This is a genomic window from Candidatus Pseudomonas auctus, from assembly GCF_048654275.1.
Classification (GTDB): domain Bacteria; phylum Pseudomonadota; class Gammaproteobacteria; order Pseudomonadales; family Pseudomonadaceae; genus Aquipseudomonas; species Aquipseudomonas pharyngis.
Genome location: NZ_JBJYZK010000015.1, coordinates 1 through 112,123 on the forward strand (window position 1 = coordinate 1; position 112,123 = coordinate 112,123).

Sequence of the window (112,123 nt, forward strand, 5' to 3'; positions counted from 1 at the left end):
ATTGATACCTGTAAACCATGTCCCCGGTCTCAAACGTAAAGGATGTACCCGGTCTTTACCCACCCTAACCCTCTCCCAGAGGGAGAGGGGACTGATCGAGTTGGATGCTCGAGGTACATCGACCTGAAATATCGAGTCGAACTCAGGTCTTGAAAAGCATGAAGATCGGCTCCCTTTCCCCCCTCGTCCCCTTGGGGGAGAGGTTGGGGTGAGGGGGATCGATCGTAAGCACACCACCTGAATCCAGCCGAGCACCCAATAAAAAGGCGATCCCGAAGGATCGCCTTTTTTGTGCCCGCCCGTTACTCAATGTACGGTCAGGACAATCCCTACCCGCGTCAGCCATTCGGCCTCAAGCCCGAAATCCGCCTGGGTCAGCTGATTTTCATCCAGCCAGTTCTCCGGGAATTCCACGTCGAGGTGGTTGCCATTTGCATGCAGCGTCACTTGCGGCATCGCCTGGGTGCCACGGATGTGGTGGAACAGGATGGCGAAACGCAGCAGCACGCACAGGCGGATCAGCTTGTCGCCGTCGTCGCCGAACTCGGCGAACTTGTCCTTGGGGATGTTGCGACGGTGGCCGCGCACCAGCAGGGCGAGCATTTGCTGGTCTTCGCGGGAGAACCCGGCGAGGTCCGAGTGCTCGATCAGGTAGGCGCCGTGCTTGTGGTAGTGATAGTGCGCGATGTCGAGCCCGACTTCGTGCACTTTCGCCGCCCAGCCCAGCAGTTCGCGCCAGATGCCGTCGTCCAGCTCCCAATCCACGGCCACCTGATCGAAGGCGTGCAAGGCTTTGCGCTCGACCCGTGCGGCCTGTTCCTGATCGACGTGGTAGCGCTCCATCAGCGAGGTCAGGGTGCGTTCGCGCACGTCTTCGTGGTGATGGCGGCCGAGCAGGTCGTAGAGCACGCCTTCACGCAGCGCGCCTTCGCAGTGATCCATGCGTTGCAGTTCGAGGGCGTCGAAGATCGCTTCGAGAATCGCCAGACCGGCCGGGAAGATCGCCCGGCGATCCGGCTTGATGCCTTCGAAATCGATCTTGTCGACATCGCCGAGCTTGAACAGGCGGCGCTTGAGCCACGCCAGGCCTTCGGCATTCACCTCGCCGGTGCCGTGCCCGCCGGCCTTCAGCGCCAGGCCGATGGCGCGGATGGTGCCCGAGGAGCCGATGGCTTCATCCCAGGTCAGGCGATGCAGGGCGTGTTCGATGCTCATGATTTCCAGGCGCGCCGCCGTGTAGGCCTGGGCGTAGCGGGCCGGGGTGATCTTGCCGTCCTTGAAATAGCGCTGGGTGAAACTCACGCAGCCCATTTGCAGGCTTTCGCGCAGCAGCGGTTCGAAACGCTGGCCAATGATGAATTCGGTACTGCCGCCGCCGATGTCGGCGACCAGGCGTTTGCCCGGGGTGTCGGCGAGGGTGTGGGACACGCCGAGGTAGATCAGGCGGGCCTCTTCACGGCCGGAGATGACTTCCACCGGATGGCCGAGGATTTCTTCGGCGCGGCGGATGAATTCGCCACGGTTGCGCGCCTCACGCAGGGCGTTCGTGCCGACGATCCGCACGGCGCCCAGTGGCATGCCGTTGATCAGTTGGGCAAAGCGCTTGAGGCAGTCGAGCCCGCGCTGCATGGATTCTTCGTTGAGCTGACGCTCATCGTCGATGCCGGCGGCCAGCTGAACCTTTTCTCCGAGCCGTTCGAGAATACGGATTTCGCCGTTCTGGGCCTTGGCCACGACCATATGGAAGCTGTTGGAGCCCAGGTCGATCGCGGCGATCAGGGACAGATTCTTGGCTTGGGATTGCGGCATGGTCTGGGGGTCTCGGTCGATAACCCCGACATCGTGCCACGATCAAACGCTGCCGCCAACGCGCATGGTTCAAACCCTTGATTCAGCGCATAAAGTCTCAAGACAGCGGCGCGGCCATTCGCGGGCAAGCCCGCTCCCACAGGTTTTGTGTCGAACACAAAACCGTATCCCGCTAGAGAACCCTGTGGGAGCGGGCTTGGTCCGGGCGGCGATCCGACGATGAGGTCAGAAAAGTCCCTGAAAATCCTTCAGGCAGTCGCCTCGACGGTGCCAATGAAGTTCGCCAGCTCCGGCGTCTGCGGATCGGCAAACAGCACTTTCGGGTCCCCTACCTCGTGCACCTTGCCCTGATGCATGAACACCAGTTTGTCCCCGACCTCCCGGGCGAAGCGCATTTCGTGGGTGACCATGATCAGGGTCATGCCTTCCTTCGCGAGCTGGCGGACCACGCTGAGCACTTCGTTGACCAGCTCCGGGTCCAGCGCCGAGGTGATCTCGTCGCACAGCAGCACCTTGGGCGACATCGCCAGCGCCCGGGCAATCGCCACGCGCTGTTGCTGACCGCCGGAGAGACGCTCCGGGAAGGCATCGAACTTCTCACCCAGACCCACACGTTCCAGCATCTGTCGCGCCAGTTCTTGTGCCTTGGCCTTGGGCACTTTCTGCACCACCTGCGGCGCGAGCATCACGTTTTCACCCACCGTCAGGTGCGGAAACAGGTTGAACTGCTGAAACACCATGCCGACTTTCTGCCGCAGGCTGCGCAGGTCGGCGCGGGCGGCGTCGAGGTATTCGCCGTCAACTTCGATCACACCGTCGTTGATGGACTCCAGACCGTTGAGGGTGCGCAGCAGGGTGGACTTGCCTGAGCCGCTGCGGCCGATGATCGCCACCACCTGACCTTCCTCGACGCTCAGGTCGATGCCTTTGAGCACGTGGTGATCGCCGTAATATTTATGCAGGGCAGAAATTCTAAGCAGAGGCATGCAGTCTCCTTTCCAGGTAGCGCGCACTGAGGGACAGGGGGTAGCAGAGCAGGAAGTAGCCCAAGGCAACGAGGCCGTAGACCATGAACGGTTCGAAGGTGGCGTTGGCGAGCATGCCGCCGGTCTTGGTCAGCTCGGTGAAGCCGATGATCGAGGTCACCGCGGTTCCCTTGACCACTTGCACCGAGAAGCCCACGGTCGGCGCCACGGCAATCCGCAGCGCCTGCGGCAGGATCACGTAGCGCAATTGCTCCAGCGGATTCAGCGCCAGGCTCGAAGAAGCTTCCCACTGACCATTGGGAATCGCCTCGACGCAGCCGCGCCAGATCTCCGCCAGATAAGCACTGGTGAACAGGGTCAGGGCAATCGCCGCCGCCATCCACGGCGAAATTTCCACCCCGGCCAGGGCCACGCCGAAGAACACCAGAAACAGCTGCATCAACAGCGGTGTGCCCTGGAACAGTTCGATCCAGGTGCGGGCGATGCTGCTGGGCAGCGGGTTTTTCGAGATGCGCATGATCAGGATCAGCAACCCGACGATACCGCCGCCGATGAACGCCACCAGCGACAGCGCCAGCGTCCATTGCAGGCCGGTCAGCAGATTGCGCAGGATGTCCCAGAACGTGAAGTCGCTCATTGGCTGCTCCTTGCGCTGCTTTTAGACAGATAACGCCGACCGAGCCAGTTCAATAGCTGACGGATCAGCAGCGCCATGCACAGATAAATGAGGGTGGTCAGCGCATAGGTTTCAAAGGCGCGGAAGTTGCGCGACTGAATGAAGTTGGCGGCGAAGCTCAATTCTTCGGTGGCAATCTGCGAACACACCGCCGAACCGAGCATGACGATGATGATCTGGCTGCTGAGTGCCGGCCAGACTTTGCCCAGCGCCGGCAGCAGCACCACGTAACGAAACGCCTCGAAGCGGCTCATCGCCAATGCCGCTGCGGCTTCCAGCTGCCCGCGCGGAATCGCCTGGATACCGGCGCGGATGATTTCCGTCGAGTACGCACCGAGGTTGATCACCATCGCCAGCACCGCCGCCTGCCACTCGGAAATCTGCACGCCGAGGGACGGCAGGCCGAAGAAGATGAAGAACAACTGCACCAGAAACGGCGTGTTGCGGATCAACTCCACATACACGCCGAAGATCGCCGAGAACGGGCGGATGTTCCACGCCCGCACCAGCGCCCCGACGATGCCCACGCCAACCCCGAAGAGTGCGCCGATGGCCGTCAGCTCAAGGGTGAACAGCGCCCCGCGCAAGAGCAGGTCGGTGTTTTCCACCACCGGCAAGAAATCGAACTGATAGGCCATGAAGGTCTCCCGCGTCGCCGGTCAGAGGTCGGCCGGCAGCGGCTCTTTAAGCCAGGTCTGCGCGTTCTTTTCCAGCGCGCCGTCAGCCTTGGCGGTGGTCAGGATCTCGTTGACCTTGCCCAGCAGCGCCGGCTCGTTCTTGTTCACGCCGACGTAGACCGGCGAATCCTTGAGCTTCACTTTCAGCGCGGGCACGCGTTTGGGGTTCTTTTCGCTGATCGCGACCATCACCACGTTGCCGCTGGCGATCAGGTCGACTTGCCCTGCGAGGTAGGCGGCGATGGTCGAGTTGTTGTCTTCGAAGCGCTTGATGGTCACGCCTTCAGGGGCGACCTTGGTCAGCTCGATATCTTCGATGGCGCCACGGGTGACGCTGATGGTTTTGCCCTTGAGATCGTCGAGGGTGCTGACGGCCGCGTCCGGCGGGCCGAACACGGCGAGGTAGAACGGCGCATAGGCGCGGGAAAAATCGATGACCTTCTCGCGCTCGGGGTTCTTGCCGAGGCTGGAAATCACCAGGTCGACCTTGCCGGTGGTGAGGAACGGGATGCGGTTGGTGCTGTTGACCGGGGTCAGTTCGAGTTTGACCTTGAGCTGCTCGGCCAGCAGTTTCGCGGTGTCGATATCGAGGCCGCGCGGCTTCATGTCCGGGCCGACCGAACCGAACGGCGGGAAGTCCTGGGGCACGGCGACTTTCAAGGTGCCGCGCTTGACCACGTCATCCAGACCGTCGGCATGGGCGGGGGCCTGGCTCAGCATCAGACCGGCAAACAGGGCGGCGAGGAGGGCGCTGTAACGCTTCGTCATGGACAATCTCCGGATCGGCGGGAAGTGAATTCTGCGATCGGACAGAGCACGGGCCGTGCCAAGACAGGGGTTTGGCATCGCAAAGCCACGGGTTTGGCGGGTTTGTTCGGTCTTACTGGTCTGAACAGTCAGGTCGGATTTCGCACTGCGATAGCGCATCGACGCGCACCGTCGAACCCCGCTGGGGCACGACTTGCCTGATGCCTCGAATAGCTTTACAACTGGCCGCACCTTGGCCTGGTCCGTCTGGAAAACCATGAACTCGATCTCCCGCGCCGTACCCGAAGTGGCGCTGCAAGCGATCCGCAAACTGATTACCGAGCAGGGCTTCGGCCCCGGCGATGCGTTGCCCTCGCAGCGGGATCTGGCGGTTCAGCTGGGCGTCAGCCGCGCCTCGTTGCGTGAGGCGTTGTCGTCCTTGAGTGCGCTGGGTGTGGTCAGCATTCAACCGGGCAAAGGCGTGTTCGTGCAGGCGCCGGTCGAGTTGCCTCGTGGCGAGGGCGCACCGGCCTGGCCGTTCGCCGCCCAGGCTTCGCCGCTGGAAATCTTTCAGTTGCGCTATGCGCTGGAAGGGTTTGCGGCCGGTCTGGCGGCGGTGACGTTGAGCACGTTTGATCTGGACGAACTGGAAGACAACGTCGCCGCCATGCGCGAGCAACTGCGCGCCGGCGACTTCGAGGCGGCGGCGAAACTGGATTTCGAATTCCACCGGCGGATCCTCCTGGCCAGCGGCAATCAGGCGATGCTGAGCATCCTCACCGCCAGCGCCGACATCTTTCTGGAGAGCCAGAAGCTACCGTTCATCCGCGCCGAGCGGGCCATGGAAACCTGGCAGGAACACCGCAAGATCCTCCGCGCCCTGGCCCGCCGGGCGTCCGCCGCCGCGCAGAAAGCCATGCAGGAGCACGTGCGCAACGCGGCCCTGCGTACCGGAATTTCCTTCATCGCCCCCGCCAGCGCGTGACTTGAGCTATACCCAAACTCATCGAGTGCCATAGCAAGACTCAATCATCTGCGGCTTCCTGAACAAGGGAAGGGCGGCTATGATGGGCCACGTTTTTTTGCTTACAACCTGGAGAATTCCATGAGCAGCGATCTGATCAAACACGTTAGCGACGCTAGCTTCGAAGCCGACGTACTCAAGGCCGAAGGCGCTGTCCTGGTCGACTACTGGGCTGAATGGTGCGGCCCTTGCAAAATGATCGCTCCGGTTCTGGACGAGATTGCAGAGACTTACAAAGGCAAGCTGACCGTTGCCAAACTGAACATCGACGAAAACCAGGAAACCCCTGCCAAGCACGGCGTACGTGGTATTCCGACCCTGATGCTGTTCAAGAACGGCAACGTGGAAGCGACCAAGGTCGGCGCTCTGTCGAAGTCGCAACTGGCTGCTTTCCTCGACGCCAACATCTAAGCGTCGCGGTAAAGACTGTCCTGAAAAAGCCCCGCAAATTGCGGGGCTTTTTGCGTATTCAGGGCTAGACGCTCCGAAACTCAGGTGGTACATTCGGCCCCGCACTGGTTTCTCCACTGCCCCCTGCTAGCCGTCGCCGACGCACTCCTTTTCGAATAAGTACGCGATCCTGTCGCCTCTCCGCGGCGCGGCCTCATTAAGCCAAAAGCTTAATTTCCCCCCCTCCATAAATGATTACGTCATTCCTATATGAATCTGACTGAACTCAAGCAAAAGCCGATTACCGAACTGCTCGAATTGGCCGAACAGATGGGCATAGAAAATATGGCCCGTTCGCGCAAGCAGGACGTGATTTTCTCCCTGCTGAAAAAGCACGCTAAAAGCGGTGAGGAAATCTCCGGTGATGGCGTGCTGGAGATTCTCCAGGACGGCTTCGGCTTCCTGCGCTCCGCTGACGCTTCCTACCTCGCCGGTCCTGACGACATCTACGTCTCGCCGAGCCAGATCCGCCGTTTCAACTTGCGCACCGGTGACACCATCGTTGGCAAGATCCGCCCTCCGAAGGAAGGCGAGCGTTATTTCGCCCTGCTCAAGGTCGACACGATCAACTTCGATCGTCCTGAGAACGCGAAAAACAAGATTCTCTTCGAGAACCTGACCCCGCTGTTCCCGACCGTGCGCATGAAGATGGAAGCCGGCAACGGTTCCACCGAAGACCTGACCGGTCGTGTGATCGACCTGTGCGCTCCGATCGGCAAAGGCCAGCGTGGTCTGATCGTTGCACCGCCGAAAGCCGGTAAAACGATCATGCTGCAGAACATTGCAGCGAACATCGCCCGTAACAATCCTGAAGTTCACCTGATCGTGCTGTTGATCGACGAGCGTCCGGAAGAAGTGACCGAAATGCAGCGCACCGTGCGCGGCGAAGTGGTTGCCTCGACTTTCGACGAGCCACCGACCCGTCACGTGCAAGTGGCTGAAATGGTGATCGAGAAGGCCAAGCGCCTGGTCGAACACAAGAAGGACGTGGTGATCCTGCTCGACTCCATCACCCGTCTGGCCCGTGCCTACAACACCGTGATTCCGAGCTCCGGCAAGGTGCTGACCGGTGGTGTCGATGCCCACGCCCTGGAGAAACCGAAGCGTTTCTTCGGCGCCGCGCGCAACATCGAAGAAGGCGGCTCGCTGACCATCATCGCCACCGCGCTGGTTGAAACCGGCTCGAAGATGGACGAAGTGATCTACGAAGAGTTCAAGGGCACCGGCAACATGGAGCTGCCACTGGACCGTCGTATCGCCGAGAAGCGTGTGTTCCCGGCGATCAACATCAACAAGTCCGGTACTCGTCGCGAAGAGCTGCTGACTGCCGACGATGAGCTGCAGCGTATGTGGATCCTGCGCAAACTGCTGCACCCGATGGACGAAGTGGCGGCCATCGAGTTCCTGGTCGACAAGCTGAAGACGACCAAGACCAACGACGAGTTCTTCCTGTCGATGAAGCGCAAGTAATACGCTGTTGTTTGAAAAAAGCGCCCCATAAGGGCGCTTTTTTTTTCGCGACGGATTATTCGTATCTGGATTGAAATGCACGTGGCTGATAACTTTCGCGCTTTCCAAGGACTCTGTATCCAGAAACGAGAAAGGTCATGCACACGTTTGGCAATCGCCGTGATATCGACGGATTACGAGCTCTGGCGGTTATTCCCGTCGTACTGTTTCATTTTGGATTCAGTACATTCAGTGGCGGCTTTGTCGGGGTTGACGTTTTTTTCGTCATTTCCGGCTTCCTGATTACAACGATCCTGTTCCGCGAAATCAGCGCTCAGCGCTTCAGCTTCATTGATTTCTGGGCACGCCGTGCCCGCCGCATCATTCCTGCCCTGAGCGTGGTCATGCTGGTGACGCTGGCATTGGGCTGGTTGCTGCTGACGGCCAAGGACTTCGCCGAACTCGGGCGAACAGTGCGCTATCAGTCGCTGTTCATCTCCAACATTCTGTTCATGCGCGAGGACGGCTACTTCCAGCCAGCCTCGGATCTGAAGCCGCTGCTGCATACCTGGTCGCTGGCGGTGGAAGAGCAGTACTACATCTTCTTTCCGCTGTTGATGGCGGTGCTGATCCGCTATTTCCGCCATTGGCGCTGGATGCTGTTCGCCGTGTTGCTGGTATCGTTCGGCTTGAACATCGCCAACATCGAACACAAGCCGGAATTCACCTTCTTCTCGCTGCCTACCCGGGCCTGGGAGTTGCTCTGCGGCGCGATGCTCGCGGTAATTCCGGCGCCGAAGCAGGCGGTGCGTCCGTGGTTGTATCAGGCCGTGGGGCTGGCCGGTCTGGCGGCAGTGCTGGTCGCGGTGTTCACTTTTGACAAATCCACCGTGTTTCCGGGCTGGGCAGCCTTGTTGCCGGTGCTGGGGACGACGGCGCTGATCTGGTCGGGCGCGCAAGGTGCGAGCCTCACCGGGCGGCTCTTGAGTCTGCGGCCGTTGGTCTGGGTCGGCTTGCTTTCGTATTCGCTCTATCTTTGGCATTGGCCGGTGTTTGTCTACGCCAACGCGATTTCCATCGATGGCATTCAGCCTGTTGAGGCAATCGGCTGGATAGCCTTGGCGCTGGGCCTGGCCTGGCTGAGTCTGCGCTATATCGAGCTGCCGTTTCGCGAAAAACGCTTGCTCGCCTCGCGTAATGCAGTGCTGGCAGGCGGTCTGGCCGCCATCGTTGCACTCGTGGCGACGGGGTCGGCGATCCGTTCCGCCGACGGTGTCCCTCAGCGTCTGACCGGTAAAGCGCTGGAGTATGCACAGTCCCGTGAGTGGCATGCAGGGCAGATGAAATGCATGCTGGTGACTCAGGATAAAGAGCTGGACAAGGCCTGTCTGGTGGGTGGCAACGAGGATGTTCCGGCCACTCAATTGTTCTGGGGCGACAGCCACGCCGCCGCCTTGCTGCCGGCCATCGAGAATAATGCCCGTCGCGAGGGGCGTCCGGTTTGGCTGTACAGCATGAGCGCGTGCCCGCCGATTCTCAGCGACGATCCGCGTCAGCGCTGCAAGGATTTCAACGAACAGACCATGGAACGTGTGCGCAGCCTCGGCATCAAGGATGTGGTGCTGGCGTCCAACTGGAGCCTTTACGTGTATGGCCGCGAAGACGGCGATAAGAAGGTGCTGCTCAATTCGCAAGACGATACCGTCCAGGCCGAGCAACGCATGGCCGCAGCGCTGAAGGCGCGAGTTGCCGCATTGAGGGCAACGGGGGCGCAAGTCTGGCTGTTCAAGGAGGTGCCGCTGCAACGCAAAGGCACCATCAACCGCTTGACCAGCCTGGCGCGGATCGGAAGGTCCGCCGAAGGGCTGGGTCGTCCGCTTGAGGAACATCTGGCGCGCCAGCATTTCCTCAGCAGCCTGTTCGACTCCATGAGCGCCGCTGATCCGGGTGTGCACGTGATCGATCCAACGCCGCTGATGTGCGGCAATGGCGTCTGCGGCATCGAGGTCAACGGCCATTCGCAGTACAAGGATGAGGATCATCTTTCGGACGCGGGGAGCTCCCGGCTGAGCCCGCTGTTTGCACCTCTGCTGCTGGGGACGAGCCACAATTGAGCGAGGCCTGATGCTGACGGGCTGCTGTTTGCCCGTCAGAGCAGGTAGGATGTACGCCTATTTTGAGGGTGCCATCGTCAATGAAATTCAAGGATCTTCGGGATTTCGTGCAGCAGCTTGAGCAGCGCGGAGAGTTGAAACGCATCCAGATTCCCGTTTCGCCGGTGCTGGAAATGACCGAGGTGTGCGACCGCACGCTGCGGGCCAAGGGCCCGGCGCTGCTGTTCGAGAAGCCGACCGGTTACGACATCCCGGTGCTCGGCAACCTGTTCGGCACGCCCGAGCGGGTGGCGATGGGCATGGGTGCCGAGTCGGTCAGCGAGCTGCGCGAAATCGGCAAGCTGCTGGCGTTCCTCAAGGAACCGGAGCCGCCGAAGGGCTTGAAGGACGCGTGGTCGAAGCTGCCGATCTTCCGCAAGATCATTGCGATGGCGCCGAAAGTCATCAAAGACGCGCCGTGCCAGGAAGTGGTCATCGAAGGCGATGACGTCGATCTGGCGATGCTGCCGGTGCAGACCTGCTGGCCGGGCGACGTGGCACCGCTGATCACCTGGGGCCTGACCGTCACCAAAGGTCCGAACAAGGATCGGCAGAACCTTGGCATCTACCGTCAGCAAGTGATTGGCCGCAACAAGGTCATCATGCGCTGGCTCAGCCATCGTGGCGGTGCGCTGGATTTCCGTGAGTGGTGCGAGAAGCATCCGGGCCAGCCGTTCCCGGTGTCCGTGGCCCTCGGTGCGGATCCGGCGACCATTCTTGGCGCGGTGACGCCGGTGCCGGACAGCCTCTCCGAATACGCCTTCGCCGGCCTGTTGCGTGACAGCCGCACGGAGCTGGTGAAGTGCCGCGGCAACGACCTGCAAGTGCCGGCCACTGCCGAAATCATCCTCGAAGGCGTGATCCATCCGGGCGAAATGGCCGATGAAGGCCCGTACGGCGACCACACCGGTTACTACAACGAAGTCGACAGCTTCCCGGTGTTCACCGTCGAGCGCATCACCCACCGGATCAAACCGATTTACCACAGCACCTACACCGGCCGTCCGCCGGATGAGCCGGCGATTCTCGGCGTGGCATTGAACGAAGTGTTCGTGCCGATCCTGCAGAAGCAGTTCCCGGAGATCACCGATTTCTACCTGCCGCCGGAAGGCTGCTCGTACCGCATGGCCGTGGTGACGATGAAGAAGTCGTATCCGGGCCACGCCAAGCGCGTGATGCTGGGTGTCTGGTCGTTTTTGCGACAGTTCATGTACACCAAGTTCGTTATCGTCACCGACGACGATATCAACGCGCGGGACTGGAACGACGTGATCTGGGCCATCACCACGCGCATGGACCCCAAGCGCGACACAGTGATGATCGACAACACGCCGATCGACTACCTCGACTTCGCCTCGCCGGTGTCGGGACTCGGCTCGAAGATGGGCCTGGACGCCACCCACAAGTGGCCGGGCGAAACCACTCGCGAGTGGGGCCGCGTCATCGTCAAGGATGACGCCGTCACCCAACGGATCGATGCCATCTGGAATCAGTTAGGAATAGATTGATGCGTGTAACCCTGCAGCCCTCCGGAGCGGTGCTCGAGATACGGCCCGGAGAGCGGATTCTCGATGGTGCGCGGCGCCTGGGCTACGAATGCCCGCAAAGCTGTCGCAACGGCAATTGTCACGTGTGCGCGGCGCTGCTGGTGGAAGGCCGGGTCGCGCAGGCCGGCAAGGTGCACGACCACGGCGAGTTCTACACTTGCATAGCGGAGCCGCTGGAAGACTGCATCGTGCTGTGGGATGGCGTGCTCGCGCTGGGAGAACTGCCGGTGCGCAGCGTGTCGTGTCAGGTCATCGAATGCCGGGACGTCGGTGGCGATACCTTTCGTGTGCGGCTGCGGGCGCCGGCCGGCAAGCCGCCGCGCTACCACGCTGGCCAGTATTTGATGATCGAGCGCGAGAACGGCGAGAAATCGGCGTTCTCCATGGCTTCGGCGCCTCACGGCGGGCGCGATCTGGAAATCCATGTGCTGGCGCGCGAATCCAGTGCGCTGAGCCTGATCGATCAGCTCAGGCGCAACCCGATGGTGCGGGTCGAACTGCCGTTCGGCGATACCCACCTGGCGGAACTGCCGGACGGGCCGCTGGTGCTGATCGCCGCTGGTACTGGCATGGGCCAGATCCACAGCCTGATCGAGCATTGCCGGGCCACGGGCTTCAAACACCCGGTGCATCTGTATTGGGGCGTGCGTCGTCCGGAAGATTTTTATGAAATCGAGCATTGGGACGAATGGCTGAAGTTGCCCAATCTTTTCCTGCACAAGGTCGTCAGTGATCAGTGCGGCTGGGAAGGGCGCTGCGGCATGTTGCACGAAGCGGTATGTGAGGATTTCCCTGATCTGAAATCGCTGCACGTCTATGCCAGTGGCTCTCCGGCCATGGTCTACGGCACGCTGGATGCGCTGGTCGAAGCCGGGATGGATGCCCATCAGATGCGTGCGGATGTATTTGCTTACGCACCCCGCTCCTGAGTTCGTTATAACTCTCCATATAGCCGATCGGTATTTATGTAATTACATAAATACCGGTAGGTTATATATCCATCAGGCAATCAATTAAGAACTGTGCCATGGCACTCAAATTGCCTTAAAACATATGTGCCTTATTGTTACAGCGGTGCGTTCTATTAAGTAATTCTTCACCCGCGGGGAGCTGAACGCTATTCGCCATGAGCGCCATTGAAAACGCTTTTCTGAACCTGGCTTACCCTCCGCGGCTCGATCTTGGGCCGCAGCTGACGCACGAACAACTTCTCGCTTCCATGCAATCGACCATGGCACGCCACAAGGGCGGGCCGGTGTGGCTGTTCGCCTACGGTTCGCTGATCTGGCGGCCGGAATGCACAGCCGTGGAGCGGGTGCGTGGGCGCGTGCATGGCTACCACCGTGGCTTGTACCTGTGGTCCCACGAGCATCGCGGCACGCCGGAAATGCCCGGTCTGGTCTTTGGTCTGGATCGTGGCGGCTCGTGCAGCGGCTTCGCCTACCGGTTACCGGAAGACAATCTGGACAGCGCGCTGTATGCATTATGGAAGCGCGAAATGCCGTTCCCGTCCTATCGGCCACACTGGCTCAACTGCCGACTCGAAGATGGCAGCCAGGTTCAGGCGCTGGGATTCGTGTTGGAGCGACACCTGCCCAGCTATGCCGGCAACTTGCCGGATCATGTGCTGAGCCAGGTGTTCGAAAGCGCTTGCGGGCGGTACGGCACGACTCGCGATTATGTCGAGCAGACCGCTCACGCCCTGCGCAGCCACGCCATGCCAGACCGGAATCTGGAGGCGCGGCTCAAGCGCTGTAAGTCAAAAGCCGATCAGGCGACTGCTTCGCGGCTCTGACTGGCGACTTGCTTGTGCCACAGGGTCGGGGCCAGGAAGGCCATCGACAGCAGGCAAGCGCCCACCAGCAGCACGAAACCGCCATCCCAGCCGAAATGGTCCACGGTGTAGCCCATCGCAGCACTGGCCGCGACCGAACCACCCAGATACCCGAACAGACCGGTGAAGCCCGCAGCGGTGCCAGCGGCTTTCTTCGGCGCCAGTTCCAGCGCCTGCAGACCGATCAGCATCACCGGGCCATAGATCAGGAAGCCGATGGAGAACAGCGCGATCATGTCGACGGTCGGGTTGCCGGCCGGGTTCAGCCAGTACACCAGCGTCGCGACGGTCACCAGTGCCATGAACACCATACCGGTCAGGCCACGGTTGCCACGGAAGATCTTGTCCGACATCCAGCCGCACAGCAGCGTGCCCGGAATCCCCGCCCACTCGTAGAAGAAATAGGCCCACGAGGTTTTATCCACGGTGAAACCCTTGGCTTCTTTCAGGTAGGTCGGCGCCCAGTCCAGCACGCCGTAGCGCAGCAGGTAGACGAAGACGTTGGCCATGGCGATATACCAGAGCATTTTGTTGCGCAGCACGTATTTGACGAAGATTTCCTTGGCGCTGAATTCGTCTTCGTGGCTGGCGTCGTAGCCTTCCGGGTAGTCGTTCTTGTACTGCTCGATCGGCGGCAGGCCGACCGATTGCGGGGTGTCGCGCATGGTCACGAAAGCGAACACTGCTACCGCCAGGGCGACGGCAGCCGGGACGTAGAACGCTGCGTGCCAGTCGTTGAACAGGCCCATGCCGATCAGGAACAGCGGGCCGATCAGGCCGCCACCGACGTTATGCGCCACGTTCCACACCGACACCACGCCGCCACGTTCCTTCTGCGACCACCAGTGCACCATCGTGCGTCCGCTCGGCGGCCAGCCCATGCCCTGGGCCCAGCCGTTGATAAACAGCAGGATGAACATCATGGTCACGCTGGAGGTTGCCCAGGGCGCGAAACCGAAAATGAACATCACCCCGGCCGAGACCAGCAGGCCGAACGGCAGGAAGTAACGCGGGTTGGAGCGGTCGGACACCAGGCCCATGAGGAACTTGGACAGACCGTAGGCGATGGCGATGGCTGACATCGCCAGGCCCAGGTCGCCACGGCTGTAGCCTTCGTCGATCAGGTACGGCATTGCCAGCGAGAAGTTCTTGCGCAATAGGTAATAACCCGCATAGCCAAAGAAGATGCCGGCGAAGATCTGCCAACGCAGGCGTCGGTAGGTGCTGTCGATTTTTTCTTCAGGCAATGGAGCCTGATGTGCGGCAGGACGAAAGAAAGCAAACATTCAAGAGCTCCAGATTTCTTGTTTTGACTGCGGATGCGAATGTTACAGTTTCGTTACCGAAAATAGCACCGCTTCCCATCGGCAAAACAGTGGAAATGTTGGATGTCGCGCGTTCCTTTATGAACATGTCGCTCAGATATAAGTGCAGGGCGTTGTGGGAAAGGTTACCTCGGCGTCTTCCTGCGGGGTTCCAGTGCGTTGTAGGGCAGAACTCGAGGAAATGTCCTGCTTCCAACGCAGAAGCGACGACGTTCTGTTTTGGCTGGCGGCACCTTAACCTTTTCGCAGATGCCTGATCGGGCATTCGGGTCGCAAGGGGAGGGGTTATGCCGTGGTGTGTGTTGTTGATTTTGCTGTTGGTGGCCGCCAGTTCCAGGGCGGCTGAAGTGTTCTTGATTCCGGAACATAATCCGAAACCCATCTACCCGCCGGGACTGCAACGGGCCGGGTTTACCGGAGGAGTCAAAGTTAGCTTCATCGTCAGTGCGGACGGCGCAGTGAGTAAGGTCGGAATTTTGAAAAGCGATCATGCCGAACTGTCCGATGCGGTGAAAAACGCTCTGGCGCAATGGCGCTTTAAACCGTGGACTGTTGAAGGAGAGCGCCCGCCAGAACAGGAAATCATCGCGCCGATGACGTTCGGATTCGATTCTCCTGAAGGCGTGAACCTGTGGCTAAAAGATCTCAAATGTCGTGAGTTCAACAGTTTGCTGGCGCATTACCCAAAACATTCCTGGATGGATGCTGCACCGTTTCATTACGTGCGCGGCTATCTGGCAAGTACGTTTTTCCAGAGGCAGATCCCAATGGAGCAACGTTTGGCGATGATAGCCAAAATGAACAAGCGTGTTCCCGGCATTGTGATGCGTTGCCAAAAGAGTCCAGGCCTTAAGTACGTGACCCTTCTGCCGGAAGACATTCGTAAGGTTTTATGAGAACAGCGCATGCCTGTCTGGTCAGGTGTATGACCAGACAGCTTTTTCTGTTTAGCGCACGCTGACTACCACCTTGCCCACGGCCTTGCGCTGCCCGAGATCATTGATCGCCTGCGCGGCATTGCCCAGCGGATAGACCTGCGACACCAGCGGCTTGAGCTTGCCCTCGGCAAACCAGCCGAACAATTGCTGGAAATTCGCCGCGTTGTCCTGCGGCTGGCGCTGGGCGAAGGAGCCCCAGAAAACGCCGAGCACCGCCGCCCCCTTGAGCAGGGCGAGGTTGACCGGCAGTTCGGGAATGCGTCCGCTGGCGAAGCCGACCACCAGCAGGCGGCCGTTCCAGGCGATGGCGCGGATGGACTGGTCGAACAGGTCGCCGCCGACAGGGTCGTAGATCACATCCGCGCCCTGGCCGTCGGTCAGGCGCTTGATTTCGTCCTTGAGGCTGGTTTCGCTGTAGTTGATCAGTTCGTCGGCACCGGCAGCCTTGGCCACCGAGAGTTTTTCCGCGCTGCTGGCGGCGGCGATCACCCGGGCGCCCATGGCTTTGCCGATTTCCACGGCGGCCAGGCCAACGCCGCCGGAGGCGCCGAGTACCAGCAGGGTTTCGCCCGGTTGCAGATTGCCGCGCTGCTTGAGGGCGTGCATCGACGTGCCGTAGGTCATGCTGAAGGCGGCGGCGGTGTTGAAATCCATCGATGGCGGGATCGGCAGCACGTTGTAGCCCGGCACCGCGACCTGCTCGGCGAAGCTGCCCCAGCCGGTCAGGGCCATGACCCGGTCACCGACTTTCAGGTGACTGACCTTTTCCCCCACCGCGCTGACCACGCCGGAGGCTTCGCCACCCGGCGAGAACGGGAAGGGCGGCTTGAACTGGTACTTGCCCTCGATGATCAGCGTGTCCGGGAAGTTGACCCCGGCGGCGTGCACGTCCAGCAGGATTTCATTCTTCTTGGCGACAGGACTGGCGACGTCTTCCAGCACCAGCGATTCGGCAGGGCCGAAGGCTTTGCACAGCACGGCTTTCATCAGGGCTATTCCTTTGGGAGTGATGGCCGATAAGTGTAGGTGTGGCAGTCAACGGGTCAACGAGCATGCCCGGCCCTGATAGTCCGCCATAAGCTTGTGCTTGCGCGGCGGGTCGTTATGCTAGGCCGCAAACCGGATAAGGAGCGAATTGTGAAAGCGTGGATCATGTTGTTGCTGGCCCTGTCTCTGCCTGTGGCAGCGCTGGCCGAAGAAGCCAAAGAGGGCGAGGCGCCGAAGGTCAACTACATCACCCTGAGCCCGCCGTTCGTGGGCAACTACGGGCTCGATGGCACTCCGAAGCTCAAGGTCTACAAGGCCGACGTGGCACTGCGGGTGACTGGCGAAGAGGCGACCAAACTGGTCAAGGCCAACGAGCCGCTGATCCGCAATCAACTGGTGGCGCTGTTCACTCAGCAGACCACCGATGCGATGGGCAGCATCGAAGGCAAGGAAAAACTGCGTCAGGAAGCCTTGAAGCAGACCCAGCAAGTGATGAATGACGAGACCGGCAAGCCGGTGGTTGAAGACCTGTTGTTCAATAACCTGATCATTCAGTAAGGCATTCGTTGTCCGGGCGGTCCCCATCGCTGGCAAGTCGAATCGTCGCACCGCAGCTCCCACAGGGATTTTTAGTGAACACATTATTTGTGACCACCAGAAATACCTGTGGGAGCGGGCTTGCCCGCGAAAGCATTTTGTCAGGCGAAGGATGATTCAGGGTTTGAGCGCCATCACCGCCGCCCACTGCTCGGCGGTCACCGGCATCACCGACAGTCGCGAACCCTTTTGCACCAGCGGCATCTCGGCCAGCGCGGTCTGCTGCTTCAGATAATCCAGCTTCAAGACTCGGTTGAATGTCTCTACGTGGGCGACATCGATCGCGCTCCAGGCGTTTTTCTCCGGCGTGGCTTTCGGGTCGAAGTAATGGCTTTCCGGTTCCAGTGCGGTGGGATCCGGGTACGCCGCTTCGATTATTTTGCCGATTCCGGCAATGCCCGGCTCCGGGCAGCTGGAATGGTAGAAAAAGAACTCGTCCCCCACCGCCATGGCGCGCAGGAAATTGCGTGCCTGATAGTTGCGAACCCCGTCCCAGCGCGCTTTGCCGAGCTTTTCCAGGCCCTTGATCGAGAGCTCGTCGGGCTCGGATTTCATCAGCCAGTAGGCCATGGTGTGTGCTCCTCAAGCGGTCATTGGGCAGGTTGTCAGGCAATTTTATGACAAACCGACGGTCGGTTGACGTCAGCATTTGCGCGACGGTTCACGTTGTCGCAAAATGCCGGCCTTTAAAGCTTGACGCTGCTGCACGGCCTACGAATGGAAACCGCTGCTGTCATCGTGATGATGTGCCTTGAGGGGGGCAATCGATGAAACGCAAACCGGATTTGCTGTGGACTTTGGTAATTTTGTTCGGTCTGGGCGTCGTGACCACCGGTTATGCGCAAAGTCTGTGGGCCAACAAGGCCGATGCACCGATTGAAGTGGCGCAACAAGTACAACAGTCGACAGCTTTCAAGCGCTGAAACTGCCTTTTCGACGCCGCTGATCCGCGCGGCGTCTATCCTGCGAAATACCACGCCTTGTCTGTCACCGTTCCCTGCAACGGTACATCCCAGCTCGCTTGCGCGAGACGTTCGACTTTCTGACATTCATGGGCCAGGCCCAATAGCGTCGGCTTGCGCCAGTTCTGGCGTCGGGCCAGATAGGCCAGGCTACGGTCGTAGAATCCGCCGCCCATGCCCAGGCGCCCGCCGACATCGTCGAATCCCACCAGTGGCAACAACACCAGATCCAGTGCCCAGACCTTGCGCTGACGGGCCAGATTGGCGCGCGGCTCAAGAATGCGGAAACGGTTGGGTTTGAGCTTTTCGCCGGGGCGGATCTGCTGAAAGACCATTTTGGTTCGTGGCCAGGCACTGAGCACCGGCAGGTAGGTTTTCTTGCCGCGACGCTGGGCAGCGCGCAGCAACAGGCGCGGGTCGATTTCACCGTCGGTGGGCAGGTACAGGGAAATGTGTCTCGCCCGGCGAAAGTGCGGGTCTTGTGCCAGTTGCCTGTACAGACCTTCGGCGGCCTGGCGCTGCTCGCTTCGCGTCAACGAGCGACGGGCCTTGCGCAGCAGGCGGCGCAGTTGGGGGCGGGGCAGCAACGCGGGTTCGGTCATGGTTCGGCTTCGGCAGGGTGGGGACGAAAACGTACGCATAAAAAATCCGATGCCGGCATGCACCGGCATCGGATTCGAATCAGGCTCCCCGGATGAGCCGCTGTCGACTTAGCCCTTGAACCCGAGAGTTCAAGGTGGAGGATGCAGTAGGCTTTAAGGCTTTCCGTCTGGCGGACATGCACACCAGCCCAACGTGCAACCCCCAGGGTAGTGCAAATCGGCTCAGGGACATCGTCAACTGGCAAGCACCCCAGGGAGTGCGGCGAGTATAACTCAAGCGGCCTGGCGAATCAGCCCTTGGTGACGTCCGGATCGGTCGCCAGCACCAGATCGACACGATCGAGCAAGTCACGCACCTGTTCACGGGTCGAACCGCTGGCCTGGATGTCCGGGCGCTCTTCTTTGTGCAAGAGGTCGTGGGTGATGTTCAGCGCGGCCATCACGGCGATGCGGTCGGCGCCGATGACTTTGCCGCTGCTGCGGATCTCGCGCATCTTGCCGTCCAGGTAGCGGGCGGCGCTGATCAGATTGCTGCGCTCTTCCTGGGGGCAGATGATCGAATACTCTTTGTCGAGGATCTGCACGGTAACGCTATTGCTTGAACTCATGAGTCTTGCTCCAGGGCCTTGAGGCGCGAAATCATCGATTCGACCTTACGCCGGGCGATTTCGTTTTTTTCAATGAGGTGCGCGCGTTCCTCGCGCCAGGTCTTTTCCTGAGCAAGTAAGAGTGCATTTTGACTCTTTAGTTGCTCGACTCGGGTAATCAGCAGTTCGAGTCTGGCCATCAGCGCTTGCAGGTCGGTGTCTTCCATTGTGTCCACTGGTTCGGTCTGATGGGTTTGGCTGGCGGACAGCCTTTAATGGTCTTGGCGAGTCTGTCGATGTAGGATACAAGGCCTTCATTCTAGACATAGCGCCGTCTGGCGCCTAGCTGCCCATGCCCATTCAGAATTCCCCGTACCAAGGCTTTGCCACCCTGCTGAAATCCAGCGGTCATTCCGTTTCGCCTGCCGAACTGCACGGCCTGTTGCTGGGGCGCAGTTGCGCCGGCGCCGGCTTCAATGCCGAAGAATGGCTGATCGATGCCGCCGAGCTGCTCGAAAGCGAGCCGCAGGACAACGTCCGCAACGCGCTGATCGGTCTGCAGGAAATGGTCAAGAGCGAACTCACCGGCGATGACGTCACCGTGGTTCTGCTGCTGCCGAACGATGACACGCCTCTGGCCGAGCGTGCCGCCGCGCTGGGCCAATGGTGTCAGGGCTTCCTCACCGGGTTCGGCCTGAACTGCCGCGACAGCAGCATGCTGAGCACCGAGGCCACCGAAGTGTTGCAGGATCTTGCAGCGATCTCCCAGGTGCAAGACGCACTGGAAGAGTCCGAAGACGGCGAAAGCGACTATATGGAAGTCATGGAGTACCTGCGTGTCGCGCCGCTGCTGCTGTTCTCCGAAACCAAAAAGGCCGACGTGCCGCCAGCGGCCAAGCCGTCGCTGCACTGATCGCGTGCCAGGGAAAGCCATCTGCCCATGATCCATATCCCGAAAGCGGAATACGTCCGGCGCCGCAAGGCGCTGATGGCGCAGATGGAACCCAACAGCATCGCGATCCTGCCGGCGGCGGCGGTCGCCATCCGCAACCGCGACGTCGAGCACGTCTATCGCCAGGACAGCGACTTCCAGTACCTCAGCGGTTTCCCCGAGCCACAGGCGGTCATCGTCCTGATGCCCGGTCGCGAACACGGCGAGTACGTGCTGTTCTGCCGTGAACGCAACGCCGAACGGGAACTCTGGGACGGCCTGCGCGCCGGCCAGGAAGGCGCGATCCGCGATTTCGGCGCCGACGACGCCTTCCCCATCACTGACATCGACGACATTCTGCCGGGCCTGATCGAAGGCCGCGACCGGGTGTATTCGGCCATGGGCAGCAACCCGGAATTCGACCGCCACCTGATGGACTGGATCAACGTGATCCGCTCCAAGGCGCACCTCGGCGCCCAGCCGCCGAACGAATTCGTTGCCCTGGATCACCTGCTGCACGACATGCGCCTGTATAAATCGGCGGCAGAAGTGAAGGTGATGCGCGAGGCCGCGCGGATTTCCGCCCAGGCTCACATCCGGGCGATGCAGGCCAGTCGTGCCGGGCTGTACGAGTACAGCCTCGAAGCCGAACTGGATTACGAGTTCCGCAAGGGCGGGGCGAAGATGCCGGCTTATGGTTCGATCGTCGCTGCCGGGCGCAACAGCTGCATCCTGCATTACCAGCAGAATGACGCGCTGCTCAAGGACGGCGATCTGGTGCTGATCGACGCCGGTTGCGAGATCGACTGCTACGCCAGCGACATCACCCGCACCTGGCCGGTCAACGGCAAGTTTTCCGCCGAGCAGAAAGCGATCTACGAACTGGTGCTGGCCTCGCAGGAAGCGGCATTCGCCGAAATCGCTCCTAACAAACACTGGAACCAGGCGCACGAAGCCACGGTTCGGGTCATCACCACCGGGCTGGTGAAGCTGGGGCTGTTGCAGGGCGAAGTCGACGAATTGATCGCCTCCGAGGCCTACAAGGCGTTTTACATGCACCGCGCCGGCCACTGGCTCGGGATGGATGTGCATGACGTCGGCGAATACAAGGTCGGCGGCGAATGGCGGGTGCTGGAAGTCGGCATGGCGCTGACCGTGGAGCCGGGCATCTACATCGCCCCGGACAATCAGAACGTAGCGAAGAAATGGCGCGGCATTGGCGTGCGCATCGAGGACGACGTGGTAGTGACCAAGAACGGTTGTGAAATCCTGACCGGCGGCGTGCCGAAAACCGTCGCCGAGATCGAAGCCCTGATGGCGCAAGCACGGACCTGCGCGGCATGAGTCGGGTCAATCTGGCAATCATCGGTGGTGGTCTGGTCGGCGCCAGTCTGGCGTTGGCGTTGCAGGCCGGGGCCAAGGCCCGTGGCTGGAAGATCGTGCTGATCGAACCGTTCGCCCCCGGTGACACCTGGCAGCCAAGCTATGACGCGCGCTCCTCGGCGCTGTCCTTCGGCTCGCGGCAGATTTATCAGCGGCTGGGCGTGTGGCAGGAACTCTCCCGCCGCGCCGAGCCGATCAAGCAGATTCATGTGTCCGACCGTGGTCGTTTCTCCACTGCTCGCCTGTCGGCGATGGAAGAGGGCGTTCCGGCGCTCGGCTATGTGGTGGAAAACGCCTGGCTCGGCCAGTGCCTGTGGCAGCACCTCGACAAAGACGTGATCAGTTGGCGCTGCCCGGCGGAAGTTTCCCGCATGGAGCCGCTGCCCGATGGCTATCGGCTGACCCTCAACGATGAAACCACGGTCGAATGCGATCTGGCGGTGCTCGCCGATGGCGGCCGTTCCGGTCTGCGCGAGCAACTGGGCATCAACGTGCGCAAGCGCCCGTACAACCAGAGCGCGCTGATCGCCAACATCACCCCGAGCGAAGCGCACAACGGCATGGCCTTCGAGCGCTTCACCGACGAAGGCCCGATGGCCCTGTTGCCGCTGCCGGAAAACCGCTGCGCGCTGGTCTGGACCCGTCTGGGCATGGACGCGCAACGGCTGGCTGACTTGAGCGAACGTGATTTCCTCAGCGAGCTGCAAGGCGTATTCGGTTACCGCCTCGGCACCCTGAAACAGGTCGGCGCGCGACATTTGTATCCGCTCGCGCTGGTGGAGGCCGAAGAGCAGGTGCGCTCGCATCTGGCCGTCCTCGGCAACGCCGCCCACAGCCTGCACCCAATTGCCGGGCAGGGTTTCAACCTGTCCCTGCGCGATGCCGATGCCTTGGCCGCCGCGCTGCTGGCCAGCGACAAACCGCTGGGGGATTTCGCCACGTTGCAGGCCTATCGCGAGCGTCAGCGTCTCGATCAGGACCTCACCGTCGGCTTCTCCGATCAGGTCACGCGCCTGTTCGGCAGTACTCAGCCGCTGGTGTCGCTGGGGCGCAACATCGGCCTGCTCGGCCTTGATCTGCTGCCGCCGGCCAAACGCTGGTTCGCCCGTCAGGCCATGGGGCTGGGGACGCGGCCGGATGCGTGAGTGGCTGATCAGACGGTTTGGCAAGGCGCGGCTGATGCGCTGGATCATGACGCTCTACCCGCCGTACTTTGGCGCCGGTGTCCGGGTGCAGCACATCAGCGATGACTTTCGTGACATCCGTGTCTCGATGGGCCTGGGCTGGTACAACCGCAATTACGTCGGCACCCAGTTCGGCGGCAGTCTGTATTCGATGGTCGACCCGTTCTTCATGTTGATGCTCATGGAAAACCTCGGCTCGCGGTACATCGTCTGGGACAAGGCCGCCGACATTGATTTCATATCGCCGGGCAAAGGCCCGGTGTTCGCCCGGTTCAACATCGACGACACCCTGCTCGACGAGATCCGTCGGCAGACCGCCAGTGGCGAGAAATACCTGCCGCAGTTGCAGGTCGACATTCATGACGGCGCCGGCAACCTGGTGGCGCGGGTCGGTAAAACCCTTTACGTGCGGCTCAAGCCGCCAGCGAGACAGGCTTAAAGCATGGAAATGCGCGCGGATGTGCTGATTGTCGGAGCCGGAATGGTCGGCAGTGCCCTGGCGCTGGCGTTGCAGGGCAGCGGGCTGGAAGTCCTGCTGCTCGACGGCAGCCCGTTGAGCGTCAAACCCTTCGACGGCGATGCGCCGTTCGAGCCGCGGGTGAGCGCGCTGTCGGCGGCCAGCCAGCGGATCCTCGATCGCCTCGGCGTGTGGGACGGCATCGTCAACCGACGCAGCAGCCCTTACACCGACATGCACGTCTGGGACGGCAGCGGCACCGGCCAGATTCACTTCTCGGCCAGCAGCGTGCACGCCGATGTGCTCGGCCACATTGTCGAAAACCGCGTGGTCCAGGATGCCTTGCTCGACCGTTTGCACGATTGCGACCTGGGTCTGCTGGCCAACGCGCGGCTGGAGCAGATGCGCCGGTCCGGTGACGACTGGCTGCTGACCTTGGCCGACGGCCGCACTTTGCGCGCGCCGCTGGTGATCGCGGCGGACGGCGCCAACTCCGCCGTGCGCCGTCTGACCGGCGTCGCCACCCGCGAATGGGACTACTTGCACCACGCCATCGTCACCAGTGTGCGCAGCAGCAAGCCGCACCGCATGACCGCGTGGCAGCGTTTCACCGATCACGGGCCGCTGGCGTTTCTGCCGCTGGAGCGTGGCGGGCAGCAGGACTGGTGCTCGATCGTCTGGTCGACCACGCCGAGCGAAGCCGAACGGCTGATGGCGCTGGATGAGGCGGATTTCTGCCGCGAGCTGGAGCGCGCGTTCGAAGGTTGCCTCGGCGAGGTCATCAGCGCCGACCCGCGCCTGTGTGTGCCGTTGCGTCAACGCCACGCCAAACGCTACGTGGCCGAAGGCCTGGCGCTGATCGGCGATGCCGCGCACACCATTCACCCGTTGGCGGGGCAGGGCGTGAATCTCGGCTTCCTTGACGCCGCGGTGCTGGCCGAAGTCTTGTTGCAGGCCAACGAACGCGGCGAGCGCCTGGCGGACGTGAAAGTCCTGAGCCGCTACGAACGCCGGCGCATGCCGCACAATCTGGCGCTGATGGCGGCGATGGAAGGCTTCGAGCGGCTGTTCCAGGCCGATCCGCTGCCGCTGCGCTGGCTGCGCAACACCGGACTGAAAATCGTCGAGCAGATGCCTGAGGCCAAGGCGTTGTTCGTGCGTGAAGCATTGGGTCTGACCGGCGACTTGCCGGCCTTGGCCAAGGCCTGACAAATGTTGTGCAACATCTGGTAACTCCTTGGGAAAGTGTTCGATTGAGCTGGTAAATGTGAGTCCTTATCATTTGGGCCACTTTTCCCGACCGAGAGACCGCTCCCATGTTGGCATCCAAGCGTGTTCTGACCGCACTGGCCCTGACCCTGATCGGCAGCACCGCCGCCCAGGCCGCCGACGAGGTGGTGGTCTACTCCTCGCGTATCGATGAGCTGATCAAGCCGGTGTTCGATGCCTACACCGCCAAGACCGGGGTGAAGATCAAGTTCATCACCGACAAGGAAGCGCCGCTGATGCAGCGGATCAAGGCCGAAGGCGAGAACGCCACCGCCGACCTGCTTTTGACTGTCGATGCCGGCAACCTCTGGCAGGCCGAGCAGATGGGCATTCTCCAGCCGTTCACCTCGAAAACCATCGACACCAACATTCCCCTGCAATATCGCTCGTCCACCCACGCCTGGACCGGCCTGAGCCTGCGCGCGCGGACCATCGCCTACTCCACCGAACGGGTGAAACCGGGCGAACTGACCACCTACGAAGCATTGGCCGACAAGAACTGGGAAGGTCGCCTGTGCCTGCGCACGGCGAAGAAGGTCTACAACCAGTCGCTGACCGCCACCATGATCGAAGTCCACGGCGCCGAGAAGACCGAGCAGATCCTCAAGGGCTGGGTCAACAACCTGTCCACCGACGTGTTCTCCGACGACGTCGCGGTGCTGGAAGCGATCAACGCCGGCCAGTGCGACGTCGGCATCGTCAACACCTACTACTACGGTCGCCTGCACAAGCAGAAGCCGGAACTGCCGGTGAAACTGTTCTGGCCGAATCAGGCGGATCGTGGCGTACACGTCAACCTGTCGGGCATCGGCCTGACCAAACATGCGCCGCACCCGGAAGCGGCCAAGGCTTTGGTCGAGTGGATGACCACGCCTGAGGCGCAGAAGATCTTCGCCGATGTGAACCAGGAGTTCCCGGCGAATCCGGCGGTGAAGCCTTCGGAAGAAGTGGCGGCGTGGGGCCAGTTCGTGGCAGATACGCTGCCGGTTGAAGTGGCGGGCAAGCGTCAGGCTGAAGCGATCCGGATGATGGATCGGGCGGGTTGGAACTGAGTATGTTGCCGGTTGCTGTGTTCGCTTAAGATCGCTGCCCTCACCCCAGCCCTCCCGAAACGTCGGACCGCCCGGAGGGAGAGGGAGCCGATTTGCATCAAGTTCAAAACCTGAGTTCGACTCAATCGCCCAGGTCGGCGTAAATCGAAAGATCACCACGGTCAGTCCCCTCTCCCTCCGGGAGAGGGTTAGGGTGAGGGCAGCAATCCCCACTTGAAACACTCAGCTCAACAACACCACAGAATCCCTCAGAGACCCCAAAGTGGCCCACCCCGCCCAACGCCGCTGGTACCCCATCGTCTTCGCCATCGCCGCGTTGGTGCTGCTCCCCCTCAGCGTGCTCCTGCTCTCGTGGCAAACCATCGATCACCAGATCTGGTCCCACCTGTGGGAAACCCAGATGCCGCGTCTGCTGGGCAACACACTGACGCTGGTCCTCGGCGTAGGCATCGGTGTAACGCTGATCGGCGTAAGCCTCGCCTGGCTCACCAGCCTCTGCGAGTTCCCCGGGCGGCGCTGGCTCGACTGGGCGCTGATGCTGCCGTTCGCCATCCCGGCCTACGTGCTGGCATTCGTCTTCGTCGGACTGCTGGACTTCGCAGGCCCCGTGCAAACCCTGCTGCGCGAATGGTTCGGCAGCGGCCTGCGCCTGCCGCGAGTGCGCTCCACCGGTGGCGTGATTCTGGTGCTGGTGCTGGTGTTTTATCCCTACGTTTATCTATTGGCGCGTACTGCGTTCCTGGCTCAGGGCAAGGGCCTGATGGAAGCGGCGCGAGTGCTCGGTCAGTCACCGTGGCAAGCGTTCTGGCGTGTCGCATTGCCGATGGCGCGGCCGGCCATCGGTGCTGGTGTGGCGCTGGCGCTGATGGAAACGCTGGCGGATTTCGGTGCGGTGTCGGTGTTCAACTTCGACACCTTCACCACTGCCATCTACAAGACCTGGTACGGCTTTTTCAGTCTGCCCAGCGCTGCGCAACTGGCCAGCCTGTTGCTGCTGGTGGTGATGCTGGTGCTGTACGGCGAACGTCGCGCGCGCGGCGCCAATCGGGCAAGCAACGAGCGGCCACGGGTCAAGGCGCTGTATCACCTGCGCGGGCCCAAGGCCTGGGCGGCGACCGGTTGGTGCGGTCTGGTGTTCGCCTGCGCATTTGTCATTCCGGTGCTGCAACTGGTGGTGTGGTTCTGGCAGCGCGGGCGCTTCGACCTGGATGAGCGCTACGCCGGGCTGATTCTCCATACGTTGTATCTGGGCGGCATGGCGGCGCTGATCACGGTCAGCGTGGCGATGTTGCTGGCCTTCGCCCGGCGTCTGGCGCCGACCCGGACGATCAACTCCGCAGTCGGTCTGGCCAATCTCGGTTATGCCTTGCCGGGCTCGGTACTGGCGGTGTCGATCATGCTGGCGTTCAGTTATCTGGACCGGGAGCTGGTGATTCCGCTGTCCGGCTGGCTCGGCGGGGCGGGCAAACCGTTGCTGCTGGGCAGTCTGGCGGCGCTGCTGCTGGCGTATCTGGTGCGTTTCGTGGCGGTGGCCTATGGGCCTCTGGAAAGCAGTCTGGCGCGTATACGGCCCTCTTTGCCTGAAGCGGCACGTAGCCTGGGTGTCAGTGGGCCGCGACTGTTTTTCAAAGTGTATCTGCCGTTGCTGCTGCCCGGCACGCTCAGCGCCGCCTTGCTGGTGTTCGTCGATGTGCTCAAGGAAATGCCCGCGACCCTGCTGATGCGCCCGTTTGGCTGGGACACGCTGGCGGTGCGGATCTTCGAAATGACCAGCGAAGGCGAATGGGCAAGGGCGTCGTTGCCGGCGCTGACCCTGGTATTGGTCGGTCTGTTGCCGGTCATCGGTTTGATCCGACGCTCGGCGCACAGAAACACTTAGTCGTCAGTCCTGAATCATGCGGCTACAATGCGCGGCATTCGGTGCGGTCCGTCTGACAGACCCTGTCGCTGAAATCGGCTGAAGGCCCTTTTTTACAGGGTTTTCCGAACCGTGCAGCAGCGCTCCGCACCTTCGCCACGCCCGGAAGGAGAAACCCATGGGACAGCGTACGCCTCTGTATGACCTGCATCTCGCCCTCGGCGCGAAGATGGTCGATTTTGGCGGTTGGGACATGCCCCTGCATTACGGCTCGCAGGTCGAGGAACACCACGAGGTGCGTCGCGATTGCGGGGTGTTCGATGTTTCCCACATGACCGTGATCGATGTCACCGGCCCCCAGGCCAAGGCCTGGCTCCAGCATTTGCTGGCTAATGACGTCGAACGCCTGCACAGCCCCGGCCGTGCGTTGTACAGCACCATGCTCAACGAGCGCGGCGGCATCGTCGACGACATGATCGTCTACCGCCTCGAAGACGGTTATCGTCTGGTGGTCAATGCCTCCACCCGCGATCAGGACCTGGCCTGGATGCAGGCACAGTTGGGCAGCTTCGATGTTCAGATGACCGAACGCTCCGAGCTGGCGATGCTCGCCATTCAAGGGCCCCATGCCCGGCACAGGATTGCCGAACTGGTGAGCCAGTCCCGCGCTAACCTGATCCAGATGCTCAAGCCTTTCGAAGGCCACATCGACGGCGACTGGTTCATCGCACGCACCGGCTACACCGGTGAGGACGGTCTGGAAATCGCCCTGCCAGCCGATCAGGCCCCCGGATTTTTCAACGATCTGGTGGGCGCCGGCATTTCCCCCATTGGTCTCGGCGCTCGCGACACGCTGCGGGTCGAAGCCGGCATGAACCTCTACGGTCAGGACATCCATCAGGACATTTCGCCACTGGCCTCGAACATGGCCTGGAGCATCGCCTGGGAGCCGGCCACGCGCCGCTTCATCGGTCGCGATGCGCTGGAGGCGGAAAAAGCCGTTGGTGTGCAGCACAAACTGGTCGGTCTGGTGCTTGAGGAGCGCGGGGTTTTGCGGGCTCATCAGGTGGTTCGTATCGCTGATGTTGGCGAAGGGGAGATCACCAGTGGTAGTTTCTCTCCTACGCTTAGCAAGTCGATTGCCCTGGCGCGTGTACCGATGGCGACTGCCGACCGCGCCGAAGTGGAAATCCGTGGCAAGTGGTATCCGGTACGCGTGGTCAAACCGACCTTCGTACGCCATGGCAAAACCTTGATCTAACCTTTTCCGGCGGGCACGACCGCTGACAATTTCTTGAGGACACCGAGCATGAGCAACATCCCAGCTGAACTGCGTTTTGCCGAAAGTCATGAATGGGCGCGCCTTGAAGCCGACGGCACCGTCACTGTGGGCATCAGCGATCACGCCCAGGAAGCGTTGGGTGATGTGGTGTTTGTCGAGCTGGCAGAAGTGGGCAAGGTGTTCGCCGCCGGTGATACCGCCGGTGTCGTCGAGTCGGTCAAGGCCGCTTCCGACATCTACTCTCCGGTCGGTGGCGAAGTGATTGCCGTCAACGAAGACTTGGCCGGTTCGCCGGAAGAACTGAACAACGATCCGTACGCCGCGTGGATCTTCAAGCTCAAGCCAAGCGACAAGGCCGAGCTGGACAAGCTGCTCGACGCTGCCGCCTACAAGGCTGCCATCGGCGAGTAAGCTGCACGCCAGCCCCCAAAGCCCCGACCCGTCGGGGCTTTTTTCTGCCCGGGACTTTTGCCGTCGGGGTGGCTGCTATGCTGGTTTGACCGTGTTGCATTGACGCCGAGCCGCCAGCCAAGAGAGAGCCCGTCATGTCCCAGTTGCCATCCCTGAGCCAGTTACGCGATCCCCATGCCTTTCTGCGCCGCCACCTCGGCCCCGATGCCGCCGAGCAACAGGCGATGCTCGACAGCCTCGGCCTCGGCAGCCGGGTCGAACTGATCGAACAGACCGTGCCGCCGGGCATTCGCCTCAACCGCGAGCTGGACCTGCCGCCGGCGCTGGACGAGCAGGCAGCGCTGGCCAAACTGCGTGGTTATGCCGAACAGAACCAGGTCTGGACCAGCCTGATCGGCATGGGCTACCACGGCACCCTGACCCCGACCGTCATCCTGCGCAACGTGCTGGAAAATCCCGGTTGGTACACGGCTTACACGCCTTACCAACCGGAAATCGCTCAGGGCCGGCTCGAAGCGTTGCTCAACTTTCAGCAACTGACCATTGACCTCACCGGCCTTGAACTGGCCAACGCTTCGCTGCTCGATGAAGCCACCGCCGCCGCGGAAGCCATGGCCCTGGCCAAGCGCGTGGCGAAGTCGAAGAGCAATCTGTTCTTCGTCGACGAAAACTGTCATCCCCAGACCATTTCCGTGGTGCAGACCCGCGCCGAAGGCTTCGGCTTCGAGCTGATCGTCGACGCTGTGGATAACTTGAAGCAGCACCAGGTATTCGGCGCATTGCTGCAATACCCCGACACCCACGGCGAGATCCGTGACCTGCGACCCTTGATCGATCACCTGCACGCGCAGCAGGCGCTGGCCTGCGTGGCGACCGACCTGCTGAGTCTGTTGCTGCTGACCCCGCCGGGCGAACTGGGTGCCGATGTGGTGTTCGGCTCATCCCAGCGCTTCGGGGTGCCGATGGGTTACGGCGGCCCGCACGCGGCGTTTTTCGCCAGTCGCGAGGAATACAAACGAGCGATTCCCGGGCGGATCATCGGCGTATCGAAAGATGCCCGTGGCAACGTCGCGCTGCGCATGGCCCTGCAAACCCGCGAGCAGCATATTCGTCGGGAGAAGGCCAATTCGAACATCTGCACTGCCCAGGTCCTGTTGGCCAACATCGCCAGCTTCTATGCGGTCTATCACGGCCCGGAAGGACTGAAACGAATCGCCCAGCGCGTGCACCGGCTGACCTGCATTCTCGCCGCCGGGCTTGAGCGCCATGGCATCCAGCGCCTCAACCAACACTTCTTCGACACCCTTACGCTGGACGTGGGCGGGGCGCAAACCGCGATCATCGAAAGCGCCCGGGCCGCGCAGATCAACCTGCGCATCCTCGGTCGTGGCCGACTGGGTCTGAGCCTTGACGAGACCTGTGATGAAAGCACCGTGGCCAGACTGTTCGATGTGCTGCTGGGCGCCGATCACGGGTTGAACGTCGCTGATCTCGACGCCGAAACGCTGGCCTCCGGCATTCCCGACACGCTGCAACGCAGCACGCCGTACCTGCGTCATCCAGTGTTCAACGCCCACCACAGCGAAACCGAGATGCTGCGCTACCTCAAGCAACTGGAGAACAAGGATCTGGCGCTTAACCAGTCGATGATTCCGCTGGGCTCCTGCACCATGAAACTCAACGCCACCAGCGAGATGATCCCGATCACCTGGCCGCAATTCGCCAACCTGCACCCGTTCGTGCCCCGCGAGCAGGCGGTCGGGTACACGCTGATGATCGAAGAGCTGGAGCGCTGGCTGTGTGCGATCACCGGGTTCGATGCAATCTGCATGCAGCCCAACTCCGGCGCCCAGGGCGAGTACGCCGGGTTGCTGGCGATCCGCAAATACCACGAGAGCCGCCAGCAGGGCGGGCGGGATATCTGCCTGATTCCTTCTTCGGCCCACGGCACCAACCCGGCCTCGGCGCAGATGGCCGGGATGCGCGTGGTGATCGTCGAGTGCGATGAGGCGGGCAACGTCGATCTGGAGGATTTGAAAGCCAAGGCGTCCGAAGCCGGAGCCAAGCTGTCGTGCCTGATGGCGACCTATCCGTCGACCCACGGCGTGTACGAGGAAGGCATCAGCGAAATCTGCGAAGTTATCCACAAGCATGGCGGTCAGGTGTATATGGACGGCGCCAACCTCAATGCCCAGGTCGGGCTGGCGCGGCCGGCGGACATCGGCGCCGACGTGTCACACATGAACCTGCACAAAACGTTCTGCATCCCTCATGGCGGAGGCGGGCCGGGCATGGGGCCGATTGGCGTGCGTGCGCATCTGGCGCCATTCGTTGCCAACCATCCGGTGATTCCGATTGACGGACCGCAACCGCAGAACGGTGCGGTCAGTGCCGCGCCGTGGGGCAGTGCGAGCATTCTGCCAATCAGCTGGATGTACATCGCGATGATGGGGCCGCAACTGGCGGATGCCAGCGAGGTGGCGATCCTCGCGGCCAATTATCTGGCGCAGCATCTGTCCGGTGCTTTCCCCGTTCTGTACACCGGCCGCAACGAGCGAGTCGCCCACGAATGCATTCTGGATCTGCGGCCGCTGAAAGCGCAGACCGGCATCAGCGAAGAAGACGTCGCCAAACGCCTGATGGATTACGGCTTTCATGCACCGACCATGTCGTTCCCGGTGCCGGGCACCTTGATGGTCGAGCCGACCGAAAGCGAGTCCAAGGCCGAACTGGATCGCTTCATCGGCGCGATGCTGAGCATCCGTGCAGAAATCACCGAGGTGCAAAACGGCAACTGGCCGGCCGAGGACAACCCGCTCAAACGGGCGCCGCATACCCTGGCCGATATCACCGGCGTGTGGGAGCGGCCGTACAGCATCGAGCAGGGCATCACGCCGGATGCACACACCAAGGCGCACAAATATTGGCCGGCGGTGAACCGGGTCGATAACGTCTACGGCGACCGCAACCTGTTCTGCGCCTGCGTGCCGGTGGACGATTACCGCTGAACAGCGGGCAAAAAAACGCCGCTCGTGTGAGCGGCATTTTTGTTTGTCCGGAAGGTTATTCCGACGCCACGGCGTTCTTCGCCAGAATCGCGTTCGCCAGTTCCATGTCCGTTGCCTGCAGGCCCGGGTTGTCGGCGCGGACTTTCTGCATCGCCGCTTCCAGGTACGGGCCACGGATACCGCCGTCGCTGGCGACGAAGCTGCCGGCGTCGTCCTGGGCGGCAACGATCAGTTTGTGATCCTTGAAGGTCAGGTAGGTCGAGCCGGTGGTGGCACCGGACGAAATGACGTTACGCCAAAAGCTGTCGGCCATCGCTGAACCAACAGGGAGGGACAGCAAGGCGAGGGTGGCGACAGCAAGTTTGAGACGCATGTTGGGTGACTCCACTGGTGTTGAATAACGGGTTGGATCGTCGTAACGCCGATCCGGTTCCGTGAGAGGCTATTTCTGCTCGCTCTGTGGTGTCACCCGCAATACTTCTTCAAGAGTTGTCAGCCCCGCCGCGACTTTCTGCGCGCCGGACAATCGCAGGCTGCGCATGCCTTCCTTGAATGCCTGGCGACGGATCGCGGTGAGATCGGTGTCGGGGCTGATCAAGGCCTTGAGGCTGTCGCTCAGTTGCATGATTTCGTAGACCCCGGCGCGCCCGTGATAACCGGTGTCGCGACACTCCAGGCAACCGATGGCCCGTTGCGCATTGCCCGGCAGCGGCGCCTGCCACGGCCGGGTCAGGGTTTGCCAGTCTTCTTCGTCCAGGGTCAGCGGCGCCTTGCAGTGCGGACACAGTGTGCGCACCAGGCGTTGCGCCATGACGCCAAGCACGGTGGCCTTGATCAGGTAATGCGGCACGCCGAGTTCCAGCAGACGGCTGATGGCGCTCGGCGCGTCGTTGGTGTGCAGGGTCGAGAGCACCAGGTGCCCGGTCAGCGCCGCCTGGATCGCCATTTCGGCGGTTTCCAGGTCGCGGATCTCGCCGATCATGATGATGTCCGGGTCTTGCCGCATCAGCGCCCGCACGCCGGCGGCGAACGTCAGGTCGATGTTGTGCTGGACCTGCATCTGGTTGAAGGCCGGCTCGACCATCTCGATCGGGTCCTCGATGGTGCAGAGGTTGACCTCCGGCGTCGCCAGTTTTTTCAGCGTGGTGTACAGCGTAGTGGTCTTGCCGGAACCGGTCGGGCCGGTGACCAGGATGATGCCGTTGGGCTGGCGGGTCATGTCCTGCCAGCGCCGCAGGTCGTCGGCGGAAAAGCCAAGTTGATCGAAATCCTTGAGCAGCACCTCCGGGTCGAAGATTCGCATGACCATTTTTTCGCCGAACGCGGTGGGCAGGGTCGACAGCCGCAACTCGACTTCACCGCCGTCCGGAGTCTTGGTCTTGACCCGGCCGTCCTGAGGTTTGCGCTTCTCGGCGACGTTCATCCGGCCAAGGCTTTTCAGGCGGCTGACGATGGCCATCGTCACCTGCGGCGGGAATTGATAGACGTTGTGCAGCACGCCGTCGATGCGAAAACGCACCGTGCCTTGCTCGCGCCGGGGTTCGATGTGGATATCGCTGGCCCGTTGCTGGAAGGCGTACTGGAACAGCCAGTCGACGATGTTGACGATGTGCGCGTCGTTGGCGTCCGGTTCCTGATCGCTGGCGCCGAGGTTGAGCAGTTGTTCGAAGTTGCCGAGGTTGCCGCCCTGCGCATCGGCATTGCTGGCGCCGCTGACCGATTTGGCGAGGCGGAAGAATTCGACGCTGAAACGCTGAATGTCCGCCGGGTTGGCCACCACCCGTTTGATCGGCAGTTTCAGCACGTGAGTCAGATCGGCCTCCCAACCGCTGACGTAGGGCTGGGCGCTGGCCACGGTCACCGCGTCGCGGTCGACCGACACCGCGAGGATCTTGTGGCGCTGGGCAAAGGCATAGGACATCAGCGGCGTGATGGCGGCGACGTTGATCTTCAGCGGATCGATCCGCAGGTACGGCTGGCCGGCCTGCTGCGCCAGCCACAGAGTCAGGCTTTCCAGGTCGAGGTATTTGCCCGGACGGCTGAGGTCGTCCAGTTGCTGGCTGGCGATGAATTCCAGCGGGTGCTTCTGGCTGTGGGCGGCATGCCGACGCCGGGCGTTGAGCGCTTGCTCCGCCGAGTCCTGGCAGATGAAGCCTTGGGCGACCAGCTCCCGCAGTACCTCATTGAGATCCAGCCAGCGGTCCTGAGTGGCGAGTTGAACGGACATGCGGGCTCCTTTTGAACGACAGTGCGCAAAGGATAGTCGTGGCCCCGCCGACCGTTGGGCCACTACCCGACGAAGACGTTTCGGTTCTTGTCAGCCGGCCGCCTGCGCCGGTGCATCCCATGCCGCGTCGGGATTTTGCAGGTTCACCGAGCAGACGCTGATCAGGTTACGAAGTTTTTCCGCGATCACCTGGGCGCGGTGCCAGCTCAGGCCACCCATGACGATGTCGATCGACAGCAAGTCGTCCAGCCGCTGGACATTGACCTGTTCCGGGGTGAGGCACTGCAAGGCGAACAGGTTCAGCACCCGCACCAGCAAATCCGGCTCGGCCTCGGCCAGGATCTGATATTGCGCAAGGCAATGGGCGTTGCTGGCGTTCCACACATCGGCACGGGGCGCAGGGGTGTTGACGGCTTCGAGGTGTGGCATGGCAGGTCTCCGGAATCAGTGGGGGAATTTTTATATCCGATGCCGGGCATTTCTTGTCTAAGATGAGCTGATCAGGCGGTTGATTGGGGGAATCAATTCGCTATTGGCTTCTTTTGAGGATTATTTATGCACAGCGAGTTGGACAGCTACGACCGGCGCATTCTCGCCCTGCTGCAAGAGGACGCTTCCTTGTCCAGCGCACAGATCGCCGAACAGGTGGGTCTGTCGCAGTCGCCGTGCTGGCGGCGGATTCAGCGGATGAAGGAGGAGGGGATCATTCGTGGCCAGGTGACCTTGCTCGATCGCAAGAAAATCGGCCTGAACACGCAGATTTTCGCCGAGATCAAACTCAACGCCCACGGCCGTTCGAACTTCACCGAATTCACCGAGGCGATTCGCGGCTTTCCCGAAGTGCTGGAGTGTTACGTGCTGATGGGGGCGGTGGATTTTCTGTTGCGGATCGTCGCGGCAGACATCGAGGCGTATGAGCGGTTCTTCTTCGAGAAGCTGTCGCTGGTGCCGGGGATTCAGGAAGTGAACTCGATTGTGGCGTTGTCGGAGATCAAGTCCACGACGAGTTTGCCGGTACTGCGTTGATGATCGTTCCCACGGGTGGGAACGATCATCATCCGGGGGTTACATACGCAACAGCATTTTCCAGGCGCGGTTCTGATACACCGCAATCGCCTGATGCTTGCGTGCATCGAGCAGTTCGTCGGTGATGGTCGGCTCGTTGGCCAGTTGCGCCAGTTTGTTCAGCTCGCCGTACAGGCGATCCATTTCCGGGATATCCAGCACGTTGCGCGCGTGGTGCAGCCAGACCTGGATGCGCTCGATGCGCGGCAATTGCTCGGCCAGATCTTCCGGTTGCTGCTGATAACGCTGCAATTGCAGCGAAGTGGCTTCTTCGCCCAGCAGGCGCGGCAGCCAGCTTTGCAACTGCGCGGCACCCTGGCGATTGCCACGGGTGTTACGGTCCGCCGTCCAGGTACGGGCCAGCAACCAGCGCGAAGCGTTCAGCGAAAACAGGCCCCAGCGCGGATCTTCCAGTTCTTCGAGGAACTGCTCCGGCGCGGCTTTGCGCACGTCTTCGTCTTCGATGCCGACCTGTACCAGCGGGCGCCAGTCTTCCAGCAGGGCATCGAGGGCAACGCGCAGGTCGTGGGTCGACGGACGCGGTGCGGCCTGGCCGAGGCTGCTGAGCAGGGCGCGCATTTCCGCAAGGTTCTCGACCCAGTCCTGCAACAGGCGCCAATGGCCGTTGAAACGATACTGTTCGGCCAGACGCTGGCTGCTGCCGAGCAAGTGCCAGGCCAGGGCGGCGAAGGCGTCGTCCAGCGGGGTTTCGGCGGTAATGGCCGGCGCCGGCAGGCTCAGCGAGTAGCTGTTGGCGTCGTACAGGCGATAGCCGCGCTCGGCCTTGCTGATGTCGCACGGCATCAGGGCCAGGGTTTCGGCCAGTTCGGCGGCCAGTTCCAGCAGCGCGGCAGGCTCGCCTTCGCGCAGCTCCAGTTCCAGCTCGCAGATTTCTTCTTTCTGTTTGCCGACTACCACGTGGCCCAGGTCCAGCGCGGCTTCGATGACCACTTTGGTCTTGCCACGGCCCCAGGCGATTTCGGCACGCTCGCGGACGAAATCGGTGGTGAAGATCGGCTTCAGGGTTTTCTTGTCCAGCTCGGCGAGGGACTCGGGCCAGCATTCGCCGTCGAGTTTCTTCACGTCGAGCTTGGCTTTGGGCAGGTTCCAGTCGTACTCGTTACGCTCGGACAGGCCGGCGACGCTCTGGCCACGGGTCTTGAGGGTCTGAATGACTTCTTCGCCGTCCTTGCGCAGACGCAGGGCAACCTTGGCCCGGGCCAGGTCACGCTCAGGCGTGTCGAAATACTGATTCATCAACTCACGGCGTTCCCAGCCACTTTTGTTGCGTTTTTTCAGGAGAGGGTGCTCGCGCAGGGCGGCGAGGGTTTCGCGGCTGACGCGGAGTTTGATTTCGGTTTCTTTCTGCATGGCCGGAAAATCCAGGATCGGGAGCGCAGCCGGGGGAATGTGTGGCTGCCAAGGCCGTGCAGTGTACAGGACTGAACCTTCCTACGCTTTGCGGCGGTTTATTCTCGGCGCCGGATGGTTCTATGATGAACCTCAATCCGGGAGTTGGAGTCAGCGATGCCTTTGCCGTCCATGCAAGACCAGTTCGCTGCACTGATCGCCGCGCCGTCGGTCAGTTGCACCCAGCCGGGCCTCGACCAGTCGAACCGGGCGGTGATCGATCTGCTCGCGGGTTGGCTTGGCGACCTGGGTTTCAGTTGCGACATCCAGCAGGTCAACCCCGGCAAATTCAATCTGCTCGCCAGTTTCGGCAGCGGCCCCGGCGGGCTGGTGCTGGCCGGACACAGCGACACGGTGCCGTACGACGATGCGCTGTGGACAACCGACCCGCTGAAACTCACCGAAGTCGACGGCCGCTGGGTCGGCCTCGGCAGTTGCGATATGAAGGGCTTCTTCGCCCTGATCATCGAAGCCGTGCAACCGCTGCTCGACCAGCCGTTCAAACAACCGCTGCTGATCCTCGCCACCTGCGATGAAGAAAGCTCGATGTCCGGTGCCCGGGCGCTGGCCGAAGCGGGGCGACCGCTGGGCCGGGCGGCGGTGATCGGCGAGCCGACCGGGCTCAAGCCGATCCGCATGCACAAAGGCATCATGATGGAGCGCATCGATATCCTCGGGCAGAGCGGCCATTCGTCGGATCCGCGCCTGGGGCACAGCGCCCTCGAAGCGATGCACGACGCCATCGGCGAACTGCGCGGCCTGCGCCTGTTGTGGCAGCGCGAATTCAACAACCCGCAGTTCAGTGTGCCGCAGCCGACCATGAATTTCGGCTGCATACACGGCGGCGACAACCCGAACCGCATCTGCGGCCAGTGTTCGCTGGAATTCGATCTGCGGCCGTTGCCGGGGATGGACCCGAACGTCTTGCGCAGCGAGATCCTGCGCAAACTCAACCCGGTCGCCGAGCGGCATAAAGTGAAGATCGATTACGCGCCGCTGTTTCCCGAAGTGCCGCCGTTCGAACAGGCCGAAGACGCGGAGTTAGTGCGAATTGCCGAAAAACTCACCGGCCACAAGGCCGAAGCGGTAGCGTTCGGCACCGAAGCGCCTTATCTTCAGCGCCTTGGCTGCGAAACCATCGTACTCGGCCCCGGCGACATCGCCTGTGCGCACCAACCGGGCGAGTACCTCGAAATGTCACGTTTGCAGCCTACCGTGCATCTATTGCGGCAGTTGATCGAACATTACTGTCTCAAAGCTGTATAAATTGCCCACACACCCACCCGTATTCATGAGGAGAGCGCGCGTGTCGCCAAGCCTGTTCCGACGATAACCATCAGCCCGCTGTGCGTTTTCCGTTCTGCCCTTTTTCCGGCTGCTATTTATTACAGGCCCAGGTTCATGCCCGAATACGTCAATTGGCTTCGCCACGCGTCTCCTTATATCAATGCTCACCGCGATTGCACCTTCGTCGTCATGCTTCCGGGGGACGGCGTGGAGCATCCGAATTTCGGCAACATCGTCCATGACATCGTATTGCTGCACAGCCTCGGCGTGCGGCTGGTGCTGGTTCACGGTTCCCGTCCACAGATCGAAACTCGCCTCGCCGCACGCGGCCTGACCCCGCATTACCACCACGGCATGCGCATCACCGATGCCGCGACCCTGGAATGCGTGATCGACGCGGTCGGCCAGTTGCGCATCGCCATTGAAGCGCGGCTGTCGATGGACATGGCCTCTTCGCCGATGCAGGGCTCGCGCCTGCGGGTGGCCAGCGGCAACCTCGTGACGGCGCGGCCGATCGGCGTGCTGGAAGGCGTCGACTATCACCACACCGGCGAAGTGCGCCGGGTCGACCGCAAAGGCATCAACCGCCTGCTCGACGAGCGCTCCATCGTATTGCTGTCGCCGCTGGGGTATTCGCCGACCGGTGAAATCTTCAACCTGGCCTGCGAAGACGTGGCGACCCGCGCCGCCATCGATCTGGGCGCCGACAAGCTGCTGCTGTTCGGTGCCGACCTCGGTCTGATCGACGAAAACGGCAAACTGGTGCGCGAGCTGCGCCCGCAACAGGTGCCGGCGCATTTGCAGCGTCTGGGCAGCAACTATCAGGCGGAATTGCTCGATGCCGCTGCCGAAGCCTGTCGTGGCGGCGTGGCGCGCAGTCATATCGTCAGTTATGCCGAGGACGGCGCGCTGCTGACCGAACTGTTCACCCGTGACGGTGGCGGTACGCTGGTGGCCCAGGAGCAATTCGAACTGGTGCGCGAGGCGGCGATTGAAGACGTCGGCGGCTTGCTCGACCTGATCAGCCCGCTGGAAGAGCAGGGCATTCTGGTGCGTCGCTCGCGCGAAGTGCTGGAGCGCGAGATCGAGCAGTTCAGCGTGGTTGAGCGTGAAGGGATGATCATCGCCTGTGCGGCGCTGTATCAGATTGCCGATTCGGATGCCGGCGAGCTGGCGTGTCTGGCGGTGAATCCCGAGTATCGCCATGGCGGTCGCGGCGACGAATTGCTCGAGCGCATCGAGACCCGTGCCCGGGCGCAAGGCCTGAAAACCCTGTTCGTTCTCACCACCCGCACCGCCCACTGGTTCCGCGAGCGTGGCTTCGAACCGAGCAGCGTCGAGCGTCTGCCGGCGGCGCGGGCTTCTCTCTATAACTACCAGCGCAATTCGAAAATCTTCGAAAAGTCTCTGTGATGTGACGCCCTCATCGCGAGCAGGCTCGCTCCCACAAAGGTTCACCGAGCCTGTGTGGGAGCGAGCCTGCTCGCGATAGCGTTTATTCGGTTACAAACTTCGCACTGACGTACGGCGAGTAGTCAGGCAAAACACTTTCGACCTTGCCCTGTTCCTTCAAGAATTTCGCCGTCTCACCAATCGCCTTCGCCGTGCCGCCGTCCAGCAGCGCCGTGGTCTGTTGCGCCTTGGCGTCCGGGAAGGCTGAACCGGCGAGCAATTCCGGAACGTCGGCAGGATTGGCACCGGTCAGTTTGGCGATTTTCTGCACAGGCACCGAGTCGGCCGTCCAGCTGTCTTTATGGGCGGCGTAATCAGCGAACGAGTCCAGAGTCACCTTCGCAAACTTGGCCACGACTTCAGGATGCTTCTCCGCAAAGTCCTTGCGCGCTACCCAGACTTCGAAGGTCGGCGCGCCCCATTGGCCGACCTGCGCGGCATCGGTCAGGGTCTTGCCGGTTTTGCGGATTTCACCCAGCGCCGGCGACCAGACAAAGGCGCCGTCGATGTCGCCACGTTTCCAGGCCGCCGCGATTTCTGCGGGTTGCAGGTTCACCACTTTGACTTTCGAAGTGTCCAGGCCCCAGTGCTTGAGCGCGCCGAGCAGGCTGTAGTGGGAGGTGGAAACGAACGGGGTGGCGATGGTCTTGCCGATCAGGTCTTCGGGCTTGTTGATACCGCTGCCGTTACGCACCACCAGCGCTTCGGCGGCATTGATCTGCGCCGAGACGATAAAGGCCACGATCGGCAGATTGCGCGAAGCGGCGGCCGCCAACGGACTGGAGCCGAGGTTGCCGATCTGCACATCGCCGGAGGCGATGGCTGTCACAACTTCCGGGCCGCTGTTGAACCGGCGCCAGTCGATTTTCTCGCCGATGGCCTTCTCGTACACGCCGTCGGCCTGGGGGACTTTGCTCGGGTCGATACCGGTCTGGTAGCCCACGGTGAGGTTGGCGGCATGGGCTGAAAAAGAAATCAGCGCCGACACACAAACTGTAACAAATTGACTAGATAGTGCGCGTTTGGCCATCATGGCGTCGCCTTTTCGATAGGGTTTGACGAATCGGGGTTGCGTCAAAGCTAATCGATCTAAAAAAAGGCTAACAAATACCATTTAGTAATGAGCTTAGTCGCCGATACGCTGTATCCCGGTGAAGATGGCAAATGGCTGGCCATATAGCCGAATGGTATGAAAAAGAATGAATAAATTCTTTTTGGGTTTATCAGGAAGTCTTTACCCTGCAGGGACCAAATCACTGCGATTAGACCTTGGTCGTAGACATACAAGGTTACGATTGACTTGTCAGTCACGGTCTGGCGCTAATCGCGCATCTTAGGATCCAGGGGCATCAGACCCCGGACCAGGAACACAAGAATTAGAAACGAGAGGAGCGAAACATGAACAAGTCCACCTTGGCCCTGGCCGTGGCCGTAGGGGTTTTGGCGCAGCAGGCAGGCGCCGCCGGTTTCATCGAAGACAGCAAGGCCACTCTGGGTCTGCGTAACTTCTACATCAACACTGACAACCGCGATGGCGCTGGTGCCAACAAGAACGAAGAGTGGGGCCAAGGCTTCGATCTGCGTTTCATCTCCGGCTACACCCAAGGCACCGTAGGCTTCGGTATTGATGCCATCGGCCTGCTGGGCGTGCGTCTGGATTCGGGCGGCGGCACCAACGGCAACAGCGGCACCGCTTACGGCGGCACTGTGTTCCCGAGCGAGTCCAACGGCAAAGCAGTGGACAACTTCTCCAGCCTGGGTCTGACTGCCAAAGCCAAGATCTCCCAGACCGAACTGAAGCTGGGCACCCTGCAGCCGAAAAACCCGGTGATCGTGACCAACGACGGTCGTCTGCTGCCACAAACCTGGCAGGGCGGTCAGATCACTTCCGGCGAAATCAAGGACCTGACCCTGGTCGGTGGTCAGATCGAAGCCGTGAAAGGCCGTAACTCCAGCAACAACGAAAACCTGTCCATCGGCGGTGCAAACACCCGTGGCGCTGGCTTCCGTGACAGCAACAAGTTCATCTACGCCGGTGGCGACTACAAGATCACCAAAGACCTGACTGCCCAGTACTACTACGGCAACCTGGAAGACTTCTACAAGCAGCACTTCCTGGGTCTGGTACACAACTGGGCCATCGGCCCGGGCGTATTGAAGTCTGACTTCCGTTACTTCAACAGCTCCGACGACGGCAAGAACGGCACTGATCCGGCCTACTACAGCAGCGGCAACTACACCGGTTTCCGTTCCGGTCGTGGCGAAGTCGACAACAACCTGTACAGCGGCCTGTTCCTGTACACCGTTGAAGGTCACACCTTCGGTGGCGGTTACCAGGTTTCCAACGGCAGCTCCGACTTCCCTTGGCTGAACCAGGGCGACGGTTCGTCGAACTACACCATCACCGACATGCAGATCCAGAAGTTCGGTCGTGCCGGCGAGAAAACCTGGCAGGCACGCTACTCGTATGACTTCGCTAAAGTCGGCGTACCTGGCCTGACCGCCGGTGTGGTTTACCTGAAAGGCGATTCGATCGACACCGTTGGCACCAACGGCCGCGAAAACGCTTCGAACCGTTCCGAGTGGGAACGCGACTTCACCATCGGTTACGTCGTACCGGAAGGTCCGTTCAAGAACGTCGGCCTGATGTGGAAAAACGCTGTATGGCGCACCGACCTGCCGAACACCCGTTCGCAGGACGAAAACCGCCTGATCGTCAGCTACTCGATCCCGCTGCTGTAATAGCGCGCTCCTGCACTGATGTAAAAAAGCCCCGTCCGGCATCGCGCCGGACGGGGCTTTTGCGTTTTCGGGTCCGGCTCACCCCCGTAAGCCTTCCCCGATGTCCCCTCTTTACAGCAACTCAAGGCCTTCTCGAACCTTGAGGGTGATGTTCGTCGCGATGCTGCGAGGCGTCCAGTGAACAGATGTTTAATATTCAATAAAGATATAGATATCTAGTTATTTATTCTTTTTCAGAAGAACGAATCACGAGCTACAGTTGAGGTCTCCAACCACTCATCAGGAGCCGCACCATGAGCCTCAGACTTGGCGATATCGCCCCCGATTTCGAACAGGATTCCAGCGCCGGCAAGATTCGTTTCCACGAATGGCTGGGCGATAGCTGGGGCGTGCTGTTTTCCCACCCGGCAGACTTCACCCCGGTCTGCACCACCGAGCTGGGCTTCACCGCCAAACTCAAGGACGAGTTCACCAAACGCGGCGTGAAGGCCATTGCACTGTCGGTCGACCCGGTGGACTCGCACCACAAGTGGATCGAGGACATCAACGAAACCCAGAACACCATCGTCAACTTCCCGATCCTGGCCGATGCCGATCGCAAGGTGTCCGATCTGTACGATCTGATTCACCCGAACGCCAACGACACCCTGACCGTGCGTTCGCTGTTCGTGATCGATCCGAACAAGAAGATCCGCCTGACCATCACTTATCCGGCCAGCACCGGGCGCAACTTCCACGAGATCCTGCGGGTGATCGACTCGCTGCAGCTCACCGACAACTACAAGGTGGCCACCCCGGCCAACTGGCAGGACGGTGAAGAAGTGGTGATCGTGCCGTCGCTCAAGGACGAAGACGAAATCAAGCAGCGCTTTCCGAAAGGCTACCGCGCGGTGAAACCGTACCTGCGTCTGACCCCACAGCCGAACAAATAACCTACCTCGGATCGTTCCCACGCGGAGCGTGGGAACGATCAGTCACTAGGAACCACGATGCAGGGTTTCAGGCCGTTTTCACGGCCTGTTTTTTTGCCCGCTGGAAAGAGAAATGCATATCTCCATAAAGAATAACCAAATGAATAAATATGATTTATGGATATATAAATCAGCTGGTAAGGTCACTCACATCGAAGCGAGATCGCAACCCGCGAATCGCCTGTAACGCGCAAGGAATTTTCTGAATGCTGGTCGTCTCACTCGGTGGCAGTCCCAGTCAACGTTCCCGCTCAGGGGTGTTGCTGGAACGCTCGCAACGCTGGTTGCAGCAGCAAGGGGTGGAAGTGGTGAGTTATCAGGTGCGGGACTTCCCGGCCGAAGACCTGCTTCACGCCCGCTTCGACAGCCCGAAGGTGCTCGACTTGCTGCAACAGATTGAAAACGCCGATGGCCTGCTGATCGCTACGCCGGTGTACAAGGCGTCGTTTTCCGGTGCCCTGAAGACCGTACTGGATCTGCTGCCCGAGCGTGCGCTGAACCACAAGATTGTTTTACCGATGGCTACCGGCGGCAGCATCGCTCACATGTTGGTGGTGGATTACGCCCTCAAGCCTGTGCTGTCGGCGTTGAAGGCCCAGGAAATGCTGCAAGGGATTTTTGCCGAGGACAGCCAGATCGCCTACGGCGAAGGCAGTGCCCAGGCCCAGTTGGCTCCGGCTCTGGAGCAGCGGTTGCATGAAGCGCTGGACCAGTTTGTCAGCGCCATGGCCCGCCGGCCGAAGCCGCTGGAGCCGGGGCTGCTGAACGAACGTTTGTTGAGTGCTCGCTGGAGCATTTGAGCCACACCGAAACTTGAAGTACTCACCTTACTCAGCCGCCAACGGCCAAGCAGGTGCAGCCAAAACCCAACAGCAAAAAGGAGAGCGCTATGCGCACTGTATTTTTGCGTCGTGGTCTGGTCGCTCTGTTTGCTGCGGCTGTGTCCCTCGGCGCCATCACTCAAGCTCAAGCTGAAACGTTACGAATCGGTTACCAGAAGTACGGCACTTTGGTGCTGCTCAAAGCCAAGGGCACCCTGGAAAAACGTCTCGCCGCCCAAGGCGTCGACGTGCAATGGACTGAATTCCCCGGCGGCCCGCAACTGCTCGAAGGCCTGAACGTCGGTTCGATCGACTTCGGCGTCACTGGCGAAACCCCGCCGGTCTTTGCCCAGGCGGCCGGTGCCGATCTGCTCTACGTCGCCTACGAGCCACCAGCGCCGAACAGCGAAGCGATCCTCGTGCCGAAAGATTCGCCGATCAAATCGGTGGCGGATCTCAAGGGCAAGAAAGTCGCGCTGAACAAAGGCTCCAACGTTCACTACCTGCTGGTGCGTGCGCTGGAAGATGCTGGCCTCAAGTACACCGACATTCAAACCGTGTTCCTGCCGCCGGCGGATGCCCGCGCCGCGTTCGAGCGTGGCAGCGTCGACGCCTGGGTCATCTGGGACCCGTACCAGGCCGCCGCCGAGAAGCAACTGCAAGCGCACACCCTGCGTGACGGTAAAGGCATCGTCGACAACCACCAGTTCTACCTGGCGACCAAACCCTACGCACAGAAAAATCCCGAGGTGATCAAGACCCTCGTGGAAGAAGTGCGCGCCGTCGGTGAGTGGTCCAAGGCCAACCCGGAAGACGTGACTCAACAGGTATCGCCGCTGCTTGGCCTGCCGGCAGACATCACCCTGACCTCGGTGAAGCGCCAGGGCTACGGCGCGCTGTTCCTGACCCCGGAAGTGGTCGCCGCGCAACAGAAAATCGCCGACACCTTCTACCAGCTCAAGCTGATTCCCAAGCCGTTGAGCATCAAGGACGTGATCTGGACCCCGCCGGCCGCAGTGGCCCAAAGCTCGGTCACCCAAGCCCAGTAAATCGAATCCCCAAGGAGACCACTCCATGAGCCTCAACATCTTCTGGTTCCTGCCTACCCACGGCGACGGCCATTACCTTGGCACCGCCGAAGGCGCCCGCGCCGTCGACCACGGCTATCTGCAACAGGTCGCGCAAGCGGCGGATCGACTGGGTTTCGGCGGCGTGCTGATTCCCACCGGCCGTTCCTGCGAAGACTCGTGGCTGGTGGCGGCCTCGCTGATCCCGGTGACCCAGCGTCTGAAGTTCCTCGTCGCCCTGCGCCCCGGGATCATTTCCCCGACGGTGGCAGCGCGTCAGGCAGCAACGCTGGATCGGTTGTCCGGCGGTCGTGCGCTGTTCAACCTGGTGACCGGTGGCGATCCGGAAGAGTTGGCCGGCGACGGTCTGTTCCTCGATCACGAAGCGCGCTACCAGGCCTCGGTGGAATTCACCCGGATCTGGCGCCGCGTGCTGGAAGGCGAAACCGTGGATTACGACGGCGAGCACATCAGCGTGAAGGGCGCCAAATTGCTCTATCCGCCAATCCAGCAACCGCGTCCGCCGCTGTACTTCGGCGGTTCTTCGGAAGCCGCGCAGGATCTGGCCGCCGAACAAGTGGAAATGGTCCTGACCTGGGGCGAGCCGCCCGCCGCCGTTGCCGAGAAAATCGAGCAGGTTCGCGCCAAGGCCGCCAAGCTCGGCCGCACCGTGCGCTTCGGCATTCGTCTGCATGTGATCGTGCGGGAAACCAACGCTGAGGCCTGGCAAGCGGCGGATCGCCTGATCTCGCATCTGGACGACGACACCATCAAACGTGCCCAGGCTTCGCTGGCGCGGTTCGATTCGGTCGGCCAGCAGCGCATGGCCGCACTGCACGGTGGCAGCCGCGACAACCTCGAAGTCAGCCCGAACCTGTGGGCGGGCGTCGGTCTGGTGCGCGGCGGTGCCGGTACGGCGCTGGTTGGCGACGGCCCGACCGTGGCTGCGCGGGTGAAGGAATACGCGGATCTGGGCATCGATACCTTCATCTTCTCCGGTTATCCACACCTCGAGGAGTCGTATCGGGTGGCCGAACTGCTGTTCCCGCACCTCGACGTCGAGCGCCCGGAATTGCCGAAAAGCGCCGGTTACGTCAGCCCGTTCGGGGAGATGGTGGCCAACGACATTCTTCCCAAAGCCGCGTCCCAGAGCTGAGGCGCCGCCATGAAGAAATTTATCCACAGCCTCGCGCCCTGGGCGTTGCCGGTGTTGTTGCTGGCGGTGTGGCAGTTGTCGGTGTCGGCCGGTTGGCTGTCGACGCGGATTCTGCCGGCGCCGGTGGCGGTGATCGAAGCCGGCGTGAGCCTGGTACGCAGCGGCGAAATCTGGACGCACCTGGCAATCAGCGGCTGGCGCGCCGCGCTGGGCTTCACCATCGGTGGCAGCATCGGCCTGGTGCTGGGGTTCATCACCGGCCTGTCGAAGTGGGGTGAACGCCTGCTCGACAGCTCGGTGCAGATGATCCGCAACGTGCCGCACCTGGCGCTGATTCCGCTGGTGATCCTGTGGTTCGGCATCGACGAGTCGGCGAAGATTTTCCTGGTGGCATTGGGCACCTTGTTCCCGATCTACCTCAACACCTATCACGGCATCCGCAACGTCGACCCGGCGCTGGTGGAAATGGCGCGCAGTTATGGCCTGTCCGGTTTCAGCCTGTTCTGGCAGGTGATTCTGCCGGGCGCGCTGCCTTCGATTCTGGTCGGCGTGCGCTTCGCCCTGGGCTTCATGTGGCTGACGCTGATCGTCGCGGAAACCATCTCCGCCAGCTCCGGCATCGGTTATCTGGCGATGAACGCCCGCGAGTTCCTGCAGACCGACGTGGTGGTGCTGGCGATTTTGCTCTACGCAGTGCTCGGCAAGCTGGCCGACCTCGCGGCCCGTGGCCTTGAACGTGTTTGGTTGCGCTGGCATCCGGCGTATCAAGTGGCGAAAGGAGGTGCGGCATGACCGCTCAACAACCTCCACGCCTGCTGCGCGGGATTCCGCTGGTGGTGCGCAACCTGCAAAAGACCTTCGGCACGCGACAAGTGCTGCGGGACATCGATCTGCACATTCCGGCGGGGCAATTCGTCGCCGTGGTCGGTCGCAGCGGATGTGGCAAGAGCACATTCCTGCGTTTGCTTGCAGGCCTTGATCAACCTAGTGGCGGCGATTTGCTTGCCGGAGCTGCACCGCTCAGCGATGCGCGGGATGACACCCGGTTGATGTTCCAGGAAGCACGGCTGCTGCCGTGGAAAAAGATCATCGACAACGTCGGTCTCGGCCTCAAGGGCGACTGGCGCCCGCAAGCCTTGCAGGCGCTGGATGCAGTCGGCCTCGCCGATCGCGCCAATGAATGGCCGGCGGCACTGTCCGGTGGGCAGAAGCAGCGCGTGGCGCTGGCCCGAGCCTTGATCCATCAGCCGCGTCTGCTGTTGCTCGACGAGCCGCTGGGCGCACTGGATGCGCTGACCCGGATCGAGATGCAGCAATTGATCGAACGTCTCTGGCAACAGCATGGTTTCACCGTGTTGCTGGTGACCCACGACGTCAGCGAAGCGGTGGCGATTGCCGACCGGGTGATTCTGATCGAGGACGGCGAAGTCGGTCTCGACCTGCAAGTGGAGCTGCCGCGTCCTCGGGTGCGTGGCTCCCATCGCCTGGCCGCGCTGGAAACCGAAGTGCTCAACCGTGTGTTGTCCCTGCCCGGCGAGCCGCCGGCGCCGGAACCCGTTTCACCCTTGCCTACGCAACTGCGTTGGGCTCAATAACTCAAGCAAACGACAGGAATCAATGCCATGACTATCAAAGCCATCAACGTACGCAACCAGTTCAAAGGCGCGATCAAGGAGATCGTTCTCGGCGACGTGCTGTCGGAAATCGACGTGCAGACCGCTTCCGGCATCGTCACGTCGGTGATCACCACCCGTTCGGTCAAGGAGCTGGAACTGGAGGTCGGCAGCGAAGTGATCGCCTTCGTGAAATCCACCGAGGTGTCCATCGCCAAGTTGTAAGGGCGTGGAACAAAAACAACCCCGAAGGGTGTGAGCCCTTCGGGGTTTTTTGTTGGCTTGAGATTGACCGTGCTGATCGTTCCCATGCTCTGCGTGGGAATGCCTCTGGGGACGCTCCGCGTCCAGTGACGCGGAGCGTCACGGGCTGCATTCCCACGCAGAGCGTGGGAACGATCATCGCTAGAGAATCCGTTTGGGCAGATAGGGCGGCAGATACAGCCCGATATAGGCATCGAAAACCCGCATGCCTTCCTCGGCCATGCGCGGGGTGATCTGCCCGTGCTGCTGCACCGAGCGGGCGTAGACGCGGTCGCCCAGTTCCATGGCCAGTGCGAACACATCGACGTCATCCGGCAGTCGCGGCAGTTCGAAGTGATGATCGAACAGCTTGTGCATCAGGTCGCCGAGTTCGAGGTCGTGCTGGCGGTCGGCCTGAGTGACTTCGGTGAGGCCGTGCTGCGCGAGGATCAGTTGGCGGGCGGCGGCATCCTCGCCATAGATCTCCAGCATCCGCTCTTCGACCAGCCGCGACAGGTCGCGCCAGTCGCGCAGGGCATCGTGATCGATTGGTGCCTGCAGGCACGCGCGGAAGGCTGCGTGCACATCCGCCGTCAGCGCTTCGAGCAGCGCCGGGACGCTGGCGAAGAAGTGGTAGACCGAGGAGGGCGGAATCTGCGCGCGCTCGGCCACGCTATAGATCGACAGGCTCGCCACGCCCTCGGCGGCCAGCAGCGTGCGCGCGGCGTCGAGTATCGAATCGATCCGCGCCTGACTGCGGGCTCGGGGTTTGCGAACGGGGGCGGGACGCGTCATGAAAGTCTCCTGCGGGGCAGCGGGCATTGTACGAGTCGGCTCTTGTGTTGTCTTGTCGGCCGCTTTCGGGAGCAAGCCCCCTCCCACGGGGTATCTCCTGTGAGATGAAATTTTCTGTTCGCAGGAGATTCACTGTGGGAGCGGGCTTGCTCGCGAACCGCCGCAGGCGGCCATAAAAAAACGCCGCTGGCTGCGATAGCCGACGGCGTTCTTTTTGGCGCTGCAATCCGCTTAAACGGTATGCAGGTACCAGTTGTACTCGAGGTCGGAGATGGAGTGTTCGAACTCCTCCAGCTCGCTCTCTTTACAGGCGACGAAGATATCGATGTATTTCGGATCGATGTACTTGGCCATCACCTCGCTGTCGTCCAGCTCGCGCAGGGCATCGCGCAAGTTGTTCGGCAGGCTCTGCTCGTTCTGCTCGTAGCTGTTGCCTTCGGTGGGAGGCGGCGGCTCGATCTTGTTGGTCAGGCCGTGATGTACGCCCGCCAGCACCGAAGCCATCAGCAGGTACGGGTTGGCGTCGGCGCCGGCCACGCGGTGTTCCAGACGGACCGCGTCGGCGGAGCCGGTCGGTACGCGCAGGGCCACGGTGCGGTTGTCCAGGCCCCAGCTCGGCGAGTTCGGCACGTAGAACTGTGCGCCGAAACGACGGTAGGAGTTGACGTTCGGGCAGAGGAAAGCCATCTGCGCGGGCAGGGTCTCGAGCACACCGCCGATCGCGTGACGCAGCGCGGCGTTCTGCTCGGGATCCTCGCTGGCAAAAATGTTTTTGCCTTCTTTGTCGAGAACCGAAATGTGGACGTGCAGACCGTTGCCTGCCTGGCCCGGATACGGCTTGGCCATGAAGGTGGTGTCCATTTCATGGTCGTAGGCGATGTTCTTGATCAGACGCTTGAGCAGGACCGCGTAGTCGCATGCCTTGATCGGGTCGGCGACGTGGTGCAGGTTCACTTCGAACTGCGCCGGGGCACTTTCCTTGACGATGGCGTCGGCCGGGATGCCTTGCTCTTTGGCGCCTTCCAGAATGTCCTGGAGGCAGTCGACGTATTCGTCGAGGTCGTCGATCAGGTAGACCTGGGTCGAATGCGGGCGTTTGCCGGAGATCGGCGAGCGTGGCGGCTGAGGGCGGCCGTTCACGTTTTCCTGGTCGATCAGGTAGAACTCGAGTTCGAACGCGGCGCAGATGGTCAGGCCGAGCTCGTCAAACTTTGCGACAACTTGACGGAGCACTTCGCGCGGGTCGGCGAAGAAAGGGTCACCTTCGAGTTCGTGCATGGTCATCAACAGTTGCGCGGTCGGGCGCTTCTGCCATGGCTCGTTGCACAGGGTATCTGGGATTGGATAGCAGATACGGTCGGCGTCGCCGATGTCCAGGCCCAGGCCGGTGCTTTCCACCGTGGAGCCATTGATATCCAGAGCAAATAGAGAGGCCGGCAGGTTGATGCCTTTCTCGTAAACCTTGTGGAGGCTGGTGCGTTCGATGCGCTTGCCGCGCACCACACCATTCATATCCGCAATCAGAAGGTCAACGTACAGAACCTCAGGATGTTCCTTAAGGAACGCGTTCGCTTCGTTAAGCTGAACGGCACGCGGGGGTACCGACATGATGCAACACCTTTGTTGTTAAAAATATCAATCATTGATCTTTTCTGGTTTCAGTCAACCCGAACGGCCTGCCGAAGTCAAGCGAGGCCTTTTGTGCCCTGAAAAAGCGCCGCGAGGGCGTTTATGGGGCACTTTGGGGCATTTTTTTATCCGTGAAGGACGCGCCACCCGCAGGCTTGAGCAGGCCGTGTTGTATTTTTTACGGGGGTGTTGTGTAAAAAAATGAACAAGGCTAAGCTCCGATCAAACCCATAACAGCAATAATACCGGGGTGCTTCATGTCTCGCCTGCCGTTAATCGGCGTCACCGACTGCTCTTTGCAGTCCGGTCTGCATGCTTATCACATCAGTGGCGACACGTCCGTCCGCAGCGCGGCCAGCAAGGCCTGCAACGTGTCAGCGATCTCCCAGCCCGTGGCAGATCGAGCGGCAGCGTCCGATATTCTGGACGTGTGCGAGGGCATCCTCTTTAGCGGTTCTCCTTTCAATATAGATCTCTTTCCCTCTCCCGGCCTGCACCGCGTCCGTCGTCGTGCCCGTGATTCTGCACGCCCGGGATGTGCACAGGAAATGCAACGCCAGCGTAAAGGGCAGGTAAGCTCCTCCTTCATTGTCTATGCGCGGTGCCGGGCGTAAGCCGGCACTGCGCGCAAGCAAGGCCCTTTAACGCGACGCCTGGTGCGTCAAACATTGCCTGACATCTGTCAGGAGACTCAGCCCAGAGGCATTTATGAGTAACAACCTCGACCAGCTCACCGATTGGTTGAAAGACCACAAGATCACAGAAGTCGAATGCATGATCGGCGACTTGACCGGCATTACCCGGGGCAAGATCTCGCCGACCAACAAGTTCATCGCCGAAAAAGGCATGCGCCTGCCAGAGAGCGTTCTGTTGCAGACCGTGACCGGCGACTACGTCGAAGACGACATCTATTACGAACTGCTCGATCCGGCCGACATCGACATGATCTGCCGCCCCGACCAGAACGCCGTGTACCTGGTGCCGTGGGCCATCGAGCCGACCGCCCAGGTGATCCACGACACCTACGACAAGCAAGGCAACCCGATCGAGCTGTCGCCGCGCAACGTGCTCAAGAAAGTCCTGAAACTCTATGCCGACAAGGGCTGGCAGCCGATCGTGGCGCCGGAAATGGAGTTCTACCTGACCAAGCGCAGCGACGACCCCGACTATCCGTTGCAGCCGCCGGTCGGCCGCTCCGGGCGTCCGGAGATCGGGCGTCAGTCGTTCTCCATTGAAGCGGCGAACGAATTCGATCCGCTGTTCGAAGACGTCTACGACTGGTGCGAATTGCAGGAGCTGGACCTCGACACGCTGATCCACGAGGACGGCACCGCGCAGATGGAAATCAACTTCCGTCACGGCGATGCCCTGTCGCTGGCCGACCAGATCCTGGTGTTCAAACGCACCATGCGTGAGGCCGCGCTCAAGCACAACGTGGCCGCGACCTTCATGGCCAAGCCGATGACCGGTGAGCCGGGCAGTGCAATGCACCTGCACCAGAGCATCATCGACATCGAGACCGGCAAGAACGTGTTCTCGAATGAAGACGGGACCATGAGCCAGCTGTTCCTGCACCACATCGGTGGCCTGCAGAAACTGATCCCTGAGCTGTTGCCGCTGTTCGCCCCGAACGTCAACTCGTTCCGCCGCTTCCTGCCGGACACCTCGGCGCCGGTGAACGTGGAGTGGGGCGAAGAAAACCGCACCGTGGGCCTGCGCGTCCCGGATGCCGGCCCGCAGAACCGCCGGGTGGAAAACCGCCTGCCGGGCGCCGACGCCAACCCGTACCTGGCGATTGCCGCGAGCCTGCTCTGCGGCTACATCGGCATGGTCGAAGGCATCAACCCTAGCGCGCCAGTCGTGGGCCGTGGTTACGAGCGCCGCAACCTGCGGCTGCCGCTGACCATCGAGGATGCCCTGGAGCGCATGGAAAACAGCGCGACCATCGAGAAATACCTGGGCAAGACCTTCATCACCGGCTACGTCGCGGTCAAGCGGGCCGAGCATGAAAACTTCAAGCGCGTGATCAGTTCGTGGGAGCGGGAATACCTGCTGTTCGCCGTCTGATGCGCCCGGCGCGGCGGCCAGCCGCCGCGCCTTCACCGATAACAAGGAGAATTGGCATGACCAGCAACAACCCGCAAACCCGTGAGTGGCAAGCCCTCAGCAGCGATCACCACCTGGCCCCGTTCAGCGACTTCAAGCAGCTGAAAGAGAAAGGCCCGCGGATCATCACCAATGCCAAGGGCGTGTACCTCTGGGACAGCGAAGGCAACAAGATTCTCGACGGCATGGCCGGCCTTTGGTGCGTGGCGATCGGCTACGGTCGCGATGAACTGGCCGACGCCGCCGCCAAGCAAATGCGCGAACTGCCTTACTACAACCTGTTCTTCCAGACCGCGCACCCGCCGGCGCTGGAACTGGCCAAGGCCATCGCCGACGTGGCGCCAGAAGGCATGAACCACGTGTTCTTCACCGGCTCCGGCTCCGAAGGCAACGACACCATGCTGCGCATGGTTCGCCACTATTGGGCGATCAAGGGCCAGCCGAACAAGAAAGTCATCATCAGCCGCAAGAATGGTTATCACGGTTCCACCGTAGCCGGCGCGAGCCTGGGCGGCATGACGTATATGCACGAACAGGGCGACCTGCCGATTCCGGGCATCGTCCACATCGCTCAGCCGTACTGGTTCGCCGAAGGCGGCGACATGACCCCGGAAGAGTTCGGGATCTGGGCGGCCAATCAGCTGGAAGAGAAGATTCTGGAAGTTGGCGTGGACAACGTCGGTGCCTTTATTGCCGAGCCGATCCAGGGCGCCGGCGGCGTGATCATTCCGCCCGACACCTACTGGCCGCGCATCAAGGAAATCCTCGCCAAGTACGACATCCTGTTCGTGGCCGACGAAGTGATCTGCGGTTTCGGCCGTACCGGCCAGTGGTTCGGCAGCGATTTCTACGACCTCAAGCCACACATGATGACCATCGCCAAAGGCCTGACGTCCGGCTACATCCCGATGGGGGGCCTGATCGTGCGCGACGAAGTGGTGGCGGTGCTCAACGAGGGTGGCGATTTCAACCACGGCTTCACCTACTCCGGTCACCCGGTGGCGGCGGCGGTGGGTCTGGAAAACATCCGGATTCTGCGCGAAGAGAAAATCATCGAACGCGCCCATGAAGAAACGGCACCGTATTTGCAGAAACGTCTGCGCGAACTGAAAGATCACCCGTTGGTGGGTGAAGTGCGCGGAGTCGGTCTGCTGGGGGCCATCGAGCTGGTGCAGGACAAGGCCACTCGCAAGCGTTACGAAGGCAAGGGTGTGGGCATGATCTGCCGCCAGTTCTGCTTCGACAACGGGCTGATCATGCGTGCCGTGGGCGACACCATGATCATCGCGCCGCCGCTGGTGATCAGCAAGGCGGAGATCGACGAGCTGGTGACAAAGGCACGCAAGTGCCTGGACCTGACCCTGAGTGCGTTGCAGGGCTAAGTGCTAGGCTCTGAGCGATGGAGCTGTTGCGCTGTCGCTCGGAGCTGTCAGAAAGGCTGGTCTTTTCTTGAAAGACCGCCTCGGATCTTGCCAGACTAGCCGCGGTTCCAGTTGTCCGGGTTCGGCCGCTGAACAAAGTGGTTCAAAAAAGAAAAATTTGGAGCATTAACGCATGAAGGCATTAGGCAAAAAGCTCGCTGGCAAGACTCTGCTCGCCATGTCCCTGATGGGCGTGATGGCGGGTGCGGTCCAGGCGGACGACAAGGTGTTGCACGTTTACAACTGGTCCGACTACATCGCGCCGGACACGGTTGCCAATTTCGAGAAAGAGACGGGCATCAAGGTCGTCTATGACGTTTTCGACAGCAACGAAACCCTGGAAGCCAAGCTGCTGGCCGGCAAATCCGGTTACGACATCGTGGTGCCTTCCAACAACTTCCTGGCCAAGCAGATCAAGGCCGGTGTTTATCAGGAACTGGACAAGTCCAAGCTGACGAACTGGAAGAACCTCGACGAAGACCTGCTCAAGGCCGTTGGCGACGCCAGCGACCCGGGCAACAAACACGCGTTCCCGTACATGTGGGGTTCGATCGGCATCGGCTACAACCCGGCCAAGGTCAAGGCTGCGCTGGGCATCGACAAGATCGATTCCTGGGACATCGTGTTCAAGCCTGAAAACATCGAGAAGCTGAAAAGCTGCGGCGTGAGCTTCCTCGACGCGCCGACCGAAATGATTCCGGCGGCTTTGCACTACCTGGGCAAACCGACCAACAGCAAGGACAAGGCTGACCTGAAAGCCGCCGAAGACCTGTTCCTCAAGATTCGTCCTTCGGTGGCTTACTTCCACTCCTCGAAGTACATCTCGGACCTGGCCAACGGCAACATCTGCGTAGCGGTCGGCTATTCGGGTGACCTGGAACAATCCAAGACCCGCGCCAAGGAAGCCGGTGACAAGGTCAAACTGGCCTACACCATTCCAAAAGAAGGTGCCGGTACTTTCTACGACATGGTCGCCATTCCCAAGGATGCCGAAAACGTCGAAGCCGCCTACAAGTTCATGAACTACCTGCTCGAGCCGAAAGTGATGGCCGAAATCACCAACGCCGTGCGTTTCCCGAACGGCAACAAGGCGGCCACCGCCCTGGTGGACAAGGAAATCACCAGCGATCCGAGCATCTACCCTTCGGCTGAAGTGAAGAAGCAGCTCTATGCGATCAGCGATCTGGACGCGGCCACCCTGCGCCTGATCACTCGCAGCTGGACCAAGATCAAATCCGGTAAATAAGCCGGTTTGAAGTAGCTATCGCTGGCCGCCGCCTTCACCCGGGCGGTCAGCGGTGCAATTAAATGACAGAAAGTTTTGCTGGAACGGTTTTTCGAAGGTAAGTTGCGCGCCGGTTTTGTTGCCGGGCAACCGTGACTGTCATGCAGCACGGGGCAACTTGGGCCCAACTAAATCAGAGGACCTCCACTTGCCTATTTTTTCTTCTTTGCGCAATGCCCTGCTGGCCGCTGCCGGCCTGACGTTCGCTGTCGGTGCCCACGCCGCCGGTACTGTGCATATTTATAACTGGTCGGATTACATCGGCGAGACCACCCTGGCCGATTTCCAGAAAGAAACCGGGATCAAACCGGTCTACGACGTGTTCGACTCCAACGAAACCCTGGAAGGCAAGCTGCTGGCCGGGCGTACCGGTTACGACGTGGTTGTGCCGTCGAACCACTTCCTCGGCAAGCAGATCAAGGCGGGCGCTTTCCAGAAGCTCGACAAGGCGCAACTGCCGAACTATTCCAACCTCGATCCGGTGCTGCTCAAGCGCCTGGAACAGAACGATCCGGGCAACCTGTACGCCGTGCCGTACCTGTGGGGCACCAACGGCATCGGCTACAACGTCGATAAAGTGAAAGCCGTGCTCGGCGTCGACAAGATCGACTCCTGGAGCGTGCTGTTCGAGCCGGAGAACATCAAGAAGCTGCACAGCTGCGGCGTGGCGTTTCTCGATTCGGCCGATGAAATGATGCCGACCGTGCTCAACTACATGGGCCTGAATGCCAACAGCACCAATCCCAAGGATTACGAGAAGGCCACGGCCAAGTTGCTGGCGGTGCGTCCTTACGTGACCTACTTCCATTCCTCGAAATACATCGGTGACCTGGCCAACGGCGACATCTGCGTGGCCATCGGTTTCTCCGGCGACATCTTCCAGGCGAAGAATCGTGCCGAAGAAGCCAAGAAAGGCGTGAACATCGCCTACTCGATCCCGAAAGAGGGCGGCGCGCTGTGGTTCGACATGCTGGCGATTCCGAAGGATTCGGCCAACGTCAAAGAAGCCCACGCCTTCATCAACTATTTGCTGAAACCTGAGGTGATCGCCCAGGTCAGTGATTACGTCGGTTACGCCAACCCCAACCCGGGTTCGGACAAGCTGATGGAGCAGTCCATCCGCACCGATGAGTCGGTTTATCCACCGCAGGCGGTGCTCGACAAGACCTACGTGTCGATCGAGCTGCCACCGAACATTCAGCGTTTGATGACCCGCAGCTGGACCAAGGTCAAGTCGGGTAAATAGCGTCAACGTACCAACTATCCTGGGTTCGTCTTGCGTGGGCGGACTGCACTCTTTTTTTCTGGGAGTTTCGTAAATGGCAGTTGCCTCCGGCGCCTATAAGAAAGCCCTCGAGGGCGACCAGACACCGAAACAGGTGCTGGTCAAAATCGACCGGGTCACGAAGAAGTTCGACGAGACGGTTGCCGTGGACGATGTGTCCCTGGAAATCAAGAAGGGCGAAATCTTTGCCCTGCTCGGCGGTTCGGGATCGGGCAAATCCACTCTGCTGCGGATGCTGGCAGGGTTCGAACGGCCCACGGAGGGGCGCATTTTCCTCGACGGCGTCGACATCACCGACATGCCGCCGTACGAGCGACCGATCAACATGATGTTCCAGTCCTACGCCCTGTTCCCGCACATGACCGTGGCGCAGAACATCGCCTTCGGCCTGCAACAGGACAAGATTCCCAAGGCCGAGATCGACGCCCGCGTGGCCGAGATGCTCAAGCTGGTGCAGATGAGCCAGTACGCCAAGCGCAAGCCGCACCAGTTGTCCGGCGGCCAGCGTCAGCGTGTAGCACTGGCGCGATCGTTGGCCAAACGGCCGAAGCTGCTGCTGCTCGACGAGCCGATGGGCGCACTGGATAAAAAACTGCGTTCGCAGATGCAGCTGGAACTGGTGGAGATCATCGAGCGCGTCGGCGTGACCTGCGTGATGGTGACCCACGACCAGGAAGAGGCCATGACCATGGCCGAGCGCATCGCGATCATGCACCTGGGCTGGATCGCCCAGATCGGCAGCCCGATCGACATCTACGAAACCCCGACCAGCCGTCTGGTCTGCGAATTCATCGGTAATGTGAACATCTTCGAAGGCGAAGTCATCGACGACGCCGAAGGCCACGCGACCATTACCTGCAAGGACCTCGACCGGCAGATCTACGTCGGCCACGGCATCAGCACCTCGGTGCAGGACAAGTCCGTGACCTACGCGATCCGTCCGGAAAAACTGCTGGTCACCGCCGATCAGCCGACCTGCGAGTACAACTGGTCGAGCGGCAAGGTGCATGACATCGCCTACCTCGGCGGCCACTCGGTGTTCTACGTCGAATTGCCGAGCGGCAAGCTGGTGCAGTCGTTCGTGGCCAACGCCGAGCGCCGTGGCGCACGTCCGACCTGGGGCGATCAGGTCTACGTGTGGTGGGAAGACGACAGCGGCGTGGTACTTCGCTCATGAACATGCGCAAATTCAAACGCCGGCTCAATCGAATAATTCCCGGTGGCCGCCAACTGGTCATCGGGGTCCCGTTCATCTGGCTGTTCCTGTTCTTCATGCTGCCGTTCTTCATCGTCCTGAAGATCAGCTTCGCCGAAGCGGACGTGGCCATCCCGCCGTACACCGAGATCTACACCTACGCCGAGCAGAAGCTGCAACTGCTGCTGAACCTGGGCAACTACGCGATGCTCGGCGACGACGAGCTGTACATCGCCGCCTACCTCGGCTCGCTGAAAATGGCGTTTTTCAGCACGTTGTTGTGCCTGTTGATCGGCTACCCGATGGCCTACGCCATCGCCAGCGCCCGCAAAGAGCTGCAAACGGTGCTGGTGCTGCTGATCATGATGCCGACCTGGACCGCGATCCTGATCCGTGTCTATGCGTGGATGGGCATCCTCAGCAACAACGGCCTGCTCAATGGTTTCCTGATGAGCATGGGTTTGATCGACGAGCCGCTGCAGATCCTCAACACCAACCTGGCGGTGTACATCGGCGTCGTCTACTCGTATCTGCCGTTCATGATCCTGCCGCTGTACGCCAACCTGGTGAAGCACGACACCAGCCTGCTGGAGGCCGCTTCCGACCTGGGTTCTAGTACCTTCAACAGCTTCTGGAAAATCACCGTACCGCTGTCCAAGAACGGCATCATCGCCGGCTGCATGCTGGTGTTCATCCCGGTGGTGGGCGAGTTCGTGATCCCGGAACTGCTTGGCGGTCCGGAAACCCTGATGATCGGTAAAGTGCTCTGGCAAGAGTTCTTCAACAACCGTGACTGGCCGGTGGCGTCCGCCCTGGCGGTGGTGATGCTGGCGATCCTGATCGTGCCGATCATCCTGTTCAACCGCAGTCAGGCCAAGGAAATGGAGGGTAAAGAATGAAGCGCTTCCGTTTCTCCAGCCTGATGCTGGTGCTCGGCCTGTTGTTCATCTACCTGCCGATGCTGATCCTGGTGATCTACTCGTTCAACGCCTCGAAACTGGTAACGGTGTGGGGCGGCTGGTCGGTGAAGTGGTACGTCGGCCTGCTCGACAACTCACAACTGATGGGCTCGGTGGTGCGCTCGCTGGAAATCGCCTGCTACACGGCGATTGCCGCCGTGGCGCTGGGTACGCTGGCAGCCTTCGTGCTGACCCGCATCACCCGCTTCAAGGGCCGGACGCTGTTCGGTGGCCTGGTCACCGCGCCGCTGGTCATGCCTGAGGTGATTACCGGTCTGTCGCTGTTGCTGCTGTTCGTGGCGATGGCGCAGATGATCGGCTGGCCGCAGGAGCGCGGCATCGTCACCATCTGGATCGCTCACACCACATTCTGTGCGGCGTATGTGGCGGTGGTGGTGTCGGCCCGTCTACGTGAGCTGGATCTGTCGATCGAAGAAGCGGCGATGGACCTCGGTGCGCGGCCGTGGAAGGTGTTCTTCCTGATCACCATTCCTATGATCGCGCCGTCGCTGGCGGCGGGCGGCATGATGTCGTTCGCCCTGTCGCTGGATGACCTGGTATTGGCGAGCTTCGTCTCCGGCCCGGGTTCGACGACCCTGCCGATGGAAGTGTTCTCGGCGGTGCGCCTGGGCGTGAAGCCCGAGATCAACGCCGTGGCCAGCCTGATTCTGCTGGCGGTGTCGCTGGTGACCTTCCTGGTCTGGTTCTTCAGCCGCCGTGCCGAAGAAGCCCGCAAGAAAGCGATTCAGCAGGCCATCGAAGAAGGTGCTGCGGATTCGTGGAAGCAACCGGACGTGCGCCGGGCGCCGACGCCGGAAGCGGCTTAAGCAATATAGGGTTGGCTCTTGTCTCAAGGCCAACCCAATTCAAAATGTGGGAGCGGGCTTGCTCGCGAAAGCGGTGTATCAGTCGACGTATTCAGTGACTGATACGGCCTCTTCGCGAGCAAGCCCGCTCCCACATTTGGTTTTACGCAGTCCAAGGTGAACTGCGGATAACCTCGACGAAGTTCATCGGCTTGAACCCCGGCACCTGATCCTTCAGCACATCGGTCTTCACATTACCGAACGTCGTCTGCGGACGATGACGCAAGCCATCGGCGAACGCGCAGATGATGCATTCCTTGAAGCCCTCGCCCCGTGGATGCGCATGCACCACCGCCTCACGCTGCACCGTGGTGAACGCCGCGTAGTCCATGCCCAGCACGTCCATCTCGACGCCTGCGGTCACCAGCGCCACGGTCGGGCGCAGATGCTTCGGCACTCCCGGCGTAGTGTGCAGGGCGATCGACAGCCACACCTGCTCGATGTCGTCATCGCTCAACCCGTACGGTTTGAGAAACGCTGCTGCTGCGTTGGCGCCATCCACTTCGAAACGCTCGTCATCGCTGCGGTGACCTTCGACCAGACCCAGGTCGTGGAACATCGCGCCGACGTACAACAACTCCGGATCGTAAGCCAGTTGCTGGCGTTCTCCACTTAAAGCACCGAACAGAAACACCCGGCGCGAGTGGTGGTAAAGCAGATCGGATTCGATGTCGCGAATGTATTCGGTGGTGGCCCGGGCGAGGGTGCTGTTGGGGATCCGGATACCGGCAATGGTCGTGGTCATGTTGAGCTTCCTCGTCGAAAACGCCGTCACGGCGCTGATGGCGAAAGTCTGTTCCCGGTGGCCAGACCGGACAATCGATCCATGGCTGCGATCCTTGCCAATCCACCTGCAAATCGTGCCAGCTCGCTTCTGCGGCGAGGATTGGCTAGGGTTGGCGCTGATCCGCCATTCCCCGGGAGCTGACATCGTCATGAACAGAACCGTCGCCATCGTGGTGTTTCCCGGCGTGCAGGCGCTGGATGTCAGCGGGCCGATGGACGTGTTTGCCGAGGCCAACCGCTTCCTGGTGCCGGAGGATCATTACCGGCTCGAGGTGATCGGCGTCGAGCGCGGGCCGATGGCGTGTTCCAACGGGCTGACCCTGAGTGCGCATTGGCACTTCAGCGACGTGCAGGACGCTTACGACCTGCTGCTGGTGGCCGGTGGGCCGCAGTTGCCGTTCCTGGATTTCGGCGAGACGTTCGATGCCTGGCTGTGCGAGGCCTGTGGGCGGGCGCGGCGTTTTGGCTCGATCTGCAACGGCGCGTTCATGCTCGCCCGTGCCGGGTTGCTGGACGGGCGTACGGTCACCACCCACTGGAACGACGCCGAGGCGCTGACGCAGTTGTGCCCGTCGAGCCGGGTCGAGGCTGATCGGTTGTACGTCGAGGATGGCCAGCTCTACACCTCGGCGGGGGTGACGGCGGGTATCGATCTGTCGCTGTACCTGTTGGCGCGTGACTACGGGGCCGAGGTGGCGCTGAGCGTGGCCAAGCGGCTGGTGGTGTTCACCCAGCGCTCGGGCGGGCAGTCGCAGTTCAGCCCGTTCCTTACGCCCCATGCCGAGCCGACGTCGGCGGTGGCGATGGTGCAGCTGTATGTGCTGGCCAATCTCACGGGGGACCTGACCATCGCCGATCTGGCGAACACGGCGAACATGAGTGCGCGGAATTTCTCTCGGGTGTTTGCTCGCGAAGCGAAAGTCACCCCGGCGGAATTCGTCGAACGGGCGCGGGTGGATGCGGCGCGGGTGATGCTCGAAAGCACCACGGCGCCGCTGAAGACGGTGGCGTATCAGTGCGGGTTTCGCGATGCGCAACATATGCGCAGCGTGTTCAACCGGCGGCTGGGGGTGACGCCGCAGCAGTTTCGGCTGAATTTTGCGGCGATGGTTTGAGCGGTGATCGGCTTTGGATCGCCACCCCTCACCCCAGCCCTCCCGAAACGTCGGACCGCCCCGAGGGAGAGGGGGCCGACCGAGTTGTCTTGCGCCCTACATCGACCTGAACGAGTGGTGTCGATGATGCATTTGGCGCCGAATGCTTTGCTGCGATATTGGATTCAGCCGAATTCGTTCAGGTCGGCGTATCTCTCCAATATCCCCCAATCGGTTCCCTCTCCCTCCGGGCGGTCCGACGTTTCGGGAGGGTTAGGGTGAGGGCGGCTTTTAAGGCGCATCCCGCTTAGGCAGCAACTTCAGAGTACTGCGCGTATTCGCCGTCACCTCTTCATCACTGAAATGCGCCTGCACATACAGCCCGTCCACATAGGCCTCCGCCTGATCGTCATAGTGGCTGTCGAACGGCACGCCGCTCTGGCCGACCGGGTTGATCGTCAGGCTGTGAGCCGGGTCGGCGAAGTCTACCAGCCGACGGGTCGACGGGCCGTAGGTCACCGGCCACGGCGCCGGTCCGATCTTCGCCGAGAGGTTGTTCGGCACTTCATGGGAGCCCGGTGCGGCGAACGGGCCGACGTTGAAAATGCGATCCAGCGGCTTCTGCTGGCCCAGTGGATGACCATGGGTCAGCGTATGCGCCTTGCCCCATTGCCAGCCGGAAGCGTCGTCGCCGAGGGTCGACTTCAGGTGCGCCATGCTGGCCTGCCACGCGGCGCGTACGGTGTCGACGCGGCTCTCCTTGTTCGGCGTGCCGCGGTTGTCCCACCACGGCGAATCGGCATTCGCCGCCAGCCGGGGCAGGGCGGCATCGATCACTCGGGTCGACAGCAGGGTTTCGAAGAAATCATTGCCCAGCTCATCGCGCATTGCCGCGTCCGCGAGGTTGAACAGGAACTGGTTGAACACCGTCGCACTGACCGAATCCAGTGGATAGTCGCCTTGCCATTGGGCCAATTGTTCGATCAGCTTCTGCTCGGCGGGATTGCCCGTCACTTCACGCAGCACCGGCAGCAACGGCGCCAGCAGACGCGGGCCGTAACCGGTGGTAGTGCCCAGTTGCAGCTTCTGGTTGGCCTCGTTGTCCCACTTCACGTTCTTGTCGGCGAGCTGGCGGTTGAGCTGCTGGCCTCGGTCGGCGAGGTTGTAGTAACCGGGAATCTCCATGCCGGTCGGTGACACCGGCTGGAAGTTGGCCGAGACGATATAGCCTCGCGCCGGGTTCTCTTCCTGTGGGTTGGCGCTGAACGGGAAGTTACCGTCCTTGTCCGCCTGATTGCTGCTGCCGTCGAGAATGAAGCCAGGCTTCACCCCGGCCGGACGCTTGGGCAGCAGCGCCGAGGCCCACCAGGCGATATCGCCCTTGGCGTTGGCGTAGACGATGTTCAGTCCCGGTGCCTGCACCTTGGCCGCTGCGGCGCGGGCCTTGGTCAGAGTGTCGGCGCGGTTGAGCTGATAGAAGCCTTCGAGGATCGGGTTAGGTGTTTCGAGAAACGCCCACCACATCGCAATCGGGGTTTTTCCGGCGGCGCTGCCGAGGGCGTCGTTGACGATCGGCCCGTGGGGCGACTGGCGCAACGTGATGGGCACCGGGGCCTGGCCTTTCACCGCGATCTGCTGCTCGGTCTTGACCATGTCGGTCCACTGGCCGCGATACCAGACCTGATCCGGGTTGTCCGGATTGACCTTCTCGGCGATCAGATCGAGGTCATCGTTCTGGAACATGGTCAGGCTCCAGCCGAAATCCAGGTTGTGCCCCAGGAACGCAAATGGCACCAGCGCCTGATGATGACCGTAGAGTTCAAAACCCGGCGCCGACAACTGCGCCTCGTACCACACCGACGGCACCGAGAAGCGAATGTGCGGATCGCCCGCCAGCAACGGCTTGGCGCTCTTGCTGTGGCTGCCGGCGATCACCCAGGCGTTGCTGCCTTCGAACTGCGGCAGGCCGTTGTCGATCAGCGCCTGTTGGCTGACGCGGGCGAGGGTGTTCAGGTCTTTCCAGTCTTCGGCGGCGAGGGCCGGTGAGCTGCTGGCGTGGCCCTTGGCGAGCAAGCCCTTGGGCTGCCAGTCGAGGTCGAAGACGTTTAGGTAATCGGCGCCCAGTTGATCGCGCACGTAGGTCAGCAGCGGTTCGGTGCGAAACGCAGCGGCGAAGCTGTAGGCCATGTAGCCGGCGACGCTGATGCTGTCCTCGGCGGTGAACGGCCGCTTGGGGATGCCCAGCACGTCGAACTCGATCGGCGCGGCATGCGAGTCCTGATATTGATTGATGCCGTCCAGATAGGCTTGCAGGGCCTTCCACGCCGGGGACTGCTTGTCGAGGCCGGCCACGTAACTGGCGGCGCGCTCGCGGATGCGCAGGCTGCGGAACAACTTGTCGGTGTCGAGCAGTTTCGGCCCGAGCACTTCGGCCAGCTCGCCTCGGGCGAGACGGCGCATGGCTTCCATCTGAAACAGGCGATCCTGGGCGTGCACATAACCGAGGGCGCGGTAGAGGTCGGTTTCGTTTTCGGCACGGATGTGCGGCACACCGCGCTCGTCGTAACGCACGGTCACCGAGCCTTGCAGGTTGCGCAACTCCACCTGGCCCTGACGCGTCGGTTGCTTGCTGTAGACATACCACCCGCCGGCGGCGAGCAGGACAACGATGAGCAAGGCAAGAACGGTGAAGACGCGTTTCATGGTGACTCCTTGTGCATTCGGGATTGCCGCCCGTGCGGGCTGCAAACAATTAGCACACGCCTCGTGTGCTGCGCATCGCCGTCCTTGAAATGTCCGGAATGCCTTACTTCGCCTCAGCCGGCCACGGGCAGTAGCAACCGACCGCCAGCGTATGAGTCGCATTGACCGGGCGATCATCACTCAACGCTTGCAGGATCGGTTCGATAAAACTGTTGCTGGAGTTGCAGGTCAGGCCTTCGCTGTACGGGCCGAAGTACGCCAGTCTGCCGCTGCGGTCCCAGATCGCCACGGCCGGGCTGGCGGGAATCTGTTCGGAGCCGGGCAGCACCGCGATGGTTTTAAGATTGCTCAGGGTGGCGGGCAACTGGCCGTGGCTGCCGGCCTTCTGCACCGCGAAGAATTCCACGCCCCTGGGGCCGAACTGTTCGACCATCTCGGTCAGGTGCTGTTGGTTGCCGACGTTGCATGGGCAGGCGGGATCCCAGAAGTGCACTAGACGGATATTGCCGGGGCCGGCGAGGTCGTCGGGCAAGCGCAGCGGGTCACCGGAAAATACCGCAGTGTGTTCGCTGAACGCCCGCAGGTAGCGGCCCTGAAACCAGTCGTATGCGGCCCACAGCACGCCGGCACACACGATGGCGAGCAGGCTGGCAAACAGTGCGGTGCGGTAGGGCGAACGCATGGTTTTGATTCCTCGAAGGCCGGCTAGCTTGCCATGCTTGCCGCGACAGATGAATATCGCAGGCCGATAAAGTCCGTTTACCGTTCTGGAATTGCCCATGTCTGTTGCTTTCGATCCCGATCATCTGCGTGCGAGCCTCAAGCCTCTGGCCGAGTGGCAGCCGTTGTCCGAGGAGGCGAAGGCGTATCAGCGGTTCTACAAGACCGACTTTCCGGAACGTGATGTCTGGCGTGGCATGGGCCGGTTCGACATCGATGGCTATCAACTGGTCAGCCATTGCTGGTGGCCGGCGGAAACGGCCAGGGCCACGCTGTTTCTGGTGCACGGTTTTTATGATCACACTGGTCTTTACCGGCATGTGATCGAGTGGGCACTGGATCAGGGCTTCGCCGTGATTGCCTGCGATCTGCCGGGGCATGGTCTGTCCAGCGGCGAGCGGGCGAGCATCCGTGACTTCTCGGAATATCAGGATGCGCTGCAAGGCCTGTTCGCCGAGGCGCGCTCGATGGCCCTGCCGCAGCCTTGGCACCTGTGCGGGCAAAGCACCGGCGGGGCGATCATTGTCGATCACGTGCTCAATCATGGTGAAAACAGCCCGGCGCAGGGGCAGCTGATTTTGTTGGCGCCGCTGGTGCGTCCGCGTGCCTGGGGCTGGTCGCAGTTCAGTTATTACCTGCTCAGGCCTTTTGTCAGGGGTATCGCCCGGCGTTTCAGCGAGAACTCCAATGACCCGGATTTCCTGCCGTTCCTGCAGGCCGATCCGTTGCAGCCAAAACGCTTGCCGACCGCCTGGGTCGGGGCGTTGTCACGCTGGATCAATCGGGTGGAATACGCGAAGAAAAGTCCGCGCCGGCCACTGATCGTTCAGGGCCAGGCGGACATGACCGTGGACTGGCAGCACAACCTGCAGGTGTTGAAGTGGAAGTTCGACCGGCCGCAGATTCTGTTGCTGGCCGAGGCACGGCATCACCTGGCCAATGAGACGGCGGAAATGCGCGAGGAGTATTTCGAGTTCTTGAGCAAGCGGATCAATGGGCGGAATCACTCGTGATCCTGAGGGCCCCTTCGCGAGCAAGCCCGCTCCCACATTTAACCGTGCTCATCCAGCATCAACTCGGTCGAATGTGGGAGCGGGCTTGCTCGCGAAGGCGGTCTGTCAGGTCGTAAAGATTACTGGCTGAGATTCGAGGTGCTCTGGCCGACGGCCAGCCCGGCGCGGATCGCGGCCAGTGCGGCCTGATAGTAGGCCTTGCCTTCGGTGGATTCGGCAAAGGTCGCGAACTCTTCCAGCTCTTCATCCGACAGGTCGCGATAGACGTACAGCAGCGTGTTGTTCAGGTCGGCACCGATCTGATCCATCAGACGCTGGCGTTGACCGTTCAACATACCCTGGGCCTGACCGCCGCCGAGCAGGCCGGGGATCATCGAGCTCAGGCTGTCCGCCGCCACGCCGGCAATCGCCAGGCTGACTTCGGCACCGGCTTCACGGGCGGGCAGGGCCTGGGCGAGGTGGCCGATGATCAGCAGGCGGCTGTCGCTGGCCGGCATCTTCGGCAGGCCCTTGGCGTTTTTTGCCAATTGATCGCGACGGGTCGCCAGCAGTTCGGCGGCGACGATCTTCTTGCCCAGCGGTGACTGAAAGAACGACAGGGCCGGTTGCGGATCGGCGAGGTTCTTGCGCAGCTGCGCTTCGGCGCGTTGATCCACGGCCTGGGGGGCGAAGCGCTGGTTGCTGTTGTTCACCAGCGCCTGAAACACCGCCGGCGGCAGGCTGTTCTGGTAACGCTGCTGCGCGGCACTCAGGGCGTCGTTGAAATGCGCGCGTTGTTCTGGCCAGCCGGCGACCTTGTACAACTGGTCGTGGCCGTCCGCCCAGGCGGGCAAAACGCAGAACATCAACAGTGAAAAAAGCAAACGGCGCATAAGGACTCCTGTCGGCAGCCGACTATTCTCCGTGCGGTGCCAGTACTTGTCGAGAATTCGTATCAAGCCGCCGCGTGGCTCTGTCGGATTTCTTGCCGCAGGCATACTATGCGCGCCATGCAAATATCCTCTGATCACCCGCTGCTGTTACGTATCGTCGACGACCTGGCCGAGCGCGGCTGGTCGCAGCAGAACATTTTCCTGCCTGCGGATTTGACCCGCGCACTGGCGGCCGAGTGCCGCAAACGTGACGCTGAAGGTGAACTGGCGCCGGCGGGGGTCGGACGTGGCCCGTTTTCGGAGATCCGCGAGGGGATTCGTGGCGACCATATCCAATGGATCGACCCCGGTCAGGCCGAGGCCAGTGACCGTTACCTGAACCTGATGGACAGCTTGCGTGAAGCGCTCAACCGGGGCCTGTTCCTGGGGCTTGAAGACTTCGAGTGCCACTTTGCCCTGTACCCGCCGGGTGCGTTCTACCGCAAGCATGTCGACCGTTTTCGCGACGATGACCGGCGCATGGTCTCGGCGGTGATCTACCTCAATGACGGCTGGCTGCCGGAAGATGGCGGGCAATTGCGCATGTACCTGGAGAATGATCGCGTTCATGACGTGCAGCCAACGGGCGGTTGTCTGGTGGTGTTTCTCTCCGGCGAAGTCCCTCACGAAGTATTGCCAGCCAGCCGCGAGCGGCTGTCGCTGACAGGCTGGTTCCGCCGCCGTGGCAACGAGCCGTTCTGAGATGCACAGGATTCTTGTGAGTCGCTGCCTGCTGGGCCATCGCGTGCGTTATGACGGAGGGGCCAGCGGGCCGTTCGATCTGCTCGAGCAGTGGATTGCCGAAGGACGTGTAGTGCCGCTGTGCCCGGAAGTCGCCGGTGGTCTGCCGACGCCACGCGCGGCGGCGGAGATTCCGGGCGGGCAGGGCAGCGAAGTGCTGGACGGGCTTGCCTCGGTGATCACCACCGAGGGCGAAGATGTCAGTGCGCAGTTTCTGGATGGCGCGCGGCAGGCGCTGGCGCTGGTGCAACAGCACGGGATTCGGGTGGCGGTGCTCAAGGCCAACAGTCCTTCGTGCGGGAATCTGCTGACCTATGACGGGACGTTCAGTGGGGTGAAGGTGAGTGGCGAGGGGGTGACCGCTGCGTTGCTGAAGCGCCATGGGGTGCAGGTCTTCAGCGAACTCGAACTGCCGCAAGCCGCACAGGCCCTCAGCTTGCTCGACTAGTCACGTTCACTTCAGTTTTCCGTAGCTTGCACACTCAACCACTTCTGCCTCAAAGCCTCAAGCCGCCCATCCGCCCTGATCCGCTGCAAGGCATTCTCCAGACTCGCGTGAAACGCCGGGTTACCCTTCTGAAACGGAATCGCCAGATCTACCGGCGGCCCAACCTTCGGCTTTTCCTCAGTCAACGTCTGCACCAGCACCATCGGCCGGGGCTGCTCGTCCTTTTTCGCCAACAACTGCGCATTCACCTGCGTGTAAGGTTCGCTCACGTCGAAACGATCCTTGAGTTCCGGGGTCAGTGCTATGTGGTTGAGCGCGACGTCGTACTTGCCGCTTTCGACGCCCTGGAGCAGATCAGCCTCGTCGGTGACGATGAAGTCGGCGCGCACATCCAGTTCGTTGGCCAGCAGTTGCCCAAGCTCGACCTCGAACCCCGTGAGCGTGTCGCCGTCCTTGAAATTGAAGGGCGGTGTATTAGCCTCAAGGGCTATGCGCAACTCGCCACGGTCGTTGACGTCATCAATCAGTTCGGCGTGAGCCAGAGGGCTCAGAAGGGGAAGCAGGCAGATCAGGCCAGGCAGAAAACGCATGGTCACTCCTTTGAAATCGATATCGGCCTGTTTTCCAGGCTCGCTTTGCTATGGTTGTCGAGTGCCTTCGACAACGAATGGTCATGAAGTTGTCATGACCGTGCGGATTTTACGGAAAAACTGGAGAAGAAAATGAAAAGCTTTATGTCACGTGCAGCGTTGGCCGGTGTGCTGATGGGTGTTTCGGTACTGGCCAGTGCGGCCACACCGGCACCGAAGGGCGCCGAAGTGTTCATCGTTTCTCCCGAGGACGGAGCCACGGTTCCGCAGACCTTCACGGTCAAGTTCGGTGTAAAGAACATCGCGCTGGCACCGGCCGGTGACGTCACCAAGAACACCGGCCATCACCATCTGCTGATCGATGCCAAGGAAATCGTTCCGGCCGGCTCCGTCGTACCGACCGACGCCAACCACATGCACTTCGGCAAGGCGCAGACCCAGGCCGACATCAAGCTTGCGCCGGGCAAGCACACCCTGCAGCTGGAGCTGGGTGACAGCGGCCACATGGCCTTCGATCCGCCAATCGTGTCGAAGAAGATCACCGTCAACGTCGAATGACGTTTTCGCGTGCATGAAAAAGGGAGCCCGAAGGCTCCCTTTTTTGTCGCTCAACGCTTGATCAGAACAGCACGCGACTACGGATGGTGCCGTTGACGTGTTGCAGCTTCTCTTGCGCCAGCTCCGAGTACTCGGCGTCGACGTCGATCACCACGTAGCCGACCTTCTCGTTGGTCTGCAGGAACTGACCGGAGATGTTGATGCCGTTCTCGGCGAAGACCTTGTTGATCTCGCTCATCACACCCGGGATGTTCTCGTGGATGTGCAGCAGGCGGTGCTTGCCAGGGTGAGCCGGCAGGGCCACTTCCGGGAAGTTCACCGACGATACCGAAGTACCGTTGTCGCTGTACTTGACCAGTTTTTCTGCCACTTCCAGACCGATGTTGGCCTGCGCTTCAGCGGTGGAACCGCCGATGTGCGGGGTCAGGATCACGTTGTCCAGGCCACGCAGCGGGCTTTCGAACTCTTCGTCGTTGGAGCGCGGCTCGACCGGGAACACGTCGATGGCGGCACCGATCAGGTGCTTGTCCTTGATCGCAGCGGCCAGGTGATCCAGTTCGACCACGGTGCCGCGTGCAGCGTTGATCAGGATGCCGCCCTTCTTGATGGCGCGGATTTCCTTCTCGCCGATCATCCACTGGGTCGCAGCGGTTTCCGGAACGTGCAGGGTGACGATGTCGGACATGCCCAGCAGCTCGTGCAGGTTGCCGACCTGGGTCGCGTTGCCCAGTGGCAGCTTGGTCACGGTGTCGTAGAAGAACACCTGCATGCCCAGACCTTCAGCCAGGACCGACAGCTGAGTACCGATCGAGCCGTAGCCGACGATGCCCAGTTTCTTGCCACGGATCTCGAAGGAGTTGGCTGCGGACTTGATCCAGCCGCCACGGTGGCAGGAAGCGTTTTTCTCAGGGATGCCGCGCAGCAGCAGGATCGCTTCGGCCAGCACCAGCTCGGCAACGGAGCGGGTGTTGGAGTACGGCGCGTTGAACACGGCGATGCCGCGCTCGCGGGCCGCTTCCAGGTCAACCTGGTTGGTGCCGATGCAGAAACAGCCGACCGCGACCAGTTTCTTCGCGTGATCGAAGATCTCTTCGGTCAGCTGGGTGCGCGAACGAATGCCGATGAAGTGAGCGTCAGCGATCTTTTCCTTGAGCTGGGCTTCCGGCAGGGAGCCTGTCAGGTATTCGATGCTGGTGTAGCCCGCCGCCTTGAGGACGTCGACAGCCGATTGGTGGACGCCTTCGAGAAGAAGGAACTTGATCTTGCTCTTATCGAGAGAAGTCTTGCTCATCTGCGTAAACCTGTATCCCGGAGAAAAATGGCAGGAAATGGTCAACAGACATTGACCTGGACGACAAGAAAGCCGTCACCGCAGAACCGGCCTTGGGCACTGGCCTGCGGGGTCGGTATGCTAGCATAGCCACCCCGCTAAACACTCATTCCTGCGACGTGAAGCGTTCTCAGGATGACCATGAATTGTTCGAGAGTTCCGTCGATGACCAATCCTGCCCTGATTGATGAACTGAAGACCCTGGTCGAACCTGGCAAAGTCCTGACCGATGCCGACTCCTTGAACGCTTACGGCAAGGACTGGACCAAACACTTCGCCCCGGCGCCCAGCGCCATCGTGTTTCCCAAGACCATCGAGCAGGTGCAGGCCGTCGTCCGCTGGGCCAACGAACACAAAGTGGCGCTGGTGCCGTCGGGCGGGCGCACGGGGCTCTCCGCCGCAGCCGTGGCGGCCAATGGCGAAGTGGTCGTGTCGTTCGACTACATGAATCAGATTCTCGACATCAACCTGACCGACCGCACCGCCGTCTGTCAGCCGGGCGTGGTCACCGAGCAATTGCAGAACGCGGCCGAAGAACATGACTTGTACTACCCGGTGGACTTCGCTTCGGCAGGTTCCAGCCAGATTGGCGGCAATATCGGCACCAATGCCGGCGGAATCAAGGTCATTCGCTACGGCATGACCCGCAACTGGGTGGCGGGCATGAAAGTCGTGACCGGCAAGGGCGATGTGCTGGAACTGAACAAGGATCTGATCAAGAACGCCACCGGTTACGACCTGCGGCAGCTGTTCATCGGCGCCGAAGGCACCCTCGGTTTTGTAGTTGAGGCCACCATGCGCCTGGACCGCGCGCCGAAAAACCTGACCGCGATGGTCCTCGGCACCGCCGATTTCGATTCAATCATGCCGGTGCTGCACGCTTTCCAGGGCCGACTCGACCTGACCGCGTTCGAATTCTTCTCTGACAAGGCCCTGGCCAAGGTCATGGGCCGGGGCGATGTCCCGGCGCCGTTCGAAACCGACTGCCCGTTCTATGCCTTGCTGGAATTCGAGGCGACCACCGAAGAAGTGGCCAACACCGCCCTGGAAACCTTCGAGCATTGCGTGGAGCAGGGCTGGGTGCTGGACGGGGTGATGAGCCAGAGCGAAACCCAGTTGCAGAACCTGTGGAAGCTGCGCGAGTACATCTCTGAAACCATCTCCCACTGGACGCCGTACAAGAACGACATCTCGGTCACCGTCTCGAAAGTCCCAGTGTTCCTGCAGGAAATCGACGCGATCGTCGGCGAACACTACCCGGACTTCGAAATAGTCTGGTTCGGTCACATCGGCGACGGCAACCTGCACCTGAACATCCTCAAACCGGACAACCTGAGCAAGGACGAGTTTTTCGCCAAGTGCGCCACCGTCAACAAGTGGGTGTTCGAAACCGTCGAGAAGTACAACGGTTCGATTTCCGCCGAACACGGGGTGGGCATGACCAAGCGCGACTACTTGACCTACAGCCGCTCGCCGGTGGAAATCGAATACATGAAAGCGGTCAAGGCGGTGTTCGACCCGAACGGCATCATGAACCCGGGCAAGATTTTCGCGGTTTGATTGGCAATCCCTGATGAATCAATAAAGGCAGGAGTCGGTAATGAGCTATCAGCACCAGTATGTCGACGGTACGCGGATTCATTTTCCGCTGGGGAAAGTGGTGTGCATCGGCCGTAACTACGCCGAACACGCCAAGGAACTGGACAACCCGGTGCCTACCGAGCCGTTGCTGTTCATCAAGCCGGGCAGTTGCGTAGTGCCGCTGGAAGGCGGTTTCAGCATTCCGACCGAGCGTGGCTCGGTGCATTACGAGGCGGAAATCGCCGTGTTGATCGGCAAGCCGCTGTCGACCAAACCGAGCCGTGAAGAAGTGCTGGACGCGATCTCCGGTTTCGCCCCGGCGCTGGACCTGACCCTGCGTGACAAGCAGGCCGAGCTCAAGTCCAAGGGCCTGCCGTGGGAAATCGCCAAGTCGTTCGACGGCGCGGCGGTGATTGCACCGTTCGTGGTCGGCAGCACTTTCGCCGATCTGACCGACATCGGCATTCGCCTGACCATCAACGGCGAAGTGCGCCAGGACGGCAACAGCAGCGCGATGCTCAACCCGATCGTGCCGATGATCCAGCACATGGCCGGCTGCTTCTCGCTGCAGGCCGGTGACGTGATCCTGACCGGTACGCCGGTGGGTGTCGGCCCGCTGAACGTTGGCGATGAGATCGTGCTGGAACTGCCGGGCGCGAGTCGCTTCACCAGTAGCGTTCGCTGATCCGTACGTCGCGTTCCCAAGCGGGAGATTGCAGGTTTGAGCTCAGCCCTCAAGCCTGCAATCTCCCGTTTTCGTTTTGTGATGCGGCCTGCAAAGACGCAGGGCATTCCGGCCATTTGCCGTTTTTTTCACATTCTGTCCGGATAATTCCGGTCATTCTGGCGTCTGAGCCGGCCTCTTTGTGCTATTACCCGTAGCCTGAATTTTCGGAACGCGTCCTTTGATGTCATCTCAAACTCAGCTCAAACCCGCCCGCCGTTCGCGCTTCGCCCTGCGCTGGTATTCCTGGATTGTGTTGGCAGCCGTCGCTGCGTACGGGCTGGCGTTTGCCATGCATTGGGATGACCGTGGCCTGTTGTGGGTGCTGGAGCGTTTTGAAAGCCCGGCCGAGAAACAGGAAAGCGTCTGGCTTCCGGACTACCGCGTGGTCATCGACGCCAAGCTGTTGCCGGGGATGGAAAAGGACGAAGCTTCGGATCTGTCCTATAACCCGCAGACCAAAACCCTGTTTTCGGTGATGGGCAAGAATCCGTTTCTGGTCGAGCTGACCCTGCAGGGCGACGTGTTGCGCAAGATGCCCCTGGTGGGCTGGAGCAATCCGGAAGGCCTGACGGTGATGGAAAACGGCTTGATGGCGATTGTCGATGAGCGCGAGCACCTGCTCTCCATCGTCAAGGTCGATGCCCAGACTCGCGAACTGAAGCGTGACGATTTCCCTAAATACGACCTGGGCCCGTCGAAGGACCAGAACAAGGCCTTCGAAGCCATCACCTGGGACGCCCGCAACCAGCAACTGCTGCTGGGCGAAGAGCGTCCACCCGCGCTGTTCACCTGGAAAAGCGACGGCAGCCAGACGCTCAAGGGTGACAAGCAGAAACTCGACAGCGACGAACTCGATATTCGTAACCTGTCGGCCCTGGCGATCGACCCGCGCACCGGTCACACCCTCGTGCTGTCCGCCGATTCGCACCTGTTGCTGGAGCTGGACGAAAAGGGCGAACAAGTCAGCTTCATGACCCTGCTCGGCGGTTTCAACGGTTTGAAGAAAACCATTCCCCGCGCCGAGGGCGTGACCATGGACGAGGCGGGCTCGCTGTACATGGTCAGCGAGCCGAACCTGTTCTACCGCTTCGAAAAACAGAAGTAATTACTCCTACAGCGATTGCAGATCTGTGGAGTTGTGGCCTGAGGCAAGTGGCCATTAAGCTTCAGTTCAGACAGGCGTGATATTTCATCCGCCTGTTTTGACTCCGAGCCTGCCTGAATGCGTCGACTTGCCCGCCCCAAGCCTCTGTTCATCATCCTGTCGATGATTGCCCTGATCGCATTGATTGCAATCGGCCAATACATGCGCCTGTTCGAGCGTGCCTGGTTCAACCTGCATATGCTCTGGCAGCCGATGAGCAGCCAGTCCATCGGGCTGGATCAATATCGGGCAGAGATTGAAGCGAAAGTCATCGATGGGCTGAACGACGACGTGTCCGCGCTGACCTACGATCCGGTGCGCAAGAGCCTGTTCACCGTGACCAACAAGAATGCCGAACTGATCGAGCTGTCGCTGGACGGCACGATCCTGCGCCGTGTCGCCTTGATCGGCTTCGGCGATCCGGAGGCGGTGGAGTTCATCAGCGCCGACACCTATGTGATCACCGACGAGCGCCAGCAGCGCCTGATCAAGATCCATCTGGAGCATGACACCACGTTCCTTGATGCGGCGGACGCCGAGCAAATGACCCTCGGTGTGCACATGAGCGGCAACAAGGGGTTTGAAGGCCTGGCGTACGACTCGGTGGGCAAGCGCCTGTTCGTGGCCAAGGAGCGGGACCCGATGCTGATCTATGAAGTGCACGGTTTTCCGCACTTCAATCCGGAAAAATCCTACGCAGTACACGTGATCAACAATCCCAAGCGCGATGCCGGGATGTTCGTGCGCGATCTGTCGAGCCTGCAATACGACGAGCGCAGCGGTCATTTACTGGCGCTGTCCGACGAGTCGCGGCTGATTCTGGAACTGGATGTGGACGGGCGCCCGTTGAGCACCATGTCGTTGAGCGGTGGCCGGCAGGGTCTGAAGAAAACCGTGCCGCAGGCGGAAGGTATCGCGATGGATGACGATGGGGCGTTGTATCTGGTGAGCGAGCCGAATCTGTTTTATGTCTTCAGGAAGCCTGCGCAGAACTAACCAGCACCATCTAACAATGTGGGAGCTAGCAAACTGGCTCCCACAGTTTTTTCATCTGCCCACCAAAATACGGGCAGTTTCGGCTTACTCAGCCTTCAGTGTTTTCACACCTTCGGAAGTACCCAGCAACAGCAGGTCCGCCGGACGCGCCGCGAACAGGCCGTTGGTGACCACACCGACGATCGCATTGATCTGCGCTTCCAGCTCCACCGGATTGGTGATCTGCAGATTGTGCACGTCGAGGATGATGTTGCCGTTGTCGGTCAGCACGCCTTCGCGGTAGACCGGGTCGCCGCCCAGTTTTACCAGTTGGCGGGCCACGTGGCTGCGGGCCATGGGGATCACTTCCACCGGCAGCGGGAACGCGCCCAGCACCGGCACCAGTTTGCTGGCGTCGGCGATGCAGATGAAGGTCTGGGCCACGGCCGCGACGATCTTCTCGCGGGTCAGGGCTGCGCCGCCGCCCTTGATCAGGTTCAGGTGTTCGTCGCTTTCATCGGCGCCGTCGACGTAGAACTCCAGGTTGCTGACCGTGTTCAGCTCATACACCGGAATCCCGTGGCCCTTGAGGCGCGCGGCGGTGGCTTCGGAGCTCGCGACCGCGCCGTCGAACGCGCCCTTGTGCTGGGCCAGAGCGTCGATGAAGCAGTTGGCGGTGGAGCCGGTGCCGACGCCGACGATGCTCTTGTCGTCGAGTTTCGGAAGGATGAAGTCGACGGCAGCCTGGGCCACGGCCTGTTTGAGTTGATCCTGGGTCATGCGGGCTCCGGAAGCGGGCAAGGTAAGAACGGAAAGGCCGGCATTATAGCCTCAAGCCGGGCTAAAACCTCGGGATTCGTGTGGTCGTGCGCCCGAAAGCCGGGTTAGACTCGTTGGCCCTGCCCAACCCGCTCAGTGATGCTTTCCGATGCTCGAACAGTACGTCAAGAAGATCCTCACCTCGCGCGTTTATGACGTTGCCGTAGAAACCCCGTTGCAGAACGCCCGCCAGCTCTCCGAGCGGCTGGGCAACGACATCTGGCTCAAGCGCGAAGACTTGCAGCCGGTGTTCTCGTTCAAGATTCGCGGTGCCTACAACAAGCTGACCCAGTTGAGCGACGAAGAGCGCGCTCGCGGCGTGGTCACCGCGTCGGCGGGCAACCATGCACAGGGCCTGGCCCTGGCGGCGAAAGTGTTGGGCGTGAAAGCGACCATCGTGATGCCCAAGACCACCCCGGAGATCAAGGTCGAAGGCGTGCGCTCGCGCGGTGGCAAAGTGGTGCTGCACGGCGATTCCTTCCCGGAAGCGCTGGCCTACTCGCTGAAGCTGGTCGACGAAAAAGGCTACGTCTACATCCACCCGTACGACGATCCGCACACCATTGCCGGGCAGGGCACCGTGGCGATGGAAATTCTGCGCCAGCACCCGCAGCCGCTGGATGCGATTTTCGTTCCGGTGGGCGGCGGCGGTCTGATCGCCGGCATCGCGGCCTACGTGAAATACCTGCGTCCGGACATCAAGGTCATCGGCGTCGAGCCCGACGACTCCAACTGCCTGCAAGCGGCGATGGCGGCAGGCGAACGCGTGGTGCTGCCGACTGTAGGCATCTTCGCCGACGGCGTGGCGGTGGCGCAGATCGGCCAGCACACCTTCGATATCTGCAAGGATTACGTCGACGAGGTGATCACCGTCAGCACCGACGAGATCTGCGCGGCGATCAAGGACATCTACGACGACACCCGTTCGATCACCGAACCGGCCGGCGCCCTGGGCGTGGCCGGGATCAAGAAGTATGTCGAGCAGCGCGGCGTCAGCGGCCAGACCTTCGTGGCCATCGACTCCGGGGCCAACGTCAACTTCGACCGCTTGCGCCACGTCGCCGAGCGCGCCGAACTGGGTGAAGGCCGCGAAGCGATCATCGCCGTGACCATCCCGGAGAAGGCCGGCAGCTTCAAGGCCTTCTGCGAGGCCATCGGCAAGCGCCAGATCACCGAATTCAACTACCGCTATAACAATGGCAGCGAAGCGCACATCTTTGTTGGCGTGCAGACCCACCCGGACAACGACCCGCGCAGTGCACTGCTGGCGAGCCTGACCGAGCAGGGGTTCCCGGTGCTCGACCTGACCGACAACGAACTGGCCAAACTGCACATCCGCCACATGGTCGGCGGTCGCGCCGCGCACGTGGTCGATGAAGTGGTGCTGCGCTTCGAGTTCCCGGAGCGTCCGGGCGCGCTGTTCAACTTCCTCAACAAGCTCGGCGGTCGCTGGAACATCTCGATGTTCCACTACCGCAACCACGGCGCAGCAGACGGACGAGTAGTGGCGGGCCTGCAAGTGCCCCACGACGAACGTCATCTGGTGCCCGCAGCCCTTGAGGAAATCGGTTACCCGTACTGGGACGAAAGCGACAACCCGGCCTACCAGCTGTTTCTTGGCTGAACGGCTACGCTGATGGGTATGGCCCAAGGAAAGAGAAATACATGGAAACCCTGACCACCCTGAAAGTCCTTCACGTCGCGGCGACCGTGGTAATCCTGGCGAGCGGGCTCGGGCTCGCCGCTGCTTCCTGGCGTAATCGCAGCGAAGGGCCGGCCAGCACGATGCAGCGACCCTGGTTGTTCGTCTGGTGCTTGATGCTGATCGGCGTACTCAGCATGCCTTTCACTGGCTGGTGGCTGGTGCACCTGGTTGGCTGGCCACTGGGGCAGTTCTGGATTCTGGGGTCCAGCGTGATCTATGCCGTGGCCACCTTTAGTGCGGTCTGGCTGCTTGTTCGGCTTAATCGGCTGTGGACAAGCGGGGTCGGCAACCGGAAATTCAATCTGGCGCTGGCGATTGTCAGCGGCGTCGGATTTCTGGCCATCGCGGCGTTGATGGGGGCCAAGCCGGTTTGAGGCTTGGCACCGTGTCGACCCGTTCGCGAGCAGGCTCGCTTCCACATTGATCTGATGCGTTCACAAATCCCTTGTGGGAGCTGCGGTGTGGCGATTCGACTTTGCCAGCGATGGCGATATCAGCCGCGCAGACTGATGACGGGCCAGCCACGTTTCTCGGCTTCGGCCAGCAGGTTCGGATCCGGGTCGACCGCCACCGGATTCGTCACCTGCTCCAGCAGCGGCAGGTCATTCATTGAGTCGCTGTAGAAGTAGCTGCCTTCCAGCGAATATCCGGTTTCTTCCAGCCAGCGGTTCAGGCGCGTCACCTTGCCTTCGCGGAAGCACGGCACGTCGGTGCTGCGTCCGGTGTAGCGACCGTCCTGCATCTCGCACTCGGTGGCGATCAGGGTTTCGACGCCCAGGCGCACGGCGATCGGCGCGGTGACAAAGCGGTTGGTGGCGGTGATGATCACCAGTTTGTCGCCGGCATCGCGGTGCTTTTTCAGCAGATCGAGCGCCTTGGGCAGGACGATCGGCTCGATGCAGTCGCGCATGTAATCGCTGTGCCACTGCTCAAGCACGGCCATCTCGGTGCGGCCGAGGATTTCCAGGCAGAAGTTCAGGTAAGCGGCGTTATCCAGTTTGCCGGCCAGGTAATCCTGATAGAACTCGTCGTTGCGCGCCTTGTAGGCGATCGGGTCGAGGAAGCCGCGTTCGCACAGATAATCGCCCCAGGCGTGATCGCTGTCGCCGCCCAGAAGGGTGTTGTCCAAATCGAATAAAGCCAGGCGCATTGCAGTTACCCGCTGAAAAGTCAGTAAAAAGGCCACAAGAATACGGTCTTTTCACAAGAGTGCACATAAGCTCGGAACCTTCGTTGCCGCCTTCACAACCTTTGTGGAACAATGCGGCGACATGCGTTTGCGAGGTTGTTGCCGTGATCGACCCCGATGGTTTCCGCCCTAATGTCGGGATCATTCTGACGAATGACGCCGGCCAGGTGCTATGGGCTCGCCGTATCAATCAGGATGCCTGGCAGTTTCCGCAAGGGGGAATCAACCCCGAGGAGACGCCCGAAGACGCCTTGTACCGCGAGCTGAACGAAGAAGTTGGCCTGGAACGCGAAGATGTTGAAATTCTCGCCTGTACCCGGGGCTGGTTGCGCTATCGTTTGCCGCAACGTCTGGTGCGAACCCACAGCCAACCACTGTGCATCGGCCAGAAACAGAAATGGTTTCTCCTGCGCCTGATCTCCAACGAGCAGCGGGTGCGGATGGATTTGACCGGTAAACCGGAGTTCGATGGCTGGCGCTGGGTCAGTTATTGGTATCCGTTGGGCCAGGTGGTGACATTCAAGCGCGAAGTGTATCGCCGCGCTCTCAAAGAGCTTGCCCCGCGCCTTTTAGCGCGCGACTGACGACGGAGTTCGACCCCGAGCCATGCTCAATACGCTGCGCAAGATCGTCCAGGAAGTTAACTCCGCCAAGGATCTCAAGGCGGCGTTGGGGATTATTGTGTTGCGCGTCAAAGAGGCCATGGGCAGCCAGGTCTGCTCGGTCTACCTGCTTGATCCAGAGACCAACCGCTTCGTGCTGATGGCCACCGAGGGCTTGAACAAGCGCTCGATCGGCAAGGTCAGCATGGCACCCAACGAAGGTCTGGTCGGCCTGGTCGGCACGCGTGAAGAACCCCTGAACCTCGAAAACGCCGCGGATCACCCGCGCTACCGCTACTTCGCCGAGACCGGCGAGGAGCGCTACGCCTCGTTCCTCGGGGCGCCGATCATTCACCACCGCCGCGTCGTCGGCGTGTTGGTCATCCAGCAGAAAGAACGCCGCCAGTTCGATGAGGGTGAAGAAGCCTTCCTCGTGACCATGAGCGCGCAGCTCGCGGGCGTAATCGCCCACGCCGAGGCCACCGGCTCGATCCGTGGTCTGGGCCGTCAGGGCAAGGGCATTCAGGAAGCCAAGTTCGTCGGCGTGCCGGGTTCGCCGGGTGCGGCGGTCGGTACCGCGGTGGTCATGCTGCCACCGGCGGATCTGGACGTGGTGCCGGACAAGACCATCACCGACATCGACGCGGAACTGGCGCTGTTCAAGACCGCCATCGAAGGCGTGCGCGCCGACATGCGTGCGTTGTCGGCCAAACTGGCGACCCAGCTGCGGCCGGAAGAGCGCGCGCTGTTCGACGTCTACCTGATGATGCTCGACGATGCCTCGCTGGGCAGTGAAATCACCAACGTGATCAAGACCGGTCAATGGGCCCAGGGCGCGCTGCGCCAGGTCGTGACCGATCACGTCAACCGTTTCGATCTGATGGACGACGAGTACCTGCGGGAGCGGGCGTCGGACGTCAAGGACCTGGGCCGCCGGCTGCTCGCCTATTTGCAGGAAGAGCGTCAGCAGAACCTGGTCTACCCGGAAAAAACCATTCTGGTCAGCGAAGAACTGACGCCGGCGATGCTCGGCGAGGTGCCGGAAGGCACGCTGGTCGGTCTCGTGTCGGTACTCGGTTCGGGCAACTCCCACGTCGCGATCCTGGCCCGGGCCATGGGTATCCCGACTGTAATGGGTCTGGTCGATCTGCCGTACGCCAAGGTCGACGGCATCGAAATGATCGTCGACGGCACACGGGGCGAGGTTTACACCAACCCCAGCGAAGTGCTGCGCAAACAGTTCACCGAGGTGGTGGAGGAAGAGAAGCAACTGGCGCTGGGGCTCGATACCCTGCGCGACCTGCCGTGTGTGACCCTGGACGGCCACCGCATGCCGCTGTGGGTCAACACCGGCCTGCTGGCGGACGTGGCGCGGGCGCAGAAGCGTGGCGCCGAAGGCGTTGGTCTGTACCGCACCGAAGTGCCGTTCATGATCAACCAGCGCTTCCCGAGCGAGAAGGAACAACTGGCGATCTACCGCGAGCAGCTTGCCGCGTTCCATCCGCAACCGGTGACCATGCGCAGTCTGGACATCGGCGGCGACAAGTCGCTGTCGTACTTCCCGATCAAGGAAGACAACCCGTTCCTCGGCTGGCGCGGGATTCGCGTGACCCTCGACCACCCGGAAATCTTCCTGGTGCAGACCCGCGCGATGCTCAAGGCCAGTGAAGGCCTGAACAACCTGCGGATCCTGCTGCCGATGATCTCCGGCATCCACGAACTCGAAGAGGCGCTGCACCTGATCCACCGGGCCTGGGGTGAAGTGCGCGACGAAGGCACCGACGTGCCGATGCCGCCGGTGGGCGTGATGATCGAAATTCCTGCGGCGGTTTACCAGACCAAAGAGCTGGCGCGGATGGTGGACTTCCTGTCGGTCGGCTCCAACGACCTGACCCAGTACCTGCTGGCGGTGGACCGCAACAACCCGCGGGTGGCCGATCTCTACGACTACCTGCACCCGGCGGTGCTGCAAGCCCTGCAAACCGTAGTGCGCGACGCCCATGCCGAAGGCAAGCCGGTGAGCATCTGCGGCGAGATGGCCGGTGACCCGGCGGCCGCGGTGCTGTTGATGGCGATGGGTTTCGACAGCCTGTCGATGAACGCCACCAACCTGCCGAAGGTGAAGTGGATGCTGCGCCAGATCAACCTGAGCAAGGCCAAGGATCTGCTGGCGGAACTGATGACCATCGACAACCCACAGGTGATCCACAGCTCGCTGCAACTGGCGCTGAAGAACCTCGGGTTGGCGAAGATGGTCAATCCGGCGGCTGTAAAACCCCTCTGAATCATTGGCGTATTCAAAAGCCACCCCTCACCCCAACCCTCTCCCCAAAGGGGAGAGGGGGAAAGGGAGCAGATCTCCACGCTGTTCAAAACCTGAGTTCGACTCAATAGATCAGGTCGATGTACCTCGAAAGAACAACTCGGTCGGCTCCCTCTCCCTCCGGGAGAGGGCTGGGCGGGCGGCGTTCCGATGAGGGCTTGCTTTTAAAGGTAAATCTCAACTTCCCCCAAGTGCCCGCCATACGGCCCGAAACTCCGCTCAACCATCCGCCGCGTCCCGTCCGCCTGCACAATCAACGCCGTACTCGCCCGCGTCCCATAGCTCTGGCTGGCAATAAACACACTCGACAACAACGACTCGGTCGCCAATCCCACACCGGTATCCGGTAGATCAGCAAACGGTGCCGTTTGCGCATCACTCAATAAAGCCAACAACCGCTCGGGCTGCGGATCATCCAGCACCGCACTCAATGCCGTCTTCGCCTTGAGCAGTTTCGGCCACGGCGTATCCAGCCCGGCGTTGGACAGACCATAGACGCCGGGCTGCAACATCACCGGTTCCGAAGACCGCGCATTGAAGTGCCACAGCTCGTTGGCATTGCCCAGCAGCAGGTTGAAGCCGGCATAGTCCGGCGAACGGGCGACAACGTCGGACAAATAGTCATCGATCGACAGGTTTCCGGTGAGAAAACCCGCCACCAGCTCGCCCCGAGAGCGTCGCGCCGGCGGTTGATGCGGATCACGAATGTTGGTTAGCGCAGCGAATCGACCGTTGGCACCCAGGCCGAGCCAGGTTCCCCCAGCCTCGAGATCGCGACCGGCGTGAACCTGCGGCGATTCGGGCCACTGGGCCAGCGGCAGGCTGGGCCGGGCGTAGAACTCGTCACGGTTGGCCGCGACGATCAGCGGCTGGGCATGCCCCGGCCGCCAGGCGAAAACGATCAGGCACATAAGGTGGTCCTTGTGTGTTTTTTGCCCACTCTACGCAGACATCGTCCGTGCATCCATCGCCAGTGGAGCCGAAGGGTATCCATCCGTTACCATGCCGCTCCGGTTTTGGGGACGCGCCTTGGGAGGCAGCCATGGAATTTCTGCTCTATCTGGCGCTGGGCGCCTGTGCGGGCGTACTGGCCGGGCTGTTCGGGGTGGGCGGCGGGATCATCATCGTCCCGGTGCTGGTGTTCAGTTTCACCTTGCAGGGCTTCGATCCGTCGATCCTGACCCATCTGGCGGTCGGCACGTCCCTGGCGACGATCATCTTCACCTCGGTCAACGCCGTGCGTGAGCATCACCGGCGCGGTGCGGTGCGCTGGCCGATTTTCCGCTGGATGACCGTGGGCATTCTGCTCGGCGCCGGTTTCGGTGCATTGACCGCCGAAGCGATCTCCGGCCCGAACCTGCAAAAGATCATCGGTGTGTTCGCCCTGGTGATTGCGGCGCAGTTGGCGCTGGACGTCAAACCCAAGGCCAGCCGAACGGTGCCGGGTAAACTCGGTCTGACCGTGGCCGGCAGTGTGATCGGCTGGGCTTCGGCGATTTTCGGGATTGGCGGCGGCTCGCTGACCGTGCCGTTCCTGACATGGCGCAGCGTGCCGATGCAGCAGGCGGTGGCGACCTCGTCGGCCTGTGGCCTGCCGATCGCCGTCGCCAGTGCCATAAGTTTCATGATTCTGGGCTGGCATGATCCGTTGCTGCCGGCCCATAGTCTCGGTTTTGTGTATTTGCCGGCGCTTTTGGGCATTGCCCTGACCAGCATGGTGTTCGCCCGTCTCGGCGCGCGGCTGGCGCACAGGTTGTCGCCGAAGTTGCTGAAACGGCTGTTCGCGGCTTTGCTGTTTTGCGTGGGCCTGAGCTTTCTGTTCTGAGCCGTGTGTTTTGGCAGGTCGCAATCCTGGCTTAATCCTGAGGTGACAGCGTCGCCCGGGAATTTTTGAAGATTTGAACGCTAACGAGGAGTCGCAATGCTGCCTTACCCGCAGATCGATCCGGTGGCTTTGGCCATCGGTCCGCTGAAAATCCACTGGTACGGCCTGATGTACCTGGTCGGCATCGGCGGCGCGTGGCTGCTGGCATCGCGCCGGCTCAACCGTTTCGACCCGACCTGGACCAAGGAAAAACTGTCCGACCTGGTGTTCTGGCTGTCGATGGGGGTGATTGTCGGCGGGCGTCTGGGTTATGTGCTGTTCTATGACCTGAGCGCTTACCTGGCCAACCCGACACTGATTTTCGAAGTGTGGAAGGGCGGCATGTCGTTCCACGGCGGTTTCATCGGCGTGATGCTGGCCGCGTTGTGGTTCGGCAAGCGTAACGGCAAGTCGTTCTTCCAGCTGATGGACTTCGTCGCGCCGATGGTGCCGATCGGCCTGGGCGCCGGGCGTATCGGCAACTTCATCAACGCCGAGTTGTGGGGCAAGGCCACCGACGTGCCGTGGGCCATGGTGTTCCCGCCGTTCAGCGACCCGGCGCAACTGCCGCGTCACCCGTCGCAGCTGTATCAGTTCGCACTGGAAGGCGTGGCGCTGTTCCTGATCCTCTGGCTGTTCTCGCGCAAGCCACGGCCGACCATGGCGGTCTCGGGCATGTTCGCGCTGTTTTATGGCATCTTCCGTTTCATCGTCGAATTCGTCCGCGTGCCGGACGCGCAACTGGGCTATCTGGCCTGGAACTGGCTGACCATGGGTCAGGTGCTCTGCGTACCGATGATCATCGGCGGGCTGTTCCTGATCTGGCTGGCCTACCACCGCGCCCCGGCGGCGCCGGTTGCACCGACAGCTTAAATATTCGAACCCCGGCGATGTCTGCCGGGGCTCAAGGACACAGGTAACTCATGAAGCAATATCTCGATCTGGTGTCGCACGTCATCAACAACGGCACCAAACAGGCCAACCGTACCGGCGTGAACACCATCAGCTTTCCGGGCGCCATGCTGCGCTTCGATCTGCAGGAAGGTTTCCCGGCGATCACCACCCGCAAGATGGCCTTCAAATCGGCCATCGGCGAGATGTGCGGCTTTTTGCGTGGCGTGAACAACGCCGCCGAATTCCGTGCGCTGGGCTGCAAGGTCTGGGATCAGAACGCCAACGAAAACGCTCAGTGGCTGGCCAACCCGTTCCGCCAGGGCGAAGACGACCTCGGCGAGATCTACGGCGTGCAATGGCGCAAATGGCCGGCGTACAAGCAGATCCCGCTGAGCAACACCGCCGCCATCGAACAAACCCTGAGCAACGGCTACAAGCAGATTGCCCAGGGCGAAGAAGACGGCCAGGCCTATGTGGTGCTGTACAAAGCCATCGATCAGGTGCGCCAGTGCGTCGACACGATCATCAAGGACCCGGGCAGCCGCCGCATCCTGTTCCACGGCTGGAACTGCGCCCAGCTCGATGAAATGGCCTTGCCGCCGTGCCATCTGCTGTACCAGTTCCACCCGAATGTCGAGACCAAGGAAATTTCTCTGACCCTCTACATCCGCTCCAACGACCTGGGCCTGGGCACACCGTTCAACCTCACCGAAGGCGCCGCGCTGCTGAGCCTGATCGGTCGCCTGACCGGCTACACGCCGCGCTGGTTCACCTATTTCATCGGTGACGCCCACGTCTACGAAAACCACCTGGACATGCTCAACGAACAGCTCAAGCGCGAGCCGTTCGCCATGCCGAAGCTGAAGATTTCGGACCGCGTGCCGGAGTTCGCCAAGACGGGTTTGTATCAGCCGGAATGGCTGGAGCTGGTGGAACCGAGTGATTTTTCGCTGGAAGGCTACGAGCACCATGCGCCGATGACCGCGCCGATGGCGGTCTGACAGCCTGCCATCAAACCTGTGGGAGCTGGCTTGCCAGCGATGACGGCAGCACATCCAACATTGATGTGTCTGTAAAACCGCTATCGCTGGCAAGCCAGCTCCCACAATGTTTTGTGGTTTTGTCAGTGGCCGTGACTGCGGCCCACATGCGAATGCTCAACCTCCGCCGCCACAACCCCGCCACTAACCTCCAGCCGCTGCAGGATCCCGCACTGATCCGCCTCCGGCCCTTCGCCACAGCGCTGGCGCAGGTCGAGCAGTTGCGTCTGCAACGCCAGTAACCCATCGATCCGCGCCTTGACGTGCTGGATGTGCTCGTCGATCAGCGCATTCACGCTTTCGCACTGATCCTGCGGGCTGTCGCGCAAGGCGAGCAGGCTGCGGATTTCTTCGAGGGTCATGTCGAGGGTGCGGCAGTTGCGGATGAAGGTCAGGCGCTCGGCGTGGGCCTGGGTGTAGACGCGGTAGTTGCCGTCGCTGCGGGCTGGTTCCGGCAGCAGGTTTTCGCGCTCGTAGTAGCGGATGGTTTCCACGGCGCAATCGGTCTGTTTCGCCAGTTCTCCGATCTTCATGGCGGCAATCTCCAAAAGGGTGCTTGACCCTATAGTGGCTACAGGGTCTTTACTTGGCAACAGGCACCTTCATGGACGCGACCAATGAGCGATTCCCTGCACACCCACAAGCCCGGCGACGGGCACGATCACAGTCACAAACTGCAGCCTGTGCATAAACATGCCCACGGCGGCGATTCCTGCTGCGGGTCGAAAACCGTTACGCCTGCGCCGGCTCATTCGAGCGAAGACTCGTGCTGTTCGTCGAAAGTCGCCGCACCTTCGCTTGTTCAACTGAGCGAGGCAAAAAGCGCTGACGCCCGGCTGAGCAGCTTCCGCATCGAGGCGATGGACTGCCCGACGGAGCAGACGCTGATCCAGAACAAGCTCGGCAAACTGGCCGGGATCCAGCAGCTGGAATTCAACCTGATCAACCGCGTGCTCGGCGTGACCCACAATCTGCCGGACACCGCGCCGATCATCGACGCGATCAAATCCCTGGGCATGCAGGCCGAGCCACTGGAGGCGGGCGTTGAAACGCCAACGCCAGCGCCGGTGAAAAAACACTGGTGGCCGCTGGCGCTGTCCGGCATCGGTGCGCTGGCCGCCGAAGTGATCCACTTCACCAGCGCCGCCCCGACTTGGGTCGTAGCGATCATCGCGCTGATCTCGATCCTCAGCGGCGGCCTCACCACCTACAAGAAGGGCTGGATCGCCCTGAAGAACCGCAACCTCAACATCAACGCCCTGATGAGCATCGCCGTGACCGGCGCCGTGTTGATCGGCCAATGGCCGGAAGCGGCGATGGTGATGTTCCTGTTCACCGTGGCCGAGCTGATCGAAGCGCGCTCGCTGGATCGTGCGCGCAACGCCATCAGCGGCCTGATGCAGATGACGCCGGAGCAGGCGACGGTGTTGCAGGCGGACGGTAACTGGGTCGAACTGGATGTCAAAAGCATCGATCTCGGCGCCCGCGTGCGGGTGAAACCCGGCGAGCGCATCGCGCTGGACGGCGAAGTCGTGAGTGGCAGTTCGACCATCGATCAGGCGCCGATCACCGGTGAAAGCCTGCCGGTGGAGAAAACCGTCGGCGACAAAGTCTTTGCGGGCACCATCAACCAGGCCGGTTCGCTGGAATATTCGGTGACCGCAGCGGCGAACAATTCCACCCTGGCGCGGATCATCCACGCCGTGGAACAGGCGCAAGGCGCGCGGGCGCCGACCCAGCGCTTCGTCGATCAATTCTCGAAAATCTACACACCGGTGGTCTTCGTCCTGGCCCTGGCCGTGGCGATCATCCCGCCGCTGTTCATGGGCGCCGCGTGGTTCGACTGGATCTACCGCGCGCTGGTGCTGCTGGTGGTCGCTTGCCCGTGTGCGCTTGTTATTTCCACCCCGGTGACCATCGTCAGTGGCCTCGCCGCAGCGGCGCGCAAAGGCATTCTGGTCAAGGGCGGCGTGTACCTGGAGGGCGGTTTCAAGCTCGACTATCTGGCCCTCGACAAGACCGGCACCCTCACCCACGGCAAACCGGTGCAGACCGATTACCTGTCCCTCGACCCGACTGCCGACGCCATGGCCCCGGCGATTGCCGCCGCTCTGGCCGGTCGCTCCGATCACCCGGTATCGCTGGCCATCGCCAACGCGGCTGTGGATAAAGGTCTCGCGACTCTGCTTGTGGATAACTTCGAAGCGCTGGCCGGCCGTGGGGTAAAAGGCGAGGTCAACGGTCAGATCTACCACTTGGGCAACCACCGACTGGTGGAAGAACTGGGCCTGTGCTCGCCGCAACTGGAAGAAAAACTGTTCGCGCTGGAGAAACAGGGCAAGTCCGTGGTGCTGCTGCTCGACCGCTCCGGCCCGCTGGCGCTGTTCGCCGTGGCCGATACCGTCAAGGAAACCAGCCGCGAAGCCATTCGCCAGTTGCACGAACTGGGCGTGAAAACCCTGATGCTCACCGGCGACAACGTCCACACCGCGCAGGCGATTGCGGCGCAGGTCGGGATCGATCAGGCCAGGGGCGACTTGCTGCCAACCGACAAACTGCAAGCCATCGAAGACCTGTATGCGCAGGGCCGTCGGGTCGGCATGGTCGGCGACGGCATCAACGATGCGCCGGCACTGGCTCGCGCCGAAATCGGTTTTGCGATGGCGGCGGCAGGCACCGACACGGCGATCGAAACCGCCGATGTCGCCCTGATGGACGATGATCTGCGCAAGATTCCGGCGTTCATCAGCCTGTCGCGCCATACCGCCGCTATCCTCAAACAGAACATCGCGCTGGCGCTGGTGATCAAAGCGATCTTTCTTGGGGTAACCTTCGCCGGGCTCGCCACCATGTGGATGGCGGTGTTTGCCGACATGGGCGTGAGCCTGCTGGTGGTGTTCAACGGTTTGCGCCTGCTGCGCAAATAGAGGAAGAGGGGCGGTTGTGCTGAGTGCCGAGCTGAAAGCGTTTTACATGGTGGCCCGTTTGGGCAGCATCACGCTGGCGGCGAAAAAGCTCGGCCTCAGCCAACCGACCGTGACCACCCAGATCCGCAATCTGGAAAGCCAGTACTCGGTTGAGCTGTTCTACCGTGGCGGCCGGCGTCTGAGCGTCAGCGACGAAGGCGCGCGGCTTTTGCCGATGGTCAAAGCCTTGTTGCAGCAGGAAGCCGATATCGAATTCTTCCTGCGCAACAGCGGCCAGGTGCAGGGCACGCTGCGCATTGCCGCCACCGCGCCGTATTACATCCTCGATCTGGTGAAGACCTTCCGCGAGCGCCTGCCGCAGGTGGAGGTGTCGGTGGAAATCGGCAATTCGCAGCAGGTGCTCGAAGCGCTGGAGGATTACCGGGTGGATGTCGCGGCGTCGTCGCAATTGCTCGACGATGCGCGGCTGATCCGTCGGGTGTTGGGCAGCGACCCGCTGGTGCTGGCGGTGCATCGCAATCATCCGCTGGCGGCGCATGACCATGTGACGCTGAGCGCACTGGCCGGGCATACCCTGTTGATGCGTGAGCCGGGCTCGACCACCCGTCGCCTGACCGAAGAATTGCTGGCCAGTGCCGGCGTCAGTTTCGGCCCGCTGCTGGAGATCGGCAGCCGTGAGTCGATCCGCGAAGCGGTGCTGCGCAACATCGGCATCAGCATCATCGCCCGCCAGGAAGTGCCGCACGATCCGCAATTGCGGGTGTTGACCCTCGAAAATGCGCCGCAGATTCCCGAATACCTCTACTGCCTCAAGGAACGGAAGAACGCCCGGTTGCCGGCGGCGTTTCTCGGCCTGGCGCAGGAAATGTCCCCGGCCTGAGATGTTTCAGTGCCTGTGCCGGCCCCTTAGCGAGCAAGCCCGCTCCCACATCGGATCTGTGTTGTGAACACTATCCCCTGTGGGAGCGGGCTTGCTCGCGAAGGCGTCGGACTAGGTAACGCAGGACTTGAGAACTGAACCAAAATCCCTGAATACCACTATCGGTCGATTTTGCCTTGTTGCCATATGACCGACGCATTACAACTCTAGGATTCGTCTCATCTGCTTGATGAGGCCTGTCCATGAACCCAGCAATCGCAACTGCCCTGACCAACCCCGGCGCACCGATGAAAGTGCGCGGCGTGCAGAAGCGCTTCGGCGCTTTCACGGCGCTGGATAACGTCTCCCTCGATGTCGCGGCCGGTGAGCTGGTGTGCCTGCTCGGCCCGTCGGGCTGTGGCAAAACCACTTTGTTGCGTTGTATCGCCGGTCTGGAGAAACAAGACAGCGGCGAGTTGTACCTCGGCGAGCGCGACGTTTCCCACCTCGCGCCCCAGGCTCGGGATTACGGCATCCTGTTCCAGTCCTACGCGTTGTTCCCCAATCTGACCGTCGAAGCGAACATTGCCTACGGCCTCGCCGGCAGCGGTCGCGATGAAGTGCGCCGTCGCGTCGGTCAGATGCTGGAACTGGTCGGCCTCAGCGGCAGTGAGAAAAAGTACCCGGGCCAGTTGTCCGGCGGCCAGCAGCAACGGGTGGCGTTGGCCCGCGCCCTGGCCCCCGCACCGTCGCTGTTGTTGCTCGACGAACCGATGTCGGCCCTCGATGCCCGCGTCCGCGAGCATCTGTGCACCGAGCTGCGCCAACTGCAACGCAACCTTGGCATCACCACCCTGATGGTCACCCACAATCAGGACGAAGCGATGCTGATGGCCGATCGCATCGCCGTGATGAACAACGGCAAGGTCGAGCAGTACGCCACCCCGCAGGAAATCTACAACCGCCCGACCACGCCGTTCGTGGCGGAGTTTGTCGGCCAGGGTAACTGGCTGCCGTTCCAGCGCAGCAGCGACAGCCACGCCAAGGTCGGCGGGATGAACCTGCGCCTGGCCGACGGCAGCGTCCATAGTCCGTCGGGCCGGTTGTTCTGCCGTCCGGAAGCGATCAACGTCAATCCGCTGGTGCACGAAGAAAACCTGTTCCCGGCCAAAGTCCGTGAGATCACCTTCCTCGGCAACCGCTGCCGCATGAGCTTCGAGCTCGATCAACTGCCCGGTCACGCCTTGCTCGCCGAACTGGCACCGGAAGCCATGCCGCGCCTCGGTGCCCAGCAGATCATGGTTGCCTTGCCGCCACGCAGCCTGCAGGTGTTTGCCTGATGAACAGCAACCTCGCACTGCCGCTCCCGCAAAAGCAGGCGCGGCAGGTGTCCGGGGCCGAGGTCGGCGACCGGATCTTCGTCCTCGGCGGCAAACTCCTGCTGCTGGTGTTGCTCGGTGTGGCGGTGTTGTTGCCGTTGCTGGCGATCTTCTGGCGCGGCTTCAGCAGCGAAGCCGGGCAGGGCGGTGGCTGGCTCGCCGCCAAGGAGCTGGTGACCAGTGACAATTTCCACTGGCTGCTCGGCAACAGCCTGAAGGTTTCCCTCAGCGTCGCGGCGATCGTCGTACCGCTGGCCTACCTGTTTGCCTACGCCTTGCAACGCACGTTGATTCCGGCAAAAGGCATCTGGCGCGGGATCTCCCTGCTGCCGCTGATGGCGCCGTCGATGCTGCCGGGGATTGCGCTGGTTTACCTGTTCGGCAATCAGGGCCTGTTACGCGGGCTGCTGTCGGACAACATCTACGGTTTCTGGGGGATTGTTCTGGGCGAGGCGATCTACACCTTCCCACACGCCTTGATGATTTTGCTGTCAGCCCTGTCGCTGGCGGATGCGCGATTGTTCGACGCTGCGTCGAGCATGGGTGCCAGCCCGGCGAAAGCCTTCCGCAGCATCACCTGGCCCGCGACCCGTCAGGCTGTGTTCGCCGCGTTCTGTCTGGTGTTCACCCTGACCATCACCGACTTCGGTGTGCCGGTGGTGGTCGGTGGCGACTATCAGGTGCTGGCGCTGGAAGCCTACAAAGCGGTGGTCGGCCAGCAGCAATTCGGTCGCGGCGCGCTGATTGGCATGGTTCTGTTGCTGCCGGCACTGTTCAGCTTCGGCGTCGATGCCTGGCTGCGTCGGCGTCACGGTGATTCCATGAGCGGCCGCGCCCAGGTGTTCAAACCGGCACCGTCGAAGAAGCGCGATGCCTTTTATCTCAGCGTGGTCCTGCTGATCAGCGCTGCGTTGCTGCTGGTGTTCGGCATGGCGGTGTTCTCGTCGCTGGTGAAGTTCTGGCCGTACAACCTGTCGCTGTCGCTCAACCACTATCAGTTCAACGAGACCGCTGGCGGTGGCTGGCTGGCCTACGGTAACAGTTTGAAGATGGCGCTGGGCACGGCTCTGATCGGCAGCGTGCTGATTTTCACCGGCGCCTACCTGATGGAAAAGACCCGCAGCCAGCGCGGACTCAATCTGACACTGCGCATGCTCAGTTTCGTACCGATGGCGGTGCCGGGGCTGGTGCTGGGTCTGGGTTACGTCTTCTTTTTCAACCTCACCGGCAACCCGCTGCACGTGTTGTACGGAACCATGACCCTGCTGATCGTCTGCACCATTGCTCACTATTTGACCACCGCGCAGATGACCGCCACCACCGCGCTGCGTCAGCTCGATACCGAGTTCGAAGCCGCCGCGCTGTCGCTCAAGGCGCCGCTTTACCGGCATTACCTGCGGGTCACCGTGCCGATCTGTCTGCCGGCGCTGCTGGACATCGTGCGCTATCTGTTCGTCTCGGCCATGACCACCGTGTCCGCCGCTATTTTCCTCTACAGCCCCGACACCATCCTTGCGGCGGTGGCGGTGCTGAACATGGATGACGCCGGCAACGTCGGCGGCGCGGCGGCGATGTCGACCCTGATTCTGTTCACCTCGGCGGGCGTGTCCTTGCTGCTGGCGTGGGCTTCGCGCGGCTTGCTGCGCCGTTCCCAGGCCTGGCGGCAAACGGCGCCGGGCCACTGATTCCATCCCGTTCAACTCCCCCTCAACTCAAAAGACAGGAAAACGATCATGTTCAAGCCTATGGCCCTGGCCGCTGCTGTGCTCGCTACTTTCAGCCTGAATGCCTTCGCGGCAAAAACCGAGTTGACGGTGTACACCGCCCTCGAAGCCGAGCAGTTGAAGTCCTACAAAGAGGCCTTCGAAAAGGCCAACCCGGACGTCGAGATCAAGTGGGTGCGCGACTCCACCGGCATCATCACCGCCAAACTGCTGGCCGAAAAGGAGCGCCCGCAGGCTGACGCGGTGTGGGGCCTGGCAGCATCGAGCCTGGCGATCCTCGATCAACAAGGCATGCTGCAAAGCTATGCGCCTAAGGATCTGGGCAAGATCGGCGCGAACTACCGCGACGCCGCCAACCCGCCAGCTTGGGTCGGCATGGACGTCTGGGCCGCGACGATTTGCTTCAACACCGTCGAGGCCGAGAAACAGGGCCTGACCAAACCGGTGAGCTGGCAGGACCTGACCAAGCCTGAGTACAAAGGCAAGATCGTGATGCCGAACCCGGCTTCGTCCGGCACCGGTTTCCTTGACGTCAGCGCCTGGCTGCAAACCTTCGGCGAGAAACAGGGCTGGGCCTACATGGACGGCCTGCACCAGAACATCGGCCAGTACGTTCACTCCGGTTCCAAGCCTTGCAAACTGGCGGCGGCGGGCGAATTCCCGATCGGCATTTCCTTCGAATACCCGGCCGTTCAGCTCAAGCGCCAGGGTGCACCGCTGGACATCATCCTGCCGAAGGAAGGCCTCGGCTGGGAGATCGAGGCGACTGCCGTGATCAAAGGCACGCCGCACGAAGAGGCCGCGAAAAAACTGGCCGACTTCTCCGCCAGCGCTCCGGCGATGGACCTGTACAAGGAAAACTTCGCTGTCCTTGCCCAGCCGGGCATCGCCAAGCCGCAGACCGAGCTGCCGGCCGACTACGAGCAGCGCCTGATCAAGAACGACTTCGCCTGGGCCTCGAAGAACCGCGACGAGATCCTGACCGAATGGCGCAAGCGCTATGACGGCAAGTCCGAGAAAGTCGCTGCCAAGTAAGAATTTCATCGACTGACAGGGCCTCTTCGCGAGCAAGCCCGCTCCCACACTGGATCGCATTCACAACGTAAATCCCTGTGGGAGCGGGCTTGCTCGCGAAGGCGGTCTCCCATTAAGGGAAAATCTCCATGACACAACACAAAGACTTGCTGATCGTCGGCGCCGGCATCCTGGGCCTGTCCCACGCCTATGCCGCCGCCCGGCGCGGTCTCAAGGTCACGGTTTTCGAACGCACCGCCACGCCACTCGGCGCGTCGGTACGCAACTTCGGCCAGGCACTGGTCACCGGTCAGCCACCGGGTCCGATGCTTGAACTGGCCAAGGCCAGCCGCGACATCTGGGGCCAGTGGGTGCAGCTCGCCGGCCTGCAACTCAAGCGCAACGGCTCGTACCTGTTCGCCCGCACCGAGGCCGAAGAGCACTTGCTCGAAGCCTTCTGCGCAGGGCGCGCCGTGGAGCACGACTACCGCGTCGAGCTGCTGCGCGGTGCCGCACTGCGAGATTTGTACGGCGGCCAGTTCAGCCATCACCGCGCCGCGCTGCACGGGATGGACGATCAACAGCTGTATTCCCGGGAAGCGATTCCGGGGCTGATCGAATATCTGCGCCGCGAACTCAAGGTCGAGTTTCACTTCTCGACGCTGGTGCGCGACGTCGAGCCTGGGCGCCTGCAAAGCACTGCCGGCACATTCTCCGCCAAGCAGATCATCGTCTGCTCCGGCCACGACTATCAGACCTTGCTGGCCGAGCCGATTGCCGCCCTCGACCCGCAAATCTGCCGCCTGCAAATGCTCCGCGCCCGGCCGCAGATTGACCTGAACTTGCAACACGCCTTGCTCACCGGTCTCAGCTGTGTGCATTACGGCGCCTTCGCTGACTTGCCGGAAGCGGCGGCGGTGCAGGCGCAAATCCTGCGCGAGCAACCGCATCTGCAGGAAAACGGCATTCACCTGCTGATCAGCCCGACGCCTTATGGCGAACTGATCATTGGCGACTCGCACCATTACGGCAGCGATCCATCGCCGTTCAACGCCGAGCAAGTCGACAACTGGATGCTGGAGCTGGCCGAACAGACCCTCGGCTGCAAGGTGCAAGTGGTCGAGCGCTGGCAGGGTGTCTATGGTTCCCGGGGGCCGGGGCCGTTTTCGTTTCTGCGTCCGGCGCCGGGGCTGAGTGTGGCGTTGATGCACAGCGGCGTCGGCATGAGCGTCGGCCCGGCCATGGCCGAGCGCAATGTGGCACAGCTTTTTGGAGAGAACTGATGTTGAGTCACGAACAAGTCATCGAGCGGGTGTTCGGCCTCTACGAGCACTTCGGCGCCAGCGACTACATCGGCGAACCGGTGTCGCAGATCGAGCACATGTCCCAGGCAGCACAACTGGCCATCGCCGAAGGCTTTGACGACGAAGTGGTGCTCGCCGCGTTCTTCCACGACATCGGCCACTTGTGTGCCGAAGGCGCGGAAAACATGGGCGGTTACGGCGTGGTCAGCCACGAACGCCTCGGCGCGGACTATTTGCGTGAGGCCGGATTCAGTGAACGCATGGCGCGGCTGGTGGAGTATCACGTCCAGGCCAAGCGTTATCTGACGCTCCGGGAGCCAGGCTATTTCGCGCGGTTGAGCGAAGCCAGCCGCCGCACCCTGGACTATCAGGGCGGAGTGATGACCGAGGCCGAGGCCGAGGCGTTCGAGCAGGATCCGTTGTGCGCCGTCAGTCTGCGGATGCGCCAGTGGGATGAGTTGGCGAAGGAAATGGCCGTGCCGGTGATGGATCTTGCGGAGCTGAAGCACAAGGCCTTCACCGTGCTGTCCGGCGAGACGCGCTGAACCTTCTTACGCCAAACCGGGAAACGGTGCATGGCAGGTATTGCCCCTTCGGCCCAGACTGGTTTTTTTGCCGAAGGAGCGCACGGATGCGTTTTTTGAAAGTGATTGCCCGGGATCGATCCGGCAGCGGCGCAGGGGACACTGTCCAGCTGCGCTTTCATGACAGCGAACAGGATTGGCGTGAAGCGTCGGCTCGTGAAGTGGCGCAACTGCGCAGCTTCTCCCGAACTTATCTGAAATGTGCCTGGTTCAACGCGGCCGATGAGGACACGCGACATCTGCGGATCTTTGCTTTGAACCCCGGCCGCGATGGAACGCCGGAATCAGTGAGGCTGCACTTTCACCAAGGCGAAACCATCGCTTACAAGGCCGCCGTCCACGACCTGGATAACGATGGCGGTTTCGAGGTTGTGCTGTGCTCGGACGTCGACAACGACGGGCGGGCCAATCGCACCGATCGCAGCCGGGTGACGGCGCTGGTCAAACCGTTCCTCAAGCTCGGCTGGTTCTAGAGTTCGAGCACTTTGCTCACCAGCTCATCGATCTGTTCCTGACGCTGGGCCTGATTCAGCTTCGAATGCGGATTGAGCGACGACCACTGCGGGTGGGCCCGGGCGATGTTCAGCGCCTCCGGCAGCTTGCCCTCACGCCAGGTCTTGTCCTGCGGCGTCGCTACCTGAATGCTGTCCAGCGCCGCATGGCCACGGGCGTTCAGCGCTTGCAGCAGTTGCCGCTGACGCAGGGCCAGCAGGCGCAGCACGTTGTCGTCGACCGTCAGTTCCCGCTGGCCTTTGATCTTGCCGAGCAGGCGGTTGCCATAGCTGCGGGCGGTTTGCAGGGCGCCGCCGGCAATGGCACCGGCCAGAGCGGCGGCGCCGAGGGTGATGCCGCCGACCAGCAAGTCCACACCCGCACCGGCTGCGGCACCGGCGGCAATCCCGCCGCCGACTCGCACGCCAAGCTGCTTGAGGGTTTCCGGGTTGAACAGGTCATCGCCCCAACGCCCGTCGAGCAGCGGCAGATCGCTGGCGGCGGCGTCCTGCGGGCGGAAGGCGTAGAGCTTGAGCAGCGCTTCGACGCAGCGTTGTTCCCGCTGGCGCACGGCTTTGCGCAGTTCACTGATGGCCTGTTGTTCCTGTTCGGCGTTGCTCGCCACACTGCGTCGGCACGCGGCGCAGTCGATCAACAATTCGGCAATCAGGCGCGCGGCGCTTTGCTCGCGGGCAAGGCGTTGCGCTTGTTGATCGGCGATCAGCCGTTCAAGTTGTGGGCGGGCGTTTTCCAGCAACAGTGCGAGGCTTTCATACAGCCGCCGCTCGCCATCTTCGGGCGGGGCGACGCTGTCGAAACGCACCAGCGCATGCAGGCCAAGACGCGCCAGTGCTTCACGCCAGTCCGGCTCGCGGTGGTTGGCGCTGCTGACGAAATTCAGCACCGGCAGCAACGGTTTGCCGCAACTGGCCAGCACTTCCAGTTCGTCGCGGTACTTGGCCAGCACCGGTTCGCGTGCATCGATCACATACAGGCCGGCGTCGGAATCAAGCAGTTGCCGCAGTACCTTGGCTTCCTGTTCGAAACGCTGGCGCGCCTCGCTGCCGTCGAGAAACCGCGCCAGCCGTGCCGGGCCGTCGAGGCGTTCGCCGGGGCGTTCCAGACGCTCGAGAAAATCCAGCAGGGCGATGGCATCTTCCAGACCGGGTGTGTCGTAGAGGTCGAGCAACGGCTCGCCATCCACCGACAACCGCGCGCCTTCGACATGCCGCGTGGTGCTCGGGCGATGAGAGACTTCGCCGAAGCCGACGTCGCGGGTCAGGGTGCGCAGCAGCGAAGTCTTGCCGACGTTGGTGTGGCCGACCACCGCCAGTTTCAGCGGCGCTTTCCAGGCATCAGTCATGTCCGTGCTCCAGCCAGTTCAACGGGGCGCAATCGGCGAACGGCAGCTCCAGCTGTTGCAGCGCCACGTGCCAGTCACCGAGGCGCTCGGCGTCCAGCGCCTGTCCTTGCGGCGCCTGCAACAGCCAGACACGGGTTGCGGCGGCGTTGCGTGCCAGCTCGGCAATCAGCGCCAGGCTGCCGCGATCCGGCGAACGCCGTGGGTCGCAGGCAATCGCCAGGCGCGCCGGCGGGAAGCGGCTGAGCTGTTCGAGCAGTTTGTTGCGCGATTCCCGACTGTCGAGGATGCCGGCGTTGCTGACGTTTTTCGGCAGCGTCGGCGGCCATGAGTGTTGGTCGTCGAGTTCGATTGCCACGAGCAGCGCGCCGTCGCTGGCGTGTTCGCCCACGGTGCTTTCTACGCGGTGCAATTGCGCAGGCTCCGGGTCGGTGATGCCGAGGCGTTCGCTGGTCGGCATCAGGCGTTCGCGCAGTTGGGCGTAGCCGGGCAGGTTCAGGTCCAGGCGCAACGCAGCCTTGCCGCTGTTCCAGCGCCAGAAGCAAAAAAGCGCCAACAGCAGACGCGGCAGCACGCCGTACACCACCAGCACGCCGACCAGCCAGGTCGCCCAGGCCTGACGGGCGCTTTCGATGTTCAGCGCGGTGTCGCCGCTGGCGCGGATCATGTCCACGGTCGGCACGTTGAAGCCCAGCAGCGCGGGCAAGGCGCCGAGGGCCTGGGTCATGTTGATGAACGTGTCGGCGCTGAGAATCGTGGTTTCCCAGACGAAACCGTAGCGCCGGGTCGCCATCAGGGTCAGCAGCAAAACCAGCGCGCTGAACATCGCCAGCAACCACAGGCCGTTGACCAGCGTGCCGAGTGCCCAGCGATTGAGTTTCTGGCGTTGCAGCATCAGCAGCAGGGCCGGCGCCAGTTGCGCCGCCTTGGCGTCGCGGGCGAGTTTTTCACTGAGCCACAGCCACAAGCGGCCGAGGGTGGCGCCATGTTCGCCAGCGAAGATCAGCCCCAGCGCCCAGCTCAGCAGCAGAATCAGGTTCAGCCCGAGCAGACTGCCCAGGGCCCAGAACACATTGACCGGCGTCTGGCCCAGTGCGGCGAAGGCCAGACCGGCACCGCTCAGTACCGCGAAGATCGCCAGCAACACCAGCGCGAGGCGTGCGCCTTGCAACCAGTGCTTGAGCGCGGCGGTCAGGCCGTCGCGCTCGGCCAGCCACAGGGCGCGGCGCTGAATGCGTCCCGGCAGATCGCCGCCGGCCGCGCGGGCCAGGCGATTGGCTTCCAGATCGTCCAGCGGGCCTGCGTGTTCTTCGCGCAGGCGCACGGTTTCGGTGAGCCAGAGGTTTTGCAGTGAAGTCAGTTCAGTCACGCGGCATCCCGTTGCTTGATTGAGCCGTGAGCATAACCGCTGTGGCGCTTATAGGGGTAAGGGCGGCTCTGGTATCCTCGCCGGCATGACTAAATCACTCCCCCTCAGCCTGATCGCAGCCCTCGGTGAAAACCGTGTGATCGGCGTCGACAACAGCATGCCCTGGCACCTGCCGGGGGACTTCAAATACTTCAAGGCCACGACGCTCGGCAAGCCGATCATCATGGGCCGCAAGACCTGGGACTCGCTGGGTCGCCCGTTGCCGGGGCGTTTGAACATCGTGGTCAGCCGTCAGCAGGATCTTGTGCTGGAAGGTGCGGAAGTCTATCCGTCGCTGGAAGCGGCCGTGGTTCGCGCCGAAGCGTGGGCGAAAGAGCAGGGCGTCGACGAATTGATGCTGATTGGCGGGGCGCAATTGTATGCGCAGGGGCTGGCGCAGGCAGATCGTCTGTATCTGACTCGCGTGGCACTGAGCCCGGAAGGCGATGCGTGGTTTCCGGAGTTCGATCTGAACCAGTGGAAACTGGTGTCGAACGTGCCGAATCCGGCTGAAGGCGACAAACCGGCTTACAACTTCGAAGTCTGGGAAAAAGCCTAAGAGCCTCGCTGGCAGGCCAGCTCCCACATTGGAATGCATATCCCTGTGGGAGCGGGCCTGCTCGCGATAGCGGTCTGTCAGACGCTACTCAAGCCTGAGCCAGTTCCGCATGCTCATCGGCATCCAGCAGTGCCTTGTCGGTCTGCTGCATCACCTGGCTGGTAATCGCACCGGCCGTGATCGAACCACTCACGTTCAGCGCCGTGCGACCCATGTCGATCAGCGGCTCGACCGAAATCAGCAACGCCACCAGCGAAACCGGCAAGCCCATGGCCGGCAGCACGATCAGCGCGGCGAAGGTCGCACCGCCACCCACGCCCGCCACACCGGCCGAACTTAAGGTAACAATCGCCACCAGCGTCGCGATCCACAGCGGATCCAGCGGGTTGATGCCGACGGTTGGCGCAACCATCACCGCCAGCATCGCCGGGTACAGGCCGGCGCAGCCGTTCTGGCCGATGGTCGCACCGAACGATGCGGCGAAGCTTGCCACCGATTGCGGAATGCCCAGACGACGGGTTTGCGCTTCGATGCTTAGCGGGATGCTCGCGGCGCTGGAGCGGCTGGTGAACGCGAAGGTCAGCACCGGCCAGATCTTGCGGAAGAAACGCAGCGGGTTGATCCCGGCCGCCGACACCAGCAGGCCGTGCACCACGAACATCAGGCCCAGGCCGAGGTACGACACCACCACGAAACTGCCGAGCTTGATGATGTCCTGCAGGTTGGAACCGGCCACCACTTTGGTCATCAGCGCCAGCACGCCGTAAGGGGTCAGCTTCATCACCAGACGCACCAGACGCATCACCCAGGCTTGCAGGGTGTCGATGGCGTTGATCACTTTCTGACCTTTCTCGACGTCATCCTTGAGCAGTTGCAGCGCGGCAACCCCCAGGAACGCGGCGAAGATCACCACGCTGATGATCGACGTCGGCTTGGCCCGCGCCAGGTCGGCGAACGGGTTCTGCGGGATGAACGACAGCAGCAGTTGCGGCACATTCAGGTCGGCGACCTTGCCGGCGTAGTCGGTCTGAATGGTTTGCAGACGGGCCATTTCCTGGGTGCCGGCGACCAGGCCTTCGGCGGTCAGGCCGAACAGGTTGGTCAGGCCGATGCCGATCAGCGCCGCAATCGCGGTGGTGAACAGCAGCGTGCCGATGGTCAGGAAGCTGATCTTGCCCAGCGAAGAAGCGTTGTGCAGACGGGCCACGGCGCTGAGGATCGAGGCGAATACCAGCGGGATCACGATCATTTGCAGCAGTTGCACATAACCGTTGCCGACCAGATCGAACCAGCCGATCGAGGCTTTCAGCACTGGGTTGCCGGCGCCGTAAATCGTGTGCAGCGCGACGCCGAATGCCACGCCCAGCACCAGCGCGAGCAGGACTTTTTTTGCCAGGCTCCACGTGGTGTGACGGGTTTGCGCCAGACCAAAAAGCAGGGCGAGGAACACCAGCAGGTTGAGAATCAGGGGCAGATTCATGAGGACTCCAGAAAAGACTGTGCCAACAGCCTTCCGGGGCTGCTGCGAACCGGCAAGCCTAACAGCTTGATTTCCAATGATTTAATACCGAAATCAAAGGTTGACCGTCGTTTTTGGAATAAGCGAGTGTCGCTCTCGGGGATGCAACTGGCGCAAAACGGACGTGGACGGTCGCTGACAGACGAGGACTGTCACACATATTTGTTAGCGTCGATTTCTTTGACCCAGGGAGAAAGCGCCAATGAAGTTCACACCGAAATTTCTGGCTGTCGCACTGACTGTGGGGATGGGCCTGGCCACTCAGGCATTCGCCACCGACCTGAAGCACTGGCCGGCGGATCAGGCCAAGGCATTGGACGCGATGATCGCCGCCAACGCCAACAAGGGTAACTACGCGGTGTTCGACATGGACAACACCAGTTACCGCTACGACCTCGAAGAGTCGTTGCTGCCGTTCATGGAAAACAAGGGCCTGATCACCCGCGACAAGCTCGACCCCTCCCTGAAACTGATACCGTTCAAGGATACCGCCGACCACAAGGAAAGCCTGTTCAGCTACTACTACCGCCTCTGCGAAGTCGACGACATGGTCTGCTATCCATGGGTCGCGCAGGTGTTTTCCGGCTTCACCCTCAAGGAACTCAAGGGCTACGTCGATGAGCTGATGGCCTCGGGCAAACCGGTGCCGGCGACCTATTACGAAGGTGACGTGGTCAAGAATCTGGATGTGAATCCGCCGAAGATCTTCACTGGCCAGAAAGAGCTGTACAACAAACTGATGGAGAACGGCATCGAGGTCTACGTGATGACCGCCGCCTCCGAAGAACTGGTGCGCATGGTCGCGGCCGATCCGAAGTATGGCTACAACGTCAAACCGCAGAACGTGATCGGCGTGACCACCTTGCTGAAGAACCGCGACACCGGCGAGCTGACCACCGCGCGCAAGCAGATCACTGCCGGCAAATATGACGAGAAAGCCAACCTCGGCCTCGAACTGACCCCGTACCTGTGGACCCCGGCGACCTGGATGGCCGGCAAGCACGCGGCGATCCTGACCTACATCGACGAATGGAAAAAACCGGTACTGGTGGGTGGCGACACGCCGACCAGCGACGGCTACATGCTGTTCCACGATGTGGACGTGGCGAAGGGCGGCATTCACTTGTGGGTCAACCGCAAGGACAAATACATGACCCAGATTCAGGGCATGATGGCCAAGCACGCGGCGGCCCAGGCGAAAGAAGGCTTGCCGGTGACGGCGGACAAGAACTGGGTGATCGTCAAACCTGAAGAAATCCAGTAATCCTTTCTACGATGATCGTTCCCACGTCGAGGCGTCGAACCGTCCGCGTGGGAATGCCTACGGGGACGCTCCGCGTCCAGTGACGCGGAGCGTCACGGGCTGCATTCCCACGCAGAGCGTGGGAACGATCAAACTGAAGGCAAAAAAATGCCCCGCACTTGGCGGGGCATTTTTGTTTCTGCGATTTGACGCTTACAGCCCGTCGAGCATCGCCTTGTTGCGCACCGCACCCTTGTCGGCGCTGGTCGCCAGCAGGGCGTAGGCCTTGAGGGCAGTGGTCACTTTGCGTGGACGCTGTTCGACCGGTTTCCAGCCTTTCTTGTCCTGCTCGACCCGGCGGGCAGCCAGTTCTTCGTCGCTGATCAACAGGTTGATCGAGCGATTTGGAATGTCGATCAGCACCTTGTCGCCGTCCTGTACCAGACCGATCGCGCCGCCGGCCGCAGCCTCTGGCGAAGCGTGGCCGATGGACAGACCGGAAGTGCCGCCGGAGAAACGGCCGTCGGTCAGCAGGGCGCAGGCTTTGCCCAGGCCTTTGGATTTCAGGTACGAGGTCGGGTAGAGCATTTCCTGCATGCCCGGACCGCCTTTCGGGCCTTCGTAGCGAATGATGACGATGTCGCCTTCCTTCACTTCGTCGGCGAGGATGCCACGTACCGCGCTGTCCTGGCTTTCGAAGATCTTCGCGTTGCCCTCGAACACATGGATCGACTCGTCGACGCCGGCGGTTTTCACCACGCAACCGTCCAGGGCGATGTTGCCGTACAGCACGGCCAGGCCACCTTCTTTCGAATAGGCGTGTTCGAAGCTGCGGATGCAGCCGTTTTCACGGTCGTCGTCCAGGGTTTCCCAGCGGGTTGACTGGCTGAACGCGGTTTGCGTCGGAATGCCCGCCGGGCCTGCCTTGAAGAAATGGTGCACGGCTTCATCGTCGGTCTGGGTGATGTCCCACTTGGCGATGGCTTCTTCCATGCTGCGGCTGTGCACGGTCGGCAGGTCGGTGTGCAGCAGGCCGCCACGGGCCAGCGAACCGAGGATGCTGAAGATGCCGCCGGCGCGGTGAACGTCTTCCATGTGGTACTTCTGGATGTTCGGCGCAACTTTGCACAGTTGCGGCACCTTGCGCGACAGACGATCGATGTCACGCAGGTCGAAGTCGATCTCGGCTTCCTGGGCAGCGGCCAGCAAATGCAGGATGGTGTTGGTCGAACCGCCCATGGCGATGTCGAGCATCATCGCGTTCTCGAACGCCTTGAAGTTGGCGATGTTGCGCGGCAGTACCGACTCGTCGTTCTCGCCGTAGTAGCGTTTGCACAGCTCGACGATGGTGCGGCCGGCCTGCAGGAACAGCTGTTCGCGATCGCTGTGGGTGGCCAGGGTCGAACCGTTGCCCGGCAATGCGAGGCCCAGGGCTTCGGTCAGGCAGTTCATCGAGTTGGCGGTGAACATGCCGGAGCACGAACCGCAGGTCGGGCAGGCGCTGCGCTCGTACTCGGCAACCTTCTCGTCAGAGGCGCTGGAGTCGGCGGCGATCACCATGGCGTCGACCAGGTCGAGACCGTGGCTGGCCAGTTTGGTCTTGCCGGCTTCCATCGGGCCGCCGGAGACGAAGATCACCGGGATGTTCAGGCGCAGAGCGGCCATCAGCATGCCCGGGGTGATCTTGTCGCAGTTCGAGATGCAGACGATGGCGTCGGCGCAGTGGGCGTTGACCATGTACTCGACGGAGTCGGCGATGATCTCGCGGCTCGGCAGCGAATAGAGCATGCCGTCGTGGCCCATGGCGATGCCGTCGTCCACGGCGATGGTGTTGAATTCCTTTGCAACGCCGCCAGCGCGTTCGATCTCACGGGCAACCAGTTGGCCCAGGTCCTTCAGGTGAACGTGGCCCGGTACGAACTGGGTGAAGGAGTTGGCAATGGCGATGATCGGCTTCTTGAAGTCGTCATCCTTCATCCCGGTGGCGCGCCACAATGCGCGGGCGCCGGCCATGTTGCGGCCGTGGGTGGATGTTTTCGAGCGGTAATCTGGCATGGAGCACTCCGGGCGGCTAATCAGGTATCAAAGGGGAGTGAGCTTCTATTGACGTCTGGAACACTCAGAAATGGCCGTGTGTCCTGATGTTGCCGATGACGTTGCGGGATCGCCGCTGGTCTCAGCCTGAGCTCATAAACCCGCCGGGGATGAATGGCGATGAATCTCGCGATTCTACACCGCTGGCGTCAGGAGGGAATGGCGCAAAACGTTGTTCCAGTGCTGACGAAGCGTGCGGGATGACGACCGGCAGGGTTAATCGCTGTCCGGTTACCCCACAAGATCGCTGCGCCGACTGATTCGGGCGTTCAATGCCAGTGCCACCCCACTGAGCATCACGAAGCTGTAGCCCAGCGTGGATTGCAGGTTGGCAGGGCTCAGACTGATCAGCGCACTGATCAGCCCGCCGCAAATGAAGATCAGCGTGCTGCCGGCGGATGCCGACGTGCCGGCATTTTCGGGAAACAGACTCATCGCCCGCGAGGTAGCTGCGGGCCGGGCGATGGTGGTGCCGGCGGTGCAGATCAGCATCGGGATCAATACCGTGGCCGGGGTCAGCGCGAAGTTCGATGACAGATAGAGCATGCTCAGGCCGGCGAACAGGATCAGGCTCAACCCGACGATAATCTGCTGGCCACCGTTGATCCGCCTGCTCAGCACGCTGGCCAGGATGCCCCCGACTATATACGCCGCGCCGTAGATCAGCAGGAACAGCGAGAAGTCATAAGCGGACAGTTGCAGGCGGTCCATGAAAATCAGCGGCGAAATCACGATGAAGGAAAAGTGACAGGCGAAGGCAAACGCCGAAATCAGCCAGTAACCGACGAAGTCGAAATCTCCCAGTACCCGTCGGTAAGCCTTCAGAAAGTGGGTGGGTGTGCCCCGGGCTGCCGGCCGGCTGTTGTCCAGAAACCACCAGGCCTTTAGCAGCACGATGGCGGACAGTGCGGTAAACACCCAGAAGCTGCCGCGCCAGCCCAGCGTTGCCTGAAGAAAGGTACCGGCAAGAGGCGATACCGAGATGAAAATTCCGGTGGCGGTGACCATCAGGATCCGCAAGCGATTACGCTCCTCGCCTTCGAACAGGTCCTGCACCAGCGCTTGTGATAGCACGAAGCAACCGCAACCCAGCGCCTGCACCACCCGAAACATCAGGAACAGCGAATAGTCCGAGGTCATCACGCACCCCAAGGCGCCGATCATTGAAGCGCTCATGCCGGCGAGCAGCAGGCCTTTGCGTCCGATCACATCCGACAATGGACCGATCAACAGCTGGGCGAAGGCAATCCCGACAGCGAACAGGCTGATCGACAGGGCGATGTCCGCCGGGGTGCGGCCAAAGTGTTCGGCCAGCGCCGGGAACGAAGGCAGCAGGACATCCAGCGGGAAGACGCCGAGCAACACCATTGCCAGCAGGAGGCTGACAGCCCCGCGCCGCTGTCGCGGAGTCACCACAGATTGTCCGTCATCCATCGATCAGTCCTGCCCTGGCAAAAAGTGTCTGGTTTTGAGGTTCGGCGAAAAAACCGGCTTTCTTCAACGCGCTCAGTGTGGCGAGGCTGCCGGCGCGTGCCCGCCGCCGACTGGCCTGGGTCGTTGTCATCGTGGCGAGAATGTCCACCACCGTGGTGTTTGCAATGCCCGCGCCACCGAGGCTTTCCTGGAGCCAGTGCTCATCCACTTCGAAGAAAATTTGCAGAATGTCGAGCAAGGTCGTCGCGGTAAACGTTCGCTGTCGCGGGTTCAGGTGCAACCAGAGGTAGTGGAACACTTCTGTGAAATACCGGCTGTGGCGGGCTTCATCGGTGAGGTGATCGCGCAGCATGTCGTTGACACCGGACACCAGACTGTCGCGGCAGACATCCAGCAGTTCACGGGCAATGATGGTTTCCGAGACGAAACCCAGAAGAAAGCACGCCAGCGGCCGCTGCTCCTGACTGGTGCGAGCAATCAGCAGGTTCATCCGGGTGATTCGTCTGGGCATGACCGGGCGCCCGGTGATGGCGTAGAGGCTGGCGATCTGCTCCGCGACCTGACTGGAAAACAGCGCGTGATAGCCCTCGTCGGTGTAGAGCTGGAGCGCGGCGGTTTTCATCGGCGCCGGCACCGCGACCGGAAGCTCGCCATGCACGATGGTTTCGACGGCGCGATTGACGATCCGGTGTTCGAGCAACGTGGTGTAATCGAGAAAATGCACCAGATGTCGGGCCGTGAGCCGATGCAGCATCGAACGGCCCGCTGCTTCAATAGACGGGTGGGCCAGATAGGGCAGGAACGCCGGCGGAAACCAGTGCCGGGTCTCCAGTTGTTCCTGCACGTTGTCCGGCAAGTGGTAATCGTGGGGGCTGGTGCGGACCGAGGCGCGGGTGTTCCAGTCACTCAGGGTGAAGTGAAAAACCGGGGCCGGGGCGAGATTGTTCATGATTGCGCCTCGCGCAGAAGGTCGCGCATTTCCTGACACATCGCTTGGCCATCGCTTTCCCCGCAACCGACGAAGAACAAGGGTTGTTCCGCACTGTTCTCGAGCTTCAGCAATGTTTCGACCTGCTCATCGGAAAACGCGCCCGTGAGCCAGGTGTTCATGCCCAGCGCGGTGGCCACCAGTTGAAACGTCTGCGAAAGGTGCCCGGCTTCGACGAACGCCATTCGATAGGCGCGCGAATGCGGGTATTTCCACCAGAGCCGGTCGAAGCGGGCGGTGATGAACAGGCCCAATGGCAGGTTGTTGATGAAGTGCTGGCCCGCGAGCAGGTTGCCAAATTCGCTGTCGGGCAACGTGCTGATGAAGCTCAGGGCATGTTCGGCAGGGTGGTAGGCATAGACGCCAGGCGCCAGTGCGTCGACGTTCTGCACCAGCACGAACCCGGCGCAGGCATTGAGGCCGCCTCCGGAAGGGCTGCTGCGTCGCGCTCCAAGTCCGTCGGCGATGCTGTCGTCGCGGTCGGCTGCGCGTTCTCGCAGGTAGCCGAGTGACAGGTAAAGCAAGGTGCCGACATCATCCAGCGAAACGGCGGCACCGGTGAAGGAGCGGCAGGTCTTTCGTCGGGTCAGTGAACTCAACAGGCTGTCGTCATTCAGTACGAGCGGTGCGGGCAGGGTGATGAGCGCGTTCGGACCGGTATCCGCAGGGATGTCGGGCGGAGGTGAAGTGGCAAGCACTGTGTTGCAGTGTTCGAGGTATTGCCTGGACCATTCCTGAATATTTCGGGGAGTCTGTTCGCACGGAATATCCCGAGTGCCGATATGGTAGATCCTGGACAGTTCATCCCAGCCCCAGACAGGTGCCGGGATTTTTGAAGAAGTCAGTATTCCGCTATCTAAAAGTTGTGTGTCTATTGTGTTGCTGTTGTCATATAAATCAGGGTTGTGAATAAGTTGCGCCAATCGAGTGGAATACTCAAGGTCAAGTTCATGTTGAGTATGGTCTTTGTAATTCCAGACTATCTGGCCGGGTGTTCGTGGCAGTATGAATAAATAAGGGTTTATATGCATGTCGGGGCACGTTGCTCTGGATGGATGCTTTGTCAGAGGCGCTGGGTAGCCGGCTATACCCAGCGCCAACCTTACTTAACGGACTTTAGGTGCGACCAGAAAAGCCAGGTTTGCGAGGGTGCGGGATTCCAGAGTAATTGCTTTCATGATTGAACTCCTTGTTCATTGGTGCTTCGTGGTTAGTTTGTGTCACCTCCTTGGTGACGACTTAATAATAGTTTGTAATGGGTTAATCGCAAGCAAATATTAAGTAGGAATATTCCAGTAATTCTGTCGGAGTGATCTTTGGATGGGAGTGAGTTTGTAAGTTAAATTTCAGTAAATAAAGTATTCGCGGAAATATCCTGCACGTCGCCAGGACGATAAATGTAGGAAAGGAAAGTTAAAGACAAAAAGAAGGGGAGCCTCTGGGCTCCCCTTTCGACAGCGTCAGTGCCGTGTGTCTGTCAGCTGTTAGGCAGCAGGCGGCAGGTGATGCTCTTGATGTAGCGGGTTTCCGGAATGGCCGGGTGTACCGGGTGATCCGGGCCCTGGCCGCCACGCTCCAGCAGCTGGATGTTGCGGTCCAGGTGACGGGCGCTGGTCAGCAGGATGTTCTGCAAGTCGTCTTCCGGCAGGTGCATCGAGCACGAAGCACTGAACAGGATGCCGTCCTTGTTGAGCAGGCGCATGGCTTGCTCGTTCAGGCGACGGTAGGCGCCTTCACCGTTTTTCAGGTCTTTCTTGCGCTTGATGAACGCAGGCGGGTCGGCAACGATCACGTCGAAGCGCTCTTCGCTGGCCTTGAGTTCCTTGAGGGCTTCGAAGACGTCGCCTTCGATGCAGGTCATCTTGTCGGCAAAGCCGTTCAGTGCAGCGTTGCGCTCAACGCCATCGAGGGCGAAGCCCGAAGCGTCGACGCAGAATACTTCGCTGGCGCCGAACGCGGCGGCCTGCACACCCCAGCCACCGATGTAGCTGTACAGGTCCAGCACGCGCTTGCCCTTGGCGTAAGGGGCCAGGCGTGCGCGGTTCATGCGGTGATCGTAGAACCAGCCGGTTTTCTGACCCTGAACCACCGGCGCTTCGAATTTCACGCCGTTCTCTTCCAGCGCCACCCACTCCGGCACCACGCCGAATGCGGTTTCGGTGTAACGCTCGAGGCCTTCGGCATCGCGGGCGGCGGAGTCGTTCTTGAACAGGATGCCGCTTGGCTTGAGTACTTGGGTCAGCGCCGCGATCACGTCATCTTTATGGGCTTCCATGGTCGCGGAGGCGAGTTGCACCACGAGGATGTCGCCGAAACGGTCGACGACCAGACCCGGCAGCAGGTCGGAATCGCCGTAGACGAGACGATAGAACGGCTTGTCGAACAGGCGCTCGCGCAGCGACAGGGCCACGTTCAGGCGATGCACCAGCAGCGACTTGTCCAGCGGCAGCTTGATGTCGCGCGACAGCAGGCGCGCGCAGATCAGGTTGTTCGGGCTCATGGCGACAATGCCCAGCGGCTTGCCGCCGGCGGCCTCGAGGATCGCCTGGTCGCCGGCCTTGAAGCCGTGCAACGGGGTTGCGGCCACGTCGATTTCGTTGCTGTAGATCCACAGGTGACCGGCGCGCAGGCGACGATCGGCGTTGGCTTTGAGGCGCAAGCTAGGCAGGGACATGACGTCGCTCCGGAAAAAAGAGCGGGAGTATACCGTGTTGCGCCTTATGCCGGGTTTGGCGTGCGATGAAACGCGCCGGAGCCCTACGCCGACAGCGCGTCGATCAGTGCGTCGCTGAACGCCGGAATATCGTCCGGTTGGCGGCTGCTGATCAGGTTGCCGTCCTTGACCACCTCCTGATCGACCCAGTTTGCCCCCGCGTTGACCAGATCGTCCTTGACCGTCTTGTAGCTGGTCATGGTCTTGCCATTGACCAGTCCTGCCGAAATCAGCAGCCAGCTGCCATGGCAGATCACCGCGATCGGTTTGCCGGCGGAGGTGCCGGTCTTGACCAGGTGCTGGGCGTCCTGGTCGATGCGGATGGTGTCAGAGTTCTGCACACCGCCGGGAAGCACCACGGCGTCGTATTGTTCGATGCTTGCGCCCTGGAAGGTCTGGTCGACCTTGAAGTCGTCTGCAGGTTTATCGTGGTTCCAGCCTTTGACGCTGCCGGCTTCGGCGGAGAGGATGTCAACCTGCGCTCCCGCCTGCTCCAGTGCCTGTTTGGGGCCAGTCAGTTCAACCTGCTCGAAACCGTCGGTTACGAGAAAAGCGACGCGCTTGCCGCTGAGAGAAGTAGCCATCGTTAAGCTCCTGAGTCTGTTGGAATTACTGCCCGAGACAGATGGAGAACTGCTCCGGGCACTACAGATTCCGAAGGCTGGTGGAAAGTGAAAGTTCCTGCGAATTGCCCACTGGTGTGTCGTGCGTCGGTTTTTAGAGGTTAGAATCGCCGCCTGTCCCAGAGTGTGTACTTATGTCCCAAGAGCTGACCACCGAACAGATTCAACAGTCCCTGCAAGGCATCAGTGTGCCCGCGCAGCCGCAGATCATGGTGGATCTGCAAATGGAGCAGTACATGCCCGACCCGGATCTGGAGACGATCGCCAAGCTGATCTCACAGGATCCCGGCCTGTCCGGCTCGCTGCTGAAAATCGTCAATTCGCCCTATTACGGCCTGAGCAACAAGATCACTTCGATCAAGCGCGCGGTGAATCTGTTGGGCAGTCGCTCGATCATCAATCTGATCAACGCGATGTCGATCAAGGGCGAAATGAACGATGACACCATCGTCACCCTCAACCGTTTCTGGGACACCGCCCAGGACGTGGCCATGACCTGCCTGACCCTGGCCAAACGCGTCGGCACCGAGGCGAGCGACGAGGCTTACGCCCTAGGCCTGTTCCATGACTGCGGCGTGCCGCTGATGCTTCAGCGTTTCCCGGATTACATGACGACGCTCGAAACGGCTTACGCCAACGCGGGTGCCGAGCGCCGGGTCGTGGACACCGAGAACGATGTCTACAACACCAACCACTCGGTGGTCGGTTATTACACCGCCAAGTCCTGGCGTCTGCCGGAGCATGTCAGCGCAGCCATCGCCAACCACCACAATGCCCTGGCGATCTTCAGCGACGAAACTTCGCGCAACAGCCAGATGAAAAACCTGCTGGCGATCCTCAAAATGGCCGAGCACATCTGCGCGTCGTACCGGGTGCTGGGCAACCAGACCGAAGATTTCGAATGGCAGGCGGTCGGGCCGCTGGTGCTCGAATACATCGGCCTCTCGGATTACGACTTTGAAACGTTGAAGCAGACCATCCGCGAACTTGGCGCGCACTGATTTAGCAACCTGATTCGAGACCCCCATGCCTGAATTGCCGGAAGTCGAAACCACCCGCCGCGGTATCGCCCCGCACCTGGAAGGCCAGCGTGTCAGCCGGGTGATCGTGCGTGACCGGCGGCTGCGCTGGCCGATTCCCGAAGACCTCGATGTGCGCCTGTCCGGGCAGCGCATCGTGCTGGTCGAGCGGCGCGCCAAGTATCTGCTGATCAATGCCGAAGTCGGCACGCTGATCAGCCACTTGGGCATGTCGGGAAACCTGCGGCTGGTTGAGGTCGGGATGCCGGCGGCCAAGCATGAGCATGTCGATATCGAACTGGAGTCGGGCCTGGCCCTGCGTTACACCGATCCGCGGCGCTTCGGGGCGATGCTCTGGAGCAACGATCCGCTCAATCACGAATTGCTGATCCGTCTGGGTCCGGAGCCGTTGACCGATCTGTTCGATGGCGAGCGGCTGTATCAGCTGTCGCGCGGGCGGTCGATGGCGGTCAAGCCGTTCATCATGGACAACGCGGTGGTGGTGGGGGTCGGCAATATCTACGCGACCGAAGCGCTGTTCGCCGCCGGCATCGATCCGCGCCGCGAAGCCAAGGGCATTTCCCGGGCGCGCTACTTGAAGCTGGCGATCGAGATCAAACGCATCCTCGCCGCGGCCATCGAGCGTGGCGGCACCACGTTGCGCGACTTCATCGGTGGCGACGGGCAGCCGGGGTATTTCCAGCAGGAGCTGTTTGTCTACGGTCGCGGTGGCGAGCACTGCAAGGTCTGTGGCACGGGCCTGCGGGAAATGAAGCTCGGCCAGCGCGCCAGCGTCTGGTGTCCGCGCTGCCAGAGCTGAGCAGGGCGTCCGAAAAAGTCCTACGGTCTATAGTGAGATGTCTCACTGTTCAGCCCGAAGGATCGTGCCATGAAGTCCTTGCAAACCCTCATCGCCGCACTGCTGCTGTGCTTCAGTCTGACCGTTCAGGCCACGGAAGGCGGCAGCGGTGATCCGCGTTACGCCATCCAGAATCCACCTGCCTACGCCATGCTCGGCGATCTGCTGATTGCCCGACCATTGCTGGTGGTGGCGACGGTGATCGGCGCCGGGGCGTTTGTCGTGTCGTTGCCGTTCACCGCGCTGGGTGGCGGAATTGGCGATGCGGGAGAGGCGCTGGTGGTGGCGCCGGCGAAAGCGGCGTTCGTGCGATGCCTGGGTTGCACAGGGGAAGGATTCGAGCAGCGCGAGTGAGCTGATCCGCTTTTTGCGGTGTTGCCGATGGCCCTTTCGCGAGCAGGCTCACTACCACAGTGGAATGCATTTCAAATGTGGGAGCGAGCCTGCTCGCGAAGGAGAGCGCTGAAGGACTCAGGCCTTGCCG

General features: G+C 61.5%; 105 protein-coding genes and 1 other RNA gene (1 of these 106 cut by a window edge). 67 read left to right on the plus strand and 39 right to left on the minus strand.

Annotation, left to right across the window (positions count from 1 at the left end; all coding sequences use genetic code 11):
• Positions 1-306 precede the first annotated feature (306 nt).
• From ppx to ACKUG4_RS23170, 5 genes are all read right to left on the minus strand, one after another.
• Positions 307-1,809, minus strand: coding sequence for an exopolyphosphatase (gene ppx / locus ACKUG4_RS23150; protein ID WP_039765323.1), 1,503 nt, complete (start codon positions 1,807-1,809; stop codon positions 307-309).
• Positions 1,810-2,057: 248 nt separating this feature from the next.
• Positions 2,058-2,795 (minus strand): amino acid ABC transporter ATP-binding protein, encoded by a 738-nt coding sequence (locus tag ACKUG4_RS23155; RefSeq protein WP_064600296.1) that lies wholly within the window; start codon positions 2,793-2,795, stop codon positions 2,058-2,060.
• Positions 2,782-3,432, minus strand: a complete 651-nt coding sequence (locus tag ACKUG4_RS23160; RefSeq protein WP_007951832.1) for an amino acid ABC transporter permease — start codon at positions 3,430-3,432, stop codon at positions 2,782-2,784. Before ACKUG4_RS23160 ends, ACKUG4_RS23155 begins: the two co-directional genes overlap by 14 nt.
• Positions 3,429-4,109, minus strand: a complete 681-nt coding sequence (locus ACKUG4_RS23165) for an amino acid ABC transporter permease (RefSeq protein WP_445434912.1) — start codon at positions 4,107-4,109, stop codon at positions 3,429-3,431. Before ACKUG4_RS23165 ends, ACKUG4_RS23160 begins: the two co-directional genes overlap by 4 nt.
• Positions 4,110-4,130: 21 nt before the next feature.
• Positions 4,131-4,916 carry a transporter substrate-binding domain-containing protein gene (locus tag ACKUG4_RS23170; protein ID WP_011336488.1) on the minus strand — a complete coding sequence of 262 codons (786 nt, stop codon included), beginning with the start codon at positions 4,914-4,916 and terminating at the stop codon, positions 4,131-4,133.
• 256 nt (positions 4,917-5,172) lie between these two features.
• Between ACKUG4_RS23170 and ACKUG4_RS23175 the strand changes: the two genes are divergently transcribed.
• From ACKUG4_RS23175 to ACKUG4_RS23205, 7 genes are all read left to right on the plus strand, one after another.
• Positions 5,173-5,880: a FadR/GntR family transcriptional regulator gene (locus tag ACKUG4_RS23175; protein ID WP_007951828.1), complete on the plus strand. Its 708-nt coding sequence runs from the start codon at positions 5,173-5,175 to the stop codon at positions 5,878-5,880.
• 120 nt (positions 5,881-6,000) lie between these two features.
• Entirely contained in the window at positions 6,001-6,330 is a 330-nt protein-coding gene (gene trxA / locus ACKUG4_RS23180) for a thioredoxin TrxA (protein WP_003206727.1), read from the plus strand.
• A 249-nt stretch (positions 6,331-6,579) separates the two neighbouring features.
• Entirely contained in the window at positions 6,580-7,839 is a 1,260-nt protein-coding gene (gene rho / locus ACKUG4_RS23185) for a transcription termination factor Rho (RefSeq protein WP_011336486.1), read from the plus strand.
• 137 nt (positions 7,840-7,976) lie between these two features.
• Positions 7,977-9,932, plus strand: a complete 1,956-nt coding sequence (locus ACKUG4_RS23190) for an acyltransferase family protein (RefSeq protein WP_064600293.1) — start codon at positions 7,977-7,979, stop codon at positions 9,930-9,932.
• An 80-nt stretch (positions 9,933-10,012) separates the two neighbouring features.
• Positions 10,013-11,479: a 4-hydroxy-3-polyprenylbenzoate decarboxylase gene (gene ubiD / locus ACKUG4_RS23195; protein ID WP_064379935.1), complete on the plus strand. Its 1,467-nt coding sequence runs from the start codon at positions 10,013-10,015 to the stop codon at positions 11,477-11,479.
• Positions 11,479-12,447, plus strand: a complete 969-nt coding sequence (locus ACKUG4_RS23200; protein ID WP_445434913.1) for a CDP-6-deoxy-delta-3,4-glucoseen reductase — start codon at positions 11,479-11,481, stop codon at positions 12,445-12,447. The genes ubiD and ACKUG4_RS23200 overlap by 1 nt, the downstream gene beginning before the upstream one ends.
• A 197-nt stretch (positions 12,448-12,644) precedes the next feature.
• On the plus strand, positions 12,645-13,313 hold the full coding sequence (locus ACKUG4_RS23205) for a gamma-glutamylcyclotransferase (protein WP_039765337.1): 669 nt from the start codon (positions 12,645-12,647) through the stop codon (positions 13,311-13,313).
• Here ACKUG4_RS23205 and glpT read toward each other — a convergent pair.
• Positions 13,289-14,638, minus strand: a complete 1,350-nt coding sequence (gene glpT / locus ACKUG4_RS23210) for a glycerol-3-phosphate transporter (RefSeq protein ID WP_445434914.1) — start codon at positions 14,636-14,638, stop codon at positions 13,289-13,291. The genes ACKUG4_RS23205 and glpT overlap by 25 nt on opposite strands.
• A 326-nt stretch (positions 14,639-14,964) precedes the next feature.
• On the opposite strand from glpT, the gene ACKUG4_RS23215 reads away from it, so the two are divergent.
• The gene (locus ACKUG4_RS23215) at positions 14,965-15,573 is read left to right on the plus strand and encodes an energy transducer TonB (RefSeq protein ID WP_064600287.1); all 609 of its coding nucleotides are present in this window, start codon (positions 14,965-14,967) and stop codon (positions 15,571-15,573) included.
• Positions 15,574-15,624: 51 nt separating this feature from the next.
• Here the strand turns inward: ACKUG4_RS23215 and ACKUG4_RS23220 are convergent, their stop codons facing one another.
• The gene (locus ACKUG4_RS23220) at positions 15,625-16,602 is read right to left on the minus strand and encodes an NADPH:quinone oxidoreductase family protein (RefSeq protein ID WP_064600285.1); all 978 of its coding nucleotides are present in this window, start codon (positions 16,600-16,602) and stop codon (positions 15,625-15,627) included.
• A 150-nt stretch (positions 16,603-16,752) separates the two neighbouring features.
• Between ACKUG4_RS23220 and ACKUG4_RS23225 the strand changes: the two genes are divergently transcribed.
• Positions 16,753-17,160, plus strand: a complete 408-nt coding sequence (locus ACKUG4_RS23225) for a flagellar basal body-associated protein FliL (RefSeq protein WP_007951814.1) — start codon at positions 16,753-16,755, stop codon at positions 17,158-17,160.
• A gap of 156 nt (positions 17,161-17,316) precedes the next feature.
• Here the strand turns inward: ACKUG4_RS23225 and ACKUG4_RS23230 are convergent, their stop codons facing one another.
• Positions 17,317-17,769: an EVE domain-containing protein gene (locus tag ACKUG4_RS23230; RefSeq protein ID WP_039765343.1), complete on the minus strand. Its 453-nt coding sequence runs from the start codon at positions 17,767-17,769 to the stop codon at positions 17,317-17,319.
• A 197-nt stretch (positions 17,770-17,966) separates the two neighbouring features.
• On the opposite strand from ACKUG4_RS23230, the gene ACKUG4_RS23235 reads away from it, so the two are divergent.
• The gene (locus ACKUG4_RS23235) at positions 17,967-18,122 is read left to right on the plus strand and encodes a hypothetical protein (protein ID WP_007911192.1); all 156 of its coding nucleotides are present in this window, start codon (positions 17,967-17,969) and stop codon (positions 18,120-18,122) included.
• Positions 18,123-18,157: 35 nt separating this feature from the next.
• On the opposite strand, the gene ACKUG4_RS23240 is transcribed toward ACKUG4_RS23235, so the two are convergent.
• The 4 genes from ACKUG4_RS23240 to ACKUG4_RS23255 form a co-directional block, all read right to left on the minus strand.
• Positions 18,158-18,763 (minus strand): 5-formyltetrahydrofolate cyclo-ligase, encoded by a 606-nt coding sequence (locus ACKUG4_RS23240; RefSeq protein ID WP_064600281.1) that lies wholly within the window; start codon positions 18,761-18,763, stop codon positions 18,158-18,160.
• Positions 18,764-18,844: 81 nt separating this feature from the next.
• A non-coding RNA gene (gene ssrS, locus ACKUG4_RS23245) (6S RNA) lies at positions 18,845-19,023 on the minus strand.
• A 30-nt stretch (positions 19,024-19,053) separates the two neighbouring features.
• Positions 19,054-19,371 (minus strand): cell division protein ZapA, encoded by a 318-nt coding sequence (locus tag ACKUG4_RS23250; RefSeq protein WP_039765346.1) that lies wholly within the window; start codon positions 19,369-19,371, stop codon positions 19,054-19,056.
• Entirely contained in the window at positions 19,368-19,577 is a 210-nt protein-coding gene (locus ACKUG4_RS23255; RefSeq protein WP_007940359.1) for a TIGR02449 family protein, read from the minus strand. The genes ACKUG4_RS23250 and ACKUG4_RS23255 overlap by 4 nt, the downstream gene beginning before the upstream one ends.
• Positions 19,578-19,702: 125 nt before the next feature.
• On the opposite strand from ACKUG4_RS23255, the gene ACKUG4_RS23260 reads away from it, so the two are divergent.
• From ACKUG4_RS23260 to gcvP, 10 genes are all read left to right on the plus strand, one after another.
• On the plus strand, positions 19,703-20,263 hold the full coding sequence (locus ACKUG4_RS23260) for a YecA/YgfB family protein (RefSeq protein WP_064600279.1): 561 nt from the start codon (positions 19,703-19,705) through the stop codon (positions 20,261-20,263).
• Positions 20,264-20,290: 27 nt separating this feature from the next.
• Positions 20,291-21,625: a Xaa-Pro aminopeptidase gene (pepP, locus tag ACKUG4_RS23265; RefSeq protein WP_445434915.1), complete on the plus strand. Its 1,335-nt coding sequence runs from the start codon at positions 20,291-20,293 to the stop codon at positions 21,623-21,625.
• Positions 21,622-22,809 (plus strand): 2-octaprenyl-6-methoxyphenyl hydroxylase, encoded by a 1,188-nt coding sequence (gene ubiH, locus ACKUG4_RS23270; RefSeq protein WP_445434916.1) that lies wholly within the window; start codon positions 21,622-21,624, stop codon positions 22,807-22,809. Before pepP ends, ubiH begins: the two co-directional genes overlap by 4 nt.
• Positions 22,802-23,287, plus strand: coding sequence for a DUF4442 domain-containing protein (locus tag ACKUG4_RS23275; RefSeq protein ID WP_064379962.1), 486 nt, complete (start codon positions 22,802-22,804; stop codon positions 23,285-23,287). The genes ubiH and ACKUG4_RS23275 overlap by 8 nt, the downstream gene beginning before the upstream one ends.
• A gap of 9 nt (positions 23,288-23,296) precedes the next feature.
• Positions 23,297-24,514: a 2-octaprenyl-3-methyl-6-methoxy-1,4-benzoquinol hydroxylase gene (locus tag ACKUG4_RS23280; RefSeq protein WP_445434967.1), complete on the plus strand. Its 1,218-nt coding sequence runs from the start codon at positions 23,297-23,299 to the stop codon at positions 24,512-24,514.
• A gap of 107 nt (positions 24,515-24,621) precedes the next feature.
• The gene (locus ACKUG4_RS23285) at positions 24,622-25,626 is read left to right on the plus strand and encodes an extracellular solute-binding protein (protein ID WP_064600272.1); all 1,005 of its coding nucleotides are present in this window, start codon (positions 24,622-24,624) and stop codon (positions 25,624-25,626) included.
• A 262-nt stretch (positions 25,627-25,888) separates the two neighbouring features.
• A complete protein-coding gene (locus ACKUG4_RS23290; protein ID WP_064600270.1) occupies positions 25,889-27,505 on the plus strand; it encodes an ABC transporter permease in 1,617 nt (538 codons plus the stop codon).
• 157 nt (positions 27,506-27,662) lie between these two features.
• A complete protein-coding gene (gene gcvT, locus ACKUG4_RS23295; RefSeq protein WP_064600268.1) occupies positions 27,663-28,745 on the plus strand; it encodes a glycine cleavage system aminomethyltransferase GcvT in 1,083 nt (360 codons plus the stop codon).
• A gap of 48 nt (positions 28,746-28,793) precedes the next feature.
• Positions 28,794-29,177: a glycine cleavage system protein GcvH gene (gcvH, locus tag ACKUG4_RS23300; protein WP_011336464.1), complete on the plus strand. Its 384-nt coding sequence runs from the start codon at positions 28,794-28,796 to the stop codon at positions 29,175-29,177.
• Positions 29,178-29,311: 134 nt separating this feature from the next.
• Entirely contained in the window at positions 29,312-32,185 is a 2,874-nt protein-coding gene (gcvP, locus tag ACKUG4_RS23305; RefSeq protein ID WP_445434917.1) for an aminomethyl-transferring glycine dehydrogenase, read from the plus strand.
• Between the two features lie 55 nt (positions 32,186-32,240).
• Here the strand turns inward: gcvP and ACKUG4_RS23310 are convergent, their stop codons facing one another.
• The 3 genes from ACKUG4_RS23310 to ACKUG4_RS23320 form a co-directional block, all read right to left on the minus strand.
• Positions 32,241-32,558 (minus strand): DUF2388 domain-containing protein, encoded by a 318-nt coding sequence (locus ACKUG4_RS23310; protein WP_007951791.1) that lies wholly within the window; start codon positions 32,556-32,558, stop codon positions 32,241-32,243.
• 69 nt (positions 32,559-32,627) lie between these two features.
• Positions 32,628-34,412: a type IV pilus assembly ATPase TfpB gene (gene tfpB / locus ACKUG4_RS23315; RefSeq protein ID WP_445434918.1), complete on the minus strand. Its 1,785-nt coding sequence runs from the start codon at positions 34,410-34,412 to the stop codon at positions 32,628-32,630.
• A 90-nt stretch (positions 34,413-34,502) separates the two neighbouring features.
• Positions 34,503-34,841: an ACT-like domain-containing protein gene (locus ACKUG4_RS23320; protein WP_064600263.1), complete on the minus strand. Its 339-nt coding sequence runs from the start codon at positions 34,839-34,841 to the stop codon at positions 34,503-34,505.
• A 126-nt stretch (positions 34,842-34,967) separates the two neighbouring features.
• On the opposite strand from ACKUG4_RS23320, the gene ACKUG4_RS23325 reads away from it, so the two are divergent.
• Positions 34,968-35,438, plus strand: a complete 471-nt coding sequence (locus tag ACKUG4_RS23325; protein ID WP_007951785.1) for an Lrp/AsnC family transcriptional regulator — start codon at positions 34,968-34,970, stop codon at positions 35,436-35,438.
• 39 nt (positions 35,439-35,477) lie between these two features.
• Here the strand turns inward: ACKUG4_RS23325 and ACKUG4_RS23330 are convergent, their stop codons facing one another.
• Positions 35,478-36,848: a CYTH domain-containing protein gene (locus tag ACKUG4_RS23330; RefSeq protein WP_085746738.1), complete on the minus strand. Its 1,371-nt coding sequence runs from the start codon at positions 36,846-36,848 to the stop codon at positions 35,478-35,480.
• 156 nt (positions 36,849-37,004) lie between these two features.
• Between ACKUG4_RS23330 and argE the strand changes: the two genes are divergently transcribed.
• Positions 37,005-38,153 carry an acetylornithine deacetylase gene (gene argE / locus ACKUG4_RS23335; protein ID WP_445434919.1) on the plus strand — a complete coding sequence of 383 codons (1,149 nt, stop codon included), beginning with the start codon at positions 37,005-37,007 and terminating at the stop codon, positions 38,151-38,153.
• A gap of 135 nt (positions 38,154-38,288) precedes the next feature.
• The gene (gene argA / locus ACKUG4_RS23340; protein WP_007951778.1) at positions 38,289-39,587 is read left to right on the plus strand and encodes an amino-acid N-acetyltransferase; all 1,299 of its coding nucleotides are present in this window, start codon (positions 38,289-38,291) and stop codon (positions 39,585-39,587) included.
• 82 nt (positions 39,588-39,669) lie between these two features.
• On the opposite strand, the gene tauA is transcribed toward argA, so the two are convergent.
• Positions 39,670-40,659 (minus strand): taurine ABC transporter substrate-binding protein, encoded by a 990-nt coding sequence (gene tauA / locus ACKUG4_RS23345; protein WP_445434920.1) that lies wholly within the window; start codon positions 40,657-40,659, stop codon positions 39,670-39,672.
• 365 nt (positions 40,660-41,024) lie between these two features.
• On the opposite strand from tauA, the gene ACKUG4_RS23350 reads away from it, so the two are divergent.
• The 8 genes from ACKUG4_RS23350 (at position 41,025) to ACKUG4_RS23385 (ending at position 48,221) form a co-directional block, all read left to right on the plus strand.
• On the plus strand, positions 41,025-42,368 hold the full coding sequence (locus tag ACKUG4_RS23350; RefSeq protein WP_064600252.1) for an OprD family porin: 1,344 nt from the start codon (positions 41,025-41,027) through the stop codon (positions 42,366-42,368).
• Between the two features lie 293 nt (positions 42,369-42,661).
• Complete coding sequence (locus ACKUG4_RS23355; protein ID WP_011336455.1) at positions 42,662-43,300, plus strand: peroxiredoxin; 639 nt, start codon at positions 42,662-42,664, stop codon at positions 43,298-43,300.
• A 245-nt stretch (positions 43,301-43,545) separates the two neighbouring features.
• Complete coding sequence (ssuE, locus tag ACKUG4_RS23360) at positions 43,546-44,139, plus strand: NADPH-dependent FMN reductase (RefSeq protein WP_011336454.1); 594 nt, start codon at positions 43,546-43,548, stop codon at positions 44,137-44,139.
• Between the two features lie 89 nt (positions 44,140-44,228).
• Positions 44,229-45,209, plus strand: coding sequence for a sulfonate ABC transporter substrate-binding protein (locus ACKUG4_RS23365; RefSeq protein ID WP_064600245.1), 981 nt, complete (start codon positions 44,229-44,231; stop codon positions 45,207-45,209).
• 25 nt (positions 45,210-45,234) lie between these two features.
• Positions 45,235-46,383, plus strand: a complete 1,149-nt coding sequence (ssuD, locus tag ACKUG4_RS23370; RefSeq protein WP_011336452.1) for an FMNH2-dependent alkanesulfonate monooxygenase — start codon at positions 45,235-45,237, stop codon at positions 46,381-46,383.
• 9 nt (positions 46,384-46,392) lie between these two features.
• Positions 46,393-47,175, plus strand: coding sequence for an aliphatic sulfonate ABC transporter permease SsuC (gene ssuC / locus ACKUG4_RS23375; protein WP_011336451.1), 783 nt, complete (start codon positions 46,393-46,395; stop codon positions 47,173-47,175).
• Positions 47,172-47,978: an aliphatic sulfonates ABC transporter ATP-binding protein gene (ssuB, locus tag ACKUG4_RS23380; protein WP_445434921.1), complete on the plus strand. Its 807-nt coding sequence runs from the start codon at positions 47,172-47,174 to the stop codon at positions 47,976-47,978. The genes ssuC and ssuB overlap by 4 nt, the downstream gene beginning before the upstream one ends.
• Before the next feature lie 27 nt (positions 47,979-48,005).
• Complete coding sequence (locus tag ACKUG4_RS23385; RefSeq protein ID WP_007953520.1) at positions 48,006-48,221, plus strand: TOBE domain-containing protein; 216 nt, start codon at positions 48,006-48,008, stop codon at positions 48,219-48,221.
• A gap of 180 nt (positions 48,222-48,401) precedes the next feature.
• Here the strand turns inward: ACKUG4_RS23385 and ACKUG4_RS23390 are convergent, their stop codons facing one another.
• Both ACKUG4_RS23390 and ACKUG4_RS23395 read right to left on the minus strand, forming a co-directional pair.
• Entirely contained in the window at positions 48,402-49,034 is a 633-nt protein-coding gene (locus ACKUG4_RS23390) for a TetR/AcrR family transcriptional regulator (RefSeq protein ID WP_039765384.1), read from the minus strand.
• A 231-nt stretch (positions 49,035-49,265) separates the two neighbouring features.
• Positions 49,266-50,642, minus strand: a complete 1,377-nt coding sequence (locus tag ACKUG4_RS23395) for a glutamine synthetase family protein (RefSeq protein WP_039765386.1) — start codon at positions 50,640-50,642, stop codon at positions 49,266-49,268.
• A gap of 729 nt (positions 50,643-51,371) precedes the next feature.
• Here ACKUG4_RS23395 and ACKUG4_RS23400 point away from each other — a divergent pair.
• The 7 genes from ACKUG4_RS23400 (at position 51,372) to ACKUG4_RS23430 (ending at position 59,741) form a co-directional block, all read left to right on the plus strand.
• A complete protein-coding gene (locus tag ACKUG4_RS23400) occupies positions 51,372-52,730 on the plus strand; it encodes a glutamine synthetase family protein (RefSeq protein WP_007953514.1) in 1,359 nt (452 codons plus the stop codon).
• Positions 52,731-52,786: 56 nt separating this feature from the next.
• Complete coding sequence (locus ACKUG4_RS23405) at positions 52,787-54,151, plus strand: aspartate aminotransferase family protein (RefSeq protein ID WP_445434922.1); 1,365 nt, start codon at positions 52,787-52,789, stop codon at positions 54,149-54,151.
• A 172-nt stretch (positions 54,152-54,323) separates the two neighbouring features.
• Positions 54,324-55,436 (plus strand): polyamine ABC transporter substrate-binding protein, encoded by a 1,113-nt coding sequence (locus tag ACKUG4_RS23410; RefSeq protein ID WP_011336446.1) that lies wholly within the window; start codon positions 54,324-54,326, stop codon positions 55,434-55,436.
• Between the two features lie 187 nt (positions 55,437-55,623).
• Entirely contained in the window at positions 55,624-56,721 is a 1,098-nt protein-coding gene (locus ACKUG4_RS23415) for a polyamine ABC transporter substrate-binding protein (protein ID WP_064600232.1), read from the plus strand.
• A gap of 73 nt (positions 56,722-56,794) precedes the next feature.
• Positions 56,795-57,937: an ABC transporter ATP-binding protein gene (locus tag ACKUG4_RS23420; protein ID WP_007953506.1), complete on the plus strand. Its 1,143-nt coding sequence runs from the start codon at positions 56,795-56,797 to the stop codon at positions 57,935-57,937.
• Between the two features lie 35 nt (positions 57,938-57,972).
• Positions 57,973-58,854, plus strand: a complete 882-nt coding sequence (locus tag ACKUG4_RS23425; protein ID WP_170844921.1) for an ABC transporter permease subunit — start codon at positions 57,973-57,975, stop codon at positions 58,852-58,854.
• A complete protein-coding gene (locus tag ACKUG4_RS23430) occupies positions 58,851-59,741 on the plus strand; it encodes an ABC transporter permease subunit (protein ID WP_007953503.1) in 891 nt (296 codons plus the stop codon). Before ACKUG4_RS23425 ends, ACKUG4_RS23430 begins: the two co-directional genes overlap by 4 nt.
• Positions 59,742-59,883: 142 nt before the next feature.
• Here the strand turns inward: ACKUG4_RS23430 and ACKUG4_RS23435 are convergent, their stop codons facing one another.
• Positions 59,884-60,525 (minus strand): HD domain-containing protein, encoded by a 642-nt coding sequence (locus ACKUG4_RS23435; protein WP_445434923.1) that lies wholly within the window; start codon positions 60,523-60,525, stop codon positions 59,884-59,886.
• A gap of 190 nt (positions 60,526-60,715) precedes the next feature.
• Here ACKUG4_RS23435 and ACKUG4_RS23440 point away from each other — a divergent pair, with 190 nt between their 5' ends.
• Positions 60,716-61,681, plus strand: a complete 966-nt coding sequence (locus ACKUG4_RS23440; RefSeq protein WP_445434924.1) for a GlxA family transcriptional regulator — start codon at positions 60,716-60,718, stop codon at positions 61,679-61,681.
• A 270-nt stretch (positions 61,682-61,951) separates the two neighbouring features.
• Here ACKUG4_RS23440 and ACKUG4_RS23445 read toward each other — a convergent pair whose 3' ends face one another.
• Both ACKUG4_RS23445 and ACKUG4_RS23450 read right to left on the minus strand, forming a co-directional pair.
• Positions 61,952-64,363, minus strand: a complete 2,412-nt coding sequence (locus tag ACKUG4_RS23445; RefSeq protein WP_445434925.1) for a penicillin acylase family protein — start codon at positions 64,361-64,363, stop codon at positions 61,952-61,954.
• Positions 64,364-64,466: 103 nt separating this feature from the next.
• The gene (locus tag ACKUG4_RS23450) at positions 64,467-65,045 is read right to left on the minus strand and encodes a DUF6436 domain-containing protein (protein WP_064600217.1); all 579 of its coding nucleotides are present in this window, start codon (positions 65,043-65,045) and stop codon (positions 64,467-64,469) included.
• A gap of 97 nt (positions 65,046-65,142) precedes the next feature.
• Between ACKUG4_RS23450 and bipL the strand changes: the two genes are divergently transcribed.
• Positions 65,143-66,096, plus strand: a complete 954-nt coding sequence (bipL, locus tag ACKUG4_RS23455) for a phospholipase BipL (protein ID WP_445434926.1) — start codon at positions 65,143-65,145, stop codon at positions 66,094-66,096.
• 119 nt (positions 66,097-66,215) lie between these two features.
• Here bipL and ACKUG4_RS23460 read toward each other — a convergent pair whose 3' ends face one another.
• Complete coding sequence (locus ACKUG4_RS23460) at positions 66,216-66,968, minus strand: DUF2059 domain-containing protein (RefSeq protein WP_011336435.1); 753 nt, start codon at positions 66,966-66,968, stop codon at positions 66,216-66,218.
• 108 nt (positions 66,969-67,076) lie between these two features.
• Here ACKUG4_RS23460 and ACKUG4_RS23465 point away from each other — a divergent pair, with 108 nt between their 5' ends.
• The gene (locus ACKUG4_RS23465) at positions 67,077-67,709 is read left to right on the plus strand and encodes a 2OG-Fe(II) oxygenase (protein WP_007953495.1); all 633 of its coding nucleotides are present in this window, start codon (positions 67,077-67,079) and stop codon (positions 67,707-67,709) included.
• Position 67,710: 1 nt separating this feature from the next.
• Entirely contained in the window at positions 67,711-68,196 is a 486-nt protein-coding gene (locus ACKUG4_RS23470; protein ID WP_445434927.1) for a 2-thiouracil desulfurase family protein, read from the plus strand.
• A gap of 11 nt (positions 68,197-68,207) precedes the next feature.
• On the opposite strand, the gene ACKUG4_RS23475 is transcribed toward ACKUG4_RS23470, so the two are convergent.
• Entirely contained in the window at positions 68,208-68,786 is a 579-nt protein-coding gene (locus ACKUG4_RS23475) for a transporter substrate-binding domain-containing protein (protein ID WP_445434928.1), read from the minus strand.
• Between the two features lie 132 nt (positions 68,787-68,918).
• On the opposite strand from ACKUG4_RS23475, the gene ACKUG4_RS23480 reads away from it, so the two are divergent.
• Positions 68,919-69,344, plus strand: coding sequence for a DUF4399 domain-containing protein (locus ACKUG4_RS23480; RefSeq protein ID WP_064600203.1), 426 nt, complete (start codon positions 68,919-68,921; stop codon positions 69,342-69,344).
• Positions 69,345-69,405: 61 nt separating this feature from the next.
• Here ACKUG4_RS23480 and serA read toward each other — a convergent pair whose 3' ends face one another.
• Positions 69,406-70,635, minus strand: coding sequence for a phosphoglycerate dehydrogenase (serA, locus tag ACKUG4_RS23485; protein ID WP_007953487.1), 1,230 nt, complete (start codon positions 70,633-70,635; stop codon positions 69,406-69,408).
• 204 nt (positions 70,636-70,839) lie between these two features.
• Between serA and ACKUG4_RS23490 the strand changes: the two genes are divergently transcribed.
• The 4 genes from ACKUG4_RS23490 (at position 70,840) to ACKUG4_RS23505 (ending at position 75,122) form a co-directional block, all read left to right on the plus strand.
• The gene (locus tag ACKUG4_RS23490; protein WP_445434929.1) at positions 70,840-72,234 is read left to right on the plus strand and encodes a D-2-hydroxyglutarate dehydrogenase; all 1,395 of its coding nucleotides are present in this window, start codon (positions 70,840-70,842) and stop codon (positions 72,232-72,234) included.
• 40 nt (positions 72,235-72,274) lie between these two features.
• Positions 72,275-72,940: a fumarylacetoacetate hydrolase family protein gene (locus ACKUG4_RS23495; RefSeq protein ID WP_007953483.1), complete on the plus strand. Its 666-nt coding sequence runs from the start codon at positions 72,275-72,277 to the stop codon at positions 72,938-72,940.
• Positions 72,941-73,163: 223 nt separating this feature from the next.
• Entirely contained in the window at positions 73,164-74,087 is a 924-nt protein-coding gene (locus ACKUG4_RS23500; protein WP_445434930.1) for an SdiA-regulated domain-containing protein, read from the plus strand.
• A gap of 117 nt (positions 74,088-74,204) precedes the next feature.
• A complete protein-coding gene (locus ACKUG4_RS23505) occupies positions 74,205-75,122 on the plus strand; it encodes an SdiA-regulated domain-containing protein (protein WP_445434931.1) in 918 nt (305 codons plus the stop codon).
• Positions 75,123-75,206: 84 nt separating this feature from the next.
• Here the strand turns inward: ACKUG4_RS23505 and rpiA are convergent, their stop codons facing one another.
• Positions 75,207-75,881, minus strand: coding sequence for a ribose-5-phosphate isomerase RpiA (rpiA, locus tag ACKUG4_RS23510; RefSeq protein ID WP_007953476.1), 675 nt, complete (start codon positions 75,879-75,881; stop codon positions 75,207-75,209).
• Positions 75,882-76,029: 148 nt separating this feature from the next.
• Here rpiA and ilvA point away from each other — a divergent pair, with 148 nt between their 5' ends.
• Together ilvA and ACKUG4_RS23520 are read left to right on the plus strand one after the other, a co-directional pair.
• Positions 76,030-77,544 carry a threonine ammonia-lyase, biosynthetic gene (gene ilvA, locus ACKUG4_RS23515; protein ID WP_011336426.1) on the plus strand — a complete coding sequence of 505 codons (1,515 nt, stop codon included), beginning with the start codon at positions 76,030-76,032 and terminating at the stop codon, positions 77,542-77,544.
• Between the two features lie 41 nt (positions 77,545-77,585).
• Positions 77,586-77,999: a DUF2269 family protein gene (locus ACKUG4_RS23520; RefSeq protein WP_039767881.1), complete on the plus strand. Its 414-nt coding sequence runs from the start codon at positions 77,586-77,588 to the stop codon at positions 77,997-77,999.
• Between the two features lie 119 nt (positions 78,000-78,118).
• On the opposite strand, the gene ACKUG4_RS23525 is transcribed toward ACKUG4_RS23520, so the two are convergent.
• A complete protein-coding gene (locus ACKUG4_RS23525; RefSeq protein WP_039767882.1) occupies positions 78,119-78,775 on the minus strand; it encodes a histidinol-phosphatase in 657 nt (218 codons plus the stop codon).
• A gap of 143 nt (positions 78,776-78,918) precedes the next feature.
• On the opposite strand from ACKUG4_RS23525, the gene ACKUG4_RS23530 reads away from it, so the two are divergent.
• On the plus strand, positions 78,919-79,398 hold the full coding sequence (locus ACKUG4_RS23530) for an RNA pyrophosphohydrolase (protein WP_003229203.1): 480 nt from the start codon (positions 78,919-78,921) through the stop codon (positions 79,396-79,398).
• A gap of 22 nt (positions 79,399-79,420) precedes the next feature.
• A complete protein-coding gene (gene ptsP / locus ACKUG4_RS23535; RefSeq protein WP_064600191.1) occupies positions 79,421-81,700 on the plus strand; it encodes a phosphoenolpyruvate--protein phosphotransferase in 2,280 nt (759 codons plus the stop codon).
• Between the two features lie 203 nt (positions 81,701-81,903).
• On the opposite strand, the gene ACKUG4_RS23540 is transcribed toward ptsP, so the two are convergent.
• The gene (locus ACKUG4_RS23540; protein WP_445434932.1) at positions 81,904-82,650 is read right to left on the minus strand and encodes an NRDE family protein; all 747 of its coding nucleotides are present in this window, start codon (positions 82,648-82,650) and stop codon (positions 81,904-81,906) included.
• A 131-nt stretch (positions 82,651-82,781) separates the two neighbouring features.
• On the opposite strand from ACKUG4_RS23540, the gene ACKUG4_RS23545 reads away from it, so the two are divergent.
• From ACKUG4_RS23545 to ACKUG4_RS23555, 3 genes are all read left to right on the plus strand, one after another.
• Positions 82,782-83,564, plus strand: coding sequence for a sulfite exporter TauE/SafE family protein (locus ACKUG4_RS23545; protein WP_011336421.1), 783 nt, complete (start codon positions 82,782-82,784; stop codon positions 83,562-83,564).
• Positions 83,565-83,660: 96 nt separating this feature from the next.
• The gene (gene lgt / locus ACKUG4_RS23550; RefSeq protein WP_039767887.1) at positions 83,661-84,476 is read left to right on the plus strand and encodes a prolipoprotein diacylglyceryl transferase; all 816 of its coding nucleotides are present in this window, start codon (positions 83,661-83,663) and stop codon (positions 84,474-84,476) included.
• 50 nt (positions 84,477-84,526) lie between these two features.
• On the plus strand, positions 84,527-85,498 hold the full coding sequence (locus tag ACKUG4_RS23555; RefSeq protein WP_074690109.1) for a thymidylate synthase: 972 nt from the start codon (positions 84,527-84,529) through the stop codon (positions 85,496-85,498).
• Between the two features lie 122 nt (positions 85,499-85,620).
• Here the strand turns inward: ACKUG4_RS23555 and cadR are convergent, their stop codons facing one another.
• Positions 85,621-86,070: a Cd(II)/Pb(II)-responsive transcriptional regulator gene (cadR, locus tag ACKUG4_RS23560; protein ID WP_007953454.1), complete on the minus strand. Its 450-nt coding sequence runs from the start codon at positions 86,068-86,070 to the stop codon at positions 85,621-85,623.
• An 84-nt stretch (positions 86,071-86,154) separates the two neighbouring features.
• Here cadR and ACKUG4_RS23565 point away from each other — a divergent pair, with 84 nt between their 5' ends.
• From ACKUG4_RS23565 to ACKUG4_RS23600, 8 genes are all read left to right on the plus strand, one after another.
• Positions 86,155-88,464 carry a heavy metal translocating P-type ATPase gene (locus tag ACKUG4_RS23565; RefSeq protein ID WP_445434933.1) on the plus strand — a complete coding sequence of 770 codons (2,310 nt, stop codon included), beginning with the start codon at positions 86,155-86,157 and terminating at the stop codon, positions 88,462-88,464.
• 16 nt (positions 88,465-88,480) lie between these two features.
• Positions 88,481-89,344 carry a LysR family transcriptional regulator gene (locus tag ACKUG4_RS23570; RefSeq protein WP_064600177.1) on the plus strand — a complete coding sequence of 288 codons (864 nt, stop codon included), beginning with the start codon at positions 88,481-88,483 and terminating at the stop codon, positions 89,342-89,344.
• 242 nt (positions 89,345-89,586) lie between these two features.
• Complete coding sequence (locus ACKUG4_RS23575) at positions 89,587-90,663, plus strand: putative 2-aminoethylphosphonate ABC transporter ATP-binding protein (protein WP_445434934.1); 1,077 nt, start codon at positions 89,587-89,589, stop codon at positions 90,661-90,663.
• Positions 90,663-92,387: a putative 2-aminoethylphosphonate ABC transporter permease subunit gene (locus ACKUG4_RS23580; RefSeq protein WP_445434935.1), complete on the plus strand. Its 1,725-nt coding sequence runs from the start codon at positions 90,663-90,665 to the stop codon at positions 92,385-92,387. The genes ACKUG4_RS23575 and ACKUG4_RS23580 overlap by 1 nt, the downstream gene beginning before the upstream one ends.
• Positions 92,388-92,435: 48 nt before the next feature.
• The gene (locus ACKUG4_RS23585; protein WP_102619669.1) at positions 92,436-93,461 is read left to right on the plus strand and encodes a putative 2-aminoethylphosphonate ABC transporter substrate-binding protein; all 1,026 of its coding nucleotides are present in this window, start codon (positions 92,436-92,438) and stop codon (positions 93,459-93,461) included.
• A gap of 128 nt (positions 93,462-93,589) precedes the next feature.
• Positions 93,590-94,723, plus strand: coding sequence for a TIGR03364 family FAD-dependent oxidoreductase (locus tag ACKUG4_RS23590; RefSeq protein WP_445434936.1), 1,134 nt, complete (start codon positions 93,590-93,592; stop codon positions 94,721-94,723).
• On the plus strand, positions 94,723-95,289 hold the full coding sequence (locus tag ACKUG4_RS23595) for a phosphonate degradation HD-domain oxygenase (protein ID WP_445434937.1): 567 nt from the start codon (positions 94,723-94,725) through the stop codon (positions 95,287-95,289). Before ACKUG4_RS23590 ends, ACKUG4_RS23595 begins: the two co-directional genes overlap by 1 nt.
• Before the next feature lie 86 nt (positions 95,290-95,375).
• Complete coding sequence (locus ACKUG4_RS23600) at positions 95,376-95,801, plus strand: hypothetical protein (protein ID WP_064600162.1); 426 nt, start codon at positions 95,376-95,378, stop codon at positions 95,799-95,801.
• Here the strand turns inward: ACKUG4_RS23600 and ACKUG4_RS23605 are convergent.
• The gene (locus ACKUG4_RS23605; RefSeq protein ID WP_039767900.1) at positions 95,798-97,183 is read right to left on the minus strand and encodes a GTPase/DUF3482 domain-containing protein; all 1,386 of its coding nucleotides are present in this window, start codon (positions 97,181-97,183) and stop codon (positions 95,798-95,800) included. The two genes, ACKUG4_RS23600 and ACKUG4_RS23605, sit on opposite strands and share 4 nt — an antisense overlap.
• Positions 97,176-98,549 carry a DUF2868 domain-containing protein gene (locus ACKUG4_RS23610; protein WP_064600156.1) on the minus strand — a complete coding sequence of 458 codons (1,374 nt, stop codon included), beginning with the start codon at positions 98,547-98,549 and terminating at the stop codon, positions 97,176-97,178. The genes ACKUG4_RS23605 and ACKUG4_RS23610 overlap by 8 nt, the downstream gene beginning before the upstream one ends.
• An 85-nt stretch (positions 98,550-98,634) precedes the next feature.
• Between ACKUG4_RS23610 and ACKUG4_RS23615 the strand changes: the two genes are divergently transcribed.
• Positions 98,635-99,147 (plus strand): dihydrofolate reductase, encoded by a 513-nt coding sequence (locus ACKUG4_RS23615; protein ID WP_085612000.1) that lies wholly within the window; start codon positions 98,635-98,637, stop codon positions 99,145-99,147.
• 88 nt (positions 99,148-99,235) lie between these two features.
• Here the strand turns inward: ACKUG4_RS23615 and ACKUG4_RS23620 are convergent, their stop codons facing one another.
• The gene (locus ACKUG4_RS23620) at positions 99,236-100,627 is read right to left on the minus strand and encodes an L-cystine transporter (RefSeq protein WP_064600151.1); all 1,392 of its coding nucleotides are present in this window, start codon (positions 100,625-100,627) and stop codon (positions 99,236-99,238) included.
• A gap of 241 nt (positions 100,628-100,868) precedes the next feature.
• Between ACKUG4_RS23620 and ACKUG4_RS23625 the strand changes: the two genes are divergently transcribed.
• Positions 100,869-101,930: an HAD family hydrolase gene (locus tag ACKUG4_RS23625; RefSeq protein ID WP_445434938.1), complete on the plus strand. Its 1,062-nt coding sequence runs from the start codon at positions 100,869-100,871 to the stop codon at positions 101,928-101,930.
• Positions 101,931-102,122: 192 nt separating this feature from the next.
• Here ACKUG4_RS23625 and ilvD read toward each other — a convergent pair whose 3' ends face one another.
• The 6 genes from ilvD to ACKUG4_RS23655 all read right to left on the minus strand — a co-directional run bounded on the left by ilvD (position 102,123) and on the right by ACKUG4_RS23655 (position 109,722).
• On the minus strand, positions 102,123-103,964 hold the full coding sequence (ilvD, locus tag ACKUG4_RS23630; protein ID WP_011336405.1) for a dihydroxy-acid dehydratase: 1,842 nt from the start codon (positions 103,962-103,964) through the stop codon (positions 102,123-102,125).
• Positions 103,965-104,234: 270 nt separating this feature from the next.
• A complete protein-coding gene (locus ACKUG4_RS23635) occupies positions 104,235-105,437 on the minus strand; it encodes a multidrug effflux MFS transporter (protein ID WP_445434939.1) in 1,203 nt (400 codons plus the stop codon).
• Positions 105,430-106,386 (minus strand): diiron oxygenase, encoded by a 957-nt coding sequence (locus ACKUG4_RS23640; RefSeq protein ID WP_445434940.1) that lies wholly within the window; start codon positions 106,384-106,386, stop codon positions 105,430-105,432. Before ACKUG4_RS23640 ends, ACKUG4_RS23635 begins: the two co-directional genes overlap by 8 nt.
• Positions 106,383-107,456, minus strand: coding sequence for a SagB family peptide dehydrogenase (locus ACKUG4_RS23645; protein WP_445434941.1), 1,074 nt, complete (start codon positions 107,454-107,456; stop codon positions 106,383-106,385). The genes ACKUG4_RS23640 and ACKUG4_RS23645 overlap by 4 nt, the downstream gene beginning before the upstream one ends.
• A gap of 446 nt (positions 107,457-107,902) precedes the next feature.
• Positions 107,903-109,099: a class I SAM-dependent rRNA methyltransferase gene (locus tag ACKUG4_RS23650; RefSeq protein WP_445434942.1), complete on the minus strand. Its 1,197-nt coding sequence runs from the start codon at positions 109,097-109,099 to the stop codon at positions 107,903-107,905.
• An 83-nt stretch (positions 109,100-109,182) separates the two neighbouring features.
• Positions 109,183-109,722: a type 1 glutamine amidotransferase domain-containing protein gene (locus ACKUG4_RS23655; RefSeq protein WP_064600129.1), complete on the minus strand. Its 540-nt coding sequence runs from the start codon at positions 109,720-109,722 to the stop codon at positions 109,183-109,185.
• A gap of 227 nt (positions 109,723-109,949) precedes the next feature.
• Between ACKUG4_RS23655 and ACKUG4_RS23660 the strand changes: the two genes are divergently transcribed.
• The 3 genes from ACKUG4_RS23660 (at position 109,950) to ACKUG4_RS23670 (ending at position 111,993) form a co-directional block, all read left to right on the plus strand.
• On the plus strand, positions 109,950-110,762 hold the full coding sequence (locus tag ACKUG4_RS23660) for an HDOD domain-containing protein (protein WP_163976907.1): 813 nt from the start codon (positions 109,950-109,952) through the stop codon (positions 110,760-110,762).
• A 25-nt stretch (positions 110,763-110,787) separates the two neighbouring features.
• A complete protein-coding gene (gene mutM, locus ACKUG4_RS23665) occupies positions 110,788-111,600 on the plus strand; it encodes a bifunctional DNA-formamidopyrimidine glycosylase/DNA-(apurinic or apyrimidinic site) lyase (RefSeq protein WP_011336398.1) in 813 nt (270 codons plus the stop codon).
• Between the two features lie 69 nt (positions 111,601-111,669).
• On the plus strand, positions 111,670-111,993 hold the full coding sequence (locus ACKUG4_RS23670) for a multidrug transporter (RefSeq protein WP_074690137.1): 324 nt from the start codon (positions 111,670-111,672) through the stop codon (positions 111,991-111,993).
• A 117-nt stretch (positions 111,994-112,110) separates the two neighbouring features.
• Here ACKUG4_RS23670 and ACKUG4_RS23675 read toward each other — a convergent pair whose 3' ends face one another.
• A protein-coding gene (locus ACKUG4_RS23675) for a YfhL family 4Fe-4S dicluster ferredoxin (RefSeq protein ID WP_003195146.1) crosses the window boundary here: on the minus strand, positions 112,111-112,123 show its 3' end. The gene runs 239 nt beyond the window's last position; the window shows 13 of its 252 coding nt (coding positions 240-252); its start codon lies beyond the right edge, outside the window — the gene reads right to left on this strand; it ends in the stop codon at positions 112,111-112,113.

Bases quoted from the DNA above. Each gene is read 5' to 3' on its own strand.
- ptsP (WP_064600191.1), top strand. From the start codon at position 79,421: ATGCTCAATACGCTGCGCAAGATCGTCCAGGAAGTTAACTCCGCCAAG.
- ACKUG4_RS23350 (WP_064600252.1), top strand. From the start codon at position 41,025: ATGAACAAGTCCACCTTGGCCCTGGCCGTGGCCGTAGGGGTTTTGGCG.
- ACKUG4_RS23310 (WP_007951791.1), bottom strand. From the start codon at position 32,558: ATGCGTCTCAAACTTGCTGTCGCCACCCTCGCCTTGCTGTCCCTCCCT.
- ACKUG4_RS23440 (WP_445434924.1), top strand. From the start codon at position 60,716: ATGAACAGAACCGTCGCCATCGTGGTGTTTCCCGGCGTGCAGGCGCTG.
- ACKUG4_RS23325 (WP_007951785.1), top strand. From the start codon at position 34,968: ATGCACAGCGAGTTGGACAGCTACGACCGGCGCATTCTCGCCCTGCTG.
- rpiA (WP_007953476.1), bottom strand. From the start codon at position 75,881: ATGACCCAGGATCAACTCAAACAGGCCGTGGCCCAGGCTGCCGTCGAC.
- ACKUG4_RS23410 (WP_011336446.1), top strand. From the start codon at position 54,324: ATGAAGGCATTAGGCAAAAAGCTCGCTGGCAAGACTCTGCTCGCCATG.
- ACKUG4_RS23625 (WP_445434938.1), top strand. From the start codon at position 100,869: ATGAAGTTCACACCGAAATTTCTGGCTGTCGCACTGACTGTGGGGATG.
- ACKUG4_RS23600 (WP_064600162.1), top strand. From the start codon at position 95,376: ATGCGTTTTTTGAAAGTGATTGCCCGGGATCGATCCGGCAGCGGCGCA.
- gcvT (WP_064600268.1), top strand. From the start codon at position 27,663: ATGGGACAGCGTACGCCTCTGTATGACCTGCATCTCGCCCTCGGCGCG.
- ACKUG4_RS23555 (WP_074690109.1), top strand. From the start codon at position 84,527: ATGAAGCAATATCTCGATCTGGTGTCGCACGTCATCAACAACGGCACC.
- ACKUG4_RS23580 (WP_445434935.1), top strand. From the start codon at position 90,663: ATGAACAGCAACCTCGCACTGCCGCTCCCGCAAAAGCAGGCGCGGCAG.
- ACKUG4_RS23640 (WP_445434940.1), bottom strand. From the start codon at position 106,386: ATGAACAATCTCGCCCCGGCCCCGGTTTTTCACTTCACCCTGAGTGAC.
- ACKUG4_RS23420 (WP_007953506.1), top strand. From the start codon at position 56,795: ATGGCAGTTGCCTCCGGCGCCTATAAGAAAGCCCTCGAGGGCGACCAG.
- ACKUG4_RS23590 (WP_445434936.1), top strand. From the start codon at position 93,590: ATGACACAACACAAAGACTTGCTGATCGTCGGCGCCGGCATCCTGGGC.
- ACKUG4_RS23500 (WP_445434930.1), top strand. From the start codon at position 73,164: ATGTCATCTCAAACTCAGCTCAAACCCGCCCGCCGTTCGCGCTTCGCC.
- ACKUG4_RS23390 (WP_039765384.1), bottom strand. From the start codon at position 49,034: ATGACGCGTCCCGCCCCCGTTCGCAAACCCCGAGCCCGCAGTCAGGCG.
- ACKUG4_RS23490 (WP_445434929.1), top strand. From the start codon at position 70,840: ATGACCAATCCTGCCCTGATTGATGAACTGAAGACCCTGGTCGAACCT.
- ACKUG4_RS23575 (WP_445434934.1), top strand. From the start codon at position 89,587: ATGAACCCAGCAATCGCAACTGCCCTGACCAACCCCGGCGCACCGATG.
- ACKUG4_RS23470 (WP_445434927.1), top strand. From the start codon at position 67,711: ATGCACAGGATTCTTGTGAGTCGCTGCCTGCTGGGCCATCGCGTGCGT.
- ACKUG4_RS23450 (WP_064600217.1), bottom strand. From the start codon at position 65,045: ATGCGTTCGCCCTACCGCACCGCACTGTTTGCCAGCCTGCTCGCCATC.
- ACKUG4_RS23220 (WP_064600285.1), bottom strand. From the start codon at position 16,602: ATGAAAGCCGTGCTGTGCAAAGCCTTCGGCCCTGCCGAATCGCTGGTG.
- ACKUG4_RS23635 (WP_445434939.1), bottom strand. From the start codon at position 105,437: ATGGATGACGGACAATCTGTGGTGACTCCGCGACAGCGGCGCGGGGCT.
- ACKUG4_RS23280 (WP_445434967.1), top strand. From the start codon at position 23,297: ATGCGCGCGGATGTGCTGATTGTCGGAGCCGGAATGGTCGGCAGTGCC.
- ACKUG4_RS23155 (WP_064600296.1), bottom strand. From the start codon at position 2,795: ATGCCTCTGCTTAGAATTTCTGCCCTGCATAAATATTACGGCGATCAC.
- ACKUG4_RS23330 (WP_085746738.1), bottom strand. From the start codon at position 36,848: ATGCAGAAAGAAACCGAAATCAAACTCCGCGTCAGCCGCGAAACCCTC.
- ACKUG4_RS23285 (WP_064600272.1), top strand. From the start codon at position 24,622: ATGTTGGCATCCAAGCGTGTTCTGACCGCACTGGCCCTGACCCTGATC.
- serA (WP_007953487.1), bottom strand. From the start codon at position 70,635: ATGAGCAAGACTTCTCTCGATAAGAGCAAGATCAAGTTCCTTCTTCTC.
- ACKUG4_RS23365 (WP_064600245.1), top strand. From the start codon at position 44,229: ATGCGCACTGTATTTTTGCGTCGTGGTCTGGTCGCTCTGTTTGCTGCG.
- ACKUG4_RS23395 (WP_039765386.1), bottom strand. From the start codon at position 50,642: ATGTCGGTACCCCCGCGTGCCGTTCAGCTTAACGAAGCGAACGCGTTC.
- ubiH (WP_445434916.1), top strand. From the start codon at position 21,622: ATGAGTCGGGTCAATCTGGCAATCATCGGTGGTGGTCTGGTCGGCGCC.
- ilvD (WP_011336405.1), bottom strand. From the start codon at position 103,964: ATGCCAGATTACCGCTCGAAAACATCCACCCACGGCCGCAACATGGCC.
- mutM (WP_011336398.1), top strand. From the start codon at position 110,788: ATGCCTGAATTGCCGGAAGTCGAAACCACCCGCCGCGGTATCGCCCCG.
- ssuD (WP_011336452.1), top strand. From the start codon at position 45,235: ATGAGCCTCAACATCTTCTGGTTCCTGCCTACCCACGGCGACGGCCAT.
- ACKUG4_RS23200 (WP_445434913.1), top strand. From the start codon at position 11,479: ATGCGTGTAACCCTGCAGCCCTCCGGAGCGGTGCTCGAGATACGGCCC.
- cadR (WP_007953454.1), bottom strand. From the start codon at position 86,070: ATGAAGATCGGAGAACTGGCGAAACAGACCGATTGCGCCGTGGAAACC.
- ACKUG4_RS23655 (WP_064600129.1), bottom strand. From the start codon at position 109,722: ATGGCTACTTCTCTCAGCGGCAAGCGCGTCGCTTTTCTCGTAACCGAC.
- ACKUG4_RS23435 (WP_445434923.1), bottom strand. From the start codon at position 60,525: ATGACCACGACCATTGCCGGTATCCGGATCCCCAACAGCACCCTCGCC.
- ACKUG4_RS23650 (WP_445434942.1), bottom strand. From the start codon at position 109,099: ATGTCCCTGCCTAGCTTGCGCCTCAAAGCCAACGCCGATCGTCGCCTG.
- ppx (WP_039765323.1), bottom strand. From the start codon at position 1,809: ATGCCGCAATCCCAAGCCAAGAATCTGTCCCTGATCGCCGCGATCGAC.
- ACKUG4_RS23165 (WP_445434912.1), bottom strand. From the start codon at position 4,109: ATGGCCTATCAGTTCGATTTCTTGCCGGTGGTGGAAAACACCGACCTG.
- argA (WP_007951778.1), top strand. From the start codon at position 38,289: ATGCCCGAATACGTCAATTGGCTTCGCCACGCGTCTCCTTATATCAAT.
- ACKUG4_RS23430 (WP_007953503.1), top strand. From the start codon at position 58,851: ATGAAGCGCTTCCGTTTCTCCAGCCTGATGCTGGTGCTCGGCCTGTTG.
- ACKUG4_RS23545 (WP_011336421.1), top strand. From the start codon at position 82,782: ATGGAATTTCTGCTCTATCTGGCGCTGGGCGCCTGTGCGGGCGTACTG.
- ACKUG4_RS23215 (WP_064600287.1), top strand. From the start codon at position 14,965: ATGCCGTGGTGTGTGTTGTTGATTTTGCTGTTGGTGGCCGCCAGTTCC.
- ssuE (WP_011336454.1), top strand. From the start codon at position 43,546: ATGCTGGTCGTCTCACTCGGTGGCAGTCCCAGTCAACGTTCCCGCTCA.
- ilvA (WP_011336426.1), top strand. From the start codon at position 76,030: ATGCTCGAACAGTACGTCAAGAAGATCCTCACCTCGCGCGTTTATGAC.
- ACKUG4_RS23465 (WP_007953495.1), top strand. From the start codon at position 67,077: ATGCGCGCCATGCAAATATCCTCTGATCACCCGCTGCTGTTACGTATC.
- ACKUG4_RS23585 (WP_102619669.1), top strand. From the start codon at position 92,436: ATGTTCAAGCCTATGGCCCTGGCCGCTGCTGTGCTCGCTACTTTCAGC.
- ACKUG4_RS23405 (WP_445434922.1), top strand. From the start codon at position 52,787: ATGACCAGCAACAACCCGCAAACCCGTGAGTGGCAAGCCCTCAGCAGC.
- tfpB (WP_445434918.1), bottom strand. From the start codon at position 34,412: ATGTCCGTTCAACTCGCCACTCAGGACCGCTGGCTGGATCTCAATGAG.
- ACKUG4_RS23645 (WP_445434941.1), bottom strand. From the start codon at position 107,456: ATGCATATAAACCCTTATTTATTCATACTGCCACGAACACCCGGCCAG.
- ACKUG4_RS23460 (WP_011336435.1), bottom strand. From the start codon at position 66,968: ATGCGCCGTTTGCTTTTTTCACTGTTGATGTTCTGCGTTTTGCCCGCC.
- ACKUG4_RS23255 (WP_007940359.1), bottom strand. From the start codon at position 19,577: ATGGAAGACACCGACCTGCAAGCGCTGATGGCCAGACTCGAACTGCTG.
- ACKUG4_RS23320 (WP_064600263.1), bottom strand. From the start codon at position 34,841: ATGCCACACCTCGAAGCCGTCAACACCCCTGCGCCCCGTGCCGATGTG.
- gcvP (WP_445434917.1), top strand. From the start codon at position 29,312: ATGTCCCAGTTGCCATCCCTGAGCCAGTTACGCGATCCCCATGCCTTT.
- ACKUG4_RS23525 (WP_039767882.1), bottom strand. From the start codon at position 78,775: ATGCGCCTGGCTTTATTCGATTTGGACAACACCCTTCTGGGCGGCGAC.
- ACKUG4_RS23230 (WP_039765343.1), bottom strand. From the start codon at position 17,769: ATGGCCTACTGGCTGATGAAATCCGAGCCCGACGAGCTCTCGATCAAG.
- ACKUG4_RS23400 (WP_007953514.1), top strand. From the start codon at position 51,372: ATGAGTAACAACCTCGACCAGCTCACCGATTGGTTGAAAGACCACAAG.
- rho (WP_011336486.1), top strand. From the start codon at position 6,580: ATGAATCTGACTGAACTCAAGCAAAAGCCGATTACCGAACTGCTCGAA.
- ACKUG4_RS23540 (WP_445434932.1), bottom strand. From the start codon at position 82,650: ATGTGCCTGATCGTTTTCGCCTGGCGGCCGGGGCATGCCCAGCCGCTG.
- ACKUG4_RS23240 (WP_064600281.1), bottom strand. From the start codon at position 18,763: ATGACCGAACCCGCGTTGCTGCCCCGCCCCCAACTGCGCCGCCTGCTG.
- ACKUG4_RS23620 (WP_064600151.1), bottom strand. From the start codon at position 100,627: ATGAATCTGCCCCTGATTCTCAACCTGCTGGTGTTCCTCGCCCTGCTT.
- bipL (WP_445434926.1), top strand. From the start codon at position 65,143: ATGTCTGTTGCTTTCGATCCCGATCATCTGCGTGCGAGCCTCAAGCCT.
- ACKUG4_RS23250 (WP_039765346.1), bottom strand. From the start codon at position 19,371: ATGAGTTCAAGCAATAGCGTTACCGTGCAGATCCTCGACAAAGAGTAT.
- ACKUG4_RS23445 (WP_445434925.1), bottom strand. From the start codon at position 64,363: ATGAAACGCGTCTTCACCGTTCTTGCCTTGCTCATCGTTGTCCTGCTC.
- ACKUG4_RS23175 (WP_007951828.1), top strand. From the start codon at position 5,173: ATGAACTCGATCTCCCGCGCCGTACCCGAAGTGGCGCTGCAAGCGATC.
- ACKUG4_RS23205 (WP_039765337.1), top strand. From the start codon at position 12,645: ATGAGCGCCATTGAAAACGCTTTTCTGAACCTGGCTTACCCTCCGCGG.
- ACKUG4_RS23520 (WP_039767881.1), top strand. From the start codon at position 77,586: ATGGAAACCCTGACCACCCTGAAAGTCCTTCACGTCGCGGCGACCGTG.
- ACKUG4_RS23170 (WP_011336488.1), bottom strand. From the start codon at position 4,916: ATGACGAAGCGTTACAGCGCCCTCCTCGCCGCCCTGTTTGCCGGTCTG.
- ACKUG4_RS23505 (WP_445434931.1), top strand. From the start codon at position 74,205: ATGCGTCGACTTGCCCGCCCCAAGCCTCTGTTCATCATCCTGTCGATG.
- ACKUG4_RS23355 (WP_011336455.1), top strand. From the start codon at position 42,662: ATGAGCCTCAGACTTGGCGATATCGCCCCCGATTTCGAACAGGATTCC.
- ACKUG4_RS23475 (WP_445434928.1), bottom strand. From the start codon at position 68,786: ATGCGTTTTCTGCCTGGCCTGATCTGCCTGCTTCCCCTTCTGAGCCCT.
- trxA (WP_003206727.1), top strand. From the start codon at position 6,001: ATGAGCAGCGATCTGATCAAACACGTTAGCGACGCTAGCTTCGAAGCC.
- ACKUG4_RS23595 (WP_445434937.1), top strand. From the start codon at position 94,723: ATGTTGAGTCACGAACAAGTCATCGAGCGGGTGTTCGGCCTCTACGAG.
- ACKUG4_RS23160 (WP_007951832.1), bottom strand. From the start codon at position 3,432: ATGAGCGACTTCACGTTCTGGGACATCCTGCGCAATCTGCTGACCGGC.
- pepP (WP_445434915.1), top strand. From the start codon at position 20,291: ATGATCCATATCCCGAAAGCGGAATACGTCCGGCGCCGCAAGGCGCTG.
- ACKUG4_RS23190 (WP_064600293.1), top strand. From the start codon at position 7,977: ATGCACACGTTTGGCAATCGCCGTGATATCGACGGATTACGAGCTCTG.
- ubiD (WP_064379935.1), top strand. From the start codon at position 10,013: ATGAAATTCAAGGATCTTCGGGATTTCGTGCAGCAGCTTGAGCAGCGC.
- ACKUG4_RS23670 (WP_074690137.1), top strand. From the start codon at position 111,670: ATGAAGTCCTTGCAAACCCTCATCGCCGCACTGCTGCTGTGCTTCAGT.
- lgt (WP_039767887.1), top strand. From the start codon at position 83,661: ATGCTGCCTTACCCGCAGATCGATCCGGTGGCTTTGGCCATCGGTCCG.
- ACKUG4_RS23260 (WP_064600279.1), top strand. From the start codon at position 19,703: ATGCCCATTCAGAATTCCCCGTACCAAGGCTTTGCCACCCTGCTGAAA.
- ACKUG4_RS23385 (WP_007953520.1), top strand. From the start codon at position 48,006: ATGACTATCAAAGCCATCAACGTACGCAACCAGTTCAAAGGCGCGATC.
- ssuB (WP_445434921.1), top strand. From the start codon at position 47,172: ATGACCGCTCAACAACCTCCACGCCTGCTGCGCGGGATTCCGCTGGTG.
- ACKUG4_RS23615 (WP_085612000.1), top strand. From the start codon at position 98,635: ATGACTAAATCACTCCCCCTCAGCCTGATCGCAGCCCTCGGTGAAAAC.
- ACKUG4_RS23275 (WP_064379962.1), top strand. From the start codon at position 22,802: ATGCGTGAGTGGCTGATCAGACGGTTTGGCAAGGCGCGGCTGATGCGC.
- glpT (WP_445434914.1), bottom strand. From the start codon at position 14,638: ATGTTTGCTTTCTTTCGTCCTGCCGCACATCAGGCTCCATTGCCTGAA.
- ACKUG4_RS23565 (WP_445434933.1), top strand. From the start codon at position 86,155: ATGAGCGATTCCCTGCACACCCACAAGCCCGGCGACGGGCACGATCAC.
- gcvH (WP_011336464.1), top strand. From the start codon at position 28,794: ATGAGCAACATCCCAGCTGAACTGCGTTTTGCCGAAAGTCATGAATGG.
- ACKUG4_RS23480 (WP_064600203.1), top strand. From the start codon at position 68,919: ATGAAAAGCTTTATGTCACGTGCAGCGTTGGCCGGTGTGCTGATGGGT.
- tauA (WP_445434920.1), bottom strand. From the start codon at position 40,659: ATGATGGCCAAACGCGCACTATCTAGTCAATTTGTTACAGTTTGTGTG.
- ACKUG4_RS23235 (WP_007911192.1), top strand. From the start codon at position 17,967: ATGAAACGCAAACCGGATTTGCTGTGGACTTTGGTAATTTTGTTCGGT.
- ssuC (WP_011336451.1), top strand. From the start codon at position 46,393: ATGAAGAAATTTATCCACAGCCTCGCGCCCTGGGCGTTGCCGGTGTTG.
- ACKUG4_RS23495 (WP_007953483.1), top strand. From the start codon at position 72,275: ATGAGCTATCAGCACCAGTATGTCGACGGTACGCGGATTCATTTTCCG.
- argE (WP_445434919.1), top strand. From the start codon at position 37,005: ATGCCTTTGCCGTCCATGCAAGACCAGTTCGCTGCACTGATCGCCGCG.
- ACKUG4_RS23605 (WP_039767900.1), bottom strand. From the start codon at position 97,183: ATGACTGATGCCTGGAAAGCGCCGCTGAAACTGGCGGTGGTCGGCCAC.